The following is a 115,343-nucleotide window of genomic DNA, read 5'->3' as shown; positions in this document are numbered from 1 at the left end:
TTATTAGTTATAGTATATTTTCACTTGTCTAGATTTTTTTTTAGAAATTATGATGTTTTTACTTGATAAATTATTTTAGATATGTTAAACTAATTCAGTTATTACATCTATCTAAGTAAAGAAAAGAAAACTCGAGGAGGACAAAATGAAACGTACGTATCAACCAAATAAAAGAAAACATTCAAAAGTACACGGATTTAGAGCTAGAATGAGCACTAAAAACGGAAGAAATGTATTAGCAAGACGTAGAGCTAAAGGAAGAAAAGTTCTTTCAGCTTAATGTTTGCGCAGAGGGTATCACGAAAGTGGTACCCTTTTTTTATTAGAGAATCCTAAAAAGTAAGAAAGATAGTTGTAAAAAGTTAAATAAACTGTTAAAATTATTAGTGTTAAGAAAGGTTTTAAAATGAAAAAAGAATATAGAGTAAAAAGAAGTCAAGATTTTGATAATATTATAAGAAAAAAACAATCTTTTGCGAATAGACAGTTTGTTATTTATTATCAAAAAAATAATTTAGACCATATGCGTTTGGGGATTTCTGTTAGTAAAAAATTAGGAAAAGCCTTTGAACGTAATAAAATAAAAAGATATATACGAGAAACTTTTAAAACAAGAAAAGAATTTGTTAAAAACTATGATATTATAGTGATTGCAAGACCTGGTGCTAAAGAATTGCCATTTTTAGAATTTGGTAGCAGTATCGATCATGTTTTAAAAAGATCAAAACTTATGAAAGCGAAGAGGAGTTAAGAATGGAAAAAGAATATTATTATGTTGGAGTTACTGTAGATGAGGCTATTAAAAAAGGATTAAAAGACCTAGCTTTATCAGAAGATGCAGTAAAAATTGAAGTAATCGAAGGTGGTAGCGCAGGTATTTTCGGTTTATTCAAAAAAGAAGCAAAAGTAAAATTAGTTCCATTAGATGAAGATTATAATAAAGAAGAAGCTGTTAAATTAGCTAAAACAACTGAAGAAGTAGTTGAGGTTGAAAAAGTAGTCGAAAAAGAACAAGAAGTTGAAGTAAAAATAACAGAAAAAGAAGAAGTTGTTGAAGAAAAAGTAGTTGCCCAAGAAGTTCACACAGAAGAAACAAAACCAGAAGTAGAAGAAACTGTTGTTACAGCTGAACACGATGAAGAACCTGTAAAAAAAGCTAAAAGAGAAGATTATATCGTAAAAAATAAAGATCGTATTGTAAATTATCTACAAAATATTGTTGTTGCGATGGGATATCCTGATGCGACTGTAGATTTTAGAGAAGATGGTAATCGTCACTTTACTTTAAATATTAAAACAGAAGAAAACACTAGTTTAATAATTGGTAAACGTGGAATAACTTTAAACAGTTTACAGTTTTTAGTTAATAACTACGCTAAAAAATTCAGTTCACACTACTTCAGAATAGAAGTTGATTGTGATGATTACAGAGAAAATCGTAAGAAAACATTAGAAGAATTAGCGTTAAACTTAGCTAAAAAATCTAAAAAAATCGGAAAACCTGTTGAATTAGAACCAATGACAAGCATTGAAAGAAAAATTATTCACAATGCCTTAACAGGAATTAAAAATGTTGAAACAGAATCACGTGGTGAGGAGCCACACAGATATTTAGTTATTACAGCTAAATAGGAGGCCTAATGAAGTCAGTATTAATAGTTGATGATAGTTCATATTATAGAAGTCGTGGAGCAGAAATTGCTAGTCGAGCAGGATATAAGTGTCATTATGCAGAAAATGGCGAACAAGCTGTGAGAATGTATAGAAGGATACAACCAGATTTTGTAACGATGGATATTTGTATGCCGATAATGGATGGTTTAGAGGCGACGAAAGAAATTTGTACGAAGTTTCCTGGTGCAAAAGTGCTTATCTGCAGTAGTGTTGGCGAAGTACCTGTGTATAAAAGACAAGCATTTGCTAATGGAGCATGTGGTGTACTGCCAAAAGAGTATGATTTAGATGACTTAGAATTCGCTATTTCAGAAATTGAACTTATGAACGAAGAGAATTAATATCTTATTAAAAACTTTTTAATAAAATAATAAAAAATGAGTAGTTTGGAGATTTATCCAAGCTACTTATTTTTTGTGGTTCTACAAAATTTAGGACTGATGAGAAGAGTCATGAGCTTAAAGCTCAGGAATCCTTTTTTTTTGCTAGTGTATAATATTTTGTGTTTAACATAATTATTGACAGTATCTTTTCTCTTCTGATATAATGAGACCTCAGGAGGTATATTATATGTCTAAACAAAAAATTAATCGCTTTGTCGGATCTATTGGAGCTTTTATTGGGATTCTTGTTTTTATTGCATATATTCCACAAATTATCGCTAACTTACAAGGAGAAAAAGCTCAACCATTCCAACCACTATTTGCAGCAGTTTCTTGTTTAATTTGGGTAATCTATGGTTGGACAAAAGAACCTAAAAAAGACTGGATCCTTATCATTCCCAATGCAGCGGGAGTGATATTAGGTGGTATAACTTTTATTACTTCTTTATAAAAATTATATAAACAAAACCAGAAACTTCATAAAAAAGTTGCTGTTTTTTTATGCTGATTGCAAGCATTCTATTTGTTTGAACGAACTAAACTCAACAATCTTAATCGGACTGATTTTTTCCATCAGTCCGATTTTTTGATGGGCCTTTTTTGTTCGCCCTCCCCTAACCCATTATAAAAAAAGTATATAAAATGTAGCTTGGTCGTATGTAGAGAAAAATTTAAAGGAATAGTGTATAATAAATAAGATATGAATTTTTAATTAATATAAAGAGTTAGAAGGAGTTTGAATAATGAGTGAAACAATTTGCGCTATATCGACTGCCCTAGGAGAAGGAGCTATAGGTATTGTTAGACTTAGTGGTGATGAAGCATTTAGTATTGCTGAAAAAATAGTAAGACTACCAAAAGGTAAAACGGTAGCGAGTCTAGCTAGTCACACTATAAATTATGGTAATGTAGTTGATCCAGCTACAAATGAAAAAATTGAAGAAATTATGCTTGTAAAAATGGTAGGTCCGCGTACTTATACTACTGAAGATGTTATAGAAATTAACTGTCACGGTGGTATTGTAACGATTCAAAAAGTACTTGCACTTTGTTTAGAACATGGAGCAAGAATGGCTGAACCAGGAGAATTTACTAAACGTGCCTTTTTAAATGGACGTATAGATTTAACACAAGCAGAGGCTGTAATCGACTTTATTAAGAGTAAAACAGATGAAGCTAGTCAAATAGCTAACAACCAAATGCAAGGACGCTTATCGACGCTTATTAAACGTCTACGTGCTGAAATTTTAGATATACTAACAGTTGTTGAGGTAAATATCGATTATCCTGAATATGATGACTTAGAAATAGAAACGACAAAAACTATTCTTGAAAAATCAACAAGTATTAGAAATAGTTTAGAAAGTCTATTAGAAACATCAAAACAAGGGAAAATTATTAAAGAAGGTATAAATACTGCTATTATTGGACGACCTAACGTTGGAAAGAGCTCACTGTTAAATAACCTACTACAAGAAAATAAAGCTATCGTAACAGATATTGCAGGAACAACTCGTGACGTTCTAGAAGAGTATGTGAACATTAAAGGAGTACCGATTAAATTAATAGATACGGCTGGTATTCGTGAAACAGATGATATCGTGGAACAAATCGGTGTTAAACGTAGTAAAGAAGCTTTAGAAAAAGCCGATTTAGTATTGTTCTTATTAAACAGTAGTGAAGAATTAACTGAAGACGATAAAGAATTATTAAAGCTAACCGAAGGAAAAACAACGATAGTAATATTAAATAAACTAGATTTAGAGACGAAAATTGATATTGCTGAAGTTGAAAAATTAGCGTACAACCACCCTATTATAAAAACATCTATGACAACATATAAAGGGATAGATGAATTAGAGAAAAACATCAGAGACTTATTCTTTGGTGGAGCTGCTCGTCCAAAAGATGCGACGTACTTATCAAACACACGTCAAATTAATCTTATTCAACGTGCTTTAACAAGCTTAAATGATGCTATCGGAGCAGCAGAGATGGGTCTTGAAGTGGATATGGTACTTATAGACTATACGAATACATTCAATCTATTAGGAGAAGTTATCGGAGAAAACTCTGGTGATGAACTGATAAATGAATTATTCAGTAGATTCTGTCTAGGAAAATAAGTAGTATTATATAAAATACAAAAGAAAAAGATGAATGAACATGTTTTGTGTGAGATATAAAAGTAAAGCTGAAAGAAACTGTTTCACACGAAACAAGAGCTACAAGATAATAAAGATGTTTCACATGAAACAAAAAGGAGAACGAAATGAAATGTATAAGTTTTAATGTCAATGGTCTAAGAGCAATAGTTGGTAAAAATTTTGAAGAAGATTTTAAACAACTAGATGCTGATTTCTTCTGTTTACAAGAGACAAAAATGCAAGCAGGACAATTAGATTTACAATTCGATGGGTATTATAGCTATTTTAACTATGCTGAGCGTAAGGGATACTCAGGAACAGCCATATATACTAAACATGAGCCGTTAAATGTAACGTATGGAATAGGAATTGAAGAACATGATACTGAGGGGCGTGTAATTACACTAGAATATGATAAATTCTTCTTTATTACAGTGTATACACCAAATTCAGGAAGTGAGCTTAAGAGATTAGAGTATCGTATGAGTTGGGAAGAAGATTTTAAAAACTATTTGTTAGCATTAAATAAAACAAAAGGTGTCGTTGTTTGTGGAGATTTAAATGTTGCACACACAGAAATAGATTTGAAAAATCCGAAATCAAATATGAAAAATGCAGGATTCACACCAGAAGAAAGAGAAAAATTCACGAAGTTATTAGATGCTGGATTTATAGATACGTTTAGATATTATAATCCAGACTTAACAGGTGCCTACTCTTGGTGGAGTTATCGTTTTAACGCACGTAAAAATAATGCAGGATGGAGAATTGATTACTTCTTAGTAAGTCGTGATTTAGAAGAGTACTTAGAAAGTGCTGCTATTCACAATGAAATATTTGGTAGTGATCATTGTCCTGTAGAGCTTGTATTAAAAGACAATTTGTTGTAAAATATAATATGCGTTGTGGATAAACCATGACGTATATTTTTATCTTTAGCATGACTGACAAAAGTAATATCTTATTTAAAATCATGCATAATGATTAAAAATACTTATTAAAAAATAAAATTAGCGGGGGTGACTTAATAAAAATAAATTTCTATGAGATTATGGGTTTAAGTTATTCCTGTATTAATTTTAAGAAAAGAGGTAATTTATGGGACCAAAATTTTATATAGAAGATGTAAATGAATGGGACACAAAATATTCTATCGATTACATTAAATTCGATGAGTTTGGAGTGATTGATGTTGTAAGAGTAACAGAAGAGAAAGATTATCTAGTTCACGGGAATATTAAGTTACCAATCTTTGATTCGGAAAATGAGTATATAGATTACTTGGAAAAAGAAGATATAATAGATCCATACTTGGCAGGTATTCTTCGCAAATTAATAGGATACAAGCCTGAAAGAATGATAATAGACGAAGTTTCACTAAATAATGTACTATTTATAGGTGATCCTAGGGGTGCAGAAAGAGCAACAGGTTTTAAAGATGCATTTGAACTTATGATGGAAGCTACGATGAGATGGGAATTCTCAGCTTTAGAGGCACTTAGAAGAACGATGCAGGTTATAAGAATATTAATGCGGGACAAAGAGCATAAATTAAGTGATGGGCCTATTAGAATAAAAAAGGCGAGCTAATGCTAAGAAAAACAAAATTAGAAAAATAATAGCAAGTAATGAAGAGAATAGCAGAGGGTCGTGTTTTTTAAAGAATAAGCTATAAAAATGAGTGGGAACATTAGTAATGATATAAATGAAGGTATTTCTTATGTCTTAGAAAAACTGGGAGAAACAGTAGAGACAATGACACTCACTACTTTTTATGAAGATTATGAGAAATACCCTACTTTTTTGCTGAAAATATCAATTATTTAGTTATTCATCATTTAGCTATGATAAAATATCTTCGAAATCAGTGGATTGTACATGAAATTTTACAATCTATTTAGCTCTTTGCTAAAATTAAAAACATAGAATTTTCATAAATGAATACTCATTTAAACAACAATACGATAAGAAAATATTTAAGTGACTTTAAAATTGTATGAAAATAAAAAACAAAATTATCTATAAAAAATATTTTAGATGATAAAGATAGAATAGCGTAGGAGTTAAAAATAGAATAATATAAATGTTTCACGTAAAACAAAAGGAGTGATAGGTTTGAAATTTTATTCTTATGAATATTTATTAAATAAAATAGATCAGAGTAATACTATAACATATGTAGTAGGAGGATGCTTACTATTAATAATAATAGTATCACTAATTAAGTATTATAAAAATAGACAAGATAGCAAGTATAGAGAATTAGCTATCATAATGATATTAGGTATCTTTTTATTAATCGGGATACAAGTAAGTGATTATCAAAGTAATAGTATATCAGCTAATCAGTATAAAAGCTCTATTGAATTTATTGAGGGAGTTTCAGAAAAATTAAATATTGACAAAACACATATCTATATAAATAGTGAAGCCTCTATAGAAAATTCATTTTTAAAAATAGATGATAACTACTATAGAGTAATAAGTAACGGAAAAAAAGGTGATTATTTACTAGAGAAAATAGAATTGGTAGAACCAATTGTTGAAAAAGTGGAGGTGAAAAGATAATGCAACTTTCATATATAGATATAGCAATAAAACTAGCTTTAGGTTTATTATCGCTTGTAATAGTAATTAATATATCAGGAAAAGGAAATTTAGCACCAACTTCAGCGAGTGATCAAGTTCAAAACTATGTACTCGGGGGAATATTAGGAGGGGTAATATATAGTCCATCAATTTCTATTTTACAATACTTCAATATATTATTAATATGGATAATTTTGGTATTAGGTCTGAAGTGGTTAAAAACAAATAACTCATACTTAAAAAAAATGATAGACGGAGAACCTACAACAATAATAAAAAAAGGAAAAATAGATGTAGAAGCAACAAGAAAAGCTGGTTTAACAGCACAAGACATAGCTTTTAAATTAAGAACACAAGGTGTTTATAGTATTCAAAAAGTAAAAAGAGCGGTTTTAGAACAAAATGGACAACTAATTATAATACAACAAGGTGAGGAAAATCCTAAATATCCGGTAATTACTGATGGAACTATCCAACATAGTACATTAGAAACGATGGATAAAACAGAAGAATGGTTAAAAGAAACTTTATTAGAATTAGGATATGAAGACACATCTAAAATATTCTTAGCAGAGTATGACAAAGGACAATTACATATAATTGAATACTAATATAATTTATTTTTTAAATAAAATTAAAAATTTTAACAAGACAATAACAAATTAATTAAATAAGAAAATAATAATATAGATTAATATAACAAAAAGTAAAAGCAGGAAATTGAAAAATCAATTTTCTGCTTTTTTAAATGTTATTTATCGGCGTTAATAAAATCGTAAGAAGAATCTTCTTGGAATTTTTTAACGACATAAGAGCAAGCTGGTTTAATTTTTTTATTTTGCTCAGTCATATCTTTAACAAGAGCATCTAATAACTTTCCTGCTACACCTTGCCCTCGAAGTGAAGGATCAACAAAAGTATGATCAGCGACAACTACGTTAGGATTATTAGTAGTAGCATAGGTAATTTCAGCTATAACTCTACCATTTTCATCATATTTTACGAATCCATCATTTGTTTTAGTAAATTCCATATAAACCTCCTGGGATACTCATATAGTGTTATTAGTGCTATTATACCATAAATAAAGGGAAAGAGTATCCTACATATCATTCTTTAAAAGCACTACAATTATTAAAGGAAAAGTAATGTTTGATAAAAGTATTGCTTTAGATTTGAAAGCAATAGAGGTATCTGATATAGAGGAAAGTGTTTAAAAAGAAAAATTAAAGGAAATAATAGATAAATATAAGTCCCTATTTGATATAGTTTAATATTTATCTAAATATTAACTATGTGAAAAAAACAAAAATAGAAGTTTACTATATGATTTCATCGCTTTATAGGTGAATTTTATACTGAATTTTTATTTTTTACTTAATTTTACTTATCCCTTTTTTTCTCGTTATTTTATTGTTCTTCTCTCTATCTTTTTGTTTCTTTTCTATCTTTCTTCTTTTCTTTCTATTTTATTTTATAATTTCAATTTTGATAAAATATAAAAATTAATATTCCTTAAATTAAAATAAATAATTCTACTAAATTTTTATTTATAAAATAATAAATAAATTAAAATATTTTCATAGTATTTTTTATTTAACATCTTATAGAAGAAAAATAAAACGTTTTAATTTTTTTTAAAAAAGTTATTGACAAATATGAAAAACGGGTGTACAATTAGTTTAATTTAATACACAAACGTTGAAAAGATAAGTAAATTAATACGTAGCTACAACAGAGAGTTATTGGTTGGTGCGAAGTAACATGGTGAAGATTAGTTGAAAATGGTCTTAGAGTTTTGTTTATCTAATAGGTAAACACGTAGGTTGCACGATATAGCACACAGTATAAACATGTACTGAATAAGGTACTAATCGCAAGATTAGTATAAATTAGAGTGGTAACGCGAATTAAGATAATCGCCTCTATTACATATGTAAATATGTAGTAGAGGTGTTTTTTTTATAAAAAATAACTTATCGAGACGTAGAAAAGAGGAAAAAAATATTATGACAAGAAAATTTAGTTTTGAAACATTACAATTACACGCAGGACAAACAGTTGGAGATACAAAAGCAAGAGCTGTCCCTATTTATCAAACAACATCATTCGTTTTTGATGATACTCAAGATGCAGCTGATTCATTTGCATTAAGAAAAGCTGGGAATATTTATACACGTATTACTAACCCTACTACTGCAGTCTTCGAAGAAAGAATTAATGCATTAGAAGGTGGAGTTGGTGCATTAGCTGTAGCTTCAGGAATGGCTGCAATTACATATGTATTCTTAACATTAGCACATGCGGGAGATCACATCGTATCTTCTAAAAATGTATATGGAGGAACATATAACCTATTAAAACTTACCCTACCACGTTATGGTGTAGAGTCAACTTTTGTTGATCCAGATAACTTTGAAGAAATTGAACAAGCAATTACTGATAAAACTAAAGCTCTATTTGTAGAAACATTAGGAAATCCATTAGCAAATGTCGCTGATTTAGAAAAATGGGCTGAGATTGCTCATAAACATAAAATTCCACTAGTAGTAGATAATACATTTGCTAGTCCATACTTAATCAATGCATTTAGCCATGGTGTAGATATTATTATTCACTCTGCGACTAAATTCATTGGAGGCCATGGTACATCAATTGGTGGTGTTATCGTAGACAGTGGTAAATTTGACTGGGAAGGTAGTGGAAAATTCCCACAATTAGTTGATGAAGACCCAAGTTACCACAACTTAAGTTATACAAGAGATGTAGGACCTGCTGCGTTCATTACAAATGTAAGAACACAGTTATTACGTGATACAGGAGCAGCATTATCACCATTTAACGCATTCTTATTATTACAAGGTTTAGAAACATTATCTTTACGAGTTGAGCGTCATGTAGAAAATACTCAAAAAGTAATAGACTTCTTAGTAAAACATCCTAAAGTAGCATCAATCAACTACCCAGGATTAGAAGGAAACAAATATTATGAATTAGCTAAAAAATACCTACCTAAAGGTAGTGGATCAATCTTCTCATTTGATGTAGTTGGAGGGGAAGAAGCAGCTCGTAAAGTAATTGATAGTTTAGAAATTTTCTCAAACTTAGCGAATGTAGCTGATGCGAAGAGTTTAGCTATCCACCCAGCATCAACAACACATGGACAATTAAGTCCGGAGGAATTACAATATACAGGAATTACTCCACAGCAAGTTAGACTATCAATTGGATTAGAAAATGCGGATGATCTAATTGAAGATTTACGTTTAGCATTAGAAAATATCTAAGAGAAAAGTTTCACAAGAAACATTTGATTAAAATAATTAATATTTTATTAAAATGTGTGGATTAAGACAGATTATTAAAAAACCTTGACAGCCATTTATTTTAATACTAATAATATACAAAAAATATCTTAATCCACAATTTTCTCTTTTTGAGTAGAGGTTGTTTAGGAGCATGAAATAGAAGCAAGGCAGCGTGGAAATTTCATATAAACTCATTCCTAGGCAATCTCTGCTTTTTGTTTTAGAGAAATAAAAGGCAGCAGAGATATATTTTTTGTAGAATATATCATAAGAAGTGTGTTTGTGATATAATTTTAGTAATAATAGTAACTAAGGGGTGAAAGTATGTATAAAGTAATGATAGTAGAAGATGATGAGATAATTTCAAATTCAATAGCTGGATATCTACAAAAATGGCAGTATGCTACACATGAGGTTGTGGATTTTCAAAATGTAGTCAAGGAATTTGTGGAACAATCACCGGATCTAGTATTAATGGATATTAATCTTCCCTACTTTGATGGTTATTATTTCTGTGAGGAGATTAGGAAATTGTCGAAAGTGCCTATAATTTTTATTTCATCTGCGAATGATGATATGAATATTGTTATGGCTATGAATATCGGTGCTGATGATTTTATAGAAAAACCATTTAAGTTAGTTGTCCTAAAAGCAAAAATCGAAGCCCTACTCCGCCGTGTTTATAATTTTAGCGGATCTTCAAATCTTGTAGTATATAAAGATGTAATTTTTGATATGAGCCGTGATGAGGTGAAATATCAAGATAACCTAGTTGAACTTACTAAAAATGAAGGTAAAATTTTTACAGTATTATTAGAAAATAGAGAAAAAATAGTAACGAGAGAAGAAATAATTACTGCATTGTGGCAAAGTGATAACTTTATAGATGAAAATACTTTGTCGGTTAATATAAACAGACTTCGTTCTAAGTTGAAAAGTATAGGAATAGATGAATTTATTACTACTAAAAAAGGTAAAGGATATATCGTCTAATGGAAATATTAAAAAGTTATTTAAAGAAAAACATAAAAGTTTATATTTTATTTGTAGTTTTTATTGCCATATTTTTCATTATGTTTTATTTGTATAATTTGCCACTAGAAGCTCTAATATATACAGGAAGTTTCTGTTTTTTAGCGTCACTTATAGCTAGCTTTTTAGATTTTGTTAATTATAAAGAAAGTTATAAAAAATTAAAATTTCTAGAGAAAAATATTCTAAATGATCTTGAAGATTTACCGAAAAGCTTGGATATTAGGATTGATTATTATCATAAAATCATAGAGAAATTATATGAAGAGTTAGAGAAATTAACTCAGGAAAATCGACAAAAAAATATCGACATGGTAGATTACTACAGTATGTGGGTTCATCAGATAAAAACTCCGATTGCAGCGATGAATTTTCTATTAGACAATGAAGAAGTAGATCAAAAAGTCTTACAGCAAGAATTGTTCAAAATAGAACGCTATGTTGAGATGGTTCTGACGTATATAAGATTAGATAGCATATCATCAGATTATGTTATTACAAAGATTAATCTTGATGAAGTGGTGAAAGATAGTGTAAAAAAATATGCGACTATCTTCATTAACAAAAAAATAAAATTAAACTATGTTTCACATGAAACAATGGTAATTAGTGATAAAAAATGGTTGAGTTTCGCTTTTGAACAAATACTAGGTAATAGTGTGAAATATACTAGCACCAGTGGAGAAATTAAAATAGAAACTTGTGAAAATAAACTGGTTATAGAAGATAACGGTATGGGTATTAAAGAAGAAGATCTACCTCGAATTTTTGAAAAAGGTTTTACAGGTTTTAATGGAAGATACGAAAAAAAATCGAGTGGTCTAGGTTTGTATTTATGTAAAAAAACTCTAGATAAACTAGGTCATCATATTGAAATTTCTTCAAAAGTAGGAGAAGGAACTAGGATAGAAATCACATTCCCGAAAGAAGATACTTTAAGGGATTAGATAACAATATATCAATAAGGAATTCTCTTGAGAGTTAGATTGTAGATTTAACTTTTGAGGGGATTTTTTAATTTCACAAATGAGACTAGATATAAATCTATAAACTCTTAAAATAGGTTAGCTATAAACCCAACAAAATCTACTTGATATATGTGAGTGACTCAAAAATCATGAGTTAGAAGAAACACGATTTTGTCGAGTCGCTTTCTGCAGTGGTTTATTAGATATCTAAAAAGCCACTTGATATATATATTATAATGTAAATAAAATTATTTTCTAACTAATAGAATAAATTATCTGAAAACTATCTTGTTTAAGTTTATTTTATTTGATAGAATAGTAGTAAGGTATAAGGAGGGAAAAGATGAAGCAGTATTTAAAGAAAAGATATTTAGAAAATAGTTTGTTACTTTTACTAATTATTTTTGGAGGAGCATGTAAGGTTGTCGCTGCATATTTCATAGGGGATGGATTTAACGAATTAATTAAATCGAATACCGATGGCTTTTTCTATAATATAGCCTATGCAGGTATCGTGTTTTTATTATATTTAGTTTCTATTTATATAAAAATTCCGTATGAAAACTATGTAGTGCAAAAAATGATAACTGATATTCGATGCGATGTCGTGGATGCAATTTCTAAAAACAATTATGCTAACTTCAATAAGAAAAATAGCGGTGATTATATATCGTGGCTTAGTAATGATTTGATGATTGTTGAGGAAAAAGGATTTGGTAATTTTTATCAAAGTATTACAGCAATTATAGAGACGCTTTTAGCTATAGTCGGACTATTTGCATTCCACTGGTCGATTATCGTCTTTTCTATAGTAATGAGTGTTCTTACATTAGTATTACCAGCTCTTGCGCAAAAATCTATTCAGAATAAAGCTCAGAGCTACTCAGGCTCATTAGAAAAATTAATAAGTAAAAATACGAATTACTTACAAGGATTCGATAGTTTACTATCTTTCAATAAATTAGGAATTTTGAAAAAAATTGTAGCAACTTCTTCTAATGAAGTATTAAAAGAATCTGTGTCTCTAAGAAAAAGTGTCGGATTAGCCGGAGTCCTAGGAGGCTTAGGAAATTTAGTAGGGCAAGTTGGTGTAGTATTACTAACGGGAATACTCGCTCTAAAAAATATTGTAGGCTTTGGGTCTATTTTAACGGTAGAGTCACTAACATCTACGATTTTTAATTCAGTAGGAAATATTATGAATATTACTGTAGAGTTAAATATCGTAGTACCAATCTTTGAGAAATTCGAGAAATTTAAAGAAGAGGCTAAGGCAATTAATGACCAAGATACTAGCAAAAAATTATTAAATGAAGAAATTGAAACTATAGAATTAGAAGATGTTTCTTATAAATATGAAGAGAAAAGTGTATTAAAAAATATTTCGTATGCATTTAATAAATATGGTAAATACGCTATTGTCGGTGAAAGTGGTAGTGGAAAATCTACATTGTTAAAATTATTGACTGGAAGAATAGAAAATTATGAAGGTGCAATTAAATTTAATGGAGAAGAACTAGGAAGTCTTAATAAGTATAGCCTGTATGATAAGATGTTATATATCCCACAAGAGCCGTATATTTTCACAGAAAGTCTAAGATTTAATATAACGCTAGGTGATGATTATGCTGATGAAAAAGTTAAAGATGTGTTGGAAAGTGTAGGATTAGGTGAGTTTCTGACAAGTCTTGAGGATGGCTTAGATACTGAACTTGTAGAAGGTGGTAAGAATTTATCAGGTGGTCAAAAACAAAGAATAGCCCTGGCTCGTGGAATAGTTAGAGAGAAAAAAGTAGTGCTGTTAGATGAGATAACTTCTAATTTAGATAAGGATAATGCAGAGAAAATAGAAGAACTTCTATTAACTAATCCAGAATTAACGGTAATTCTAATCACACACAGACTAGATAGCAACTCTGAACAAAGATTTACAGATATATTGAGATTATAATTTCCCAGGAAATAAAGTTGATAAAGTATTTGAAATCAAATAAAAAGTAATAAATATCCCAATCTTACAAAAGTGTAAGGTTGGGAGCTTTTTTGTAAGGAAAATCGATAGAATCTGTAAGAAAAGTAAGGTAGAATATAAATATAAACAACGAGGAAGTTGTAGAAAAGTTCGAACTAGGAAGATAAGATAAAATAAAAAGAATTTAGGAGTGATAAAAATGTTATTAGAAGTCAACAATGTAAGAAAAGTTTATACAACAAGATTAAGTACTCAAAGTACAGAAGCGTTAAAAAACGTAAACTTCGCAGTAGATAATGGTGAATATGTAGCGATTATGGGAGAAAGCGGAAGCGGTAAGACAACTTTACTAAATATTATCGCAACATTCGATAAAGCGACATCAGGAAATGTGAATTTAAACAATTTAGATTTAAGTAAGTTGAAAGATAAAGACCTAGCGAATTTCCGTCGTGACAATCTAGGATTCGTCTTCCAAGATTTCAATCTACTTGATAATTTTTCTATAAAAGATAATATTTTATTACCGTTAGTGTTAGCAAATAAAAAATATAAAGATATGGAAAAAAGATTAGAGAAAGTAACTAAACCTCTAGGAATTGATAAATTAATCAACAAGTTCCCATATGAAGTATCTGGTGGTCAACGTCAAAGGGTAGCGGTAGCTCGTGCGATTATTACGAATCCAGCATTAATCTTAGCGGACGAACCGACAGGGGCACTTGATTCAAAATCAACAGATCAACTGTTAGAAGTTTTTGAAAAACTTAATAATGCAGGACAAACAATAATTATGGTTACGCACTCTGTGAAAACAGCAGCTCGTGCTAAACGTGTATTATTTATTAAAGATGGGGTAGTTTTCCATGAACTTAGAAAAGGAAATGCGACTACGAGTGAGATGTTCCAAAAAATTAATGACACGTTAACTTTAATGCAGGCAGGTGAGTAAGATGAGCTTCTTTTATAGCAAATTTGCTTTAAACAACCTTGTAAAAAATAAAAAATTTATAATACCTTATGTGTTATCAGCAATTTTTACAATAATGTCATTTTACATACTGTCATCTCTAGCTTTTGGAGATAATTTAGACAAACTTCCAAACGGTATTGATGCGACAAAACAGGTATTAAGTTTCGGTATTATTGTAATTGCGCTGTTCTCTGTAATTTTCCTATTTTATACTTATAGTTTTCTAGTAAAACGTAGGGTAAAAGAATTTGGATTGTATTCTGTTTTAGGTATGACGAAAAAACAAATAGCTAAAATCTTAGTGTTAGAAATAATTTTTATCGCTGTAACTACAATAGTGTTAGGAATTGGATTAGGAATAATTTTTGATAAACTTATGTTGTTAGTATTATTAAAATTATTCTCAGCGGGAGTTAGCTTTGGGTTCAGCATAACACCGATAGCTATAGTATTCTCAGTATTATTATTCGGAGGAATATACTTCTTATTATTACTTTATACAGTTATTAAAATAGCTAGACTTAGAATTGTAGCCTTATTAAAAGATGAAAATAAAGGTGAAAAAGAACCGAAATCTAGATGGATTCTAGCGATAATCGGTTTAGCATTAATCGGCTATGGTTATTACACAGCACAAACGGTACAAAATCCTGTAAAAGCATTATTAGTATTCTTTTATGCTGTAGTTGCGGTAATTATAGGTACATATCTAGTGTTCATGGCAGTTAGTATCACAGTACTAAAAATCATGAAAAATAATAAAAACTTCTACTATAAACCTAAAAACTTCATCAGCGTTTCTGGTTTATTATACAGAATGAAGAGAAATGCAGTAGGATTAGCGAATATCTGTATATTATCTACAATGGTTCTTGTAACTATGGGATCAACATCGGCGTTATATGCAGGTATGGAAAAATCTTACAACGAAAGATTCCCAAGACAATTAATGATTGCAGGTTATCATTCTACTAGTGATAAACTAAAAGAAATTGAAAATAATGCAAAATTATCAGCTAAAGAAGCGGGAACTGAAGTGGAAGACATGGTCTCATATAATTCATTACCTATGGTAGGAAGATTAGTTGAAGATAAGTTCAATTTTGAATCAAATGTAGGTGTAGACTTAAGTAATGTTAAAATGATAGTTGTTTTACAATTAAAAGATTATAATAAATTCGCTAATAAAAATAAAACATTAGAAAGTAATGAGATTTTATTACATATCGATAAAAAAGGAGATTACAACTATAATAGTATTTCTTTAAATGGTAGTGACTATAAAATTAAAGAAAAATTATCAGAGTTTCCAGGAACAATAGGCTCTGCAACAGCGAATATTATGGATACATATTATGCTGTTGTTAAAGATGAGAAAGAAGCAACTAAATTAGCTACAAAACTAACAGAGTTAAGTAGTAAAGAGTTAGAAAAAAGAGGGATTAGTATACAAACAGGTACTCCTACACTTCAAAACTACGTTGCCTTCAATATCAAAGATACAACTAAAGAAGCTAAGGTAATCGAAAGTTTTAAAAAATTAGAAAAACAAAGTGGTATAGAAATAGAAGGTAAAGAAGAAAATAAACTTACATTCAGAGGAGTGTTCGCATCATTCCTATTCATCGGTGTGTTCATAAGCTTTATCTTCGTAATAAGCCAAGTGGTAATCATGTACTACAAACAAATTTCAGAAGGATATGAAGATAAAGGAAACTTTGAAATCATGAGAAAAGTAGGTATTACAGATAAACAGATTAAACAATCAATAAGATCACAAGTATTGTTAATTTTCTTCTCACCGCTAATTATAGCGACATTACACACGATAGTAGCCTATCCATTTATCGAGAAAATCTTAAGATTATTCTTAATAACAGATAATAGCATATTCTTACAGGCGCTTGCTGTGACAATTGTAGTCTTCGCAATCTTCTATCTAATAGTTTATGCAATAACATCAAAAATTTACTATAGAATTATAAAAGAATAGACGAAAATAAACTCCAGAGGAAAAATCTGGAGTTTTTTCGTTTTAAGACATATCGTCAAAATAAGAGGATTATTGTTGTGGTTCTTTGCTATTTTTCTCTTTTAGATAAGAAAGATAAGATAATGTTAAAGATCTCATAGTTTCATTATTTTCTAATGAGAATATGTTGATAGCTTTGTTACAAGAGTTAATAGCATCTTCAATAAGATTTTGCTCTTCAAATAATCGTGCTTGTAAATAATAATTGTCTCCTAGAAGATAAAAAGATTTATTTTCTAGAGCTTTAGTAATAGCGGTAGAGTTCCAATACATTGCATCATTTAATTTATTTAAAATTCCATAGATACGCGCAATAGAATAATAAAATGGTTGTTCAGAACTTGTATTTTGAATAATTTTTATATATGGTAAAACTTTTTCATACCAAAGAAGAGCATCTTCAAATAATTCTTTTTCTGAATAAAAATTTCCCAAAGTATTACAGATATCACAATATAAAATACAACCAACTTCTACTTTTTCTATTAATGTCTTTAGATTTTCAATTGCAAAATCTAGTTGATTTTTTATATGATATGTTGTGATAGCTTGAAACCATTCAAAATATAAAATATTTTCTGAATTAAGAGTGTTTTTATCAATGGAAGATAAAACAAAATCTAGTGTCTTATAATCTCGTTTATAAAGTAATTCCACAAGTTCTTTAACTTTGAAGTTAGAAGGTTGATATTCTTTAGTATCGATATCAAATAATGCTTCTATTTCACTAGTTGGAATATTTAATTTTTTTATGATTTTGAAAAATATATCTATAGAAGGAGTGACTTCTCCTTTTTCTAATCTACTGATAATAGTTTGAGTACAAATACCTTCAGCTAATTTTTTTTGAGACATATTTAGTGATTTTCGTTTAGTTTTTATTAAGTCAGCTAATTTAAGTTTCAAAGTTTATCCGCTCCTGAGAATTAATCAAATATTACTATAATAATACTATAAATCTACTTGTAAATCAATAAACTAGAAATATACAAGTATAATTAAAACACAATAGTGTTAAAAATATATAAATATAGTGTTGACTATCTTTGTTATCTCTGATAAAATTTACATAATAAATATACTTTTAGAGTCAGAATGTAAAAAGGATTTTAAAAGTTAGTGTTAGGGGTGAAGAGTATGTTTAAGTTATTATTTAAACAAAAATATAGCATACTAGTATTTATTATTACGGTATTATGCGCAGCAGCACAGGTTGCGACGTCTTATGGATTTAGTTTGATTATTCAGGCGACGGTAGATAAAAATTTAAGATTCATGGTGTCGGCGACTATTGCAGTTATGTTGATATATGTTGTTTTGAATACATTAGGTTATTTCAGAGCGATATACGTAGAAAAATTGATTCAAAATTTTTCTACAAGTCTTAGAAAAACAGCGATTGCAGATTTTAAGAAAAAGTTAGTTTATAACGAGAAACATAATAATGGAGCAGAATGTATAGCTTTAAACACTACTGATATTCAGCAGTTTGAGCAATATGCGGCTAATTGTTTATTTGCGATTTACAGTATATCTTTGGTTGTTATCTCAACAATTGCATTACTTAAGGTGAATATTACGTTATTTATTATCTCACTTGCATTGTCTTTATTAATGATGGTTCTACCTAAGTATTTCAACAAAGCGATAAAAACAACGACAAAAGACATTTCAAAAGCTACAGAAAATTTCAATAAGGATTTAGAGAATGCGCTGGCTAGTTCAGAAATGCTAAACAACTTTTCTGCGTTGAATTTATTAGATAGAATTGTAAATGTAGGTTCAAAAAATATAAAAAATGCTAAAGTTAATAGAAAAAAATCTATTATGACTTTACAAGGATTGAATGTGACAATAAATGCAGGTAACCAAATTGCATTGATTTTTATTGCGGGATATTTCGCATATAAAGGGTATATTGAATTTGCGATGATATTTGCGATATCAGGTTATACAGGGGAATTCTTTGGAGGATTGACAAAAGTAATTGAGCTATATCCGAATTTCGCTTCAGCAAATGAGTTGTTGAATAAGTACCCAGAAATTAAAGAAGAGAAAAGATTACCGAGAGTCGAAAAATTAGATAAGGCGATTGTAGTTTCTAATGTTAAATATAACTATCCAGATAAGACGGTAGAATTTCCTAATTTAACTTTTGAGAAAAACAAGAAGTATTTAATAAAAGGTAAAAGTGGTAGTGGTAAATCAACATTAATCAATATTTTAAATGGTGATTTGAAGAATTATGAAGGTAGTGTAGAATGGGATAATAGAGAATTAAAACAATTTGATATTAAATCAGCAATTTCTACTATGAATCAAAAAGTGCAATTATTAAATTTATCGATCAAGGATAATATTATTTTAAACAAAGAATATAACGACAAGTTGTTTAGAGAAGTTCTGGAAAATTGTAAGTTGGTTGATGTAATCGATAATTTAGAAGAAAAAGAAAATACAATACTAGACAATAAAAACTTAGCTTTATCGGGTGGACAGTTGCAACGATTAGGACTAGCGAGAAGTTTATATCATAAAAAAGATGTATTCATAATTGATGAAGGTACAGCTAATTTAGATAGTAAGTTGGCAGATGATATTGAGGAAATAATATTAAAAGACAAAGAATCTACAGTTATTATGATAACTCATAGAAATAGTGAAAAAATTGAGAACTTAGCAGATAAAGTAATAACATTAGGTAGCTAGATGAAAAAGAGGGTAAGATTTAAAAAAATCTTAAACCTTCTTTTTTATTTAGTTTAGAAACATTTACAAAAAGTAAAGTATTCCTTTGGTGTTTGTGTGGTATTATATTAAAATGAATGTGTAAGTTTGAAAGGCTTACACCCGATAAAGGAACACTACCTAATTATAGGAAGTGAAGGGGGTGGAAGTATGGAAGAGTTAACTTATCTTTTAACCATTGTTAATATTTTTAAAGGTATAATTGATATTTTAAAATATTTTCAGGAGCAAAAGAAAAACGCTAAGGGCGGCCACACTAAGCGTAAGTAATCTTTAATATTTCCCAAAAGGGTGGACGATGTCCCAACCGTTCGCCCTTCCTTTGAAGATATTATATCATAGAACTATAGAAAAAGAAAGAAATAAACGTAAGCCAGTTATTACAAGAAGCGTTAAAAGAAGAATTTAGCATGTAAATATAGAGACAACAATTCAGAAAAATAGAAAAACTGAGTTGCTGTCTTTTTCTAATGGACAAACAACGATAAAAGAGTCAAGAAAGTGTTCACCCAAGAAAGACAACCTAGAAAAAGACTTTGCAGCATTTGTTCTCCTGCAGAGAACAACAAGGTGAAAAAGTATAAGTATCTAGAAATGAATCTAATACCCCGTTTCCCGAACATTCTTCGTATTTTTGAACATTTTCGTAACAATAAACTTTAAAGCTATCTTTTAATTTATCTATATAGTATAATAAAAAAGGTATAATTGATAATTAATATCAATGTAGGTAACTAGAACCTTTTTTACAAAAAGAGTGAATGTTGGATTTCTATACAAACAACAAAAATCTTTCGTTACTATTTTACTCTTTTTGTGCAAATAAATCTAAATTTGAAATTAAATAAGGAGATATTATGAAGATAGATGGTAGAGCGATGGCTCTCTTCAATATCAAAAAAGAAGTATATCTCGTAGCGATTCTTAAACTTGTTGCCTTTTGGTGCTCGCTATTTTTCATCTACAATTTCGTAGATTTTCTATTTTATTCACTAGGTGAAGAGAGTAGAAGCGGTGCTATGTTAGGATTTATCTTAAAGACGGTGATAGGTTTAGTAGTGTATTACGGAGCTACAACAGGGGATAATTACTTCAGTCACAAAATTTCTAAACAGGTTAGAAATACATTAAGGAAAGAGATTTACAACAAAGTAGAAAAACTTTCACTAAATTACACAGAAGCAGTAAATACTGGTAGTCTTCTTGTGATGAATTCTTCATCGATTGTGAACATCGAGTTTTATTTCAATAAGTTTGTACCACAGATGTTTGCGACATTATTTATAGTACTTAGCTCGTTTGTGATTTATGGGAAGATTCATATCTTACTATTTATAGCAATGTTATTACTATATCCACTTATTCCTGTGTCTATTATGATTATTATTAAGAAGTCGAAAAAGGCTAATAAAAAGAACTTCAGCGATTTCTTAAGTTTATCTGAAGTATTCTACGATAGATTATCAGGTTTTACAACGGCAAAAATTTACGGTAAAGAAGATAACGTAGCGAGTGATGTTGATACTCGTAGTGCGAAATATAGAAAATCAACGATGGCGTTGCTTCGTCACCAACTTAATTCTATTAATGTGATGGACGCTATTACTTATATTTCTATTTTTGTTTTATCGATCATTGCTATTTTTGCGGTAAAAGATCAGAAACTTATTGTTTTCGTAATCGTAGCTTCTCTAGAATGTTTCAAACCGTTACGTGCTTTAGGTGGCTTGTTCCATATTTCGATGAAAGGGAATGTTGAGTTAGATAATATCTATAAACTTCTTGATCATCCGGAACAAGAAAAAGATGAGACTATCGAGGTAGAAGCTGGAAAGAATATTGTTCTGAACAATGTAAGCTTCTCTTATGGAGAGGAGACGATTTTAGAAAATATTAATATGATATTTAAACCTGGTACGAAAACAGCATTAGTAGGAGAAAGTGGAAGTGGTAAGTCTACTATTATTAAACTAATCCTAGGTTTAAATTCTAACTATAGTGGAAATATAAAATATGACAACTTCAATATCGATAGTATTCCTACTAGAGAGATGGCTAAGATAACAACACTTATTACTAATGATAGCTACTTAGTTAAAGGTACTGTAAGAGAGCATTTAAGTGTTCGTAAAAATATCACTGAAGAAGAAATGTACAATGCATTAGAAAAAGTTAATCTTAGAGATTTCGTAGAAGAACACGGCGGTCTAGATTATGAGCTTGTGATAGGAGCTGCGAATCTTTCTGGAGGTCAAAAACAAAGATTACTTGCAGCAAAAGCAATTTTGAAAGATTCTTACTTATATATACTTGATGAAGCTGTATCGAATATTGATGATTACAGTAAGGAAATCGTACTTAATGCCTTCGATTCAATTAAAGAAGGGAAAATTATCATCGTTATTTCTCACGATTTAGAGACTGTGACAAATGCAGATAATATCTATGTTCTAAAAGATAAGAAAATTATCGAAGAAGGAACACATGATGAGCTGATTGAAGAAAATTCTCTGTATAGAAAATTATTCACAGATCAACAACAACTGAAATCAAAATTTTTAGCTAAGGAGGTAGAGTAATGACATCATTAAGAGAATTAAAACAACTGCTAGCTATTGCTCAGGATTTTAAACGTCCATTGCTTAGAGCAACTTTATTCGGAAGCTTAGGACACTTGACACTTGTTGTATTTACCTACTTCATCTCGTTATTCTTTTTAACAAAAATAACAACAATAGCTGTAATTTTATTTGTAGTAATCTTTGCTTTAGCCGTGTTAAAAGGATTATTCAGCTATACTGAGCAACTTTTAAATCACTACGTAGCGTTCAAAGTATTACATGCTTTACGTGTTAAAGTTTTAGAAAAATTCAAACGCATATCTGTCGACAGTTTTACAAAAAACACTTCAGGTGATTACATGACGATGATTACGACTGATATTGAATTATTAGAAGTGTTCTATGCTCATACGATAACACCATTTATGATTTATATCGTACAAAGTTTAGTGGTTAGTTTCTTCCTATTATTCTTTAGCGTGAAACTAGCATTAGTAGCTTTAATAGTCTATATCGTAATCGGACTTGTGTATCCATTAAGTTTTAGAAATGTGGGGCAAGATGTTGGTGAAAATTATCGCCGTAAACTAACTCAAGTAAACAACAATTCATCAGAAGAAGCTTATGGAATTTTTGAAACATTACAATATGGAAAAATCGATGAAGCAAAACGTAATATCGATATGGAAACTGAAGAACTGACAAGAAGTTCATATCTAAAAAATAAATTTTTAGTAGATCTGAATGTTCTAAATGTTGTAACTTATAATATCGGGGTGTTGGCATTTATCTATGTGGCATCTTCACTTGATAGTCAGTTCGTAACTGTATCATTAGTTGCGATGTTTATCGTATCGTTTATTCCTATTTTATACATGGGGAACCTTGCTTCAACGTTAAGTCAGACGATGGCGAGTGGAAAGAGATTTTTAGAGCTTATGAATACGCCGGAAGAAGCGGAAAATAGTGGAGTAGTTGTTGATTTTAACGAACTTAAAGTTGAGAACTTAACATATCGATACGCTGATAATACTGTAGTAGATAATTTAAGCTTTGATGTGAAAAAAGGTGAAGTTATCGGTTTAAGTGGACCTAGTGGATGTGGTAAATCTACAATAGCGAAGCTTATTATGAAATTTATCTCAGATGAAAATATGGAAGGTAATATTACTATCGATGGTGTTAACCTTAGAGAGATAGATAATCGTTACTTTAGAGAAAATAGCTCGATAATTCTACAAGATAGTTACTTATTCAATGCAAAAATTAAAGATAATATTACATTCTTCGAAAAAGATTTAGATAAAGAAGAGTTGGATGCATCTTTAAGAAAAACTAATTTAAGAGGTTTTGTAGATAGTTTAAAACGTCGTGAAAATGAAATCGTTGGTGAGAGAAGTTCGAACATAAGTTCAGGACAAAAACAACGTTTATCAGTAGCGCGTTCATTTTACAATGACAGTAAACTTCTGATTCTTGATGAAGCAACGGCAAACATCGATATCTTTAGTGAAATCGAAGTGCTAAAAGCTTTAGAAGAAAGTAAAAAAGATAAGATAACAATAATAATTTCACATAATAAATCAACATTATCAATCTGTGATAAGGTAATTAGATTAGGTGAATAGTAAAAAGAGGAACTTGGAAAATACCAAGCTCCTCTTTTTCTTACCTTGTTAAGTTTTTATAAATTTGTTGTTTAATAAATTGTAGATCATGCTCTTCAGTAGGGCAAGGAACATCTTCAAAAAGAATAAATCTTTGAGCTGAGTAGGTCATGATAGGTCCTGCGAATGAACGAATAACTTCAGCTGAGGATAAGCCCTCGTTAATTTCAGGATTATTTTCTTTATGTTTTTGTAATATGTCTTTAAAGTTTATTTCCGCAAAGACCACTTTTAAAGAATCGATAAGCTGGGCTTTTAGATTCTCGTTCGTTAATATTTCTGAGAATACTATTTTTACAGTGTTCTTATTTTCTTTTAGGAACATCATACGATCTTCGACAGCATAACTGATTAATTCTTCAAGTGAATTAGTATTTTGAGTTCTTTTTAGAAAATTTAAAAATAATTTAGGAATAATAGGGACTATTATTGAATATAATAAATCTTCTTTAGTTTTAAAGTATTTAAATACTGTTGCCTGACTAACGCCTGCTTCTTTAGCAATTTGAAGCGTAGATGTTCCATGGTATCCTTGTTTTGCGAATAATTTAATCGCAGCTTCTATTGTTTTTTTCTTACCAGGTGGAAAGGTTTCGGCATGAGATATGCTAAAGTAAGATTTTAAGATATTTTCAGTCATAAGAGTCTCCTATTATTTTTTAAACTTTTCTATATCGTTTTAAGCCTAGAATATTAAGTATTATTAGAAGGATGCAAAGTGCAAGTAGAACTATGATATCAGTTTTAATCGCAAGAAGATTTTTACCTTCTAAAATTATTTTGCTTAAACCATCACTAGCATACGTAACAGGTAGGATTTTACTAATATAGACAGCGATTTTCCCCATGCTCTCAACAGATACTATTCCTGAAAAGAACATTTGCGGAATAACTATTATTGGAACGAACTGCATAATTTGAAATTCTGATTTTGCAATCGTAGAGATTAGTAAACCTAATGTTAAGGCAACCATTGCTAGTAATACATTAACTATTATAACATAAAACGGATTTCCAGCAACTTCAATATTTAATAAATATATAGATGATAGAGTGACGATAATAGTTTGAATTACAGCTAATGAGCTATAAGATAGTACATATCCTAGGACAACTTCGCTTCTTTTTACCGGAGTTGCTAAAAGTCTATCTAGAGTTCCGCTAGTACGTTCTTTTAGTAGAGCCATTCCAGAGATTAGAAACACGAAGAAGAATAGGATATAGCCGATTAAAGTAGGTGCAACCTTATTAAAAAATGTTGAATCTGCATTACCGTAGTTATAATATTCTTTAACTTCAGGCTCTTGTTTGTTTTCACCTAATTTAGGATTCACTTTTTTTACAATTTCTACCAAGTTTTTTGCTTCTGATGCTTTTATAGAGCTTTTTAAAACTTGTTGAGCTTGCATAGTTTTAGTAGAATCTATGTTAGCGTGAGTTACTGTATAAGTATTGTTATCGTAAGAAATTACAGTATCAATCTCATTGTTTTTTAATTTTTCTTCAGCAGCTTCTTTTGATTGATATTCTTCTAGATGAACGCTATCGATATCTTTCATTACAGATACGACACTTTGAGGAGTGTTTACAGAAGCGACAGTAATTTCAGAATTTGTATTTGCTGAAAAGACTATGCTGATTAGCCACATTATAAAAATTGGAGCAACGAACATCATTGCTAGAGTTCGTTTGTCTCTAAAAAATTCTTTAAAAACTCTTTTTGAAATAGTTAAAATTCTCATTTTATTTTTCCTCCACTTTTAAGAATACTTCTTCGATAGTAATAACATTATTTTTTTCTTTTAGATTTTTTGGTGTGTCAAAATCTATAATGTCTCCACGAAGAAGAAGTCCAACTTTGTCTGTAAGTTCTGCCTCATCCATTACGTGAGTCGTTACTAGTATGCCAACACCGTTATCCCTTTGTTTGAATAATTCTTTCCAAATGTTACGGCGAAGACTAGGATCTATGCCGACAGTAGGTTCATCGAGTATAAGTAACTCGGGGCTACCGATTAATGCAATAGCGAGTGAAAGTCTGCGTTTCATCCCACCTGAATAATTCGATACTAATTTTTTCAAGTGGTCGGTTAGGTCGACTATTTTTGCCACATAAGCTATCTCTTCTTTTAGTTGTTTTGAAGGAATGCCTTTCATTTTGCCGAAGAATTCTAAATTTTCATAGCCGGTAAGCATTTCATAAAGGGCATCGCTTTGTGCCATATATCCAATATTAGAAAGAATTTCTCTTTTTGGCATTTTGTTATCTAGAACAAGGGCTTCACCTTTATCCGCTTTTTCCATACCGAGCATTGTTTTTATTAATGTTGACTTTCCAGCTCCCGAAGGACCAATAAGACCGACAATTTCACCTTTTTCTAGGTTGAAATCAATGTTGTCAAGTACTGTTTGATCGCCAAAGCTTTTTGATAATGAAGTAATTTGTATTAATTTTTTCATAAGAATCACCTTTCTATTTAGTAGTGAGTAATCACTCACTTTATAATTAAAAAAATATAGCTGAGATTATTTGAGAGATATTAGTTCACCTAATATTTTTAGAACTGTGATTAATAAGGCATCGTTCACGATAGGTGCTAAGAGATATCCCATTAGAAATAAGATTTCAAACCTCTAGTGAGTAGTCGCTCACCTTACGTTTAATATTATAGTGAGTAATTACTCACTTGTCAAGAAGAAAATTTAGAAAGTTATGATAAGGGGATGAAAATAAGTATTCCTCTGTTATTGTGATTTTTGAGATATTTATTACAAAATCTTATAATATAAACTTCATTTAAGGTCTAGTAAGTACAATATATACAAAATATGTGATATAATATTTATAAAGTCAGAATAATAAAATATCAAAAATAAAGTCAGGAGGAATTTATTATGATAGATGGATTAAATAAATTATGGAATAAATTTCTTAATTTTTTAGAAGATAAAAAGATGTATAAATCATATGAAGGAGCTGTAATTTCTGGAGTATGTAGTGGTTTAAGTGAAAGATTTGGAATAAGTGCTAGTTTCTTACGAGTACTATTCTTATTAGCGAGTATTTTCTCATTCGGTAGTCCGATATTGATATATATACTGTTATCGATAATAATGCCGGTAAAACCGATGAAAGAAAACTACAGAAAATCAAGCTATATCGATGGACGTGCTTGGGAAAAATAAAATAAATAAAAAGTTCTAATTGATTATGTGTCAATTAGAACTTTTTTCTTATTTCACTGCATTGATAAATCTAGCTGCAATTTCTTTTGGACGAGTGATAGCTCCACCAACTACTACGCTGAATGCACCTGCCTCATAAGCTGCTTTTGCTTGATCAGGATAGTGGATACGACCTTCTGCGATTATAGGTACAGAAATAGTTTCAGATAATTTTTTGATAAGACCTAAATCTACTTCGTTTGGTCTATCTTTTGTATTTTCTGTATAACCACTTAATGTAGTTCCGACAAAATCAAGACCGATATTAGCAGCATTTACACCTTCTTCGAATGTAGCAATGTCTGCCATTAAAAGAATGTCAGGGTACTTGGCTTTGATTTCTGCGATAAAATCACTGATTGTTGTACCATCAAAACGAGGGCGTAGAGTACAGTCTAAGGCGATTATTTCACAACCTGTTTCTACAAGAGCATCTACTTCTTTCATAGTTGCTGTGATGAATTGTGACATCCCTTCATAACTTTGTTTAATAATTCCGATAACAGGTAGGTCAACTGTTTCTTTGATTTGAATTATATCAGTAACTCCTTGTGCACGAATACCAACAGCTCCAGCTTCTTTAGCAGCTAGTGCCATAAGTTTCATAATTCCACCTTCTTCGACATATAGTGGTTCTCCAGGTAAAGCTTGGCAAGAAACGATAATTCCGCCTTTGATTTGGTTTAATATTTTTTCTTTTTTGTTCATAGTTAGCTCCAATCCGATGCTTAATCTTTAATTGTTAAGCTGTAGTATTTGTAATTTATAAAGATTTTTACGTATTCAAAAATTTTACCGTCTGCAAAGTAGGTGTACCTATCAAATTCGAAGCATGGTTCACCGTCTTTAGCGATAAAATTGGCAATTTCTTCAGGAGTATCAACTATAACTTGCATAGTTTTTTTAGACTTTTCTTGGTGAATATCTATGCGATATTTTTTTCTAATCATAGTAGCTAGTTCTTTAAAACTATCGATATCATCAATATTAACATCAGGTAAATATTTTATTGGAATATAGTTAGTTTGGTGAGCCCACGCAATATTACCGATATATTTTATACGAGCTACTTTTAGAAGTTTTTGATTTTTTAATTTTAATTTTGAGCAAAGCTCTTTATCTTGAATAATCTCAGCTTCAATAACTTCAGAATGCTCAGATACTGATTCTTTAAAATTTTTATGAAAGTTATTATTTTCTGTAACAAAAACTTTTTTATTAACTAATGTTTTGTTGACAAAACTTCCTTTACCTTGAATTCTAAAAATGTAGCCAGCAGATTCTAGTTCGTTCAGTACACGCACGGCAGTAGTACTACTAACATTATATATTTCTTTTATCTCTTTTTCTGTATAGAGTTGTTCACCTTCTTTAAAAATACCGGTTTGGATTTTTAAAATGATGTCATTTATAATCTTTTCGTATTTTTTCAAGTTGATCCCTCCTTGATTTAATATATATTTATCAAAATTTAATGTGTTAACTTAAATTTATATTATCACTTATAGAGAATTTTGTAAAGAAAAAAATAAAAAAACATTAGAAGAAATTTAAACGGTTGCAAAAAGTATAAATTAATGTAGAACAGAGCTTTGAAGTTCTGTTGGAAAATGGAAATCCCTCCTTACTATTTAAGTAAAGAGGGAATAAAGTTTAATGTTTTATTTTTCTACAAATGGGCTGATAGCTCCGTATAGAGCTGCGTCATTTCCTAATTCAGCTGCTAGGAATTTAGTTTGGTTGTTTTCAATTGGGTGTAGTTCACGTACTTTAGCTTCAAGTTTATTTAATAAGTAATCTCCTTGAGCAGAAACAGCACCACCGATTACAATGTACTTAGGATCTAGGATACATAGTAAGTTAACAATACCACGAGCAAGTTCGAATAACCATTCGTCTAGAACTTTTAGTGCACTTGTATCTTCGCGTTTACAAAGGTCGAAGAATTCGATAACGCTAAGTCCTTCGTACATTTCAGCTTTGATTTTTCTATCTAGGGCGATAGTAGAAGCGCGTTGTTCGTAAGTAGTTTTAGTGTCGAAATCATAAACAGATTGTCCGATTTCACCTACACCGAAGTTAGATCCGAAAGGAAGACTGTTTAAGTAGTAAGCCCCGCCGATTCCAGTTCCTAAAGCCATACAGAATACTTCATCTAAACCTTTTGCCCCACCAAGCCATTGTTCACCAAGTAATGCACAGTTAACATCGTTATCTGCGTATACTGGAATACCTAATCTATCTCCGAAATCACGTTTGAAGTTTGTTCCAAGATAGTTCTTAATAGTTGGAGCTGCACGGATTACTTCCATATGAACATTATCAATAACACCAGCTGCAGAAATACCAGCTGCAGAGAAGTTATAAGTTTCACGAATCTTACTTGCGATTCTAAACATTTCATCAGTGATTTTAACAGTTACATTGTCAGGTGTTTTACAAGTTTCGTAATGTACGATTTTGTGATTCTCATCGAATACAGCAAATTTAATGCTTGTTCCACCAATATCAATACCTAATAACATAATATACCTACTTTCTAAATAAAGATATTTTTATCTTTAATGTTGTTGATTTTAAGATTTTTATACAACGATATATTACCATAAAATTGGTATTTTGAAAACTGTTTCTTGCAAAATAATAAAAGGTATATGCTGTATAAAGAAGAGTAATTAGTGTATAATGAATTTGAAATTAGAATAGTTTAAGGAGAATAAAATGGATAAGATAGTTTTTTTAGAGCCTGTATTTTGTGAAAGAATATGGGGTGGTCGTAATTTAGAGAAGTTTGATTTTTCTATTCCACAAGGAAATATTGGAGAAGCATGGGTGATTGCTGCTCATGATAATGGTAGTTCAAAAATAATAAACGGTGAGTTAGCAGGGTTAACATTAAAAGAAGCGTATGAGAAACAACCTAGTTTATTCACTGAGAAAGTATATGATAAGTTTCCTTTACTAATTAAGATTTTAGATGCTAGCGATAATCTATCAGTTCAAGTACACCCTGAAGATGATTATGCACGAGTAAATGAGAATGGTGAACTAGGTAAAACTGAATGTTGGTATGTACTTGATGCTAAAGAAGGTGCTAAGTTAGTATATGGACATACTGCTAGAACAAAAGAGGAGTTCAATGATAAAATAGATCGTGCACAATGGCAAGAGTTGTTCATAGAAGAAGAAGTTAAGGTGGGAGATTTTTTCTATATTCCAGCAGGGACACTTCATGCGATAGGAGAAGGAATATTAATATATGAAGTACAGCAAAATTCTGATACGACATATCGAGTATATGATTATGATCGTGTCGATAAAGATGGCAATAAACGTGAACTTCATATAGAAAAAACAAAAGATGTAAGTAAAGTTCCGTTTGAAAAAGTTACCACAAGCCCTAAAGAAGAAAAATTAGAAGGTGCTACAGTAACATACTTAGCAGATGAGAAGTACTTCTCTGTGTTTAAGGTCGAAGTGGAGGGACAAGTTTCTCTAGAAAAAACTAAAACAGGAAATCTATTTACCGTCCTTAATGGTAGCGGAAGTATAGAAGTAGATGGCAACAGCTATGATGTGAAAAAAGGCGATAGTTTTATTTTAACAACGGATTGTAGTAAATATATGTTAAAAGGAGATATGTTCTTAATAGGGAGTTATGATAGATAAAATTAAAATGAGATTATCCAGGTGAGAGAGATAGTTTCAAAATTAAATATAATATATATATCTATTAACTAGTGAATATCTATTTGAAGTAAATAAAAAACTCGTAGATGTTTTATTAGGAGCTAGAAGCGACTTTATTAAATCAAATTTTAAGAAATAATGATTAATAAGTCGCTTTTTATTTTTAAACACATTAAATTTTAATGTATTAAATAGATGATACAAGGCTAGACAGATTATTTATAGATAGAATATAAATGTATAACAGAGATAAACAAATATATTGATTCAGATATAATAATAAAATCAATAGTTAAAAGGTTTTCAAAAAAAGTAGAATTTTATAGGTTTTCTATTGACAAAATAGAGAAAACGTTTTAAAATATAAGTGTATTAAAATTTAATGTGTTAAATAAATGCACTAACTAAAAACAAATAACGGAGGTTATCATAATGAAAGATTTAAAAGGACTATATTCAGCTTTACTTATTCCATTTGATGAAAATGGTGAGGTTAAAGAAGAGGGATTAAGACAAGTAATAGAGCATAACATTAACGTAAGTAAAGTTGATGGTTTATATGTTAATGGAAGTAGTGGGGAGAACTTCTTATTAAATACTGCTCAAAAGAAACAAATTTTTAAATTTGTAAAAGAAGTAGTAGGGGATAGAGTTAAACTTATTGCTCAAGTTGGATCATTAGATTTAAATGAAGCGGTAGAATTAGCTAAATTTGCTACAGAATTAGGATATGACTCATTATCAGCAGTTACTCCATTCTATTACCCATTATCATTCAACGAAATCAAACACTACTACAAAACAATCATCGATGCTACAGATAACAGCATGATTCTTTACTATATTCCATTCTTAACAGGGGTTAAAATTAGTTTAGATCAATTTGCTGAATTACTAGAAGATGAAAAAGTTATCGGTGTTAAATACACTGCTGCAGACTTCTATCAATTAGAAAGATTCAGAAAACGTTTCCCTAATAAATTAATTTGGTCTGGATTCGATGAAATGTTAGTTCAAGCAGCTATCACTGGAGTAGATGGAGCTATCGGTTCTACATATAATGTTAATGGACAAAGAAGCCAAGAAATCTTCAGACTTGCTAAAGAAGGTAAAGTTGCTGAAGCTTACGAACTTCAACATGAAGCAAACGATGTAATCGAAAAAGTATTAGAATTAGGATTGTATCAAACTCTTAAAGAAATCTTAAAAGTTAAAGGTATTGATGCAGGAACTTGTAAAAAACCTATGAAATCATTTGATCCAGCTAAATTAGCTGAAGTTGAAAAATTAGTTAAAGATTATAACCTATAATTTTTAAAATAAGGAGTAAAAAAATAGGGACTGGGGAGAGGAGAATTTCTCCTCCTTCCCAATTATTAGAAAAAATATTATTAGAAAAAATATTATTAAGAAAAAATAGGAGGGGAGTACCATGGATAAAATAGGATTTGGTACACTTAACAGTATAGTTTTAGCGGTTTATCTGTTAGCTATGCTAGCTATAGGGGTGTATTTCACTAAAAAAGCGGGTGAAAGCACGGACGAATTCTTTAAAGCCGGAGGAAATATTCCATCTTGGGCAGTAGGATTCTCGATTTATGCAACAACATTATCAGCAATTACATTTATGGCAACACCGGAAAAAGCATTTAACGGTGACTGGACATATGCAGCAGGGAACTTTTCAATTATCGCGATTATTCCGATATTAATTCACTACTATGTTCCATTCTTTAGAAAATTAAATGTAACGACAGCATATGAATATTTAGAAGAACGTTTTAATCCTAGTGTACGTGTAGTAGGAAGTGTGTTATTCTCACTATTCCATATTGGACGTGTAGCTATCGTTATTTATTTACCAACAGTTGCTATTACATCGGTATCAACACTTAACCCATTCTTAGTATGTGCGGTTATCGGATTACTTTGTGTGGTTTACTCATTCTTAGGAGGAGTAGAAGGGGTTATTTGGACAGACGTTATCCAAGGTATTATCTTACTTGGAGGAGCTGTTTTAGTAATTATCTTAGGGGCATACCACGTAGGTGGATTTGGACACATTACTCAAGATGCTCTAGCAAATGGTAAAATTGTAACTGCTGAGAAATTTAGCTGGTCATTAACCGCATCTACTATTCCAATTATCTTCATTGGATCAGTGTTTAACAGTTTACAACAATATACAGCTTCTCAAGACGTAGTTCAACGTTATAGTACTACAGAGTCAGTTGAAGAAACTAATAAATCACTTTGGACAAATGGATTATTAGCATTCATCTCAATTCCAATCTTCTACGGAATGGGAACAGTTTTATACAGCTTCTACAAAGGTAGCCACGCTGTAACAAAATTACCAGACTTCATGAACGCTGAAGTAGTAGGTAAAGCAGCTAATACAACAGCTTTAGTACCTTACTTCATCTTAACTGCGTTACCTGCAGGGGTTGCTGGATTAGTTATCGCAGCTATTTTAGCGGCCGCTCAATCAACTATCGCATCAAGTTTAAACTCAATTTCAGCTTGTATCACAGTTGATATCAAACAACGTTTCTTTGGATTAAGTAAAGATGCTAAACAAGACGTTCTATTAGCTCGTATTATTATCATCGTAGCGGGTGTATTAGGAACAATCGCAGCATTATACTTCGTAAACTCTAATCAAAAAGAAACTTGGGATTTATTCCTTAAATATATCGGACTTCTAGGGGTGCCTTTAGCTGGTACATTCGCACTTGGTATCTTTACTAAACGTGCAAATGGAGCGGGAGCATTATTAGGATTATTAGTAGCAGGACTTGTATGTTGGTACATCCAAGACTTTACAACTTATGCTAAACAAAGTCCATTTATATTCTCTGGATTCTCATTCTTAAGTGCATTGGTATTCGGTTATATCTGTAGTTTCTTCTTTAAATCTACTAAAAATATTACTGGACTTACTATTCACACTAAAGATCATGAATACGTAAAAGAAGCAAAATAATAAAGTCAGATTTCAAAATATAACAAACTTATAGAATAATCCTCGACTTAGCGTTGAGGGTTATTTTTGTATGGACTTTTATGCAATAATGGTATTTGCTAACATAGAAAATAGAGATGTAAATAATTGAATGTGTGAAGATGATAAATTGTCTTTCTTGTTGTTAATGAGATATAATTAAAGAAAAATATATGTCAGGAAGATAAAGAGATGGATTTAGTAAGAGAAAGAAAACTAAATTATGAGATTAATATTGTTAGAGATGAATTGGAGTTTCAATTATTAACAGTTGAATTCGAAGCCGTAGATTATTCAAAAATTCATGCGGAGATTGTCGTAAAAAAAGTTAATAATAAAGGATTTATACTAGAATTTCCAGATTATGAAGAAGTCCCTAGGAGTTTTTTAGGCCTTATGAATTATTATGCTTTAGGCTATAGTGCTGCAACATTACACATTAGAGGAGATAGGGGAAGAAGTGAAAATAAACAGCCGGCTTCGATATATTTTCCTTTTCTAAATAATAATAACCGAGAAGACTTATATTATAATTATGCCTATCAAGATGGGATAGATTTTGTGAATATTTTAAAAAGAGAATTTCCGAATTTAGAGGTGAATGTTGTTTCTAAAGGGCAAGGTGCTACAATAGGAATCGTGGTTTCAGCTGTAGGAGAGTCCGTGGATAGGATATTTATCTCGAATGTGCAAAATTTTGATTTTAAATATATTTTTGATAATAATATTGATGTTGGAGTTTATGAAGGGATAAGAGAATATGCACGTAATTATCCAGAGAAAGAAGAGTATCTGTTGACGAGATTAGGGGAAATAGATATGATACAGTATTGTAATGAGGTTAATGCAGAGGTGTATTTTGGATACTCGAACCTAGATGAAAAGAATATTGTTATTAATAAAAAATTAGCAAGTATGTTTAAACGAAAAGAAGTGACTGTCTTTGATTGTGAAGAAGAGAATCTTCATGTGAAGTTGTTGGAAAAGTGGTTGCTTAGGGATTTAAAGCTAGGAGTCGAATAGAGAGAAAACTAAAAAATCCGAATCTAATAGTTATATAAAGTTATAGGAAACATGAAGGTTTTACATATAAATGTATATTAACATATTAGACTCGGATTTTTTTATTATTTAAGTTTTTCTATTTCTTTAGTTAGTAATTCTTCTGTTACACCCCCAGCAATTCTATTTCTGATTGTACCATCGCTATTGATGAAAATATGTGTCGGGAATGAACGAATTGCGTAGTTTATGATGAAGCGGTCGTTAACGTCGAAAAGAACAGGATAAGTCACGCCAAGTTCTTTTGCTTTATTAAGGATTACATCTTTACCTTTGTCTTGAGGACTTTGGTTTTTAAACTCAGAATCGTTAGGAGAAGTCATCGATAGGAAGACAACATCCTTATTGTTTTTTAATTTTTGGTAAGTTTTTTCTAACTCTGGGATTTCTCTCATACAAGGTCCACACCAGCTTGCCCACATATTAATGTAAACTTTTTTCCCTTTAAAATCGCTAAGTTTTACAGTTTTTCCATCTTTATCCATAGCTGTAAAGTCAAAAGCTTGGATAGCTTTGTTCTCGCTAGTTGAAGATGTTGTAGTTTGTTTGTTAGTTTCTTCTTTCTTATCAGAAGTACTAGAACATGCACTTAAAATTAGAGCACTACTAAGAAGTGTTGCGCTAAGTACTGTTAGTTTTCTCATATTATTTTCCTCCAATTCAAATCACAAGTTAAGAAAAATATCTAGTTAGAGAGATAAATGATCCACTCAGAATTAATATACCGATTAAGATAAGGATAATACCTGAGATAACTTGTGTGTATTTTAAAATGTTTGTATGTTTTTTGAATAGTTCTAATAATTTTGAAGCGAAGAATGCAACAAGGATAAACGGTAAGATAAATCCTAAGCAGTATGCAAGAATTAGAAGAACACTCATTATTCCAGTATGACTAGATGCGTACAGGAAAACACTAGCTAAGATTGGTCCAATACATGGTGTCCAAGAAAAGCTAAAAGTGAACCCCATTAAAAAAGCAAGAATGGGAGTAGTTTTATTTCCTTTTCTCTTAACTTTGTTTTTTATTGAAAATTCTTGTTTTAAGAAGCCTATCTTAAATACTCCTAGTTGTAATAATCCCATGAAGATGATTAAGACACCGCTGATGATTTGCAATGTTTTAATGTTTTCATTTAAAAATATACTGATAAAACTAGTTGCAAAAGCTAGGATGAAAAATGTTGAACAAATACCTAATACGAATGATAGTGTATTTGTAATAGTGTTACGTTTATTGAAGACTAGTTCCCCGCGTTCATTCATTTCTTTTTTTCCTGCAAGAATACCGATATAGATAGGTAATATAGGTATAACACAAGGAGAAAGGAATGATAGCAGTCCCTCTAAGAAGACAAGAGTCATTTTTAAGGAAGAACTAGCTGTATTAAAATCTGTCATAAAACCCCCTAAAGTAAAATTTAAAATTACAGGTTTACTATATAATAAAAACGCTTAAAATGCAATTTAACTGCTTATAGATTATAATTAATATTACGAATTTCACATAATGTAACAGGGAATTATCGTTATTATTACAAAACTGTTACAAACCTTGAAAAAAGCTATGTTTAACCATATAATGATATTATGTCAAATTTTAGAACGTTGTTCAGTAAGTATTGAACAAGTTTGATGGCGTTTATAGAGAAAAATAATTAAGATAGAAATTAAAAAATTAGAAAATAAAAATAGTATTTATAACGTAGTATAGATGAGTCATTTGACTCAAACCCAATTTTAAGGAGATTAAGATAAATGAGTAAATTACAGAAATTAGTAGCCGCTACGGCAATCGTATCAACAGTAGGAGTAGGATTATCACAAATCGCAGATGCTGATACTTATACAGTAAAAAAAGGAGATACTCTTTGGAATATCGCGGTAAACAACGGTACAACTGTTGAACAACTTATGCAAGATAATAACTTAACAAGTTCATTAATTTTCCCTGGAGATAAATTAACTTATAATACAACAGTGGAACAAGTAGCTCAAGCGAAAGAACAAGGATACTACACAGTAGTATTAGGAGATACTTTAGGAAAAGTTGCAAATAGATTCGGGATTTCAGTAGACGAACTTGTTAAATTAAATAACATTGAAAATCCTAACTTAATTTATGTTGGAACAGTACTAAAAGTTAATGGAAATGCAACAGCAAAAGCTGAAGTAACAGTGCCTAAAGCAACTGTATTAGAAAATACTTCTGAAAAAACAGTAGTAAAAGTTGACCCAGTACAAACTGTTGCACCAAAAGCTACACAAACAGCGACTCCAGAAAAAACTGAAGTTAAGAATGAAACTCAAGTGGCAGCACCAGCTGTAGCAAAAGTTGCAGAAAAACCAGCTGCAACGCCAGCAGTTGCTACAGTAGCTCCAGCTGTAACATCTAAAGCAAAAGCACCTGTAGCTGCAGCAACAACTCAAGCTTCTTCTTCAAATAAAGGAGCTGCAATTTATCAAGCAGCATTGGCTCAGTTAGGTAGATACCAAGATTGTACAATGTTAGTAACAAATGCACTTAAAGCGGTAGGAATCAATTTCCATGATTGGCCAGCAGGATATATGAGTTTAGGAACTGTAGTTCCAGCATCTCAAGCGCAACCTGGAGACTTAGTTTACTATGCAAACGGTGGAACAGGATTAGCTCACATTTCTGTTTATGCAGGTAATGGGCAGGCTGTTCACGGTGGATGGTTAGGAAACCAAACTGTTCTTAACTCTGCAAACATAGGTAGTGGAGCAGTTTACATCCGTGTAAGATAATTAAAGAAATGAATAAAAAGAAGCGATTAGTTGTCTAATCGCTTCTTTTTATAATATTTGTAAGACTTTAGTCCAATGAAATTTACTGTCTAAAAGTTATTATATTTAAATAATTATTAATTAAAAGATCCCCAAAAACTTGTTCTTTCAGTTCCATTGTGAGTTCCTGTAGCTATATAATGACGATCATTTGAATATGAGATATAACTAATCCAAATAAATCCCTCTTTTATAACGTAGCTATCGTAGTAGACACGTTCACCATTATAATAACTGTTTAGTATTTTTCCCAGCTTACTCGGTTTATTTCTAACATTTATAGATGGTACCTCTACAGTAAAGCAGCCGATTTCTTGAATTCTAGTCCACTCCTCATTAGAATTGTAACTGGGTCTAATAAAACCTGCAAGGTAAGTGTCACCACGACTCATAATACGTGCAATACCACCACGTTCAGGTGTGCCATCAACATTTTGTTCTACAGACGTGATAAGACCATCTTCTATCTCTATAACTATACCGACATGACCGTATTTATCCCAATCGCCCCAATGCCAAATTGCAATATCCCCAGGAGCTATTTCAGTATCTCCTTTAAAATATCTTTTCCAGCCCGGAGGAATGGGGTTAGTTAGATAATCGATGGCATTACCATAGATTTGAAAATCGGCAAAATTCTTTATATATGCCATTGTTAAATCAACACATTGTGCTCCATACATTCCGTCCATGTCTATCCATTTATAGACGTTATCCTTTGCCCAGTTAACCATTGTTTGTTGACTTGTCATAATAAGCACTTCCTTATTTTAAATTATTATTTTATATTAAGATTTAACTTTGTTTCTATGATACGAGTAAGTTCATTTAGGCTTTTACCTATATTTTGTAAAGTATTATCTAATTTTAAGAGGAAAAACACTGCGACAAAGATAGGGAAACCTACAGTATTGATGAAATTTAGTATGTCCATAAAAAAAGGTGCGGCTTGGACCGCACCTCCCTCCCTTCTATTATTGAAGTTCGCTTACTTCACGAGTAGTGTAAGTAGCTTTTTTAAATCCTGTAAGAGTATGTTTATCATTATTTAATACTTTCGTGTCGATAATTTTTTGGGCGACAGCTTCTACAGTAGCTTTGCTTAAATCATCCTTTGGAAATGATAAAGCAATGTGATAAGTTTTTTTATTATCGGTATTAAAGTAAATGTTTAATTTTTTTTCCATAATTGTATTCTCCCTTAAAATTATAGTGATTCTTTTGTACTTGTGACAATATCGTCAATATTTTTAGCGATAAGTTTTTTTAATTCTTCGCTAACTTCTTTCAGAGCAGTATCTTCAGCAGTAGGAGAAACCTCAAAGTTATAACTTTTAACTACGTGTTTTTCCCCTTTAGGTTCGTTATAGTTTAGATGTAAAATTTTTTTTAAAATTTTCATAATAAAAATCTCCCTTGTTTATATTTATATTATGTCTTTGGCCTCTGACACTAAACATATCGGAAATAATAGAGAATATTTCTCAAATGAAAAATAGTGAATGTATAGGCGATTGTTTAAGTTAAATTTTATTTGAATAAATTATAATAAAAAAGTAGTGGAAATATATAAGAAATAGTATTATAATATATTAGAAACAAAGGAGGGAATACAATGAAAGATAATAGATTATTGAAAGTATTATGGGGAATTGTATTAGCTATTTTTTTATGTAGTGCCTTATTTATAGGTATAAGTTATTTTTCAGGTGGAGATTCTAGTAGTAAGAAAAAAGACAATGAGACTACTTCATCAACAAAGGATAAGAGTAAAGACAAAGATAGCTTAAAATCTAAAACAAAAGAAAAAAGCGATGAAGAAAAATATAGAGAGAATAAAAACTCTAATGATTCAGAAAGCTCATCTTCTTCAACTACATCTAAATCGGAAAGTAGTAAATCAAGTAACACGAATAACACAGTAGCTAATACGCAAAATAATACTAATAATAAGAACAATAGTAATAACGATAATAGCAGTAATAGTAATGATACTAATAACAATACTACAAAAGATGCTAATAAAGAAGTAACTAAAGCAAATGGTGGAGCGGTAGCCCCAGGAACATTTAATAATTCAGAAGACGCACATAATTATGCTAATGAGGAAATAAACAGATTAGCAAAAGAGAATAAAAAACATTATAGTTATGTATTAGATAGAGATAGTAAAGGTAAAGTTGTTGTAAAAATAACAGAAGAATAATATAAAACTCATATCCTCCTTTAATAAAGGGGATATGAGTTTTTATGCTGAGAAAAGGAATGTTAAAGGTAATAATAGGAATTAGAAAATTTTAGTAAAATATCATAAGAAGTGGTATAATGTAGGGCGAGTATAAAAATAAAATTTTGAAGATTTCGCTAGAGAATGTAAAAAAGAATTGTTGAAAAAATAATGGAATAAGGAAATGTTGATTTTTAGAATAGATAGCTAATATCTTTTAGAATAATAAACTTGAAATAAAATTCTTGGTTTTAAACTGAAAAATAAAAGAAATTCTTGATAATTTTAATACTATTTAGCATATTAAACTAAAAGTGAGGTGGGAAAATGAGAATTGGAATAATCGCGGAATTTAATCCATTACATAGTGGACATAGATATTTAATAGAATGCGCCAGAAAAATAGCTGATGAAAATAATGGAGAGGTAATCTGTGTAATGAGTGAATTTTTCACTCAAAGAGGTGAAGTTGCAATAGTGGATGGATATACTCGAGCTAGAGAGGCTGTGAGAAGTGGTTGTGATGTTGTTATTGCACTGCCTTATCTCGGGAGTGTTGCATATGGTGACGATTTTGCTAGAAAAAGTATAGAGATATTATCTGGTGCTGGAATAACACATTTAATCTTCGGGACTGAAAATGAAGATGTAAGTATACTCGAAAAAATTTACACAAAACAACAAAAAATAGATAAAGAAGAATATAAAAAATTGTTAAAAATAGGTCTTAATCATGCAAAGATTAGTAGTGTGCTATATGGATTAGAAAATAATAATCCGAACTTTAGTTTAGCATATAGTTATTATAAAGCTATTAGAGAAGCGGGATTAAATATTCAAATGATACCAATAAAAAGAGAAGGTCAAGGTTTGAATAGTACTGAGATACAGGAAGAAGAGCATCTTAGTGCGACGGCTATAAGGAATAATATAAATGATAAAAAGATAGAAAAGTATCTTTCTAAAGAAATGCTTGCTGATTTGAAAAAAGAAAATATAGCATTAGAATCAGAGTTGTTTCCATATTTGAAATATAAAATTTTAACTCTAGGAAAGGGGGGAATCAAAAAAATATATGACGTTAGTGAGGGTCTAGAGAATAGAATCTATGAAGCGGCTCTTAAGGTAGAAAATTACAGAAATTTAGTAAAAAAGATAGCAACAAAAAGGTATAGTAACAAGAAAATTCAAAGGGTGTTACTGCACATATTGACAAATACTTTAAAAGAGGATTATAAGGAGAATTTCTCTACTAACAATTTTAGAGTACTAGCTGTGAAAAAGGATAAAACAGCCATTATTAGAGAGATTAATAGGGATGATAAAATTATCCTTCACTCACTTTTGAATAGTAAAAATAGTATGAACTTTGAACAAGATATTAAAGTAGCTAGAATATATGAAATGCTATTTAATAACAAAGATATTTTTAGAGAAAATATACAAATAATAGATTAATATTAAACAGAGAATGAAGAGAAAATATTCTCTGTTTTTGTTATCGATAAGTGAAGTACAATTTATGTAAATTTTAAAGAATTAATAGTAGTTGACATAAAAACTTTAACTAAAATTTATGTAATTATATTATGATATTTGATGGTATATAATATTTTGTGTAAACAGGAAAGTCAAGAGGAATAGTAAAAAAGCCATAGAAAAAAGAGACTCCTAGGTGTAAAATAAAGTTATCCACAATTTAAAAGAAACAATAATATTACTGTATAAAAGAGAAATAGGTGAAATAGTAGAATAATTATATGGATACTACTATTCACCACAAACAATAAGTGTTATAACTAAACAATTAGATGAAAAAGTTAAAGAGCATCATTCAAGAAAAATAGCAAAAGATTATGCGGTAGTATATGCAGATTCAACAACACATATTAGTGTAAAAAGAGAAACAGTAGGAAAAGAAGTACTACATATATTAATAAAAATAACAATAAGTAGAGAAAAAGAAATTTTATCATATGAATTATTTCCAATAGAATCATCAGAAAACTATAGAAATATGTTAGAAGGATCTTAAGAAAAGAGGTTTAAATAAAGTATTATTATTTGGCATAGATGGATTAAAAGGAAGAAGAGCCATTATAAATAGCAAACTTTATTTAAAGAATTATATTATTTTTACATAAAAATCTTGATATTACCTAGCTTAAAGGTGGTTATAAGAATACAAAAAAATCTAAGTAACAAATATTGATGTTACTTAGATTTTTTTATTTATTATTTTGCTAAATTCACAGCTGCTTTATTATTCTTGTTGTAAGAGATGTAAGTAAGAGTTAAGAATATTATTCCTAAAATAACTAAGATTAATATTGCACTGTTGTAAATTCCATTTGTTAGTCCTCCTAGAACTGCTTGTCTAACAGCGGTATCACCGTAGAATACAGGTGTGAATGGGATTAGACCACTGTATAGAGATGGTAGCATTTCTTTAGGGAATAGTGGTGTAGTTAGAACAAATTGTAATGCTACGAATCCAATGCTAATCGCATTACCAACTTTTCCAAATGTGTACGATAGGAAGTGTGTTATTAGCATAAACACGATACTTGAAAGCATTAATCCGAAGAAGTACATTCCGAAGTTTTGAACTTTAAAGTCAAAGAATAAACTCATTGCTACTACTTCTATGATTGTTGCTAAGATAGCGAATGTTGTCATTGATACTAGTCTTGTACCGAATAAGCTGTTTGTTGATTCTCGGTATTTTGCTTTACGAGCTGGGAAAAGAATGTTGAATGCCGCAGCTGCGATAAGTAGTCCGAATACTAAGAAGAACGGTGCCATTGCGTTACCGTAACTAGTTTCTTCTGAGATGTCGCTGATATTAGTTTTGATTGGATTAGACATCATGTCTACATTTTTATCTCCAGTTTTGGCTGCTGATAGTTTATCGGCTCCACTAGAAAGTTTATCTGCTAATACTCCAGAACCATCTTTAGCTTTTTCTAGTCCAGAAAGTAATTCAGGAGCTTTAGCTTGCATGATAGTTAGTGCACCAGATAGTTTAATAGCACCATCTCTTGCGCTGTTAACTCCATTGATAAGTTCAGGAGCTTTAGCCTGCATAGAAGAAAGTCCGTTGTGAAGTTTATCAGAACCATCTTTAGCGCTGTTAACTCCGTTGATAAGCTCAGGAGCTTTGGCTTGCATAGAAGAAAGTCCGTTGTGAAGTTTATCAGAACCATCTTTAGCGCTGTTAACTCCGTTGATAAGTTCAGGAGCTTTAGCCTGCATTGCAGAAAGTCCATTGTGAAGTTTATCAGCGCCTTCTTTAGCACTGTTAACTCCATTGATAAGTTCAGGAGCTTTAGTTTTCATAGCTGATAATCCATTGTGAAGTTTATCAGAACCATCTTTAGCACTGTTAAGTCCACTTAATAACTCAGGAGCTTTAGCTTGGATAGCAGAAAGTCCGTTGTGAAGTTTATCAGAACCATCTTTAGCACTGTTAAGTCCGCTTAATAATTCAGGAGCTTTAGCTTTCATATCAGTTAATCCTTGGTAAAGTTTCTTACCACCGTTATCAAGTTCTTGGATACCGATGCTTAGTTCAGGAAGTTTAGTCTGAAGTTTGTTAAGTCCTGCATTGATTTTTGCATTTCCGTTGACTAGAGCGTCGATTCCACCGGTTAACTCAGGAAGTTTTTCGTGAATTAATTGGATACCACCTGAAAGCTGATTGAATCCTGCTTGTAATTCAGTTCCTTTGCTTGCTAGAGTACCAACACCTTGTGCTAGTTCTCCAGTTGTTATTGATGTAGTTAGTGAGTTAACTCCGTTAGTGTAAGAAGAAACACCTTCTTTTAATTTTGGAGTAGCACTTGCCAATTGGTTAAGTCCATTTACTAACTCACCTGAAGTTAGAGATGATACAGTTGCGTCAACTCCGCCTTTATATTGATTGAATCCTGCGATAAGAGTAGGAGTTTTTTCATTCATTATCGTTAGACCAGCTTTTAATTGACCACTTCCAGTTGCAAGTTGGCTAACAGCTGATTTAATGCTTGAGAATCTGCTGATAGTTCCTTCAAGATTAGCTGCAAGAGAGTTTACATCGAATTTATCAAGTTGAGTTTGAATGTAGTTTAATTTTCCTACACGGTATTTCATACTTGAGTATTTTGATGCAGCACTGTTAATAGCTGAAGTAAGTTCTGCTTTTACCTGGCTATTATTGTTGCTACTATTTTGAACAGTAGTAGGTTGTGGTGCTGGTGTAGCAGCTACATCACTTTTAGCTGCAGAAAGAATTTGAGCTTTTTGCTCAGGTGTTAATTTCATTGATGCTAGTGTTTGTTCCAGTCCTGAGAAATTAGTAGTAGGAGCTGGAGTAGGTGCAGCTGGTATAGTAGTCGTAGATTGTGTATCTATACGACTTACAATTTTTTTAAGACTTTCTATTTGAGCACCCAAATCTGTGAAAGCACTAGATAGTGGATTAAAGTTAGTTCTATATGTGATTTTTAATCCTTTTAGTTTGTCTAATGTAGACGTTAGGTTAGATTTTTTAGCGGCTAAGTCGCTGTCGCTAGGTAAGTTAGAATTTAGTGCATTTAATCCAGTGTTGATTTTATCTGCTCCATCTACTAATTTCGGTGTGCTTTCAGAAAGTTTAGCAACACCGTTACCTAATTCAGTACCACCTGCGGCTAATCTATTTAAGTCATCTTTTTTAGATGCTAGCTTAGAGTTGATTTGAGAAATTCCATCTGATAATCTGTCAATGCCGTTGTTAAGTGTAGCACTTCCGGCGCTAAGTTTTTCTAAATTACCTTTTTTAGCTAGTAGTTTTTCATTAAGAGTAAGTACTCCGTTGGTATATTTTAAAAGCCCTTCTTTAAATGCTTCGCTTCCTTTGTGTAATTTATCTATTCCATCTGTTAGCATAACGCTCTTAGTTTTGAATGTATCAAAACCGATAGTAAGTTGGTTAGAACCTGCAGTAAGTTCGTTTACACCAGAAACTAGTGCAGCTTTTTTATCATTTAATGTGCTTAGGCCACTTGATAGTTTTCCGGCTCCTTCTTGAAGTTGAGAAACTCCGTTACCAAGTTTTGCACCACCTTCGCTAAGACGATTTAATCCAGCAGAAAGACGACCAGAACCATCGGTAAGTTGGTTGATACCATCGCTCAGTTTCGCACCACCTTCGCTAAGACGATTTAGTCCAGTAGTTAGGCGATTAGAACCGTCAGAAAGTTCATTGATACCATTACCAAGTTTCGCACTACCTTCGCTAAGACGATTTAGTCCAGCAGAAAGACGATCAGATCCGTCAGTAAGTTGATCGATACCACCACTTAGTTTAGTGCCACCTTCGCTAAGACGACCAAGTCCAGCAGAAAGACGACCAGAACCATCGGTAAGTTGATCGATACCACCGCTCAGTTTAGCGCTACCTTCGCTAAGCCGACCAAGTCCGGCAGAAAGACGACCAGAACCATCGGTAAGTTGATCGATACCACCGCTCAGTTTCGCACCGCCTTCGCTAAGGCGACCAAGTCCAGCAGAAAGACGACCAGAACCATCGGTAAGTTGATCGATACCACCGCTCAGTTTCGCACCACCTTCGCTAAGACGACCAAGTCCATTGTTCAGCTGGTTCGAAGCATCGGCTGCTTTTTGAAGTGAAGAACTAATCTCAGAAAACTTACTGTAGAGAGTAGCTGTATAAGTTTTTACAACTTGATCTTTAACGGTATTTGTTAAGTTGCTCGCTACAGTTTCCATGATTTTCTCACCGTTTTTACTCTTAGTAAAGTTAGTAGTAAAGTCGATGTTCATTTTTTCTGGACTATCGTTTGATAAAGATGTAGCATTTTTAGAGAAGTTTTGTGGTATTGTAACTACCATGTAGTAGTCTCCTTCTCGTAATTCTTTATCGGCTGTATCTTTATCGACGAATTGCCAATTTACTTTTTTGTTATCTTTTAGTTTTTCGACCATTGAATTCCCGACTTCTAGAGTTTTTCCATTAAAATCTACTTTTTGGTCTAGGTTAACAACTCCGACTTTCATGTTTCCGGTATTGTCATATGGATTCCAAACGGATTTTAGGAAAGTTCCTGAATATAAAACAGGAACTAGAAGAACGGTAGCCATGGTAGCTTTTAATCCTTTGCTCTTTAAAAGGCTACTAAATTCTTTTTTTATCATAATTCCTCCAAAGAAATTTCGTCGGCGAAATTCCATTATGTTAATTTTGATGGGAGTGACTCAAAAATCGTGATTTCGAAGAAATCAATTTTGTCGAGTCGCTCCTACTTTAGATATTCTACAACTTTATATACTAAAAGTCAAAATATTTTAAAGTAATAGTGAATTATTAATATTTAATAATAGAGTATATTAGATATAATGGAGATAAAAATTATAACTTTTAAAATTAATAATTAGCGAATAATCTATGATAATAATGGTATTTTTATAAAAGGGGAATTATTCTTTAAACTTATAAAAAGATATATATTACTTAAAATAATTTTATTAAGTATTAATATAAATTATCCTAATTAACAAAAAAATAGTTCACTATTCACTTGTTATTTAGAACAGAATTGGCAAAATAGAATTTTAAAAATAGTATATTATATTTATTGTGTAAAAAAGGTAGAAATCCTTAAAAATGGATAACTACCTTTGTTTTAGTGTTAAGTTATGCTAATGCGTGTGATATTTTATGTTCCAGTAGATTGCTAAAACAATTTTGAGCATCTTTTAAATCCTTTGTATCAGGATGTTTTTTAGATTCTTGAACCATATCAACAAGGTCTGGCGTAACTTTGTGAATAAAATTAGGATCACGCCAAGTAAGAATTTTGAAAACTATCATAACCTTTGGATCGACCTTACCTTGACAGACGAAAGTTTCGTGTATTTTATTGTTACGCTCTTCCATAAACGCGATATAATTATTAATAGAATCATCGGCGTGATAATGTTCACGTGGAACACCACAAGTTAGAAATAGAGCGACATCTTTACCATGTATTTCCTGTTGATCGATAAAACGTTGCATATTTTTATTGGCGTTAGTTTTATCTGTCCAAGCACCTAGAATATAGAAATCATATTCTTTTTCTAGTTTTTTTCGTTGTTTTTTTATATCAAGTAGATCTACTTCTCCTTGATCTTTTATCTGTTCGTAAATAGCTTCAGCTACTTTTTTAGTATTTTTTGTTTTACTAGAATAAGCAAGTAAAATTTTCATAATAAGCCTCCTACCTAGGATGTTGGAATAATATTTCTAAAAATTAAACCTATAATAATTAAATCCATATAACTATTATAACAAAAATAAAACTAGTTTTAAACCGATAACTGAAAATAATAATCAATTATAAAATTGGATAGAGATAAAAAATAAAAAACTTGGAAAAATAACTGGGTACAATTGAGATTCTGTTGAAAAAATATGAAAAAATTCATAGTTTATGATAAAATACTAATTGATAATATATAAAAATCAAGTTAAATAGTGATAGGAGAAGACAATGGAAAAATTGTTTGCGATAACGAGTTATGCATCGTTTATTGTATACCATATAGAAGCTATGGATAAAGTAAAAATTCCAAAGACTATGATAAGAGAATATATTAATCTTCAAAAAACAGTAGGGAGTTTTCCTGAGGAGATAAACTATGTAAGTAGTTTTTATGATGTTAGTACAGGAAGTAGTGGAGCATTATTTGAAAATACTAATGAAGGGAATTATATTTTATCTTATACAGGAACAAATTTTTATTTTGATAGACAGAAAGATATGTATGCTGATGTAGTTGGTATTTGTTTGGGACAAGCGGAACATATGTTGTCATGTTATAGGTTTTATACACGTATGAAGAAAAAGTATGGTGATAATATTATTCTAACAGGGCACTCATTAGGTGGAAGTATTGCACAGCGTGTTGCGATTGAGTATGATGTACAGCAAAGTATCGTTTTTAATGCAGCCCCGATATATTTGGTTGGAGGCATAGATATTTTTATGGATAAGGAAAAAGACAGTGAATTGTACACCGTTCGCATGAAGAACTATCTTAGAAATGTAAAGAAAACAGCTATTAAGAAGGCGATTTTTACAGGAAATGTAAAGAGGGTTGTTTCTGAATATGATATATTTACGCGTATATCAGAATTGCTGTCTATAGGTTATTATGTTGGAGATGAGATTATTGTAAAAGATGCTGGAATGCATGGTATTAAGAGTTTTTTAGATATTTATCAGAAATCTTTTGGTAGTTCGTTTGAGAAGAAAGACAATGACGAGCTTTTGTCACTGGAATATAAAGACTTTAGTTTGGCTGAGGTGGGAGTTCTAAGTAATTTCTCAGAAGAACGTATAGTAGAGATAGAAAATAGATTGAATGAACTTTTAGCAAGTGATACTGTAATAGATAATTTGAATAAAAATCCATATAATGTTAATTTTGAATTTTTCATAAGGGCTATATTAGATAATATTGCGAAGAAAAAAGAAGAACTATAATAGATTCCTTGTCTGACGTTTTTGTTAGATGAGGAGTTTTTTATAAGATTATTGGAGTTGTTTGTTATGAGTTATAGGATGGGGTTGATACGAAAGTACTAAAGTGTGTATGATAACTCACGCTCTTTCGCATAACTGATAGAGTGTTAATCGTTTGCTTAAAGTTGTAACTTAACTGGAAAAAATGATATAATATTGATAACTATGTATATTCTTATAGTGATGAGGAGATACAGGGTGAAAAGATGAAAGTATGCTCCGAAGAATATTTTATAAAAAATATAAGTAGGAATATATATTTAATACTTAGTATAAATCTAAGGAGGAAGAAAATGGCAGAATATAAAATACTAGTGGTCGATGATGAAGAACCGATTGCTAATATATTAGAGTTTAATCTGAAAAAAGAAGGGTATGATGTAATTGTCGCAAATGATGGAGAAAAGGCGGTAGAACTTGCTTTTAATGACAATCCAGACTTGATTTTGTTAGACTTGATGTTACCTAAAAAAGATGGAATGGAAGTATGTAGAGAAGTACGTACCAAAAAGAATATTCCAATTATCATGCTAACTGCGAAAAATAGTGAAATAGATAAAGTTCTTGGACTTGAATTTGGAGCGGATGACTATGTAACAAAACCATTCTCAACACGTGAGCTTATGGCTAGGGTTAAGGTAAACTTGCGTCGTGTTACTAAGCAACAAGAAGAAGTTGTTGAGGAAAAAAATGGTGGAGATCTTGTGATTAAAGATATCGTTATTTATCCAGAAGCTTATGTTATTAAGAAAAATGGTGAAGAAATCGACTTAACACGTAGAGAATTTGATTTATTCTACTACCTTGCACAACATCGTGGACAAGTTTTAACACGTGAAAACCTTCTGCAAACGGTATGGGGTTATGATTATTTTGGTGATGTGAGAACTGTGGATGTAACTGTAAGAAGACTACGTGAAAAAGTAGAAGATGATTCATCTCAACCGGAATATATTATGACACGTCGTGGTGTTGGTTACTTTATAGGTGAAGAGTAATGAATTTTTTTGGAAAGAGATTTAAGAAAAGATTCTTTTCATCAATTCGAACTAAGTTCGTAATAGTTTATGTGTTAGTTAACATAATTTCATTACAACTTATCGGATTGTTCTTTACAACGCAACTAAGAAATAGTAATGTAAATACATTTGAACAAAATATTATTGAACAGGAAAAAATTCTGAACTACCATGTTCGTGAAGAGTTGGAAAAAGTTAGTAGTAACGGAGATAGTTCGAAAAATACAGAGGATAATACCGGTCAAGATGAATCAGCGAAGAGTAATAGAGATTCAAAGAGTGGGATAGCTAAACTAGTTAGTGAATTTAATATTCAAAAGCTATTATTGGTAAATGTTATAGATAATGATTCAAAAATCTTAGCGACTTCTTCAAAAAATGGTAATGATGAGTATCTTGCTAAAAGGTCGTTTGATCCGTTGGTAAGTCAGGTTATAAAAACAGGAGAGAGTACTAAACAAATTCAAAATAATGCTGATAGTAATAAGCGTGTTTGGATTTATGTAAGTCCCGTAAAAAAAGATAATGAAGTTGTCGGTGTAATCTCGATTATGGCAGATATAGAAAGTGTTTATCAAGAGGTAAGTAGTATTTCGAAAATCTTCCTAGTGGGAACTATTTTATCAATTTTAATTACAACTGTTATAGGGTTTGTAGCTTCAAAAACTGTAACGAGTTCTATTGAAAAGATGAGCTCACAGGTTAAGAAGATGGCTTTAGGGAATTATGGGACTGTAGTCGGAATAGACACAGATGATGAGATTGGAGATTTGGCAAAAGTGTTTAACCAAATTTCTAAGAGGATTGAAGAAGAGCAGGCTGTTACTGAGACTGAACGTAGAAAGCTTGCGACGATTATCGAAAGTATGATGGATGGAATTATTACGACAGATAATAATGGTAAAATAATTCTGATTAATACTAGTGCGGAAGATATGCTAGGTGGTCGTGATGATGAAATCTTTATAGGAAAAGATGTTCTGAAGATTCTTAATATCACTGAATATGAAAGTATAGAAGAGATATTAGAGGCGGAAGATAGCCTTCTTATAAATACCTCGAAAACAGACGAAGAGCTACTTTTACGAGCTGAGATTTCTAAAATAGAAAAAGAAGACAAGGAAGATTTAACTCAAATGTCGACGGAGTTGGAAGGGTATATTATTGTTCTTTATGATGTAACAGATCAAGAACGTCAGGAAAAAGAAAGACGCGAGTTCGTATCTACAGTGTCTCATGAACTTCGTACTCCGCTAACAACGATGAACAGTTATATCGAAGCATTAGAAGAAGGTGTTCTTGAGGATAAAGAGCTTGCACCGCAGTTTATCGATACTATTCATAAAGAAACTACTCGTATGATAAGAATGGTAAATGAATTAATGCAACTTGGTAAGATGGATATTAAGGAAGAGCATTATGAAAAAGAATTTATCGATATTAATAAAATGCTTGAACAAATTTCGGATAGATTTGCCTTAACGCACCCTGAAAAAAACTTTATAAAGCATATTCCTAAGAATCCAATATTTGTAGAGGGTGATCAGGATAAACTTACACAGGTATTTGATAATATTGTAAATAATGCGATAAAATACTCTCCTAACGGTAAGAATATTACAATAAGGGTAAGACAGAACTATCACCATAATAGGGTGAGTATTTCTATTAAAGATGAAGGTGTAGGAATTCCATTAGTCCACATTGACAAAATCTTTAATAGATTCTACAGAGTTGATAAGAGTAGACAAAGGAGTATGGGAGGAACAGGTTTAGGATTGGCTTTAGCTAAGACTATCGTGGAGGCCCATAAAGGTCGTATTTGGGCGCAAAGTAGAGAAGGTTATGGAAGTATTATATTTGTAACACTGCCTTGTGAACAAATTGATGATGAATGGTTATAGAGGTAAATAATATGAAAAGTAAAAGGAAAGAAACTGTTAAATCAGTTGTGTTAGGAATACTAGTTCTAATGAGTTTAACTTTATCCTATCTTATTATTACTTATCAACCAGACTATGAGATTTTTACTAAGAGAACTACTCAAAAATCCATAGAGTCTGATAAAAATAGTCTTTTAAACTTTTTGATTCCTGATAGTGTAGTAAAAAACTATGAGGGATCAAGAGAAGAGCCGATAGTTCAAAATTCTATAACGAAGGTGGCAACTGTCGATGCCGTAAAAAACAAGAAAGTGTTAAAAAATTTACTAACGACAATTTCGGATAGTCAGAGTGTGGAGTCTAGGGTAAGAAACAGAAATATCGAGGATATTACATCGAATAATGTTGAAAAAATTATGATAAATTATCAAGTAACTCTAGATTCTGCCTTGGTAAAACCTTTATTCTTCTCGGAGGAGAATTCTAATATAAGTTTGGAATTTGATACGATAGTTTTACTAAAAGATAGACCGAATATGATTTATTTATACAAAAAAGATGATAAAAATTATCTACAAATCACTCTGAAGGATGAAATTTATGATAGGGTAAATAGTAAATTTAACGAGAAAAAACAAAATTACGCTAAGTATAGTTTAAATAATAGGTATATCTATTTAAAAGAGTCTGATGAAGATAATGTTATAGATGAATATAGTGCTGAAGATATTAGTTTAAATAGATTAGCTAAGGATATTTTTGAGAAAAAGGATAATCTTAGAATAAGTAATGAAGATGAAGTGACTGATGGCTATGGAATATTACGATCTACAAACAATAGATTAGTATATACAAATCCATCAAACGAAGGTGGAAAAGAAGTTGGGGCTACAGTTGCTATAAATAATACCATGAGTTTCTTAGGACTTGGATATGTGGGAGATACGGATTATCAACTTACTACTGCTCTAGAAGGAATTACTATTTTCCAAGAAGCTTATAAGGATTCGATAGCCTTTAGTAGAGAAGGTCACGCTGATATTATTTCTGAGGATAATAGTAGTGGAATATATAAGCTGACTTCGCCGAAGAGACTTACGAAAACTTATCTTTCATCAAGAGAAGCAGAACTTTATTCTGTTGAGAAGACTGAATATGTAATTAATTATCTTTATGAAAGAGTTAACCTTAAAGAGATAAGTGATATAGTTTTGGGTTATGAAAAGATTTATAATAAAGATAGAAATAGTTTTAGCTATGTACCAGCATGGTATGTAAAATATAATGATAGATATATGAGTTTTAAAAAATTAAAAGAGATGATTGACAAGGGAGAGAGACTATGAACTGGGGTAAGATGAAGACATTGTTTATTTACCTATTTGTCGCTCTTAATGCTGTCTTGTTAACATTTTATATATATACAGTTCAGAAGAATAAAACAGAAATAGTCCAGGAAAAGGAAATTATTGAACGTTCTATGAAAAATGACAATATAACTGTAGAAGAAAATGCAACAAAGCGAGATAATCTTGGTTATGTGAATGTTACAATTTCTGATTTGAAGGATATCCGCAAGGAAGAGAGTGGGCTAAAGTATGAAATTGAAAATGTCGATAAGACATCGGCTTTAAAAGTTAGTTCAGAAAATGCTATTACTAACGTAAATAAAGGTAGCTATAGAGCTGAGTTAGATTCATTCTTATTAGAGAAGATGAAATTAAGTGCGAACTATATTTTTTCTAGTTATAATTCAACAAAAAATGAAGTTATTTTTGAACAACAAATAGATAGTTTTAGAGTTTTTTCAAATAAAAATGCGCGAATTGTCTTTAGCGTTGAAAGTAATGGAGATATTAAAAACTTTGCTTTGACAAGTGTTTCAAATATAAGAAAAGATAAGAATGAAACGTTAGTTCCGTCTAGCCAGGCTATAAATAGGCTGTATCATGAAGATTTAATTCCTAAAAATTGTCGTGTACGAGCTACTTTAGGATATTATACATATATTTCTCAAACGGAAAATCAAGTATTGATACCGACATGGAATGTGGAAATTAGTGATAAAGATGGGCGAGTTAGTAATTACTATGTAGATGCTATTAATCTAAATGTATTAAATAGAAAAGGTTATAGCTTATAGATAGGTATATAATATTAAAGGAAAAAACTATTCATTACGATAAACGTAATGAATAGTTTTTTGTGTATTATTATTCAGATAAGTAAGATTTTAACATCCATACATTTTTTTCTAATTGAGTTTTTAATCCTAATGCTAAGTCTGAAGTACCTTGATCTTCTTCATCTTCAGCTACACCCATAAGATGAGTTAAGTCATTGATTAATAACTCAAAGTCGTGGAATATAGCTGCAACCATTTCAGAAGTTGTTTCTTTTTCAGTTGCTTCTTGGATTGTTGCGATTTCTAAAGCACCTTTAAGTGTTGAAACTGGGCGACCTCCAATAGCTAATAATCTTTCTGCAACTTCATCTAAAGATTCTGCTGTGTAATTATAGTAATTTTCAAATACTTCGTGTAGTGTGTAGAAGCTACGTCCTTTTACATACCAGTGGAAGCTGTGTAATTTTGTGTATAATACTGTTAAGTTAGCAACAAGTTTATTTAATTCTGTTGTACGTGTCATTGTAAATTCTCTCCTTTATTTTCTATTTATGATTAAATTATAGCACCATGAGTTACACGTGTAAAGTTTATGAGCTTATAAAAGTTATTGAGAATTATTCTCTAAAAAGAATGTTGATTTAGCAATGTTTCCTGAGGTGAAAAAATATAAGTGATAATCGATATCATATAAATACTAGGCATAGTTATTAATTTAAAAATTTGAAATAAACTTTATTAGTTGATAAAATAAAGAGCGAAAGGGGTAGAATCTATGGCAAGATTATGCATAATTTTAATAAAACTATATAGACGATATATATCACGTTATACCAAACCAACGTGTAGATTTTCCCCTACATGTTCAAGTTATGCTTTGGAAAGTTATAAGAGATTTGGGTTTTTCTTAGGTACATATTTAACTGTTAAGAGATTATTAAAGTGTCATCCGCTATATAAAGGTGAGTACTTTGATAATGTACCTTTATTTAAGAAAGATATATTCAAATTTGGAAGAAAAAAATAAAGAGGCCGCTAAGTTTGGGTGCCTCTTTATTTTGGGCGAAATTGTTATTTTAGATGAATATTAAGAATAATGATTATATTCGTAGAACTAAATGGGATTCTCTTAACGAAATAACTTTCTAAAATTTATCCACTTAAAGTATTTGTGAGGTAAATCCTCATAATTATCCACAAATGCAAAGTTTATATGTTATTTATCTATGCTGTTTTCAGTATTTAACCATGCTGTAATTTCGCCCATGAATCTATAGATATTTTTATAACCTGTTTCTTTCAGTTAAGATTTCTCTAATCTGCGTCTTTCTATAAGAAACAAAGCCGTAGTATAAAATGAATTTCTTATCTGTATCATCACCTAAAGATTTTAAAAATTCTTTTTTCTCTTCTTTTTTCACTTTCATTATAACATAGATGAATTAATATGGAAATAAATTATGCAATAAAATTTATGGTTTTTAATATAATTAATAGTGATTATTATCATCTGCTTTAATATGTAAACTAGTAGTTGTATTTCATACTATATAAAATATGATAATAAATTAATAAGTTTATTAATTTATTATCTATGCTGAATATCGAAGTAATTTTCATATTATTTGTGTAAAATAAAGACTCTGATGCTAATTGTCAGAGTCTAGTATTTAAAAATAATTTATTTTTTATTAAGGATAGTTGTAATTGATTTAAGTATTTTTAAAGCAAGTTTATCTTTTTTATTAGCTAATGATTTTGTAATTAAATTAGAAGTTTTAATTTTTTCTTCATTTTCTTTATTAGCTAACATTTTCTTAACGAAGTCCGGCATTTCAGGCTTTTCGCCATCTTTTTTGTTGGCTAACATTTTCTTAACGAAGTCCGGCATTTCAGGCTTTTCGCCATCTTTTTTGTTGGCTAATATTTCTCTAACGAAGTCTGGCATCTCAGGCTTTTCGCCATCTTTTTTGTTGGCTAACATTTTTTTAACGAAGTCCGGCATTTCAGGCTTTTCGCCATCTTTTTTGTTGGCTAACATTTCTCTAACGAAGTCTGGCATCTCTCCTTTTGGTTTATCCATTTCATTAAATGTTGTCTTCTCTGGATTATGCGAAATAAAAGGATTGTTTTTATTAGCTTCAATCGTTGACACAAGAGCATCTATTAGGCGAGAATCGTAGTTCGGCATAGGGGGTCTATGATAAGTTATTCCAAATTCCTCACAAAGTTCTCGACACTCAACATCGTTATCGAAAAGAACTTCGATATGCTCGCTGATAAAGCTAAGTGGAACGAATATATAATGCTTAGGATGTTCTTTTTGCTCTCTTAAGTACTCAAGAACATCAGGTTTAATCCATGGCATTCCAATATCACTTTCACTTTGCCAAGTATTCGTATAGTTTTCATTTTCAAGACCTATTTTTTCGGCTATAAGTTTTGTCATATCAAAGATTTGCTCTACGTATGGATCATTATATTTTAAAGCAATTTCAGGTACGCTGTGTGCAGAGAAAACTACTTTATAGCTATCTTCTTTCACTTTTTCAGTAATAATTTTTTTGATTTCATCTGCCCAGAATTCAATTAATTTCTCCTCTTTGTACCAGGATTTTATTATATTAAATTTAATTTTATCACTTTTAATAAATCTTTCGTAACCCATAATAGAGTAGAATGAATAGTGTGGTTCAAGAATTAAACAAATACATTCTTCTATACCATCATCTTCCATTTTTGAAATTATATTAGGTATATAAGGTGAAGAGAATTTATTGGCAAAGTATACTTTATATTCATCTTCTACAGATTCCCTTAAAAGTTCAACTTCTTTAAGTGTTATCTCTTGAAGGGGTGAACCATCAATGCGAAGATAATTTTTTAAAAGTAGATTAATTTCTTCGTCGTTAGGACGAACCCCTTTTCTAATATTTGTGAAAAATTTTGCTATACCCTCAAATGTGTATTCTTCGGGTGTTCCATATGTCATTACTAAAATAGCTTTGTTCATTTTTTAACCTCTCAAAATAGTCTAGTCATGTATAATTATATCATTTTTTGTACTAAAACACACGTATTATTAATCTATTACAGATAATTATTGTTAATTATAAACTAGTACTGTGTAAATAATTTTAAAATATATATTACTCAGTAAAATAAGTGATGGAATATACTTTAAAATTTAGAAATATTATAAAAAACTATTGCAAAAGTTTATAAAAAGTAATAATATAAAAGTTAACTTAAAAGTATACTAATTAGAGATTTTAAGAATCTCTAACTAGCTGAGGTAAAAAGGAGGAAATACTTTAATGAAAAAGAAAATAGTAGGTATGTTAACTTTTATTGCGGCAGTTGGTGGAGTTATATATATGAAAAATAATCCTAAATACAAGGAAATTGTTAGAAATGTAAAGACAGCGGATGCACGTGGTTTTTATGAAAAAATAATTTTAGAAAAAGACAAACTGGCCTTTACTGCAAAAGCAAAAATTAAAGATTATAAAATTGACTATGAGAGTATTAGAAATGTCGGAGAGAAAATTTATGCACGTTTAATAGTGAATAATGATGAAAAATTGAATATTGATACGGTACTTAATGAAAAAAATAAAAATGTAGAAGAAGTATCACATTCAGAAAAACTTGATGAATTATTAAATAAGTAACTTAGTAGATATTTCCTAGGAAATAAAAAAAGAATCCTCCATTACAGTAAGGTGATGTAATGGAGGATTTTTCATGGTTAAATTAATTAGTATCTAGTATTATGCAAAACGGCTACGAATACTAGTCGGTATTGATTTATAAACACTCTTAGTGACGAAGAATAAGAATGTTACTAAAGCACCTTTTAGTAGGTTGAATGGTACGATACCAACAGCTACGATTGTTTTCACATTAGTCGCGATGTCTGCTAAGTTCATAATATATCCATAAGCTGGAAGTAATACGAAGTAGTTAAGAAGTGACATGAATACTGTTATTGCTAGTGTTCCTAAGATTCCACCGATAATAGTCTTAGCAGTACCTTTTTTATAGAAAAGAACAATGATACTGATAAAAGTAAATTCTACCACGATATTAGCGATTGATCCGATTGGTTCATGTGATAATAAAGCGAAGTGTAGGAAGTTTTTTAAGAATGACACTAAAAGTGCATCTTTATATCCTAATAATAACAACGCCATAAATAGCGGTATGAATGTAAAATCAAATTTTAGAAATGGTGGCAAGAATGGCACAGCAAAACTAAAAAAAGATAGAAGTAGAGCAATAACTGCAAGCATCCCACTTAAAACTAGTGAGTGAACATTTTTTTTATACATTTAAAACCTCTTTCCTATCTTCATAGGCAATAAAATAGCCGCAATATTATTTTTGAAAAGGTGTATTTTAAATCTATAATTAGAAATAAAAAACACCACTTTAAAAACATTAAAGCGGGACTGAAAGGTATGAAAAATAAGCATTACACTGTACTTGGTACAACAAAAATACATACGTAATAGACTGCATGTGTAAGTTTATTTATTCTATATCTTCTATCATCCAGACTGTACTGTCGGTTTTGGAATTTCACCAAATCAGCTTTCGCTCGCGGACTTTAACCGCCGGTCGGGAATTTCACCCTGCCCCGAAGATAATTAAATTTATTATTTATAAGTTTATTATAAACTGAAGTTTCTAAGTTGTAAAGAGAAAAGGTTTAACTTTTTAAAAAATGATGGGAGCAACTCTGTTAAGTTGAGTTATTCCCATCAGATATATTATTTAGTTATTATTCTACTGTTACTGATTTAGCTAAGTTACGTGGTTTGTCCACATCTAGACCTCTAGTGTAAGCTGCGTAGTATGCGAATAATTGTGTAACTACGATACTTGCGATTGGAGCAAGATCTTCGTTTACGTTAGGGATTGCGTAGTCACCTTCGCGTGCTAATTTTTCTAATGTAATAATAAGAGTATTAGCACCACGGCTAGCTACTTCACTTACGTTACTACGTGTATTTAAGTCTAGTTTAGCACTTGTGATAAGAGCTACTACAGGTGTTCTTTCTTCGATAAGGGCGATTGTACCGTGTTTTAATTCTCCTCCGGCAAATCCTTCTGTTTGAATGTAAGAAACTTCTTTAAGTTTTAAAGCTGCTTCACATGCACTATAGTAGTCGATTCCACGTCCAATATAGAATGCATTGCGTTCTGTGAATAAGTTTTTAGCTAAGTCTTTGATAGTTTTTGTATCATCTAAGATTGATTCAATTGCAGAAGTAATTACTGATAACTCTTGCTCGATATCAAATTTAGGTTGTCTTGAAAGTTGTTTTGCTACTTCGTAAGCTAGTATGCTTAGTGTTGCGATTTGAGCAGTATATGCTTTAGTAGAAGCAACGGCGATTTCAACACCTGCGTGAAGTAATAATGTATAGTCACATTCACGAGATAGAGTTGAAGCATCGACGTTTGTAAGTACTAAGAATTTGTAATCTTCATTCACGCTACGTAATTTTGTAAGTACTGCACGAAGGTCAGCTGTTTCTCCTGATTGAGAAAGGAAGATGAACATCGGTTTTTTAGATAATAATGGTACGTTGTAAGCAAATTCTGATGCTAAGTGTACTTCTGTAGGAATACCAGCCCATTTTTCAAAGTAGTTTCTTCCTACTAGACCAGCATTGTAACTCGTACCACATCCGATAATATATAATCTATCCGCATCTTTTACGTTGTTGATAATTTCGCTATCAATATTAACATTATGTCCATCGAAGTAGTGAGAGATGATGTTACGCATAGTTCCTACTTGTTCATGTATTTCTTTAATCATGTAATGTTCATGGATACCTTTATCGATTTCTCCAGCGTTTAAGTTAGTTGAGAAACTTTCACGCTCTACAACATTATCTTCTTTATCTTCGATAGTTACGCTATCTTTCTTCACGATAACAAATTCACCATCGTTAATTTCTAAGAAGTTGTTAGTGTACTTAATCATTGCTAAAGCATCACTACCAACATAGTTTTTATTTTCTTCTCCTAGTCCGATAAGAAGTGGACTCTTATTTTTTGCTACATATAATGTGTCTTTATCTTCCGTATCGATTAAACAAAGTGCATAAGAACCTTGAAGTTTTGATACAGCTTTTTTGAAAGCTTCTTTAGTATTAAGACCGCGGTCGCTATAAACTTGTACTAATTGAACGATAACTTCAGTATCAGTTTCAGAAACAAGTTCTACACCTTTGAAAAATCTCTCTTTAAGTTCCTGGAAGTTTTCGATAACTCCGTTGTGAACTAAAATAAAACGTTTGTTGAAGCTTTGGTGAGGGTGAGAGTTAGTTGTATTAACTCCACCGTGAGTAGCCCAACGTGTATGACCAATACCTAATTCTAGGTGAAGTCCTTCAGGGATTAGGGCTTCTAAATTTTTAATGCGACCTACAGACTTAGTAACGCTAGCTTCTCCGTTAACAACACCAGCGATACCAGCTGAGTCGTATCCACGGTACTCAAGGCTGCTAAGTCCATCGATTAAAAATTTAACTCCATTTGCTTCTCCAACAAATCCTACAATTCCACACATATTAAAAATTCCTCGCTTTTTTCTTTAATTTATTTTTTATAGAAAGTACTATAAAAGTTTATATATTTGTGCTCGAAAATATTATACTTCTTGTATTTTATTATACTTAACAAAGTTTATGTAAACCTTAAAAGAAGGCATAATGAGCATATAGAGAGGTGATAATGATTTTGAAGGGTTTTAAAACTCAATATTGCGTTCCTTAACTACTGCATACGTTGTAGCTATAAGTTAATCGTTAGGTTTCTTGAATTAAAAAGATGATAAGAAACCTTATCGAGTAACTTAGACAACAGCTATTCAAAATATAAGGAATGAAATGACGAAATATTTTGCTAGTAGCCACTGTAAGTATCTTGTCGTCACTGTGTTCCTAGAAATAGTAAAGTGCACCCCAGCAGTAGCAACTAAAGTTTTTATCGTCATTCTTCCTTAAAAACTAAGTTGCTGTTGCATACGCTGCACCTAACTATTTCGTCGTCACTTCGTTCCTAGAAATAGTAAAGTGCACACCAGCAGTGGCAACTAAAGTTTTTTACGTCATTCTTCCTTAAAAACTAAGTTGCTGTTGCATACGCTGTACCTAAGTATCTTGTCGTCACTGTGTTCCTAAAGATACTAAGGTACACCCCATTGTACATTATCTAACGAAATTCTCTGGTTCCGAAAAAGCATCCGCCGAATTTTCGATAACTTTTTTCCTCGTCAACTAAATTCAATTTAACCTTTAGAACTTAGTTCGGGCGCTATAATTATAAATTCAAATTACCTCCTAATATTTTTAGTCGTACACATTATTATACTAGATGAAAGGAGTGTTGTAAACTGAAAGGATATATTTACATAAACTCAGATATTAAAATAAAGTATATGAAAATTTAACCTTAATTTTTAAATTATAAAAATATAAAATTGATTAATAAAAAACCTACTTACTTTTTTGAGTAAGTAGGTAATATTATTATTGTTGAGTGGCAGTATTTACTTCTTTAGCATTTTTCACTTCATCAGGTAGGTTGATTTCTTTTACAGTGTTCACGTTAGAGTATTTGATGTTTTGCTTAACTTTCATTGTAGTTGGAGTTGAAGTGTTTTTAGTTGCAAGCTCCATAGTTACTTCATTATTAACAGGTATGAAATCTTTAGTAGTTACAAGTTTAATTGAAACATTTTTGAAGTCAACATTATTGAACGCTTCAGCGTTTACTTCATTTCCAGAAGATGCATTAGCAATAGCAACCATAAGTTCTTTAAACTGATCTCCATTTCCAGTGTACGTTAGAACATAATTTCCGTTTTCTTCAGTTTTCTTGAAGTCTTTAGCAATTTTCTTGTAGAACTCTAATATTTGTTCTGAGTTTGCTATTTTTTTAAGTCCTTCAAATTGAGCAGTTATGTTGTTATTTGAGCTTTTAACCCATTCATCTTGACCAGTTGATTTAGCATATGCAGTACCGTCTTTAATGTAAAGATCTAAGGTTTGAGTTTGACCTTGGGCTTTAACATCAGTAGTTGCTTTCATAGTTAGTGGATCGATAATTAATGAACCAGTTACAGTATTTTCAACTGTTTGAGTTTGTTCACCAACTAAAATTTCAGAGCTGTTTGTTGCTACGAAATCTGTACTTTTTATGTTTTTAGATGATTCTACTGATTTATTAACGATTTGCTCTACAGAAGCTCCTGTGCCACAAGCAGCAAGGGTAACTGAAAGAATAACTGTTGCAACAAGTAATAGATATTTTTTTAATGATTTTGTCATGAGTTTCTCCTTAACGTTAATGAAAATAGATTATTTTAAGTATAAAAAAATCTATTTTTATAAATTTTAATTTTATAGGATTATTCTATCATAATATAACTTATATTACTACATTATAGGTTCATTTTTTAGATATCTGTAATAAATAATATAGGTTATAAATTAAGAAGAATATTTTTATCTAATATTTTTTATGAAAATAATAAAAAATCTATTGACTTGTATCAATGATGGATATATAATTATATCAAAGATAGATATATCGATGATTGATATAGATAAGGAATATCTCTAATTAAGTTAGGAGGGATAAAATGGCAAAGTTAAGCCCTTATGAAACGGGCGAATTAACGGATAGTATATTTTTTACGCTTCTAGTTTTAACAGAACCTATTCATGGTTATTTAATAATGCAAAAGGTAGCAGAAATCACTGATAATAATATTATTATCGGACCTGCGACAATGTACACGACTCTAGGAAAAATGGTTTCTGTAGGTTGGATTGAAGATAAAGAAATCGATAATTCGAAAAAAGAATATCATATTACTCCAAAAGGCATGGAAGTTTTGGAGAAAAATTTAAAACTTCGACAGTTTCTACTAGATGTGGCTAAGAAGTTTATAGGTGGTGGAAGTGATGAGTAATTATAAGGTGATACATACATTCGCTTTAACAAATAAGAGACTCATGAAAAAATTAGAAAGATATAGTGCTAAGGGGTGGCATTTTAAAAAGTTTCTGGGGTTCTTAATTTTACTAGAAAAAGGAGAAAGAACCGATTACAAATACGAACTGGTATATGATAAAAAGTTCGATGCTGAACGTGAAGACTTTTATAAGTTTAACGGTTGGGAAGTAGTTAGAAATGGTATTTTTTGGCAGATACTACGGGGCGAGGCTTCAGCAACTACACTATATACAGATAATTTGAGTGAAGAGTACATGTGGCTATATAGACTAAGATTTAATGGAAAAATCATGTTAGGATGCTTTCTTATAGCTTTGGTGGCGCACATAATAAATGAATTTTTAATGGCATCTGAAGTAATAGATTTTATTTTAGGAATGTTTTTTGGATTTGGTCTAGGACTAGGTGCTGTAAATATAGCGTTCTTTATAAAATATTTATTTTTAAAGAGAAGAAAGGATTGAATTTATGAAGTATAAATATGTTCCGGTATTTATAAGCTATGATAAAGTAGCGGATAAAATGAATCATCTTGCTGCTCAGGGATATGAATACGATAAAGAGGCTATAGTGGCAATTAGAATGAAGAAAGTCTCAGAAACTAGCGATAAGCAATATAAGTTTATCTTTGATAAAAACTTTACACCAGAGATAGAAGAGTATTATAAAGTAAGTGGCTGGAAGCTTTATAAGTTTCAAGTTTATAATTTGTTTAGACTTGCTGAAGGAACTTCGAGTTCTTATCCGATATATACTGATACCGAGACGGAATTAGAAATTGTTAAATATAGATTGTTAAGATTTATAGTTTTATTTATTTTAATAAATATAATAGGGGTATTGTATTTTACTAATATTAAATGGGTAATTAATAGTGGAATACCTGATGTGTTAGCCATGTTAATAGGTGGATTAATAGGTGGTATATTTGGTTACTGTATAGGTGGACTTGGAATGTTTTTACCGAAACATTTCAAGTTAACAAAAGAAATAAAAAATAATGATGAATAAAAAAGGGATTTAACTTTTAATAAGTTAGGAAATGAGGTAAGGGCTATGATTTTAGAATTTAAAAATGTAGAGAAAAGTTTTGGTAATAAAAAGGTTCTTAAAGGTGTCAGCTTCACAGCGAAAAGTGGGGTGGCTAATGGATATTTAGGACGAAATGGTAGTGGTAAAACTACAAGTTTTAGAATTTTGTTAGATATATTCAAGCCGGATAAAGGGGAGATTTTACTAGATGGGAAACCTTTAGATCACAGTAAGGTGAAAATTGGATATTTACCAGAAGAACGTGGAATGTATGACGGGGTTGGTTTAGTAGATCAGCTTACGTACTTCGGAATGTTAAAAGGTATGAAGAAGAAAGCAGCACAAACAGAAGCGAAAAAATGGTTAGAGTATTTCGAATTAGAAGATAATAAACAAGCATTAAAAACATTGTCTAAAGGTAATGCACAAAAAATTCAAATTATTCAAAGTGTTATGAACGATCCAGATATTCTTGTTTTTGATGAGCCATTCAGTGGACTTGATCCGGTGAATGTATCTAAACTAAAAGAAATAATTACAGATTTTATCAAAAAAGATAAACTTGTTATTTTCTCATCTCACCAAATGCCAGTTGTGGAGACGTTCTGTGAGGATATTAATATACTAGAAAAAGGGAAAATTACTCTAAGTGGTAATCTAGATTACATTAAAAAACAATTAGGACATGGGAAAATGATTTTGAGTGTTAGTGGTTTTGCGAAAGAGGAACTGCTTGCTAATCTTAAGTCTATACCATTAGGTATTGAATATTCATTAGTACCAGAGGGAGTGCTCCTTGATTTTAAAGAAGAGGGAGCTAAAAAAGAATTATTAGCAAAACTTGCAGGAAGTAGTTTTAATATAGAAGAATTTAAACTTTATAAACCTTCGTTAGAAGATATTTTTAAAGAACAGGTAGGTAAGTAATTATGAAAAATTTTAGTACAGTATTTAATTTTGAGTTTAAACAATTTTTTGCGAAAAAAGCGACGAAAGTTATTATGGCAATCTATTTTATTTTAGCTATAGGTATAACATTTGTTCCATCAATCGCTAACAGTAATCTTTTCAAAGGTGAGAGCAATGATAATTTTACACGTAGTGCATATGTAGTAAAAGATGTGAGTGTTCAACTAGATGATTTGAAAGAAGCTAAAAAATACGATAGTAAAGAGGCTCTAGAAAAAGATATTAAAGCTAAAAAATTAGATGAGGGTATTGTTTTAACTAAAGATAGTTATGAATATTTATCTAAACAATCTATCTTTAGTAAAGGTAGTAGTGAATTTAAAGAAGCTTTTGGAAAAAATGTAGAAAAATTAGTTTATAAACAAAATGGTTTAGACTACGATAAAGTAACTAACGTAAAAACACATCTTCCACAACCTGTACCTGTAAACGTAAGTGGAGATTCTGATATGCAGACGCAAGCAATCAATGTAGCAGTAGTTTATGTTCTTACATTTGTCGTTTATATGACAGTAATCCAATTTGGTAGTGTAGTTGCAATGAATGTTGTTAAGGAAAAAAGTAACCGTGCTATGGAGTTATTAGTAGTTACTGTAAGTCCGAGAACGTTAATTTTAGGAAAAGTACTAGCTTTGTCGGTTTCGGTACTTATTCAAATGGGCTTAATTATTGGTGGCTTATTCGCCGGGCTAAAAATCAATGGCTCTAAATATAGTGATAACATCAAACATATTATAGAAAATGTGGACTTAAAAGTCCTTGGTGTAGGGTTAGTATTTGCATTAACTGGATTTGTGATGTTTATGTTTATGTATGCGGCATTTGCTTCATTAGTTAGTAAGATTGAAGATGTTAACGGAGCCATAACTTTACCGATGTTAACATTTATGGGTGCTTTCTTCGTAAACTACTATATTATGGGTTCAACAGGAGATACTAAACTTGCAGAGATTCTATCATACGTTCCATTTACATCATATTTTGTAATGTTTACGCGTTATGCAATAAGCCACGTTTCTATACAAGAATTAGGATTATCTTATGGTATATTAGCTGTAACTACATTACTTGTAGCATTTGCAAGTGTTAGAGTATATAGATTAGCAACATTAAGATATGGTCAAAAATTAAACTTCTTCAAATTATTATTTGGGAAATAGAAAAATTACTGAAGAGAAGACGCAAAAAATTAAAATTTTGAGTCTTTTCTTTTTTATTTTTGTTGCATAAAAGGTTATAATTAAGTATAAAAAATTCTGTGAAATAAGGAGATTATTTAATGAGTGAACTGAAAAGAACGATAGGCTTTATGCCAGCTTTTATGACTGTAATAGGTTCGGTAATAGGTGCAGGGGTATTCTTTAAGGCAGCTGTAATTTATAAGACGACAGGTACGATGAGTTTAGGGCTACTAGCTTGGATACTTGCTGGTATTATTACTATCTGTGCAGGTCTTACAGTTGCAGAACTTGCGGCATCTATTCCTGAAGTTGGAGGGATGGTCGTTTGGATAGAAAGAACTTATGGAAAAACAGCAGCATTCTTATTAGGATGGGCGCAGTCGGTGATTTATTTTCCTGCGATGATAGCGGCTCTTGCTGTTATCTTCTCTACACAAGTTTTAAATTTACTAAATTTAGATAAGACTTGGCATCTTCCTATAGCTTTTGCTGCGGCAGCATCATTAATGTTTTTAAACTTTTTAGGCGGAAAAATTGGAGGAACGATTCAGACTGTAGCCACTATTTGTAAATTGATACCATTAATAGTAATTATTGCATTTGGATTATTTCAAACTGACTCACAACCGTTACAATTATTTCCTATAGAAGCGGGGAAAGATATTTCATTCGCTAGTGGATTAGGTGGAGCTTTACTTGCTGCGATGTTTGCCTATGAAGGTTGGACGAACGTAGGAAGTATGGCAGGTGAGATGAAAAATCCTAAAAAAGATTTACCAAGAGCAATTTTCCTAGGGCTTGCGGTCGTTATGATTGTATATGTACTTATAAATGTAGCTTATCTTATGACTTTACCATTAGATCATGTTGCGGGTAATCAAACTGTAGCCAGCGAAGTAGCTGCGAAGTTATTTGGTGGTATTGGTGGTAAAATTATTACGATTGGAATACTTGTTAGTGTATATGGAGCGATTAATGGATTCTCAATGGCTGGGATTCGAGTTCCTTATGCGATGGCGAAAAGTGAACAGATTCCATTTAAAAATGTATGGACGAAGTTGAATAAAGGTGCTATACCAGTAAATGCAGGATTATTACTTTTAGTAATAGCATTCTTAATGATGTTAACAGGTAGTTTTGATATGTTAACTGACCTATTAGTATTTGTAATGTGGTTCTTCTACACAGCAACATTCCTTGCAGTAATTATACTACGTAAAAAAGAACCGAAATTAGAAAGACCGTATAGAGTACCTTTATACCCAATAGTTCCTATAATAGCTATTCTTGGTGGGGTTTATACTTTAGTAAGTACTTTAATCTCACAAACATCATTAGCTATGGGAGGAATAGCTCTAACGTTAATAGGATTATTATTCTATACAGAATTACACAAGAAGTTTAAAAAATAATAAAAAAGAAACATCGCATATTAGAAAACCTAGTATGCGATGTTTTGGTATTATTTATTTCTATTTTCTAAGTAGTCTGCAATTGCGGCTACGTCTTTGTCACCACGTCCAGATACGTTAACGATAATTACTTTATCTTTATCTAGTTTTGGAGCGCGTTTAATCACTTCTGCAAGAGCGTGTGAACTTTCGATTGCTGGGATAATTCCTTCTGTTCTAGTTAATAGAAGTAAAGCATCGACAGCTTCATCATCAGTTGCGCTTACGTATTCAGCACGTTTTGCATCTTTTAGGAATGAGTGCTCAGGTCCGATACCTGGGTAGTCTAATCCTGGAGAGATTGAGTAAACAGGTTTTACTGAACCATCTTCGTTGAATAGTGCGTAAGTTTTCATACCATCAACAACACCAACAGTACCAAGTGTTAGTGTTGCTGCGTGACGATCTGTGTCCAGACCACGTCCAGCGGCTTCAACTCCTAGTAATGCTACTTCTTTGTGAGGGATGAACTCAGCGAAAGCACCGATCGCATTAGATCCACCACCTACACAAGCTACTACTAAGTCAGGAAGACGTCCTTCTTTTTCTAGAATTTGACGTTTTGCTTCTTTACTGATAACTTTTTGGAAATCTTTTACGATAGTTGGGTATGGGTGAGGTCCTACTGCAGATCCTAGTACGTAGAAAGTATCATCGATGTTTTCAATCCATGCTTTGAATGCAGCGTCAACAGCTTCTTTAAGAGTTTTTTCTCCTTCTTGAGCTGCGTGAACTTTTGCTCCTAGCATTTCCATTCTAAATACATTTAATCTTTGTCTTTCTACATCAAGAGCTCCCATGTAGATTTCACATTCCATACCGAATTTTGCAGCGGCAGCAGCTGTAGCTACACCGTGTTGACCTGCCCCTGTCTCAGCGATAACTTTCTTTTTACCCATACGTTTCGCAAGTAAAATTTGGCCGATAACGTTGTTAAGTTTATGTGCCCCAAGGTGGTTTAAATCCTCACGTTTAAGATAGATTTTCGCTCCTCCAAGGTGGTTTGTTAAAGTTTCAGCGTAGTATAGTGGTGTTTCACGTCCTGAGTAATCTTTTAAGTAGTGAGCATACTCTGCTAAAAATTCTTCGTCATCTTTGTATTTATCATAAGCTGCTTCTAGTTCATCAAGGGCTTTTTGTACAACTTCAGGCACGAAGCTTCCTCCAAATTCTCCAAAGTATCCTTTTAAGTTGTTTAAGTTATTTTCTAAGTTTGTCATAATTGTTTATTTCCTTTCAAATTATCTATAAGATTATTTTGCTTTTTGTATTTTACCCTAAAAAGAAAAGACCGTATAGAATTCTATACGGCCCTTTTGCGAAATTTAAAACGATTTTTCTACAGCCGACATAGACACTTTTTAGAGTACACTAAAGTTGCGCCTACGTCATAAAAACATACACACAACATTATCTACGCCAGTTTTGCCAAGAGTTTAAAGTTGTTGTTTGTTTCATTTGTAGTTCCTCCTTCTCGTTTTTGTTGTTTTTATTATACACATTATTTTTTTAGAATGCAAGTCTTTTTTAAAAAATTTTTAAATTTTTCTGACAATTCACACAAGTAGCCTATTGTAACAAGATTCTAAAGGAGTGTTTACTTAAAATATATTAAGAGATGATTAGGAATGTTCAAGATTGTAGTTCTTTCTACCTAAAGCATTGCAAAAGTGGTATAATATAAAGGTGAAAAATTTAAGTATGGAGGTGCAATTTGAAATTATCGGTATTAGCCAGCAGTAGTAGTGGAAATAGTATTTTTATAGAGCATAATAATTTTAGATGTTTAGTAGATGCTGGACTGACTGGGAAAAAAGTAGTAGAGAACTTAGCGCGAATAGAGCGTGATATTAAAGATATAAATGCAATTTTTGTAACTCATGAGCATATAGACCATATTAAAGGAGTGGGGGTACTGGCAAGAAAATATAATATTCCGGTATATGCCAACGCGCTTACTTGGCAGAATATGACAAAATGCGGTGAGATTAGTTCTGACTTAAAATTTCATTTTGAAAAAGAAGAAAGCAAGATTTTTGATGATGTAGTTGTTAATAGTTTTGGAGTTAGTCATGATGCGATTAATCCGCAATTTTATACTTTTGAGTGCGATGGAAAAAGGGTGAGTATTCTTACAGATACGGGATATGTGTCTGATAAGATGATAAATTATGTAAAGGATTCGCATACGATTGTTTATGAGAGTAATCACGAGGAGAATGTGTTGCTGAGTGGACCTTATCCATGGACTACTAAACAGCGTATATTATCAGATATGGGGCACTTGTCGAATACAGACTCTGCTAATTATCTGACAAAAATAGTAGGAGATAACACGAAGAATGTCTTTTTAGCCCACTTAAGTGAGCAAAATAATACGAAGGAACTGGCTCGTATGGCAGCTGATATGACGCTTAAACACAAAGATATAGATTGTGTTCTAGAAGCAGATAAGACAATAGATTGTAATGATAAAATAGTCATAATGGATACTGATCCAGCAATTCCGACTAAGATAATAGAAATATAATAAGAAATAAGATCAACCTATATAAAATTTCTTCCAATAGAATTAGCTTTAGAGGTTGATCTTATTTTTTCTACTATATAAAATGAATTATCATATTGAGTAATTTTTATATGAAAATGAGAGCCTTTTCTGTAAATAGTCAGAAAATTCTAGTTTTTTCGCATAGAATTTTTGCTTTTTTATTGCTTTTTTTCTAAAAATTTTATAATATAGTATTATGTCGTTTTTAAAGAGATATGATTTATGAAAAAAGTTTTAATTTACAAAACAAGTCATTCTTTATAACGAAATAAGATATAAAAAGAAAATAAATGAAATGAAGTTTAAATTTGTATTTATTATTGATGAAAGTTATTGGAAGGAGATAGGCGAATGGAAAAACTATTAGAGATTAAAAATCTAGAGACAGCATTTAGAATCAAAGATGATTACTTTAATGCTGTTGATAAAGTTAGTTTGGACCTATATAGAAACGAAGTATTAGCTATCGTAGGAGAGAGTGGTTGTGGTAAGTCTACATTAGCGACAACTATCATGCGTCTTCATAATGAAAATCTAACGAAGTCTACTGGAGAAATTATTTTTAACGGAAAAAATATATTAGATTTAACAGAAGATGAGATGAATAAAATTAGAACAAAAGATATTGGGATGATCTTCCAAGATCCTCTTTCTTCATTAAACCCACTACACAGAATTGGGAAACAAATTGAAGAGGCTCTAATTTATCATACTGAACTAAGTGCAGAAGAAAGACAAAAACGTGTTATTGAGTTATTAACACAGGTTGGTATTCCAAATCCTGAACGTTGTGCAAAACAATATCCACACGAATTATCTGGTGGTATGCGTCAACGTGTAATGATAGCTATGGCGATGAGTTGTAAACCAAGTGTTCTTATCGCTGATGAACCAACAACAGCTCTAGATGTTACAATCCAAGCGCAAATCTTAGACCTTATTAAAGGACTTCAAGCAGAGATGCATGCTGGTATTATCCTAATTACGCACGACCTTGGGGTAGTTGCTGAAATGGCGGATAGAGTAGCCGTATTATATGCCGGAGAAGTAGTAGAAATCGGAACAGCAGAGCAGATCTTTAAAAATCCACAACACCCATATACTCGTAGTTTACTACGCAGTATTCCTCAAATTGATGATGAAGATGCGGATGATGAACTTTATGTTATTCAAGGAATGGTTCCTTCATTAAAAACTCTAGACAGACAAGGATGTCGTTTTGCAAACCGTATTCCTTGGATTAAAGATGAACATCATGAACATAATCCAACTCTACATGAGGTAGAAGAAGGACATCATGTGCGTTGTACATGTTATAAAAACTTTAAATTTGAAGGGGAGGAGAACAATGCTTAAAGTTGAAAATCTAAAAGTACATTATCCTATTCGTGGTGGATTTTTCAATACAATAAAAGATTACGTTTATGCAGTAGACGGTGTTGATATTGAGATTGAAGCGGGGAAAACGTATGGGCTAATCGGAGAAAGTGGTAGTGGAAAAACTACTGTAGGTAAAGTTGTTTTAGGTTTAGAAAAAGCAACTGATGGACAAATTATCTATAAAGATGAAGATGTTATTAAAAAAGCAGCACGCAAAAAAATTAATTATAACCGTGATGTTCAAATGATTTTCCAAGATGCAATGTCTAGTTTAAACCCTAAAAAACGTATTATAGATATTGTTGCAGAGCCTATTAATAATTTTGAAAACTTATCTGAAGAAGATACAAAGAAACGTGTTTTAGAGTTGTTAAATATTGTTGGTATGGGTGAAGAAGCTATGTACAAATATCCATTTGAATTCTCAGGTGGACAACGTCAACGTATCGGGGTTGCACGTGCGATTGCATGTAATCCTCGTCTAATTGTAGCTGACGAACCAGTATCTGCTCTTGACCTTTCGGTTCAAGCACAGGTTCTAAACTTCATGAAAAAAATTCAAAAAGACTTTAATATAAGTTACCTATTCATTTCTCATGATCTTGGAGTTGTTAAACACATGTGTGATTACATTTATATCATGTACCGTGGTCGTATCGTAGAGCGTGGAACACGTGAAGATATTTATAATAATCCACAACACATTTATACAAAACGTCTTATTGCAGCTATTCCAAGTACTAACTTAGATAAAGCTAAAGAAGTAAAAGAGATAAGAAAAGCTGTTGAAGAAGAATATCAAAAACATTATAACGATTACTTCGACAAAGATGGACGAGTATATCCACTTAAGAAATTAACAGAAACACACTATGTAGCAATGAAAGGAGGAGAAGTGTAATGTGGAAAGTAGTTTTAAAACGATTTTTAGTAATGATACCACAGTTATTCATCCTTAGTGTACTAGTGTTTGGTCTAGCTAAACTTATGCCTGGGGACCCGTTTAGTGGTTTAGCAGAAAATCCAAAGATTTCTCAAGAGCAAATTGAAGCGATTCGTCAAGCAAGTGGATTTTATGAGCCTTGGTATCAACAGTATCTAACTTGGTTGAATAATTTTATGCATGGAGATTTCGGATTAAGTTATACTACTGGTAAATCAGTAGGAACACTTCTTGGAGAAAGAATTTTCAATACATTCAACCTGTCATTATTTACAGCGGTAATCATGTATGCAATCGCAATTCCTATGGGAATGTATGCAGGGCGTTATAACGGTTCTAAATTTGATAAATTCGTAAACTTTTATAACTTCTTTTTCCTAGCGATTCCATCATTCGTATTATACTTATTCATGATCGCATTATTCGGTTTTGGTTTAGGATGGTTCCCAACGAGTGGATCTGTAGATGTTAACCTTGATCCAGGAACATTCACATACTATATTAACAAACTAGAACACTTAGTGTTACCTGGTATCTGTTTAGCCTTACTATCAACTGTATCAACTGTTCAATATTTACGTAATGAAGTTATCGATGCAAAACAAAGTGATTATGTAAAAACAGCTCGTTCTAAAGGTGTACCAGTTAAAAAAGTTTACTCAGGACATATCTTCAGGAACTCTATTTTACCAATCGCAGCATTCTTCGGATTCTCTATTACTGGATTATTCAGTGGTGGTATCTTCGTAGAAACAATCTTCGGTTACCCAGGAATGGGACAACTGTTCTATCAAAGTATTCAAGATAGAGACTATAGTGTTGTTACAACATTAATGTTATTCTCTGGATTCTTAACACTACTTGGTAGTACATTAAGTGATATTATCATGGCAATTGTAGACCCACGTATTAAATTGGACTAGGAGGAAGTTGAACAATGACAAAAGCAAAAGAAGAAAAAGTTATAACTAAAACTCCTTCTGGGTTTTCAGTTGTAGCTCGTGAGTTTAAAAAAGATAAAGGTGCATTTGCAGCTTTAATTACACTAAGTGCTATCTTAATTTTCGTAGTACTTTTCAATATTTACATTCGTGTAAGTGGTGTATATAGTACTTACTTTGATGTAGATTTATTAAATATTTTCTTAAAACCTGGTGAGGATGGATTCTTATTAGGTACAGACGTAGGTGGTCACTCAGTATTTGGATGGCTAATGATGGGAATGCTTAACTCTATTCTTATCGCAGTGGCAGTAACAGCAATTACAATTGGTTTTGGTACTGCAGTAGGATTAGTTATTGCTTACTACGGTGGACGTGTTGATAATATTGTTATGCGTTTTGTAGATTTTATGGTAATTATCCCAACATTGATGGTAATCATAGTATTCGTAAGTATTAAACGCGATTACGGTCTAGTACTGTTCATCTTGATTTTATCAGCATTCGCATGGATGGGATCAACTCGTTTAGTGCGTAGTAAAGCTTTATCAGAATCACGTCGTGATTATGTTCTAGCTTCGAAAACTATGGGTACACCTGATTGGAAAATTATGCTAAAAGGAATCTTACCTAATATCAGTTCTATAATTATAGTAGAAGCTACGTTATCATTGGCGGCTAATATGGGTATTGAAGTAGGTCTAACATATCTTGGATTTGGTCTTCCAGCAGGAACACCAAGTATCGGTACTATGTTATCATATGCAAAAGATGCGGATGTACTTATTAATAAAATGTACATTTGGCTACCAGCAGCCCTTGCAATCTTAGTTATCGTTTTATGTATTAACTCTATCGGTGGAGCATTAAGACGTAGTTTAGATGCTAGACAAAGATTATAATTTAAAAAGTCATGTAGAAATATTTTCTACATGACTTTTTACTATTTTGAAGATATGAAATTAGCAGCATATTTTTTATCTAAGATATTACACAGTAAGTTTGCTTTAATTAGGACAGTAGTACTGATTGTTTTTATTTTGAGATTTTAAAACTATTTGATATTTTAATTATAAATGATATAAGTATTTTTTATAATTTGAAAAATTAGTATGAAGAAAATAGCTATGTGTGGGGATGAAACAGTAGGAAAAACTCCATTGATACAGAAAATTAAAATTGTTTAAATGAATTGAAAGTAAAATTAGCTAAATATAACGAATTAAAGGGAAAATACTGTAAAATTATCTGACAATTACTTGACTCATATAAATTTCTTTGGTATAATTGCTAAAAATAATATTTATAAGAAAGGCTGTACACAATACAGCATGGAGGATAAGATAATGGAAAAGAAAAAAATGTTAAAGGTAGTTAGTTCAGCTATGGCTCTCACAATGTTACTTGCAGGATGTTCAAGCGCAAGTAACAATTCTAAGGGAACAAAGGCAGCTGTAGAGTTTAAGACAGCTGTAGATAATGGTGGAAATGCACTTAGTGGCCAACAACTTAAAATTGGCATTGCTTCTGCTGATCCACTAACAGGGATGTTTAACCCAGTATTTTATTTACAATCAACAGATTATGATGTAATGAAATATACAATGGCAGGAGCGTTCCCACTTGACGATGCAAACCGTCAAAAACAAGATGATAAAGAAGCACCGGTTATGTTTCATGTAGATCGTGAGAAAAAAGAAGTTACATTAACTATTCATAAAGATCTTAAATGGAGTAACGGAGAAGACGTAAAAGCGGACGATATCGTTGCGACTTATGAACTTATGGGGAATCCTAAGTATACAGAAAACGTTCGTTATAGTGATGAATACGAAGTAATTGAAGGTATGAAAGACTACCACGATGGAAAAGCTAAAAACATCTCTGGTGTAGTTAAAAAAGACGACAAGACTGTAGTACTTAAGTACAAAGAAATTAAGCCAGCATTATTATGGGGTAATGGATTCGTTGCAGAATTCTTAAATAAATCTCAAGTAGAAGCTGCATCAAAAGACTTCACTAAATTTGCTGAAGCAGACTTAAATAAAAAACCATTATCTTATGGACCATATTACTTAGATAAAGTAGTAAACGGGGAAAGTGTATTAGCGAAAGCGAACCCTTATTACTACAAAAAATCTGAAGTGAAAATTCCAGAAATTCAATTCAAAGTTGTATCACCAGCTCAAGCAAGTGCTGTTCTTAAAAACGGTGATGTAGACTTAATGGATAGTTTGACTACAGGTATCTGGGATGGTACTAAAGATGCTAAAAACGGAACAATCTTAGGAGAATCTGATTACTATGTATCATACGTAGGATTCAAACTAGGTAAGTTCAACAAAGAAAAAGGTGAAGTAGAAGTAGATCCAAATGCTAAAGCAGCTGACAAACGTGTACGTCAAGCATTCGGTTATGCGGTAGATTGGGATCAAATTAATGAAAAAATCTATAAAGGATTACGTTTCACACCAACTGGTTCTGGATTCTATCCACCAATCGTTAAAATGTTCTACAACAAAGATGGTGAGAAATATACTAAGGACGTAGAAAAAGCGAAAAAACTTCTTGATGAAGCAGGTCTTAAAGATACTGACGGAGACGGATTAAGAGAAGATAAAAACGGTAAAAAACTTACATTCAACTTCGCTATCCGTAACGTAGGTCAAGACTTCGACCAAACATTAGCTGATACATTCGTTAAATCTTGGAAAGAAGTAGGATTAGATGTTAAATTAGTAGACGGAAAACTTATGTCATCTAAAGACTGGTCTCAACGTGTGCAGGCAGATGATCCAGGAATCGATATCTTCCAAGGAGCTTGGGGATTAGGAAGTGATCCAAATCCAGGTGGATTTGTAAGTAAAACTTCACCACTTAACTTACAACGTTACACAACAGAAGAATTAGAAAAATCATTAACTGCAATGGGAAGTAGTGATATGTTTGATGATGCTAAACTTAAAGAAGCATATCAAAAATTTGATAAACAATTCAGAGAAGAAGCTGCTTGGTTACCATTCAGCTGGCAACAATCAATGACATGGGTTAACAAACGTGTTAAAGCATTTGATTTAGCGAAACTAAAAACTGGTGAGCAAAGAATCTACAAATTAGAATTAACTGCTGACGCACCAGCGAAAAATTAATTTAGCTTAGGAATGAGATTTGGCTAAGGGCACTTAGTTAAAACTCCCCCTAATAAACTTATATTTCATTTTATTTTCAATTAACTTTGAGAGGAACGGAAAATTAGAGTTTCATAGAAATTTTTAATTTACCTCCTCTCACATTTGAAAGGTGAATATATAGTTTATATTATAGAAATATTAATTAAAAAATAGATATAACTTAAAATATATTGATTTAAAGGATATAAGTTCCTTAGATTATACTAATTAAATATGTAGAGCTACAATTTTACATAGATTTAAGGCGAAGTATCGTGCTTTAATGTAGAAGGATACTTCGTCTTAAATTTTATTTTTATTAGTTATCAACAATTTAAAGTTATATTGGAGGAAAAAATGAAGAAAAATAAATTTTTAAAAGTATTCAGTTCAGCAATGGCGCTATCAATCATTCTTGCAGGATGTTCAACATCATCAAAATCATCAAAAGATGGTAAACCAGCAGTAGAATTTAAAACATCTGTTGATAATGGAGGAAGTGCAGTAAGTGATTCTGTGCTGAAAGTTGGTATCTTAAGTGCAGATCCATTAACAGGGATGTTTAACCCAGTATTTCACCTGCAAGCAACGGACAATGCAGTAATGGAAGATACTATGGCACACACATTCGCTTTTGATCATTCATATAAATTAAAAGAAGATGATGAGGAAGCACCGGTTAAGTTCCATTTAGATAAGGATAAAAAACAAGTAACACTTACTATCCGTAAAGATTTAAAATGGAGTAATAATCAAGACGTAGTTGCGGACGATATTATCGCAACATACGAACTTATGGCTAATCCTAAGTATAAAGATAATATTCGTTATAAGAGTGAATTTGAAACAATAGAAGGTCTAAAAGATTATCATGAAGGTAAAGCTGAAAAAATCTCAGGTCTTACTAAAAAAGATGATAAAACAGTAGTTATTCAATATAAAGATGTAAAACCAGCTCTTCTTTGGGGAAGTGGATTTATAACAACATTCCTTAATAAAGATCAAGTAGCTGCAGCATCAAAAGACTTCAGCAAATTCGTAGAAGCGGAATTAAATACAAAACCATTATCTTACGGACCATATTACTTAGATAAAGTAGTAAATGGAGAGAGTGTACTTGCTAAGCAAAATCAATACTACTACAAAAAAGATGATGTAAAAGTAAAAGAAATCCAATTCAAAGTAGTTGCACCAGCTCAGGCAAGCTCTGTAATTAAAAATGGTGAAATTGACTACATGTCACAAGTAACTCCGAATGTATGGAGTGCGGTAAAAGATTACTCAAATGGAACATTACTAGGACAACCAGATTTCTATATTTCATATGTAGGATTTAAGCTAGGTACATGGGATAAAGAGAAAAATGAAGTTAAAGTAAATCCTAATGCGAAAGCAGCGGATAAACGTGTACGTCAAGCATTCGGTTATGCGGTAGACTGGGATCAATTAAATGAAAAGATCTACAAAGGACTTCGATTCACACCTACAAACTCAGGTATTTATCCAACACGTTCAGAAGATTACTACGATAAAGATGGATTCAAGTTCAAAAAAGATGTAGAAAAAGCGAAAAAACTTCTTGATGAAGCGGGGCTTAAAGACGTTGACGGAGATGGATTAAGAGAAGATAAAGATGGTAAAAAATTAACATTTAACTTTGCTATCCGTAATACAGGTCAAGACTACGATCAAACTCTTGCTGACGCATTCATTAAATCATGGAAAGAAGTAGGATTAGATGTAAAACTAGCTGATGGAAAACTAATGTCATCAAAAGATTGGACACAACGTGTAACAAGTGATGATCCATCTATTGATTTATTCCAAGGGGCATGGAGCTTAGGTACTAATCCTAACCCAGCACGTTTACTAAGTGATAAAGCTAAAGTTAACTATCAAAGATATATGAGTGATGTGCTTAAAAAAGACTTAGAAACAATCAACTCTAAAGAAATGCTAGATGATGCTAAGCGAAAAGAAGCATACAAGAAATTTGATAAAGACTTTGCAGAAGAAGCTGCGTGGTTGCCATTTAGCTGGAGTACAGATATCACATGGGTAAATAAACGTATCAAAAACTTTGATGTTAAAAAATACGCTTATGGTGAACAAAAACTATATGCATTAGAGCTTACTAATAAAGATAGTGCTAAAGGATAATTTAAAAATTTCATATTAAGTTTATGTTGAAAGAAGGATTACTCAAGAAATAACTTGAGTAGTCCTTTTTTATATAAGAAAATAAATATATCAATTTAACAAAATTTTGAGGAAAATAATTAGTTTATGGAAGCTGAATATCCTTGATATGTAAGTAAAGTAAAAGATATGTATGTTTTGTAAATAATAATTTACAAGATAGTTTATTGATATTAAATTTATGTTTTTAAAGAAACGAACAGAAATTTAAAAAAAGAATTTTGTTATTTTTATATTATTTTCTGAAAATTCACTTGACTTATTTTTAAAATAATGTTAAACTTATTTCATAAATAATTGAAAATAAGTTCTTATATATCATGGAGGAAATAAAATGAAAAAGAATAAGTTTCTTAAAGTATTTAGTTCAGCGATGGCTCTTTCAGTAATTTTAGCTGGATGTTCAACATCAAGTAATTCTGGAAGTAAAAACGCTCCTAAAGCAAAAGTAGAATTTAAAACAAGTTTTGATAACGGTGGATCAGCTGTAGATGGTGCTACATTAAAATATGGTATCTTATCAGCTCAGCCATTAACAGGTCTTTGGAACCCTGTATTCTCAGATAAAGCAGAAGACCAATACGTAAACCAAGCAGTTATGGGTGGAACATTCCCTGCTGATGAAGAAGGACGTGTTGTACAAGATGATGCTGATGCAGCGGTTAAATTCCACTTAGATCGCGATAAAAAAGAAGTTACATTAACTATCCACGATGGTGCTAAATGGAGCAATGGTGAAGCATTCACATCAAAAGACATCGTAGCTACATACGAACTTATGGGTAACCCTAAATTCACTACAAACACTCGTTACAATGACGCATACGAATTTATCGAAGGTATGAAAGAATACCACGCTGGTAAAGCGAAAAACATCTCAGGAATCCAAGTTAAAGATGACAAAACTGTAGTAATTAAATACACTGATGTTCGTCCATCATTACTATGGGGAGAAGGTTTAGTTACTGACTTCTTAAACGCTAAACAAGTAGAAGAAGCTTCTAAAGACTTCGCTAAATTCGCTGAAGCAGACTTAAACAAAAAACCATTATCATATGGTCCTTACTACATCACTAAAGTAGTAAACGGAGAAAGTGTTCTTGCTGAACAAAACCCTCACTACTACAATAAAGATAAGATGAAACTTAAAAAAATCGAGTTCAAAACAGTAGCTCCAGCTCAAGCTAGCCAAGTAATTAAAAATGGAGAAGTTGACTATATCGATAGCGTTACTCCAAGTGTTTACGAAGGAGCAAAAGACATCAAAAACGGAACATTCTTAGGTGATACTTCTCGTTACATGTCATATGTAGGATTCAAACTAGGTAAATTCGACAAAGAAAAAGGTGAAAACGTAGTTGATCCTAACGCTAAATTAGCTGACAAAAACTTACGTCAAGCATTCCTATATGCAGTTGACCGTGACCAAATCAATGAAAAAATCTTCAAAGGATTACGTTTCACTCCAACTGGATCTGGTATGTACCCAGCAGCTGTAGGTAAATTAGTAAACGAAAACGCAACTGCAGCTAAAAAAGATGTAGAAAAAGCTAAAAAATTATTAGACGATGCAGGATACAAAGATAAAGATGGTGACGGACTACGTGAAGACAAAAACGGAAACAAACTTTCATTCAACTTCGCAATCCGTAATACAGGTGCTGAATATGATCAAGCATTAGCAGACGTATTTGTTAAATCTTGGAAAGAAGTAGGATTAGATGTTAAATTAGTAGATGGAAAACTTATGTCTCCAAAAGACTTCTCTCAACGTGTACAAGCAGATGATCCATCAATCGATATCTTTCAAGCTGCATGGCAATTTGGAACAAACCCTAACCGTCAAGAGTTACTAGGTAAAAAAGCTCCATTAAACTTATACCGCTACACTACTGAAGCATTCGAAAACAGCTTCAAAGCTCAAGGATCAGCAGATATGTTCGACGAAGCTAAATTAAAAGCAGCTTACAACAAATTTGACACAGAAGTAGCTGAAGAATTACCATTCTACCCATTAAGCTGGGATACAAGTATCACATTCTTCAACAAACGTGTTAAATCATACGATTTAGCTAAAGCTAAGAAAAACCAATTCAAACTTTATGACATTGAGTTAACAGCTAACGAAGGTGCTAAATAATAAAAACTAAAATGCGACATAGATAACTTAGGTTGTCTATGTCGTTTATTTTTCAAATTTGAAAGAAAATTCAAAAAACTCTTGATTTTTTATACAATTAGTAGTAAAATAAATACAATAAAAGTACAAAAGATTTTTCATAATAACTAAAATGAAAGACTTAATGATTAGGAGGACTACCATGAAACAAAATTTCAATATTCAATCTTGGCAATGGCGTAGATAATATTGTGTGTATGTTTTAACGACATAGACACAATTTTAGCGTGCTCTAAAAAGTGTCTATGTCGGCAAGGTAGGAAATTTGTAATTATACAATGTACTAAAAATTCGATAGTGCCGCATAGTGAAATAAACTATGCGGCATTTTTCTCTTTTTAGAGTAGGTTAAATATATAAACTTCTTAAAATTAACACTATTATTCAGGAGAAAATTAACTATGAAACAAAGAAAAATATTATCAGTATTCAGTTCTGTATTTGCATTATCAATTTTATTAGCAGGATGTTCTACAGGCTCAAATAGCAGTAATCAAAATCAAACTAAAGCAAAAGTAGACTTCAAAGTATCTGCGGATAATGGAGGAAATACAGTCAAGGATGCTACATTCAAATATGGAATACTAACAAATAGCCCATTTGTTGGATTATTTCACCCAGTACTACACGCTAACAAGGCTGATGGAGTTATTACAGAAACAGTATTCGGAAAAACTTTCCCAGTAGATGATGCGTTGAAATATAAGTTAGATGATAAGGATGCATCTGTAAAATTACACATAGACAAAGATAAAAATGAAGCAACCTTAACGATTCACGATGGTGTGAAATGGAATAATGGTGAAGATCTTACATCAAAAGATATAATTGCTAGTTATGAACTACTAGGGAATCCAAAATACACAGAAAATGTAAGATATAACGGTTCATTTGAGCTTATCGAAGGTATGAAAGATTATCACGAAGGAAAAGCTAAGACAATCTCAGGTATTCAAGCAAAAGATGATAAAACAGTAGTTATTAAATATAGTAAGTTATCACCTTCAATGTTATGGGGAGATGGATTCATTTACGCATTCTCTAACGCAAAACAAATCGCAAAAGTAACTGACTTTGCAAGATTTGGAGAAGCTGAATTAACAAAACGCCCATTATCATACGGTCCTTATGTAATAACTAAAGAAGTACAAGGTGAGAGCGTTATAGCTGAGGCTAACCCATACTACTATAAAAAAGATGAGATAAAAGTTCCTAAAGTTGAATTTAAAGCAGTAGCACCAGCACAAGCGAGTCAAATACTTAAAAATGGTGAAATAGATTACCTAACTGATATTAACACAACAGTTTATGAAGGATTAAAAGATGCGAAAAATGGTGAGCTGTTAGGACAACCATCTTCATTCATGTCATTTGTAGGATTTAAATTTGGTAAATATGACAAAGAGAAAAAAGAAAATGTACCTTTAGAAAATACTAAATTCAATAATAAAAATGTAAGACAAGCCTTCTTATATGCAGTTGACCGTGATCAAATCAATGAGAAAATCTATAAAGGCCTACGCTTCACACCAACAGGCTCAGCTCTATATCCACCAACAGTAGGAAAACTAAGAAATGAAAAAGCAACTGTTGTTAAAAAAGATGTAGAAAAAGCTAAAAAACTATTAGATGAAGCTGGATACAAAGATGTAGACGGAGATGGATTAAGAGAAGATAACAAAGGGAATAAACTAATATTCAACTTTGCCTTCCAAGGTGGAAATAACTACGACCAAGCCTTAGCCGACACATTTATTAAATCATGGAAAGAAGTAGGTCTAGATGTTAAATTACTAGATAATAAGCTAATGGGTAAAAAAGAATGGGATCAACGAGTACTAGGAGATGACCCAGAGATCGATTTATTCTTAGGTGCAGGTCACCACGGCTCAGACCCTAGTCGTCAAGAACTATTCGGACGCCAGTCACAATTCAACTACTTTAGATATACTAGCGATAAAATCGATGAAGCCTTCAAAGAGCAAAGATCAGATGAAATGTTTGATGATAATAAATTAAAAGAAGCATATAACAAATTCGATGACTTAATCGCAGATGAATTACCATTCTTTGGACTAAGCTGGGATACAGAAATCACATATGTTAACAAGAGAGTAAAACATTTCAATGTTGAAGATTTCACAAAAGGACGTTTAAGCGTGGAAAATCTAGAACTAACAAAAGAAGCTCCTGAAAAATAATATATAGTGATTGAATATGAAGTTTAATCAGAAAAAATATAAATAAAACCTCGTTTTATTAGATTATTATGACGTGTATAATTGTTTAGATTGTAAAATATTAAGTTAAAATAATTAAGGGTGACTTGAAGATTAATATTTCGTTTGAAATAGATATCTCCGAGTCGCTCTTTTTTAATTATCGGTAGAAATTTTAGAGTATTTCCGAGGAAATAGTGACTGTGAGAAGTTGTATTTAATAATACCAGAGTATGGAATGATAATAGTTGAATTTTTTGTAAATAACGTATAAAATTATAAAAGTATAATGTATTTATTGCTATGATAGTGAATACTTTTAGAATTTTAAAATTCATAGAAAATTTATAGGAAAGGTGTATTAATGAGAAAATTTATTTCAGAGTTATTGTTAATAATTGTTACGATTATTTGGGGATTAGCTTTTATCTGGCAAAATATTGCGAGTAAGGTTCTAGGGCCTCTTACAGTTGTGGGTATAAGATCAGTAATCGCAGTAGTATTTCTTGGTGCTGTAGCACTTCTGATTCCAAGTCTATATAAGAGTCAGGATCCTAAGATTTTGGCAGAACCAATAACAAAAAATAAAAGTTGGCTGCTTGGTGGTATCTGTGGAATAGTATTATTTTTTGCAATGTATATTTCGCAAATAGGTATCGGGATGACAACTGCAGGAAAAGCTGGATTTATTACAGTGTTATACATTTGTATAGTACCATTTATCGGAGTATTCTTAGGTAATAAGCTTAATAAATTCTTTATTATAGGATTAATTCTTTCGGTAATTGGTTTTTATTTCTTATCGGTAAAAGAAGAATTTGCTTTAGAGATGGGAGATATTATCGTCCTAATCAGTGCGGTGCTATTCGGGATTCATATAATTGTTATTGACTATTCGGCTACTAGAGTTAATTCAATGTTCTTATCTATCGTTCAATTAGTTGTTGTATCAGTATTAAGCTTAGGATTAGCTATTTTCAAGGAAACTATCGTCTTTGCGGATATAATGAGTGTTATCTGGCCACTACTTGCGATAGGGGTGCTTTCTAGTGGAGTAGGATATACTTTACAAATTGTAGGGCAAAAAGATGTCCCACCGCATACAGCGTCGTTAATATTAAGTTTAGAGTCTGTTGTAGCTGCGATAGGAGGAGTTCTTATTCTTGGTGAGCATATAGGAATAAGAGAAGGAATAGGTATGCTTATCGTCTTTGTAGGTATTATAGTTTCACAATTACGAGATAAGAAGAGTAATTAAATAATTTACAATGAAATTTAATGGAGGGCAGCTTGAAAATCATGATTTATAAATAGATTTCCTTGCTCCTTCTATTTTTTATGAGGTTAAAGATGAAAAAAATATTAAAGATAGTATTAGGGTTAGTGCTTGTGGGGGTTTTAGGGTTTGCAGGATTAGTTGGATATTTATGGGCTACAGAATATAGTCCTAACGGAGTTGAGAGTTTGAAGGTAACTAAACAAGGTACTTCAGAAACTGCCAAGGTAGGAACAGAGTATACAGCTCTTAACTGGAACATAGGCTATGCTGGTCTTGATAAAGATGAAGATTTTTTTATGGATGGTGGAAAGATGGTTCTGCCACTAGATAAAGCTCATGTTGAAGAAAATCTAAAAAATATTACAGAGATAGTTAAAAATGAGAATGCTAATGTCAATTTTATACAAGAGATAGATGAGGATTCAAAACGTAGCTACAATATTAACCAAGTTACTAAATTTGATGAGATACTAGGTTTAAATAGTATTTTAGCGTATAATTTCAAGGTTAGATATGTGCCTTATCCAGTACCGCCGTTAGGTAAAGTTAAGAGTGGTATCTATACTGCGACTAGTTTCAACGTGGAGAATGCAAGAAGATTCCAAATGGCGATTCCATTCACATTCCCAGAGAGACTTGCTAATTTAAAACGAGGATTTTCTGTTATTTATACAAAAGTAGAAAATAGTGATAAACATCTAGTGTTGATTAATGCTCACCTTGATGCTTATGATAAAGGTAATTCTGGGAAAAAAGCTCAGATGAAACAACTTCTTGAATTTATCGATTATGAGTATAAGAAAGGTAATTATATTCTTGTTGGAGCGGATTTTAATCAGTCGTTAAAAACTTTAACACAAGATGAAATTAATGTTGTTCCAAAAGAATTATGGCGTGCTGAGAATTTAGATAAAAGTATGTTACCTGCAGGATTTAACTTAGTGTATGATGAAAGTAAAAATTCTGCGAGACTTAATAATAAGCCTTATGTGAAGGATAGTGAAGGTACTTATGGTTTCATTATCGATGGATATATCGCTAGTGATAATATAGAAGTACTTGGGGTAGAGACGCTAAATCAAGAGTATAGATATAGTGATCATAACCCGGTAAAACTAAGATATAAATTAAAATAGAATAAAAGAAGCGGCTCGGAGATTAAGTTCAAAGAGCTGCTTTTTTTGATAGGTTAAATTCTAAAACCTACTGTTTTAATGTAGCTTTAGACGCCTCCAATTCTTTTGCAATGCAAAAGGACTTTCCGGCTAAAATCAAAGACTGTAGTCTTTGATTTTCTAAGTAAAACTTATAGTTTTACTGCAGCTACTATAAACAGTAGGTGAAAATAATTATATTATAAAGTTAAAAGGATCTTTGAAATTATAAAGAACAGAAATAGCTATTTCTAAATTTTATTGACACTTGTTCTTTTGATTGTGGTGCGAGACGTCTTTAACTAATTGAATATGAAAAATCCCACAAACTTATGTTTGTGGGATAGTTTTTTATGCGTTTTGTTCTGCGTCTTTTTTGAAGAAAAGTTTGTTTAGTTTATCAACGATTGCTGATAAAGCTCCGTCTCCAGAAATGTTACATGCAGTTCCAAAGCTATCTTGAGTGATGTATAATGCGATCATTAGAGATAACATGATTTCGTTGAATCCAAGAACTGATTGTAATAATCCAAGAGCTGCCATAACTCCTCCACCAGGAACCCCAGGAGCAGCTACCATTGTTACTCCAAGTAATAAGATGAATTTAATCATTACTGCAGCTGATGGGAATGCAGCACCGTTTTGTAACCAGAATACTGCAGATGCACATGTAGTTAATGTGATTGTACTTCCTGATAAGTGAATAGTCGCAAATAATGGAATAGTGAAGTTTGCGATATTTTTATCAACACCCATTTTTTTAGTACTTCTTAGTGTTACTGGGATAGTAGCAGCTGAAGATTGAGTACCGATTGCAGTCATGTATGCTGGTAAGATATTTACAAGCATCTTGAATGGGTTTCTTCCGTTGATTGTTCCAGCTACGAAGTATTGGATAATAATGATAATTACGTGCATAATAATGATAATTACGAATACCATAGCGAAGATTTTTAAAATCTTGAATACTTCACCAGAAGCTGTGATGTTCATAAATACACCTAGGATGTAGAATGGAAGAAGTGGGATAATTACTGTAGCAAGTAATTTTTCAATAATTTCTCCGAAATCTGCGAATCCTTGTTTAAGTCCTTCTGATTGAGTTGCTGAAATCCCGATTCCTAAGATGAATGAGATAATAAGAGCAGTAGTAACATCAAAAATCGGAGCCATTTTAAACTCGATGAAAGGTTTTAATAATAAATCCTCTGGATTTTTGAATGATTGTAATGTAGCGTTAGCTAGTATACTTGGTAATACTGCTTGAGCTGATAGGAATGCGAATGTTCCTGCGATAATTGTAGAAATATAAGCAACTCCTGTTGATAAACCAAGTAATTTTCCAGCGTTGTTTGACACTTGGCTGATACCTGGTACGATAAATCCTACGATAATAAGTGGAATTGTGAATCCTAAGAATGCGCTGAAAATAGATGAGAATGTTACGAAAACTCTAATAATTGACGTTGGTAGAGTGCTTCCTAAGACTATCCCTAATGTTACAGCGATAATAAGTTTTGCTATTAATGGAATTCTTTTATATAAACTCATTGTTCGATCTCCTTTTTCATTTATTGTATTTTTTAAAAAGACATGTGTACATTATACAAGAAAAGCCTTGATTTGTAAAGGGGAATAGACATATTTTTTTAATTATTTGAAAACTTTATAAATCTATATAGTAGAAATTCGATAGAACCAAATAAAAAAAGCTTAAAACCTCAAATTATTATTGAGATTTTAAGCTTTTTGCAGTTATTAGATTAATTTGAATACATCATTTAAGTTCTCAGCCATTGTTGGGTGAGTGAAGATTTGATCTCTGATGTAAGTGTAAGGAATTTTGTTATCAATTGCCATTTTGATTAGGTTGATAATTTCTTCTGAGTTTTTACCGAATAAAGTAGCTCCAAGAATTAAGTTAGTGTCTTTGTCTACAGTTACACGGAATAATCCACGTGGATCTTGGTTAACAGCTCCTCTAGGCATGTTAGCAACTGGTAATGATGCTACTGCAACGTTAGGGTATGCTGCTTCAGCTTCTTCTTTATGTAATCCAACGTGAGATAATGCTGGAGAGATGAATGTTGAGTAAGGTACGTTTTTACGGTCAGCAGTTGTGTACTCTTTGTTACCGTGTAAGTATCCGTTAACTACTCTGAAGTCGTCTAATGATACGTAAGTGAACTGTAATCCACCGTTAACATCACCAACTGCGAATACATTTTCTACAGCTGTTTGACAGAATTCGTCAACTACGATTGTTCCGTTTGGACGTAATTCGATGTCAGTGTTTTCTAATCCTAATCCTTCAGTGTTAGCACGACGTCCAGTTGCGTGTAATACTGCTTCGAATTCTAGTGGACCGTATTTTTCTGTATCAACAACTACAAGTTCTCCGTTGTTGCGGATTTCTTTAGTTGCAGTTCCTAATTTGAACTCGATTCCTGCTTCTTCTAAGTATCCTTGAGCAAGTTCAGCGATATCTTTATCTTCTCTTCCTAAGATTCCAGGAGCGAAGTCGATAACTGTAACTTTAACTCCAAGACGAGCGTATAGGTTAGCGAATTCTAATCCGATGTTACCTCCACCGATAATTCCTAGAGTTTTAGGAGCTTTTTCTAATTTTTGGAATTCAGTGCTATCGTAAACATTTTTAGATGTTGTTAATCCTGGAATTGGTAATACATTGTTTTTAGCTCCAGTGTTAATTACTACGATTTCACCTTCAAGTTGTTTAGTTTCTCCGTTAGCAGAGATTTCTACTACTTTGTTAGAAACGAATTTAGCGTGAGCTGTGTAAACATCAACGTTTGGACTATTGTCTAACATAGCGAAGTTTTTAGCGTTAAGTTTAGATACAACAGCATCTCTTGTAGCTTTAGCTTCTGCGAAATCTTTTTTGTTGTCAGCAGCTACGATTAAAGTTTTAGTTGGGATACATCCGATATTGATACAAGTACCACCGTACATTGCACTGCTTTCTTCAACTACTGCTACTTTTTTTCCTTCTTTAGCGAATGTTGCTGCCAAAGTTTTTCCGGCTTTACCGAATCCTACTACTAATAAATCATATTTAACCATAATTTGATTCCTCTTTTACTTTAAATTTTTATTGTTTATTTTTTATATCTGTATAATAAATATAAATGAAAACTATTTAATTCATATTTTACTCCTACTCTTTTAAAATTTCAAGTATTCCGCCTACAAAAGTAGACGTTTTTTCAAAAAAATTTTTTTATTGAATATATTGTTGGATGAAATCGTTGTAATATCAATGTTTTAAAGAAAATAATTTTTGATATTATTTTGATATTGCTTCTCATTATGGTATAATATCCTTTGTACAAATATGAAATTTTATGGAGGAAAGAAATGACATTACCTAATTGTCCAGAATGTAAAAGTGAATATACTTATGAAGATGGAAATATGCTAGTATGTCCTATGTGTGCTCATGAATGGTCACCAGAAGATACTAGTGGAGCAGAAGAGGAAAAAGTTTACCGCGATGCTAACGGTAACGTACTTCAAGATGGAGATACAGTTTCTGTAATTAAAGATTTAAAAGTTAAAGGTAGTTCTTCTACATTAAAACAAGGAACTCGTGTTAAAAATATCAGATTAGTTGATGGAGATCACAACATTGATTGTAAAATTGATGGTTTCGGAGCTATGAAACTAAAATCTGAATTCGTTAAAAAAATATAATACAAAAAGAGCTGACTCAGTAGTTATGATTTCAATGAAATCACAAAGGAGTTCAGCTTTTTTAATTTGTATATTGGTACTTAATCTTCCGAAAATAGAGAAGATAGTATATAATAAATAAATGTCTTGAAAATAAATTGAAAAGAATGAAAGGAAATACAATGACGAAAATTAAAAAACGTTTATCTATGATAGCTTTGCTTTTAGCTAATTTTATAGGTGGACTAGATACAACAATGTTGAATACTGCATTACCGCAAATTATTAAGGATTTAAATGGTATAAATCAATTAGGTCTATTAACTTCCATGTTATTATTTTTTATAGCTATGACAACGGTTCTTTGGGGTAAGCTTGGAGAAGTAATTGGTAATAAAAAGGCTTTTCAATTATCGATATTAATCTTTACAATAGCTTCTATACTAGGAGGATTTTCTGTAAATATCTGGATGATGGTATTTGCTAGAGGGTTAATGGGTATTGGTATAGGAGGAATGATTTCTATTCCTTTTGTAATATATGCTAAGCTTTTTCCTGACGCGAAAGAAAGAGCCGTTGCCTTAGGATGGGTAACAGCCTTCTATGGTGTGGCAAGTATCTTAGGACCTATTGCTGGAGGTTTTGTGGTTGATGTATTAGGGTGGTCTTGGATATTTTTTAGCCTTGTTCCATTTTCCGTAGTTTCTTTAGTATTAATCCAAATTTTTTATAAGGAAACTGTAATTTCACAAAAACCTAGAGTTGATTACATTGGAAGTGGACTATTAGTTATTATTTCGGGAGTTATTCTTTATTGGATTAGTAATCTTCCGAAGCTTAATATATTTATGAATAGTTTACTAGCAATGTTTGTTATTGTTAGTGGTTATATGCTATGGAAGTGGGAAATAAAGGAAACAGAACCGATTCTGCCAATCAGTCTGTTAAAGAATATGTCTTACATTACGAAAAACTTAATTATGGTGTTGGTCTATGCTTTTGCCATAGGATATAGTATTTACGCTCCAATGTGGGCGCAGGTTGTATTAGGAACTAGTGCAACTATGGCAGGTGGGACACAGATTTTTAGTTCTATCGCAGTTATGTTAGCAACGAGATTCTCTTCTAAATTTATAAGTAAATGGTCGTTTGAAAAACTTATAAATATAGGTTTTATAGCGATGTCTGTTTCAGTATTTATGATGGCCTTTGCTCCAATAGGTGTTTCTTATTACTATATTTCGATTAGTGGTGCTTTCCTTGGACTTGGCCATGGTTTGATTTTCCCATCAGCACAAGTAGCATTTCAAGAAGTTGTACCTAAAGAACAACTTAATATAGCAACTACTTTTAGCTTATTATTAAGAACATTAGGCCAAACTCTTATGGCATCAATTTATGGTTTAGTATATGCTAGCCAAGTTAATGGTATTAACAGTATAGAACACTCATATCAAGGATTACATATAATCTTTATTATTGCAGCTGTTTCAGTTATATTTGGATGGATAATGAACAAAATTACTTGGAAATTATAATAACAATTTTCTCTTTATATATATTAAAATAGTAGATTAAAACAAACAGTCTGTAAACCATAATGATTTACAGACTTGTTTTTTATCTTTTTATTAGTTTTAATACTTTTCTTCTTAATGGTAAACCGTAGTTGTACATTAAATTGAATATGTGAGAGATTACTAAATCAAACTCCCCGTAATATTCTACGATATTTGGAGCGAATTTTGATTTAAAACCAAGTAGACTGTCGTTTAAATCTCCTTCGATGCCACCCATAGAAACTTCTTTAACACCCATTTCCTGGGCTTTTTTCATCGTATCAGAAAAGACTTTATACTGGGCAGGAAGTTTTGCGAAATCTTCATTCATACCAGCGTAAATAATTTCAGCATGGTTACCATAAGCGATAGTAATCGCAGCACTTATAACCTGATCCTTGCTTTTATCTTCGATCTCTAAGCTATCAAATAAAACGATTAGCTTTTCAATTCCAGCTACTTGTTCAAGAAGAGTGCGTTTTTTCTTCGGTGATTTTTCTCCAAGAGCTTCAATTTCATCTTCAATAGCTTGTTTTCTAGAATGACATTCTTTTACAGCTTTTTCTACATTTATATATGAAATGTATAATAAAGCATTATCTCCAAAAGTATCTAGTAAGTTTTCGAAATACTCACGTCCACGAAGAGAGATGTTTTTTCTTTTTTCAGTACAAGCTAGGGCGAAAAGAAAGTCATCAAGGTTCTCTTTACCACAACGTCTAACTTCAACGAATTTCTTCTCTGCATCACGAATTAAGCGACGTGTATCTTTTGGGAAAAGATCAGGAACTTCTTGTTCAAGCTTCGTAACAGTGTTAAATCGTGGTTGAATAGTACTACTCATGTCAAGGCTGAAACCTTTGTGTTTATAGCCATTATCCTTGAACACTTTTATAAGATTGTTGTGCTCTCTATCTACCTCAACATCCTTAAATACTGCTAACTTCTCATCTTTTATCGCAGTAGGGATATCTAATTTAACCATTTTAGCACCTTTGTCTTTGGCGAATTTTTTAAGGTTAGTTAAAAAGAAATTCAGTAGTTCAGTATTAGTATAATCAAGAATTGGGCCACGCGGAGCATACCATAATCCTTGGCGAGTTAGTATTTGCACAGCAGCTATAATATTGTCATTTTCGTCTGCGACAGCTACTCTTATAGCTCCCCAAGTATTTTTAATGTGTGACCATTCGATAGCTTGCATCATATTACCATGTTTATGATTTTTTATAAATTCAGTATATTTTTCATCGTTAATATTTGTTAAAAATTTCATTATTCAATAATCCTTTAACTAAAGTACACTTTATCATAACAAATTATAGTAGAAAAATCAATTTTTAGAAGAAATGAGAGATAAATAAGTTAATTACACTTTAATTTCTTACTGGAGCTTACTTTGGGAAGTTAGCAATAACTTAATTAAAATATTTACAAGCGCATACAAAACTTATATAATATTTATATAGAATAAAATAAAGGAAGTAATTGCGATGAACATGAATACAGTATATATCATGCTTGGATTTATTTTTATTTATGCCATGATTGCTAGTACAAGAGATAAGATAAAAAAGCGTGATGAAAAGAGTAAAGAAGCATTTGAAAGACTACAAAGTCCAGCTTATAAAAAAGAGTTAGAAAAGGTTATAAACTTAAGCCAAGACGATGCATTTAATATTGCAGCATTAAGAAAAGCATACTTTTTAAATGGAAAAGATGCAAAAAAACTGATAGAGATTTTTAAAAAAAATAGATAGAAAAAAGAAACTCAACAAATTGATTTTTATGAATCGAACTGTTGAGTTTCTTCTATAGTAATTGATTATTTTCCTTCAATAGTAATCATCCATACTTCACTACGAGCTGAAGTTTTGAAAGGTGGCCCCCAGAAACCATAACCTGCAGAAGTGAAGAAATGTTTACCATTAATCTTCGCGTAGCCATGATCTAGAGTATAAACTATATCTGTGATAAAGTTTAACGGCCATAGTTGTCCATGGTGAGTATGCCCAGAGAGCTGAACATCGATAGGCAAGGTAGCGTGATAATCGACAGCATCAGGCTGATGATCCACAAGAACAATAGTCTTGTTTAAATCAACGCTCTTAAGAAGATTGGCAGTATCAAGTCTATCACGACTGACACTCTTATCTTTACGACCAACTAGAGTTATATCGTTATTAAGTGTAATACTTTCATCAAATAGTGGGATAATCCCTGTCTTTTTAACCTCATTTACTATTTCTAGTGCGTCACGGTCGTGATTTCCCATTGTAGTATAAACGCCTAGTGGAGCTTTTAGCTTACTTAGATTTTCTTGCATATTGCGTTTTTTGTACATAACCATATCATCGTCCATAAGGTCTCCTGCGATAACTACAGCATCTGGCTTCTCTTCATCAACAATCTTGTTCAGTTTGTCAAGTTGAGGATTTGAGAAAAATGTCCCAAGATGAAGATCTGATACCATGGCGATTTTAATAGGTTTTTCAATGTGTTTATCTACCTTAATTGTTTTATTAATTACAGTAGGTGAGTATGCCCAAAATAATCCAAGAGCAGTCATACCCAATAAATATAGAACAGTTATACTTAAACTAATTCCTTGAGTAAGGTTTAATTTAAAGATTTTCAGTAATAACTTAGCAACCAATAAGATAACACCTATGACAGCACCGTTTAGGAAGTAGAAGTACCAAATGTTTCCGTAGTTTACCCAAGGTGCGCCTAGTCTTAGCATATAAGCTATAATAGAAAAGTTAGCAATGATAAATAGCGTGATACCAATAGCTAATTTAACCTTAGGGGGAACAAAAGGTGAAATCATCCATTTTAAGCTTAGCCACATCAGAAATACGAGTATTTCATATACTGCGAATACTCCGATGAAACCAGCGATAAATTTCCAATTATTCAATATCAATTCTCCTTCAAACTATTTAATAATAAATGTAAGAATATGTTATATATTCAAACAGAATGCTTTTCATTATACAATATGTAGCTTAAATTGTCATTAAATTAGGTTGGATAGGGTGATTCTTTTAAGTGTTGAGATTAACTTCTTAATCTTAAAAGTTATTGGTGTCATTGCTGCTGGAATGATGTTGATCGTAATATTATCTATCTGTGGCATCTTTACTCTTATCTATATGATTATTTTCAAGATAATGTCAAGAAGTTACCGTAAGATTGTACAAATGTAAAAAAAATAATACAATAGGGCTTCTAGAATAGAAATAAAAGAATAGAATGGAGATAATATGAATTCTGAAAGTTATTTTGATGAAGGAATCCTAGGTTATATTGGATACTCTATCTTAGGCGCAATAATTTGCGTGCTTACCTTTGGGAATCGGAACACCTTGGGTGCTTTGTATGATGCAGAATTAGAAAACTAAACACACTGTGATTGATGGGAAACGTCTATACGTTGATGCTACTGGGGCACAGTTGTTCGGTAACTAGATCAAGTGGTTTCTTCTAACTATCATCACCTTTGGGAATATATGTCTTCTGGTTAGTTATCAAAATGCAGCAATGGATTGTAAAACACACTCATCACGTTTAATCATTAAATTCGGACTGCCTCAAAAGCCCTAAAATTTAACAGAATTCATATAAAAAATCATAGACGTAGTGGTTCATTGATTTAAAGATGGCTTTATAAAGTCTTTTTTGAAATCTAATAAACTGTGAGGGAATGATTCGACAAAATCTTATTTCTTAAGAAATCATGATTTTTGAGTTGCTCCCAGTCTTTTATTCTTAGAATAAGGAAACTGGAATTTTGGCAGTTCTCTATCTTGGAAAGGATATAAAAATCTTTTAAACTGATGGGTTTCTTAGTGAAAGACTGTGAAATTTTTGATATAATATAAAGAATCAACTGATAGATGCTTTTTTATTTATCTAGAAAAAAGAGATATTTTTTAAAAGACATACAGGTGAGGACTAAGAAAATTTAAATACATATGTAGTGTTTGGTAGAAAATTACTCTATCCTCATCAATAGATAAACAGAAATAAATTAAATAAAAGGAGAAACAGATGCCTGGAAATTATTCAACACGTGAATACCGTGAAAAATTATACGATGATCTTCATGTTAGGTCGAGAGATACAGCGATTTTGATGTGTGCAATTTTTATTGCCTCTATCGGACTAAATATGAATTCAACAGCTGTTATTATAGGAGCCATGTTAATTTCACCTCTTATGACACCGATTGTTGGACTAGGATTAGGTTTAGCTATTTTTGACACTCGTTTAGTCAAGCAAGCTCTAGGGGTTTTACTTACTCAAGTATTGGTCAGTTTACTTGTATCGACTCTATATTTCTGGATTACTCCCTTATCTTATGCAAGTAGCGAGTTGATTGCACGAACTTCTCCAACGATTTGGGATGTCCTAATTGCTATTGCCGGTGGGATTGCTGGTGTGATCGGTTCAAGGAAAAAAGAAGCAAATAATATTGTGCCAGGAGTAGCCATTGCTACAGCGCTGATGCCGCCTATCTGCACTGCCGGCTATGGTTTAGCTAATGGAAATGTACGATTTTTATTTGGAGCTCTCTATCTTTTCTTGATTAACTGTGTCTTTATAATGCTAGCCAACATTGTTGGAGCAAAAATTTTAATGAGAAAATCTCCCTTAACTTCATTCAAAGAGCTAAGCATTAAAATGAAAATTGGTTTGATATCTTTGATTGTATTATTGGTTGTTCCAGCCGGTTATTCGGCAGTTACTCTGACTATAGAACAAGCGCGAAAAGAAGGTGTCAAACAGTTTGTAGGAAAAGAGTTTGCCAATCATACGGTTATCAATCAAGTCTACAAGTCAAGGGACAATGAATTAATCTTGACAATTGTTGGTGACCCGATTTCAGAAGAAGAATTAGAAATAATTCACCAAAAACAAGCCTCTTACGGTATTCAATCTGTTAAATTGAAAGTTAATCAAGTTCAGAATTCGACAAAATTAGATAGTGAAGCGACCAAGGAATTTTATGAAATTATTAATAAATATATCGATCAAAAACTATCTGAAAAAGATTCACAAAAAGACATTGTAAAAGAAAATGAAGCAGACAAGGGTTAAGGATATTCTATATCCTCAATCCTTGTCTTTTTAGATTGATTTTTTTAGAAACAGTAGTTAGGTCTTTTAGTATAGCTCGCCTAATAACTTTGAAGGTTTCATCGCGTTCTAAGCCTAATTGGATATCATTACGATATAAGAGGGTAAGGTATTTATGATTTATCATAGTTGATCTTATTTCTAATTTAAACGTTTCACACTTAATTACAACGTAAAAAATCATTTCAGAGTAGTTTTTACTTTGATTAGGTAGGTGGAAGTTACTTAGATAATAAGCTGTTTATAATGAGTTGCCAAAGTATATAAAGAAAACAAGAATATCTGTAGATAATACAGACCTTATGATTGAAATAAATAAGATTATAAGTGATTATGTTGAAATTGAAAATTTACTTTAGAAACTGTTGAATAAAAGCATCCAGGAAATTAGATTTCCTAGATGCTTTTTTATCTATGTAATTATTTACCTAATTTTTCTAAGTGTTTAGCTAGGCGTTCGTTAACGAAATTCCAGTTTACAACACGGAAGAATTCTTTAATGTAGTCTGGACGACGGTTTTGGTAGTTTAGGTAGTAAGCGTGCTCCCAAACGTCTAATCCAAGAATTGGAGTAAGCCCTGTTAAGTATGGAGAGTCTTGGTTAGCTGTTGAAGTAACAACTAATTTACCTTCTTTATCTAAAGCAAGCCATGCCCAACCACTACCGAATCTTGTAGCAGCTGCAGCTGAGAAGCTCTTAACGAATTCTTCGTATCCACCAAGTTCAGCTTCAACTTTTTCTTTAACTAATCCAGCGAATTCAGAAGAATCTGCTTTAGTTAGTGATTGCCAGAATAGGCTGTGGTTGTGGTGTCCACCACCATTGTTGATAACAGCTTGACGGATGTCAGCAGGTACGCTATCGATGTTTTTTAATAGACCACAGATGCAGTTAGCTTCGAATTCTGGGTGTTTTTCTAAAGCTGCGTTTAAGTTGTTAACGTAAGCAGCGTGGTGTTTATCGTGGTGAATTTCCATAGTTTTAGCGTCGATAACTGGTTCTAAGAAATCGAATCCATAAGGTAATTCAGGTAATTTAAATGTCATAGTAATTGTCCTCCCGGGGTTTTTATAAATATATTACTATTATAAGAAAAATATTAAAAATAAACAACAAAAATGCTTACAAAAAATTTTTTTTATTCTATAGAAACTATTTTTCATCTTATCTAAACATTAGGAAATTAGTATTAAAATTTTAAACAGGAAGAGAAATTACTTATATTAATACTTTGAAAATATGTGTCTTAATGTAATAGTTGTATCTGATGTTATATGTAATATTTTATAATAGATATCATTAAGAGTTTCAATTTTTAATGGCTATCTATGGACTAATTTGAAAAAATTTTATACAATAGTATTTGCATGAAATATTTTAATCATGATAGAAAGTTTATAGTTATTAGACTTTAATTTTTAAATGTTTAATAGTATAATACAGTTGGAAATTTGTATAGATAAATAATTCGAAATTAATCGAAAGGAATTAGATAATGAAAATAGGAATTGATAAGATTGGTTTTGCGATGCCAAATTATTATTTAGATATTCGTGATTTAGCGACAGCTAGAGGAATTGAACCTGATAAGTTTACAAAAGGTTTATTACAATTAGAAATGAGTATTCCTCCTGTATCTCAAGATATAGTAACTCTTGGAGCACAAGCTGCATACGATATACTAGACAAAGATGATTTAGAAAAAATTGATATGATTATCGTAGGGACTGAGTCTGGAGTTGACCAAAGTAAGGCTTCTTCAGTATTTATTCACGGTCTATTAGATATTCAACCATTCGCACGTGCTATCGAAGTTAAAGAAGCATGTTACGGAGCAACTGCGGCATTAGATTTCGCAAAAAATCATGTTATGAATAATCCAGAATCAAAAGTACTTGTTATCGCTAGTGATATTGCGAAGTATGGTGTTAAATCTTCTGGAGAATCTACACAAGGTGCAGGAAGTTGCGCTATGTTAGTTAGCAGTAATCCGAGAATTTTAGAGTTTAACAATGATAATATTTGTTTAACTCGTGACGTTATGGATTTCTGGCGTCCGAACTATTCACAATACGCTTTTGTAGAAGGAAGATTTTCTACTGAGCAATACCTTGATTGTTTAACAACAACTTGGGGTAGATTTGTTGAAAAATCTCAAAATAAACTTAGTGATTTTTCAGCAGTATGTTTACATCTACCATATCCTAAACTAGGATTAAAAGGGTTAAGTTTGTTATTAGAACAAGCTGATGAAGATAAAAAAGAAGAATTACTTACTCGTTTTAATGAATCTATTTTATACAGCCAACGTGTAGGTAATATTTATACTGGATCTTTATTCTTGGGACTATTATCACTACTTGAGAATAATAACACATTAGAAGCAGGGAACAAGATTGCTCTATATAGTTATGGAAGTGGAGCTGTTGCGGAAATATTCAGTTTAACTCTAGTAGAAGGTTATAAAGATCAATTAAGAAATAATCGTTTTGATGATTTCGATAAGAGAACACGTATTTCAATAGATGAATATGAAAAAATGTTCTTCAGAGATACTACAGTGGACGAAGAAGGAAACTTAGATATTTCTGATATTAAAGATGAAAGCAGATTTGTCTTAGAGAAAATAGAAAATCACAAGCGAGTATATAAAAAACAATTTTAACAGGGGAAATCATGGGAAAAATTTGGAGTGGATTTTATAAAAAAAATATTAATGAACGCTTAGATGTTATTGAACAAGCGGATATTTTAAGTGAAGAATTTCTTTCTGTTTTGAAAAATAATGAAGTTTTAGACTTTGATATGGCTAATAATATGGTTGAGAATGTAATAGGAACTTTCTCGCTACCTTTTAGCGTTGTGCCAAATTTTGTCGTTGATAATAAAGAGTATGTGGTGCCATTCGTTACGGAAGAACCATCGGTAGTTGCTGCTTGTAGTAATGCTGGGAAAATCGTAGCGAAGTCTGGTGGTTTCAAAACAGAAGTACTAGATAGGAAGATGGTAGGGCATGTAGCTTTATACAATATAGCTGACACTGATGAAGCAGTAGAACGTATTTTACAAAGTAAAGATTTGCTTTTAAAAACAGCGGATGAAGCTTATCCGTCTATCGTGGCTCGTGGTGGAGGTGCTCGTGATATAGAGGTTAAAGTTCTATCAGAAGATGGAACAGATTTCGTAGTTGTTTACCTTATCGTTGACACTTTAGAGGCGATGGGAGCAAATATGTTAAATACTATGCTAGAGGCATTTAAAGTTTCCTTAGAATCACTAATTGAGGGTATAGCTCTAATGGCGATTTTATCGAATTATGCAACACGTTCACTAGTTACAGCAAAATGTGCTATTCCATTCGAGAACTTAGGAGAAAATGGAGAGTATCTTGCGAAAAGAATCGAACTAGCTAGTAAATTTGCTAAAGCTGATGTTTATCGAGCAGCAACTCACAACAAGGGTATCTTCAATGGTATTGATAGTGTTGTAATAGCGAGTGGGAATGACTGGCGGGCTATAGAAGCGGCATGTCAAAGCTATGCAGCTAAAGATGGTAAGTATCAAGGGTTATCTTCATGGCGTTGTGATGAAGAGGCTAAGGTGCTTGTAGGTGAAATTACCTTACCTATGCCGGTTGCTAGTGTAGGTGGTTCTATTGGAATCAATCCAACTGTAAAAGTAGCCAGAGGATTATTAAACAATCCTGATGCGAAAACTTTAGCGAGTGTACTTGTCTCTGTTGGATTAGCTCAGAATCTAGCAGCACTAAAAGCGCTGGTAGGAGATGGAATTCAAAAAGGTCATATGAAACTACACGCAAAATCATTAGCGATTTTAGCTGGAGCTACTAATGATAATATTGAATTAATCGTAGAAGAACTACGAAAAGAAAAACACATGAACTTAGCTAGTGCTAAGAAAATAGTAGAGAAATACAATAAATAAAGTTAAGAGAGATTAGAATGCCTAGTCTCTCTTATTTGATAATTCTAGTAAGATCTATCTTATTTGTGTATAAATCTAAAAAAGGTTAATAAATTTAATCTAGAAAAACTGTTTAATAAGAATAGAAGTTTCTATATTTATAGTAGAAATATTAAAAATGAAATCTAAATTACTGTTGTTATAAGATTTTTTATTATCATAAAAATGTGGTTGAAATACTGTTCTTAATATCTTTTTACACTGTTTTATGATAAATAATAAAACTTTTTTTAATTTTGTGAGCAGTTTCATTGATTAATAATTTTAAATGATATATTATATAAAGTATAGAAATTAACAAATTAATATCTATAAAAAATATTTAAAGAAAAAGTATATTTAATTTCAATTAATGGAAAATTGATATGTAGTATACAGGAGGCAAAATTATGTCATTAGAAAGCAAATTCGATGAAATCAAAGGATCGGTTAAAGAAGGTTTAGGAAAATTAACTGGAGATAAGTCAATAGAGGTTGAAGGGTTAGCTGAACAAGTAGCTTCTAAAGTAAAAGAAGCTGCAGAAGGTGCTAAAGATGCAGTAGAAGGCGCTATCGACAGCGTTAAAGACAAATTAAAATAAGACGAATGTTTATTGAATTCTTTTGTTAGGATATGGATAAATTGAAGTAACGAAGGAAGAGATTCAATATTTTTGTACTATAGGTGATTGACGGAAGTAAAGAAAACTTGGTCAATCATCTATTTTTTTATAACAAATTTTAAAGGGTAATAAATAATTACTTTAATTACAATTGTTTCTAAAAAATGTTTATAAATTGAAACTAGTAAAACTGTTATATAGAGAGTCTTATAATTTGTTTCTGATCAAAATATTAAAAAATATAGTTAAAAACACATATAAACTCTATTGTTATAATGGATTTTAAATTATGTTTTAAAATATATATTTATGATAAAAACTGTTTTAATTATATATAAATTAGTGTTTTAACATAAATTATAAAACTTTTTTAAATTTTATGAGCAGTTATATTGATTTAAGATTAAAAGTGATATATCATATCTATAATAAATATTTATTATTAGTATATAAATATTTAGAGGAAATAATTAAGGAAAGGGGAAATAAATATGGTTTGGTCAATTATAGTAGGTGGTTTCATAGGGTTTGTAGCTGGCGGAATCACAAAAAAAGGCGGAGCCATGGGTATCATTTCTAATGTTATCGCAGGTTTAGTAGGTTCATCAGTAGGACAATCATTATTTGGAACTTGGGGTCCAAGCCTAGGTGGAATGGCGTTAATTCCTTCTATCTTAGGTGCGGTAATTGTAGTAACTATAGTATCAATATTCTTTGGGAAAAAATCTTAAAACATTTTTTCTATAAATGAATAGTCAATTTTTGAAAGGAGGTTTAAAATGACTAAAGCAAAAAAAATAATTTCTATTATTGTTTGTCTATTAGCTTTAACAGTTATGGTTCCCATTATGATAGAGTATCATAATGTTAGCGGATTAGATCCACAATTTTTAGATTTACAATTATTTGATTGGAAACAATTTTCTTTTTTAGAACTTTATCTTTCTAGATATATTTTCTGGGGAGCATTAGTATTATCAACATTGATAATTCTTTCAATATTAGTAATAGCATTTTATCCTAAACAACATTTAGAAGTAAAACTATCTGATAAAGGTGGTAAATTATCACTAACAAATTCAGCTATTGAAGGATTTGTTAAAAATTTAGTGATTGAACAAGGATTAATTAATAATCCATCGGTAAAAATAAATAGTAGAAAAAATAAATGCCTTATTAATGTAAAAGGGGAATCAGCTTCTTCAGAGAATATTATTCAGAAGAGTGATCAGATTCGAGATGGAATAAAAGATGGATTGGTTGAGTTTTTCGGTATAGATAAAGCTGTAAAACTTAAGATTTCTGTTTCTGATATTCAGAAAAAAGTAACTAAAAAGAGTACAAGTCGTGTAAAGTGAGGACATAAATTATGGAATGGCTAAAAAAACATCAATACACTGTTGTATCAGGATTATTGGGAGCATTTCTAGCTTGTTTAATTCTGTTCTTAGGGTTTTTCAAAACTATTTTTGTTTTGATTTTCACTGCACTAGGAATTGTAACAGGATATTATATAAAGAATAAAATATAAAAATTTGTAATTAGGAGAAAAGATATATGTCTAATCCAAATGAAAATAATGTAGAAACAAAAGAATTAACTACAAGTAATAGTGAAGCAAGAGGAGAATTGACATTTGATAATGATGTAATTAAAAAAATTATCGGTCAAGCTCTAGAAAATGTTTCAGGATTGCTAGCAGTTGATGGAGGTTTTTTCTCAAATTTAACAGATAAATTAATTAATACTGATAATGTTACATCAGGTGTTAATATTGAAGTCGGTAAGGAACAAGTAGCTGTTGACTTAAATATCATAGTCGAGTATAAAAAAAGTGTTCCTAAAATTTTTGAGGAAATTAAACGAGTGATTACAACTGATATAAACAAAATGACTGGATTAGAAGTTGTAGAAGTTAATGTTAATGTAATCGATATTAAAACTAAGGAACAACATGAAGCAGATTCAGTAAGTTTACAAGATCGTGTGTCTAATGTTGTTGAATCAACAGGAGAATTTGCATCTGATACCTTTACATCAGCTAAAGCAGGTATAAGTGATGGGTTTTCAACAGTTAAAGAAAAAGTTGGAGATGCAACTGAAGTAGTTGTAGATAAGGCTATAGATGTAAAAGATGCAGTTGTAAATAAAGCTGTAGATGTAAAAGATGCTGTAGTAGAAAAAGCAGAAGATGTAAAAGAAGCAGCTGCAGACAAAGTAGAAGAAGTGAAAGAAGTAGCATCAGAAGCTAAGGAAGCAGTAGTAGACAAAGCAGAAGAAGCAAAAGAAGCAACTGCAGACAAAGTAGAGGAAGCGAAAGAAGTAGCAACAGAAGCAAAAGATGCAGCAGCAGAAGAAGCAAAAGAAGCAACTGCAGACAAAGCAGAAGAAGCAAAAGAAGCAACTGCAGGCAAAGTAGAAGAAGCGAAAGAAGTAGCATCGGATAAAGCAGATAAAGGATTCGCGGGGAAACTATTTTCAAAAGTGAAAGAGGCTGCAGAGGATGCTAAAGATGCCGTAGAAGATGCTTATGACGGCGTAAAAAACATGGTAAAAAAAGATAAATAAAAATAAATAAAGAATAATATTTAGGAGGCACTATTATGTCATTAGAAAACAAATTTGATCAATTAAAAGGTTCAGTAAAAGAAGGATTAGGGAAATTAACAGGTAACGATAAATTACAAGCTGAAGGATTCGCAGAAAAAGTAGTTTCAAAAGTAAAAGAAGCAGCAGAAGATGCATTTGACGGTGTAAAAAATGTAGCTAGTGTAGTAGCGGATAAAGCGGCAGATGTCAAAGATGCAGTAGTAGAAAAAGCAGCAGAATTAAAAGATGGAGCAGCAGATAAAGCAGAAGACGTAAAAGATGCTGTAGAAGATAAAGTAGAAGACGCAAAAGAAGTAGCGGAAGACGTGAAAGACGCAGCAGCAGACAAAGCGGAAGATGTAAAAGATGCTGTAGAAGATAAAGTAGAAGACGCAAAAGAAGTAGCGGAAGACGTGAAAGACGCAGCAGCAGACAAAGCAGAAGACGTAAAAGATGCTGTAGAAGATAAAGTAGAAGACGCAAAAGAAGTAGCGGAAGACGTGAAAGACGCAGCAGCAGACAAAGCAGAAGATGTAAAAGATGTAGCAGAAGATAAAGTAGAAGACGCAAAAGAAGTAGCGGAAGACGTGAAAGACGCAGCAGCAGACAAAGCAGAAGATGCAAAAGAAGTAGCAGAAGATGTAAAAGATGAAGCAGCAGACAAAGCAGAAGACGTAAAAGATGCTGTAGAAGATAAAGTAGAAGATGCTAAAGAAGCTGTTGAAGAAGAAGGATTCGCTGGAAAACTGTTTTCTAAAGTAAAAGAAGTGGCGGAAGATGTAAAAGAAGCTGCAGAAGATGCTATTGAAGATGTAAAGAAAATGGTTAAATAATAAGACTATTATTTATCAAATCCTTTTATTAGAAAACTAGTAAATCTCAGTAATATTAAATAGGAATCTATATAGGTAACTGGCAGAAGTAGAACTTAAGTCGGTTACCTATTTTTATATTATTTCAATAAAGAGGTTCCCTGGATATCGATTTTAAATTAACGTAAAAAAACATCGCCATGTGAAATGACGATGTTCCGTTCTTTTAATATAATTCGAATCTTTCTACGTAATACATTGTTCTATTTGCTCCGCTTTCGTAGTTTTTATTGTTTAAGCGAAGTGTCATCATACCTACGGGTTTTCTAGTAGCGATGTTTTCGTATGGGATAAGAACTCTATCTCCTTTAATTTTCCATTTTTCCACTGGCATGAAGATTGCATCAGTGGCTCCACCGTAACCTATGTCGCTTTTAGCTAAGAATATTTGATCTTTTGTGAAGTATACTACTTTGTTTTTATGATTCATCAATTTTTCTAAGTTTTGCTTGCTAAAATCGGCAACTTTATTATTTAATTGAATGAATTCTATATCTTTATCATTTTGTAATCTTTGTAGTACATCTTGTTTATGGAATGTTTGTGTATTGTATGTATTTAGTAAGTCTAATATTTTAGTTAAGTTTATTTGTTTAACTATATTATCGCTACCATCGTTACTAGCGATGAATCTTATTACGTTAGCTGTGCTACTACCTTGTAGATTTAACATGCCATATGCCATAGGTTGTAAAATTTCTCCGGCTTTAGCTAGGTCATGTTTTTGAGTTTGAGTAGTACTTTGAATTGTAGTATTTTTTCTAGTAGGAGTCGCTATCTGAGTTGTAAGTTTGTTATTAACGATATTTGTATTAACGTTAGTATCTGTTTGTTTAATATGTTCAACTTCTTTTTGTAGGTTAGCTAAAGAAGTTGGAGTTTCTTCAGTAGTTTTTACTTCACTAGTAATATTATCATTGTTTTTATTTTCAATTTTTTGGGCTACTTTATCTGTACAACCAGTCATAAGTCCTATTCCTAGAATAAATATACCTGTTGTTTTTAGAAGTTTATTCATATTATCCACCTTCTTTTTTGTATAACTTCTTTACACTTATATTATACATCTTTAAATTACAAAAAACAACCTTTTATTACAAAAATATTACATTTATATTACGAAAATATTTACTTAGTATTACATTGGTATATTTTGAAAAATTATAGAGTTTTATAGATTATTTGAATAAGCATAATATTTATAGTAAAATATACTAGTAAAATTCAATTAGGAGATTAAAAACATGAATAGAGTTGCTATTGTAAGTGCTAAAAGAACTGCTATAGGAAGTTTTGGAGGAAGTTTAAAAGATGTTCCTGCTGCAAAAATTGGTGGAGATCTTGTAAAACAAGCATTAGAAACTGTAAATCTTGATCCAAATCTTGTTGATGAAATTATATTCGGAAATGTATTGCAAACTGGTCTTGGGCAGAATGTAGCGAGGCAAATTGCTGTTAATGCAGGTATTCCAAAAGAGAAAAGCGCCTTTGTTGTGAATAAAGTTTGTGGTTCAGGGTTAAAGAGTGTTGTTCTTGGAGTTCAATCTATTATGGTAGGAGATAATGATATCGTAGTTTGTGGTGGAGTAGAGAATATGAGTGCAGCGCCGCATTATACAAAAAATGCTCGTTTTGGCCAAAAACTTGGTAGCTTTGAATTAGAAGATACTATAATCAATGATGGTCTGACAGATGCTTTTGAGAATTATCACATGGGTATCACTGCTGAAAATATCGCAGAGCAATACAATATTACAAGAGCAGAGCAAGATGAGTTTGCTCTAGCGAGTCAAAAAAAGGCGGCTTTAGCAATTGAGAATAATTTATTTTCTGAGGAAATTGCTCCGATAACTATTAAAACTAGGCGTGAAGAAATTATTTTTGATACAGACGAATATGTTCGTGGGAATACAACATTAGAAAGTTTAGCTAAATTGCGTCCGGCTTTTAAAAAAGATGGAACTGTAACAGCGGGGAATGCCTCAGGAATTAATGATGGAGCTGCTTGTGTTATTTTAATGAGTGAAAAGCGTGCCAAAGAGCTAGGTATAGATGTTCTTTGTTATATTGAAGGTTATGCTTCAGCAGGTCTAGATAATAAGGTAATGGGGCTAGGGCCGGTACCTGCAACACAAAAAGTATTAGAAAAATTAAATCTAAATATTGAAGACATTGATTTATTTGAAATGAACGAAGCCTTCGCAGCGCAATCTATAGCCGTAACACGTTTATTAAATCTAGATACGACTAAAGTTAATACGCGTGGCGGTGCAATAGCACTAGGACATCCAATAGGAGCGAGCGGGTGTCGTGTTTTGGTTACATTAGTGCATGCATTAATTAAAGATAACAAAGAAAAAGGGCTATGTTCTCTTTGTATAGGTGGAGGCCAAGGTATCTCTATGGTAATTTCTAGGGAATAAGGATACATTTTTATAAAAATATATATTATAAAAATGTGTATACTTAACTTAAATTAATTGCACCTATAAAAATAATTGTTTATTAATAAAGAAAGTGTTAAAATAGATAAGTGATTATTTTTAAGGAGAAATATTGTGAATAAATTCATGAAAGAACATGGACAAGTTATTTTGTGGTTCATCTTTCTAGTATTTATGATAATATCACTTAGTATGGTATTTACTCATGGTGTTAGATACGCTATTATAGTATTTGTGTTAAATTTCATACTATTATGTCCACCTATTGTAAGATTTATTCAGCGAAAAACACGTTTGAAAAAAGTTGTTTTAGGTGTTGTAAGTGCACTAGTTATGATGTTAACAATGTTAATGACGAATCATTTTAGTGAAGCTAGAAAAGAAGAACAGAGAAAAACTTTCCAAGAAAAAAAAGAAGAACGTGATAAAAAATTAGAAGAACAGTCTTCAGAAGATGATAAACTGGAGAATAAAGAACAACAGGTTTCTTCTTCATCTGTTGTTAAGAAAAAAAATGATTCGAGAGATGGTGATAAGAGTGAGATTGTTCAAGTATCTCAAAATCAACAAGCTCAACAATCAAAAAAGGTGATAGTAAGAGCGAGTAAGAAAAATGGCTATTATTATACACCAACACATCCTTCTTATAATAATGTTGCAGCTAAAAATCTATTAGTATTTAATTCAGAAGAAGAAGCTCAAAGAGCAGGATATAAAAGAGCTGTGTAGTAGTTATGAAAGATCTCAGACTAGGAATGTTTGAGGTCTTTTATTTCATTTGAAAGTTAAAATAAAAAAACGTGTTTGGGGAACACGTTTTTTTATTGAACTAAATTAAGTTCTAAGCAATTACTTGCTTGTTTATATCTAATCTTATATACAAATAACAAAAGAGTTTTTTAACTCTTTAAAAGGGAGAATGGCTTGCCTAGGGAGCGACAAGCCACATTATGAAAAAAATTAAAAAGTTTTATTATCTGTTAATATCATAAAGAATTAACCGAAATATTGGTTTAAACAAAAATAATTTCAAACTTAAAAGGGAGAAACGACAAATGTCGTTAAGTGTGAAATTTCATTACTTTTGTTTAGGTAATCATTATATACTGAAAACTTTAAATATACTTAAAATTAATTAAAATAATGAAATTTTTTCATGAGTTTTCATTTTTAATTCAAAGTTTATAGTTTTTCTATTGTGAAGCTCCAAATAATCATTGATTTGAGAAAAGATTTTGCTTCCAAAAAAGCCGCGGTATGCTGATAGTGGACTTGGATGGGCTGATTCTATAATTTTATGTTTTGAAGGATCGATAAGTTTCTTTTTCCCTCGTGCATAGTTTCCCCATAAAACAAAAACTACATTTTCATTTTTTTCAGAAATAGTTTCAATTATATAATCTGTGAAATCTTCCCAGCCCATTTTGCTATGACTCGCTGGAGAATTCTTTTCTACAGTTAGAACCGCATTAAGTAAGAATACACCTTGTTTAAACCAAGGTTCGAGATTTCCTGTGTTGGCGGGTTTGATACCTAAGTCATTATACAACTCTTTGTAGATATTTATTAAGCTTTTTGGAAGTGGGACACCATCGTTGACTGAAAAGCTTAAACCACAAGCTTGATCAGGATTATGATAAGGGTCTTGTCCTAAAATTACGACTTTGATATCTTCTAGCGCCAGATCGAAAACTCTAAAAACTTGTTCTTTTGGTGGATAGATTGTTGTAGTAAGACGTTGTTCATTTATTTTTTTTATCATACTATTAAGTTCATCTATTTTTTGGTAATTTTTGAATACTTCATTCCAGCTGTTATGCATATAAAACTCCTTTGAATAATATATTTATATAATCTTTTTAAAGTATAGCATAGTTATAAGTATATTAAAATAGCCGAAATGAAATTGCTTGGTTATAACAAGAATATAAGTAGTATGATATAATTATATTAATGAATATCTAGGAGGAATATGTATGAAATTGGGTTTTATAGGTGCTGGAAATATGGGGAAATCTATTCTAGAAGGATTACTTCGAAGTGGAAAAGTTAGTAACTCAGACATTTTTGTGAGAAATTCTTCAGATAAGAGTACTAGTAGAGTTGTTAATGAGATGGATGCTGTATTCTGTAGAAATCTAGAAGAGATAGTGAAAAATAGTGATATTATCTTTTTAGGAGTGAAACCATATCTAGTGGGAGAAATAATAGATGAAGTGGGAGACAATTTTAAAAATAAGATAGTTATTTCGATGGCAGCGGCAGTAGAAATAAAAGACTTAGAAAGAAAATTGCCTAATACTAAAATAGTTAGAATTATGCCGAATACACCTGTAAAAGTAGGTGCTGGAGTTGTAGGAGTTGTATTTAATTCTTTGGTAAATGATGAAGATAAAATAATAGTATTAGATTTATTAAGTAACTTAGGTATTGCCGAGGAAATATTGGAAAAAGACATGGCGGCTTTAACAGCTTTAAGTGGTTCAGGTCCTGCGTACGGATATTTATTTATAGAAGCATTAGCCGATGGTGCTGCTTTAAATGGTTTAAAACGTAGTGTTGCTTATAGACTTGCTGCAAACACTGTTTTGGGAGCTGCGAAAATGGTCTTAGAAACTAAAGAGCATCCAGGCAAGTTAAAAGATGATGTATGTTCACCAAGTGGAAGTACTATCGAAGCTGTGAGAGTTTTGGAACAAAAGAATTTCCGCAGTGCAGTTATAGAGTGTGAAAAAGCTTGTTTTGATAAATTAGATAGAATGAAATAAAACTAAGTTAAAAGCTTCAACCAAAGAGATTTGGCTGAAGCTTTTAGTTTCTATTTATTTAATTCATCTGTTAAGTTGTAAAGTTCATCTACTAGGTGACCAACATAAGCGATAGCTTCTTTAAGTGGTTCATCAGTACTTACATCACAACCTGCAAGTTTAGAAAGATCTAGTGCTGACATGCTACTTCCTTTAGTAAGAACATTTAGCCAAGTGTCTGCATAAGAGCTATCATTATCGATCTTATTAGCGATAGCTGTACCGATTGTTAATCCTGCAGAATAAGTGTATGGATATAGTCCCATGTAGTAGTGAGGTTGTCTCATCCAAGTAAGTTCTGCCCCTTCATTTACTACTAAACTATCTCCGAAGAATTCTTCCATAACATCACGTTTAACTTTAGAAAGAACATCAGCATTAAGCATTTCGTTGTTATCTACCATTTTGTAGATTCTGTCTTGATAAACAGCTTCTAAGTAGTGTGTTACCATATTGTGGAAGTATGTTCTACTAATCATGTTGCTGATAACCCAACGTTTGAAACGAGCATCAGTGTTAGTTTTCAGTAGGTAGTTAGATACGATAACCTCGTTACAAGTTGATGGAGCTTCAACGAAGTAAAGTGGGCAATCGTTGTTTAACATTGTTTGGTGTTTTCCTGTACTCATGAAGTGATATGCATGTCCAAGTTCGTGAGCAAGAACGAAAACTTCATTCATTTTTCCAGTCCAAGAAAGTAGAATAAATCCAGCTACATTAGGAACTGTTGCGCAGAATCCACCAGTACTTTTCCCGATGTTTTGAGGGAAGTCAGTCCAACGTTTGTCATAACTTTCATCAATCATTTTAACGTAGTCTTCACCAAGAACACCAAGTGCTTTTTTAAGGTAAGAACGAGATTCGTCGATAGTCATATCAACTTCGAAATCTGGATCAAGGTTAATTTTACAGTCTGCAAACTGCATATCTTCAATTTTATGTTCGCGAGCTAGAAGTTTAATGTAACGTTGAATATGAGGTGCTAAGTCTGTCATAAGAGTACGGATTTGACGATCATATAATTCTCGATTACCATCTTGCTCGGCTAATAGGTAGTCGATAACACTATCATAACCACGCATTGTAGCAAGCATTTTTTCTTTTTTGATTTGTGAAATATATTCATTTGCTGAAGTGTTTTTATAAGTATCTAATGTTTTATAGAAACTTTTCGCAGCATTACGGCGAATTTCAGTATCATTATCCATTTCATGTAAGTTTTCGTATAAAACAAAACTGTTTTCGAAAGTTTTTCCATTTGCTTCGAAGCTGTCGAATTGCATATCCTCGTGCTTAGTTACCTCGTATAGATTGTAATAACCGGGAAGACTCTCATAGTTTGCGATTACTTGTTCAGCTTCTTTTGATAATGTATGTTTTTTCTCCTGAACAATTTTTTCGAAGTAATATTCTAAATCGGGACGATAGTTTTTCACGAAATCTTTAATGAATTGCTCATCTAGTTCTACAAGTTCAGTATCGAAGAAACTTAAATTCCCTGCCCATAAAGTAGAAACATCTTCAAATAGTGTTACATTTTGTACTACATTGTCATTAAATCTATCCACCGCCATTGGTAACTCAGCGTAGTGAGATAGTTTATAGTATTCTTCGTAAAGTTCTTCGTATTTTTTAACGGCAGTATCTAAAGTAGCATGATTCGCTAATTTTCCTTCGTAAGTAGCCTTGAAATCTAAGATTTCTTTTTTAATATTTTCAAGGCTCGCTTTAAAATCTTCATCAGTTTTATATAGAAGAGTCATATCCCAAGTATATTTCTCTTCAACTTCATTTCTTGGTATTAATTTCATTTCAGTCATAGTTTACCTCCATTTATTAGTGTGGACACTAATAATCCAATTTCTATTTATATATTAAAAATATATCTAATATTAATTATAGTACTTTAATGTAGATAGGTAAAGGTAATTATATTAGTTTGTTATAAAACTATAAGTTATTTATATATATATATAGAAGAAAATCTAGATTATTATATAAATAACCTAGATTTACCTTATATTAATTAAATTTTATTTCATCTATTTTATTAGTTTTTCGAGTTATTATATATTCTCCTTTAGAGTCTTTTAATATAGCCTCAACTAATTGTTTAGCAACAGCATATTCTTCTTTAGCCATTGAGTTTTTCTCTTTTTCAAGATTTTCTTTAAAGATATCGTTCATAGGAGTTTTTGCATCAAGTGTAATTGTAGTAATCTCATTTGTATTAGTGTCTATTACTAAAGAAACTGGTATACTCATTTGTGATAAGTTTGCATCTCCATTGAATAACATATCATCATCACTTAATTTGAATTTATCTTTAATTTCAGAAAGTTTAATTTTTCCACTAAATGTTAGTTTTGTATCATTTTTTTCATAATTTTTATCTAGTACTAAGTCAAATATAGAACTTCTTCTGAAAAATTGATCTAATCCTGAAAGGAAATCTGCATCGTCTTCAAGTTTTTTAGCTACTAATCTCCCATCTACAACATCATATTTTTCATAACCAGAATCTATTTTTTTTAAGAAAACATGCTCTATTTCTTTTGAGTTTCCTTCAGCAGAAGTTTCTTGTTTAGAATAATCTTTTAATATATTTCCTTTTTCATCGATTTTAATATTCGATGTCATAGTTAGAGAAAAATGCTCATCTCCTACTTGAGTTTCTAGAGTAAGTTTACTGTCTAATTCAAGATTATTGTCTTTTGGGAAATTATTCAGAGCCGCTTTAACTATCTCTTCATTTGATAATTCTTTTTTTGCTTCTTGTTGCGTAGGTTGATTGTTGTTATCGTTTTTGTTTTGAGCACAACCTAGTGTTATTCCTGAAAGAACTGCGATAGCGACAGTTAATAATAACTGTTTTTTCATTCTATAACCTCCATAATTGTTTTCATAGTTACTATTTTACTTGTAAGAGTGATTTATGTCAACTAGTGAATTTTATAAACTTCTTTTTATTTTATAAAAAGTTTACGTTCATAATTTTTTGATGTATAATTTTACTAAGTAAAAAAATATTTATTAAAAAGCGAGGTATCTTATGAAAATAGCAGTAGTAGGTGGGGGAATAGTGGGAGCTACATGTGCTTATTATTTGTCAAAAGAACAAAAAAATGAAATAGTAGTTTTTGATTATGGCTTGGGTCAAGCTACAAAAGCATCAGCTGGGATTATAAGTCCGTGGTTTTCTAAAAGACGTAATAAACCTTGGTATAAGATGGCAAGACTAGGTGCGGATTTTTATTTAAAATTAGTCAAAGATTTAGAAGATGATGGCTATAATACTGACTTTTATTCACAATGTGGAGTATATTTATTGAAAAAAAATGAAGCTAAGCTACCTGAGTTAAAAGAACTTGCAGAAAGTCGTAAAGAATTATCGCCGATGATAGGGAATTTAGAGATAATTACAAAAGAAGAGATTCAAAAGATCATTCCTAGCTTCAACAACAATGGAGATGTACTGTATGCGAGTGGTGGTGGACGAGTAGAAGGAGAGAGATTCGTTAATACTTTACTTAGTGCCTCGAAGGCTAATGTCGTTAGGGAGAAAGTTAGTCTAAAGGTTGTGGGAGATAAGTATGAGCTTAATGGAGAGGTTTTTGATACTGTTGTTCTTGCGACTGGTGCGTGGTTAAAAGACATACTAGAGCCTCTTGGCTTTGATGTTGATGTCCGTCCGCAAAAAGGGCAACTAAGAGATTATAAAGTTTCTGATGAAAACACAGAATCTTATCCGGTTATTATGCCTGAGGGTGAATTGGATATTATCCCATTTGAAAAAGGTGTTGTTAGTGTTGGAGCGACACATGAAAATGATATGGGCTTTGATTTAACTGTTGATAAACAGCAACTTGATACTTTTGGTGAAGAAGCGGAGAGTTTCTTAGGTGAATTAAAAAATGCAGAGATAATAAATGAACGTGTTGGAATTAGAGCTTATACTAGTGATTATTCTCCGTTTTTTGGTGAGGTTCCGACATTAGAAAATGTTTATGCGATTAGTGGTCTTGGTTCTTCTGGTTTAACTACAGGTCCAATAATTGGCTATAGTGTAGCGAATATAATTTTAGGAAATGATATAGAATTAGATCCACGAGATTATAATATTGAAAACTACATAACACGTAAGTAAGAAGATATTATTAATATAACAATAAAAAAGCACTGAACGATTTTGTTCAGTGCTTTTTAATGTTTTCAGTTGTTAATTATTTGTGAGCTAATTCTTTGGCTCCACGATGACTTAGTACTGCGAATACGATACAAAGAACTGCAGATGCTAGAAGTACGTAAAGACCTCCAGACCATCCTACACGGTCAACAACGAATCCGATGAACCAAGTACCGAATGAAGCACCCACGATGTAACTCATGAATCCTCTTAGACCAACTGCGTTACCAACAGCAAATGATGGAACAACTTCCATAGTTTGAACTGATGCTAAGAATTGTGGTACGTAGATTAGACATCCAGAAAGGCTGGCAAATACGATTACCCATACTAGAGAAGTACTTTCCCAATATCCGATTAGACAGAAGAAAATGATAACCATTGCACCGATTGCTGGAGGCATACGGTAACCTTTGAATACTTTATCAGATAGGTATCCAGCAAGAAGTGTCGATGGGATAGCAGCCCACTCGAATAATGTGAAGGCGATACCCATTTGTCCTTTTGTGAATCCTTTAGTTTCTAATAAGTAAATTGGAAGCCAAGAGATTAATCCGAAACGGATTAAGTATACGAATGTATCAACTAAAGATACATACCAAGCGTGTTTGTTTTTTAATACGTAGTTTACGAAAATTTGTCCTGCACTTAAGTTTGCAGCTTCTTCTGGTACGTGTTTTACTTCTACTTTGTGAGTTTCACCAGTGATTTCTTCCATAGTTGGTAAACCTTCGTTTTCTGGTTTTCCTTTAACTAAAACAAGGATGATGATAACGAAGATAATAGCGATAATCGCTGGGAATACGTAGTATGCTAATTTCCAGTGTTCTTTACCAAAGATGAAGAATCCTAATGTAACAACACTTGCTACGATTCCTCCACCGACGTTGTGAGAGATGTTCCAAAGAGCAGTCATACGACCACGTTCTTTTTTAGGATACCAGCTTGCAAGTGTGATGAATGCTGGTCCAACTCCCATACCTTGGAAAAGACCTAGTAATATTACTAAGATTGATACTAAGAATACAGTGTGACTAACTCCAAGTGCTAAGTTTACAGATGCACAAAGGAAAAGACCAAGAGCCATATATTTTTTTGGATCGGCTTTATCAGCTAAACTACTCATGAACCCTTTACTTAATCCATATGCAAGTAACATGTAACTCATGATTGCACCCATTTGAGTTTTAGAAATTCCTAAAGATGCTTTAAGATCACTACTCGATAAACTGATGTTATTTCTAACAATATAGAATGCCATATATCCAAGGAATACCCCAAGGAAAGAAATAAATCTTAATTTCTTATAAGTTGGCATAACTTTATCGGCAGGAACTGTATGTGATTTAGCTTTAGGTTTTAAAAATGATAACATAAAAAATGTTCCTCCTAAATTATTATTTATATATAATTTTAATAACTGAAAACTATGTGTTATATCAGCATGTTAAATTATATACTACAGAAAGGGAGGTTGTCAATAGTTTTTTATATATTATATAATATTATTTTTTTTATAGTCTTAATTTTAGAAATGCCACTATTATTCTTTAAATAACACTTATAATCAAATAAACTTTATAAATATTTTTCATAATTGTCGATAAAAAACAACTACAAATGTAAGCTGGTTTGTAGGAAAAAACCTTACAATTAGGGTAAGGATTTTTCTTTTATTTAATAAAATGAAACTGTATTTGAAAACGATATATGTAGTTATATTTTTATAGTTTATATTCAATTAATGTGTTAATAAGAATTGAATTTATCTAAATAGATGAGATTCGATATGATTGAGCGCTTTGTATTTAATGATAATATTTATTTATTTAATAATATAGGTTAAAACTGTTGTAATAAGTATAGTATAGTATGTTATAATTTGCTGTGCTATAATAAAATGTGAAATAAAGATATGGATAGGTGAAGAGTTATGATTAGAAATTCTAAAATAATAGCTACTATAGGTGATGCTACAGATAAAGTGTTACGAAAAATAGTGGAAGGTGCAGCGGACGCTGTATTGATAGATTCTTATTATGGGAATAATGAACAAAATATTGAAAGAATAGAGGAGGTTAAATCTCTAAGAGAAGAAGTGGGAAGAGACTTAGCTATAATATATGAT

At 31.6% G+C, this 115,343-nt stretch carries 101 protein-coding genes, 2 pseudogenes, 1 riboswitch and 1 other annotated feature (1 of these 105 only partly in view); of the genes and pseudogenes, 70 read left to right on the top strand and 33 right to left on the bottom strand.

Features of this window, described 5'->3' with window-relative positions; translation table 11 throughout:
* Positions 1-145: 145 nt before the first annotated feature.
* The 10 genes from rpmH (at position 146) to ACWOBP_RS03700 (ending at position 7,404) form a co-directional block, all read left to right on the top strand.
* Positions 146-280, top strand: coding sequence for a 50S ribosomal protein L34 (gene rpmH, locus ACWOBP_RS03745; RefSeq protein ID WP_003144116.1), 135 nt, complete (start codon positions 146-148; stop codon positions 278-280).
* Positions 281-406: 126 nt separating this feature from the next.
* A complete protein-coding gene (gene rnpA, locus ACWOBP_RS03740; protein WP_455337514.1) occupies positions 407-751 on the top strand; it encodes a ribonuclease P protein component in 345 nt (114 codons plus the stop codon).
* A gap of 2 nt (positions 752-753) precedes the next feature.
* Positions 754-1,632, top strand: coding sequence for an RNA-binding cell elongation regulator Jag/EloR (jag, locus tag ACWOBP_RS03735; protein ID WP_455337513.1), 879 nt, complete (start codon positions 754-756; stop codon positions 1,630-1,632).
* An 8-nt stretch (positions 1,633-1,640) separates the two neighbouring features.
* On the top strand, positions 1,641-2,015 hold the full coding sequence (locus tag ACWOBP_RS03730) for a response regulator (RefSeq protein WP_455337512.1): 375 nt from the start codon (positions 1,641-1,643) through the stop codon (positions 2,013-2,015).
* A gap of 229 nt (positions 2,016-2,244) precedes the next feature.
* On the top strand, positions 2,245-2,508 hold the full coding sequence (locus ACWOBP_RS03725; protein ID WP_060913362.1) for a SemiSWEET family transporter: 264 nt from the start codon (positions 2,245-2,247) through the stop codon (positions 2,506-2,508).
* 292 nt (positions 2,509-2,800) lie between these two features.
* Positions 2,801-4,183 carry a tRNA uridine-5-carboxymethylaminomethyl(34) synthesis GTPase MnmE gene (gene mnmE, locus ACWOBP_RS03720; RefSeq protein WP_455337511.1) on the top strand — a complete coding sequence of 461 codons (1,383 nt, stop codon included), beginning with the start codon at positions 2,801-2,803 and terminating at the stop codon, positions 4,181-4,183.
* Between the two features lie 146 nt (positions 4,184-4,329).
* Entirely contained in the window at positions 4,330-5,094 is a 765-nt protein-coding gene (locus ACWOBP_RS03715; RefSeq protein WP_003144155.1) for an exodeoxyribonuclease III, read from the top strand.
* A gap of 208 nt (positions 5,095-5,302) precedes the next feature.
* Positions 5,303-5,794 (top strand): hypothetical protein, encoded by a 492-nt coding sequence (locus tag ACWOBP_RS03710; protein WP_003144206.1) that lies wholly within the window; start codon positions 5,303-5,305, stop codon positions 5,792-5,794.
* A 525-nt stretch (positions 5,795-6,319) separates the two neighbouring features.
* The gene (locus ACWOBP_RS03705; RefSeq protein ID WP_003144311.1) at positions 6,320-6,772 is read left to right on the top strand and encodes a DUF3290 family protein; all 453 of its coding nucleotides are present in this window, start codon (positions 6,320-6,322) and stop codon (positions 6,770-6,772) included.
* Positions 6,772-7,404: a DUF421 domain-containing protein gene (locus tag ACWOBP_RS03700; protein WP_003144086.1), complete on the top strand. Its 633-nt coding sequence runs from the start codon at positions 6,772-6,774 to the stop codon at positions 7,402-7,404. The genes ACWOBP_RS03705 and ACWOBP_RS03700 overlap by 1 nt, the downstream gene beginning before the upstream one ends.
* Positions 7,405-7,544: 140 nt before the next feature.
* On the opposite strand, the gene ACWOBP_RS03695 is transcribed toward ACWOBP_RS03700, so the two are convergent.
* Positions 7,545-7,826, bottom strand: a complete 282-nt coding sequence (locus tag ACWOBP_RS03695) for a GNAT family N-acetyltransferase (protein ID WP_003144302.1) — start codon at positions 7,824-7,826, stop codon at positions 7,545-7,547.
* 659 nt (positions 7,827-8,485) lie between these two features.
* Positions 8,486-8,723 (top strand) — a binding site (T-box leader).
* A gap of 79 nt (positions 8,724-8,802) precedes the next feature.
* Between ACWOBP_RS03695 and ACWOBP_RS03690 the strand changes: the two genes are divergently transcribed.
* The 6 genes from ACWOBP_RS03690 to ACWOBP_RS03665 all read left to right on the top strand — a co-directional run bounded on the left by ACWOBP_RS03690 (position 8,803) and on the right by ACWOBP_RS03665 (position 17,039).
* Positions 8,803-10,080, top strand: a complete 1,278-nt coding sequence (locus tag ACWOBP_RS03690) for an O-acetylhomoserine aminocarboxypropyltransferase/cysteine synthase family protein (RefSeq protein WP_003144273.1) — start codon at positions 8,803-8,805, stop codon at positions 10,078-10,080.
* Between the two features lie 345 nt (positions 10,081-10,425).
* Positions 10,426-11,094 carry a response regulator transcription factor gene (locus ACWOBP_RS03685; RefSeq protein ID WP_003144297.1) on the top strand — a complete coding sequence of 223 codons (669 nt, stop codon included), beginning with the start codon at positions 10,426-10,428 and terminating at the stop codon, positions 11,092-11,094.
* Positions 11,094-12,080, top strand: coding sequence for a sensor histidine kinase (locus ACWOBP_RS03680; protein ID WP_003144207.1), 987 nt, complete (start codon positions 11,094-11,096; stop codon positions 12,078-12,080). The genes ACWOBP_RS03685 and ACWOBP_RS03680 overlap by 1 nt, the downstream gene beginning before the upstream one ends.
* 364 nt (positions 12,081-12,444) lie before the next feature.
* On the top strand, positions 12,445-14,052 hold the full coding sequence (locus ACWOBP_RS03675; RefSeq protein WP_314092828.1) for an ABC transporter ATP-binding protein: 1,608 nt from the start codon (positions 12,445-12,447) through the stop codon (positions 14,050-14,052).
* A gap of 220 nt (positions 14,053-14,272) precedes the next feature.
* Positions 14,273-15,025, top strand: coding sequence for an ABC transporter ATP-binding protein (locus ACWOBP_RS03670; protein WP_003147441.1), 753 nt, complete (start codon positions 14,273-14,275; stop codon positions 15,023-15,025).
* Position 15,026: 1 nt separating this feature from the next.
* Entirely contained in the window at positions 15,027-17,039 is a 2,013-nt protein-coding gene (locus tag ACWOBP_RS03665) for an FtsX-like permease family protein (protein ID WP_455337510.1), read from the top strand.
* Positions 17,040-17,108: 69 nt separating this feature from the next.
* On the opposite strand, the gene ACWOBP_RS03660 is transcribed toward ACWOBP_RS03665, so the two are convergent.
* Positions 17,109-17,984: a helix-turn-helix domain-containing protein gene (locus ACWOBP_RS03660; RefSeq protein WP_455337509.1), complete on the bottom strand. Its 876-nt coding sequence runs from the start codon at positions 17,982-17,984 to the stop codon at positions 17,109-17,111.
* Between the two features lie 231 nt (positions 17,985-18,215).
* Here ACWOBP_RS03660 and ACWOBP_RS03655 point away from each other — a divergent pair, with 231 nt between their 5' ends.
* The 3 genes from ACWOBP_RS03655 (at position 18,216) to ACWOBP_RS03645 (ending at position 24,015) form a co-directional block, all read left to right on the top strand.
* A complete protein-coding gene (locus ACWOBP_RS03655; protein ID WP_455337508.1) occupies positions 18,216-19,787 on the top strand; it encodes an ATP-binding cassette domain-containing protein in 1,572 nt (523 codons plus the stop codon).
* Positions 19,788-20,683: 896 nt separating this feature from the next.
* Positions 20,684-22,405 carry an ABC transporter ATP-binding protein/permease gene (locus ACWOBP_RS03650; protein WP_455337507.1) on the top strand — a complete coding sequence of 574 codons (1,722 nt, stop codon included), beginning with the start codon at positions 20,684-20,686 and terminating at the stop codon, positions 22,403-22,405.
* Complete coding sequence (locus ACWOBP_RS03645; RefSeq protein ID WP_455337506.1) at positions 22,405-24,015, top strand: ABC transporter ATP-binding protein; 1,611 nt, start codon at positions 22,405-22,407, stop codon at positions 24,013-24,015. Before ACWOBP_RS03650 ends, ACWOBP_RS03645 begins: the two co-directional genes overlap by 1 nt.
* Before the next feature lie 40 nt (positions 24,016-24,055).
* On the opposite strand, the gene ACWOBP_RS03640 is transcribed toward ACWOBP_RS03645, so the two are convergent.
* The 3 genes from ACWOBP_RS03640 to ACWOBP_RS03630 are packed head-to-tail and all read right to left on the bottom strand — an operon-like array spanning position 24,056 to position 26,514.
* Positions 24,056-24,694 (bottom strand): TetR/AcrR family transcriptional regulator, encoded by a 639-nt coding sequence (locus ACWOBP_RS03640; protein WP_455337505.1) that lies wholly within the window; start codon positions 24,692-24,694, stop codon positions 24,056-24,058.
* 19 nt (positions 24,695-24,713) lie between these two features.
* On the bottom strand, positions 24,714-25,796 hold the full coding sequence (locus ACWOBP_RS03635; RefSeq protein ID WP_455337504.1) for an ABC transporter permease: 1,083 nt from the start codon (positions 25,794-25,796) through the stop codon (positions 24,714-24,716).
* A 1-nt stretch (position 25,797) separates the two neighbouring features.
* Positions 25,798-26,514 carry an ABC transporter ATP-binding protein gene (locus ACWOBP_RS03630; RefSeq protein WP_455337520.1) on the bottom strand — a complete coding sequence of 239 codons (717 nt, stop codon included), beginning with the start codon at positions 26,512-26,514 and terminating at the stop codon, positions 25,798-25,800.
* 435 nt (positions 26,515-26,949) lie between these two features.
* Here ACWOBP_RS03630 and ACWOBP_RS03625 point away from each other — a divergent pair, with 435 nt between their 5' ends.
* On the top strand, positions 26,950-27,240 hold the full coding sequence (locus ACWOBP_RS03625) for a PspC domain-containing protein (protein ID WP_455337503.1): 291 nt from the start codon (positions 26,950-26,952) through the stop codon (positions 27,238-27,240).
* Positions 27,241-27,288: 48 nt separating this feature from the next.
* Here ACWOBP_RS03625 and ACWOBP_RS03620 read toward each other — a convergent pair whose 3' ends face one another.
* From ACWOBP_RS03620 to ACWOBP_RS03610, 3 genes are all read right to left on the bottom strand, one after another.
* Complete coding sequence (locus ACWOBP_RS03620) at positions 27,289-27,987, bottom strand: N-acetylmannosamine-6-phosphate 2-epimerase (protein WP_455337502.1); 699 nt, start codon at positions 27,985-27,987, stop codon at positions 27,289-27,291.
* Between the two features lie 20 nt (positions 27,988-28,007).
* Positions 28,008-28,712: a GntR family transcriptional regulator gene (locus tag ACWOBP_RS03615; protein ID WP_455337501.1), complete on the bottom strand. Its 705-nt coding sequence runs from the start codon at positions 28,710-28,712 to the stop codon at positions 28,008-28,010.
* Positions 28,713-28,940: 228 nt separating this feature from the next.
* Positions 28,941-29,804 carry an ROK family protein gene (locus ACWOBP_RS03610; protein ID WP_455337500.1) on the bottom strand — a complete coding sequence of 288 codons (864 nt, stop codon included), beginning with the start codon at positions 29,802-29,804 and terminating at the stop codon, positions 28,941-28,943.
* 196 nt (positions 29,805-30,000) lie between these two features.
* Here ACWOBP_RS03610 and manA point away from each other — a divergent pair, with 196 nt between their 5' ends.
* From manA to ACWOBP_RS03590, 4 genes are all read left to right on the top strand, one after another.
* Entirely contained in the window at positions 30,001-30,948 is a 948-nt protein-coding gene (manA, locus tag ACWOBP_RS03605; RefSeq protein ID WP_455337499.1) for a mannose-6-phosphate isomerase, class I, read from the top strand.
* A 453-nt stretch (positions 30,949-31,401) separates the two neighbouring features.
* The gene (locus ACWOBP_RS03600; protein ID WP_455337498.1) at positions 31,402-32,280 is read left to right on the top strand and encodes an N-acetylneuraminate lyase; all 879 of its coding nucleotides are present in this window, start codon (positions 31,402-31,404) and stop codon (positions 32,278-32,280) included.
* 121 nt (positions 32,281-32,401) lie between these two features.
* Complete coding sequence (locus ACWOBP_RS03595) at positions 32,402-33,955, top strand: sodium:solute symporter (RefSeq protein ID WP_455337497.1); 1,554 nt, start codon at positions 32,402-32,404, stop codon at positions 33,953-33,955.
* Between the two features lie 210 nt (positions 33,956-34,165).
* A complete protein-coding gene (locus ACWOBP_RS03590; RefSeq protein WP_455337496.1) occupies positions 34,166-34,996 on the top strand; it encodes an acetylxylan esterase in 831 nt (276 codons plus the stop codon).
* A gap of 104 nt (positions 34,997-35,100) precedes the next feature.
* Here ACWOBP_RS03590 and ACWOBP_RS03585 read toward each other — a convergent pair whose 3' ends face one another.
* Together ACWOBP_RS03585 and ACWOBP_RS03580 are read right to left on the bottom strand one after the other, a co-directional pair.
* Positions 35,101-35,679: a TlpA family protein disulfide reductase gene (locus ACWOBP_RS03585; RefSeq protein ID WP_455337495.1), complete on the bottom strand. Its 579-nt coding sequence runs from the start codon at positions 35,677-35,679 to the stop codon at positions 35,101-35,103.
* A gap of 28 nt (positions 35,680-35,707) precedes the next feature.
* A complete protein-coding gene (locus ACWOBP_RS03580; protein ID WP_455337494.1) occupies positions 35,708-36,436 on the bottom strand; it encodes a cytochrome c biogenesis CcdA family protein in 729 nt (242 codons plus the stop codon).
* Positions 36,437-36,793: 357 nt separating this feature from the next.
* On the opposite strand from ACWOBP_RS03580, the gene ACWOBP_RS03575 reads away from it, so the two are divergent.
* On the top strand, positions 36,794-37,804 hold the full coding sequence (locus ACWOBP_RS03575) for a LysM peptidoglycan-binding domain-containing protein (RefSeq protein WP_455337493.1): 1,011 nt from the start codon (positions 36,794-36,796) through the stop codon (positions 37,802-37,804).
* 116 nt (positions 37,805-37,920) lie between these two features.
* On the opposite strand, the gene ACWOBP_RS03570 is transcribed toward ACWOBP_RS03575, so the two are convergent.
* Genes ACWOBP_RS03570 through ACWOBP_RS03555 form a run of 4 tightly spaced genes read right to left on the bottom strand, consistent with a single transcriptional unit; the run spans position 37,921 to position 39,245 of the window.
* Positions 37,921-38,595, bottom strand: coding sequence for a CHAP domain-containing protein (locus ACWOBP_RS03570; RefSeq protein WP_455337492.1), 675 nt, complete (start codon positions 38,593-38,595; stop codon positions 37,921-37,923).
* Between the two features lie 26 nt (positions 38,596-38,621).
* Entirely contained in the window at positions 38,622-38,777 is a 156-nt protein-coding gene (locus ACWOBP_RS03565) for a YvrJ family protein (protein ID WP_455337491.1), read from the bottom strand.
* Between the two features lie 40 nt (positions 38,778-38,817).
* A complete protein-coding gene (locus ACWOBP_RS03560) occupies positions 38,818-39,030 on the bottom strand; it encodes a DUF2922 domain-containing protein (RefSeq protein ID WP_455337490.1) in 213 nt (70 codons plus the stop codon).
* Positions 39,031-39,050: 20 nt separating this feature from the next.
* Positions 39,051-39,245 (bottom strand): hypothetical protein, encoded by a 195-nt coding sequence (locus ACWOBP_RS03555; protein WP_455337489.1) that lies wholly within the window; start codon positions 39,243-39,245, stop codon positions 39,051-39,053.
* Positions 39,246-39,458: 213 nt separating this feature from the next.
* Here ACWOBP_RS03555 and ACWOBP_RS03550 point away from each other — a divergent pair, with 213 nt between their 5' ends.
* From ACWOBP_RS03550 to ACWOBP_RS03540, 3 genes and pseudogenes are all read left to right on the top strand, one after another.
* Entirely contained in the window at positions 39,459-40,049 is a 591-nt protein-coding gene (locus ACWOBP_RS03550; protein WP_455337488.1) for a hypothetical protein, read from the top strand.
* Between the two features lie 348 nt (positions 40,050-40,397).
* Positions 40,398-41,528 (top strand): tRNA(Met) cytidine acetate ligase, encoded by a 1,131-nt coding sequence (locus tag ACWOBP_RS03545; protein WP_455337487.1) that lies wholly within the window; start codon positions 40,398-40,400, stop codon positions 41,526-41,528.
* A gap of 310 nt (positions 41,529-41,838) precedes the next feature.
* Positions 41,839-42,105 (top strand): annotated as a pseudogene (locus ACWOBP_RS03540) (transposase); the annotation flags it as partial.
* Positions 42,106-42,305: 200 nt separating this feature from the next.
* Here the strand turns inward: ACWOBP_RS03540 and ACWOBP_RS03535 are convergent.
* A complete protein-coding gene (locus ACWOBP_RS03535) occupies positions 42,306-46,247 on the bottom strand; it encodes a YhgE/Pip family protein (protein ID WP_455337486.1) in 3,942 nt (1,313 codons plus the stop codon).
* 499 nt (positions 46,248-46,746) lie between these two features.
* The gene (locus ACWOBP_RS03530) at positions 46,747-47,301 is read right to left on the bottom strand and encodes a flavodoxin family protein (protein WP_455337485.1); all 555 of its coding nucleotides are present in this window, start codon (positions 47,299-47,301) and stop codon (positions 46,747-46,749) included.
* Positions 47,302-47,584: 283 nt separating this feature from the next.
* Between ACWOBP_RS03530 and ACWOBP_RS03525 the strand changes: the two genes are divergently transcribed.
* From ACWOBP_RS03525 to yycI, 5 genes are all read left to right on the top strand, one after another.
* Positions 47,585-48,580, top strand: coding sequence for a hypothetical protein (locus tag ACWOBP_RS03525; RefSeq protein ID WP_455337484.1), 996 nt, complete (start codon positions 47,585-47,587; stop codon positions 48,578-48,580).
* Positions 48,581-48,912: 332 nt separating this feature from the next.
* A complete protein-coding gene (gene yycF / locus ACWOBP_RS03520; protein ID WP_455337483.1) occupies positions 48,913-49,617 on the top strand; it encodes a response regulator YycF in 705 nt (234 codons plus the stop codon).
* Positions 49,617-51,542 carry an ATP-binding protein gene (locus tag ACWOBP_RS03515; protein ID WP_455337482.1) on the top strand — a complete coding sequence of 642 codons (1,926 nt, stop codon included), beginning with the start codon at positions 49,617-49,619 and terminating at the stop codon, positions 51,540-51,542. Before yycF ends, ACWOBP_RS03515 begins: the two co-directional genes overlap by 1 nt.
* An 11-nt stretch (positions 51,543-51,553) precedes the next feature.
* Positions 51,554-52,867 (top strand): two-component system activity regulator YycH, encoded by a 1,314-nt coding sequence (yycH, locus tag ACWOBP_RS03510; RefSeq protein WP_455337481.1) that lies wholly within the window; start codon positions 51,554-51,556, stop codon positions 52,865-52,867.
* Positions 52,864-53,664 carry a two-component system regulatory protein YycI gene (yycI, locus tag ACWOBP_RS03505; RefSeq protein WP_455337480.1) on the top strand — a complete coding sequence of 267 codons (801 nt, stop codon included), beginning with the start codon at positions 52,864-52,866 and terminating at the stop codon, positions 53,662-53,664. Before yycH ends, yycI begins: the two co-directional genes overlap by 4 nt.
* A gap of 70 nt (positions 53,665-53,734) precedes the next feature.
* Here yycI and ACWOBP_RS03500 read toward each other — a convergent pair whose 3' ends face one another.
* Positions 53,735-54,169 (bottom strand): Dps family protein, encoded by a 435-nt coding sequence (locus tag ACWOBP_RS03500; RefSeq protein WP_455337479.1) that lies wholly within the window; start codon positions 54,167-54,169, stop codon positions 53,735-53,737.
* Between the two features lie 252 nt (positions 54,170-54,421).
* On the opposite strand from ACWOBP_RS03500, the gene yidD reads away from it, so the two are divergent.
* Positions 54,422-54,673: a membrane protein insertion efficiency factor YidD gene (gene yidD, locus ACWOBP_RS03495; RefSeq protein ID WP_060913405.1), complete on the top strand. Its 252-nt coding sequence runs from the start codon at positions 54,422-54,424 to the stop codon at positions 54,671-54,673.
* Between the two features lie 654 nt (positions 54,674-55,327).
* Here yidD and hemH read toward each other — a convergent pair.
* Positions 55,328-56,659 (bottom strand): ferrochelatase, encoded by a 1,332-nt coding sequence (gene hemH / locus ACWOBP_RS03490; RefSeq protein WP_455337478.1) that lies wholly within the window; start codon positions 56,657-56,659, stop codon positions 55,328-55,330.
* A 304-nt stretch (positions 56,660-56,963) separates the two neighbouring features.
* Here hemH and ACWOBP_RS03485 point away from each other — a divergent pair, with 304 nt between their 5' ends.
* Positions 56,964-57,320, top strand: coding sequence for a DUF1310 family protein (locus ACWOBP_RS03485; protein ID WP_455337477.1), 357 nt, complete (start codon positions 56,964-56,966; stop codon positions 57,318-57,320).
* Positions 57,321-57,419: 99 nt separating this feature from the next.
* Here ACWOBP_RS03485 and ACWOBP_RS03480 read toward each other — a convergent pair whose 3' ends face one another.
* The 3 genes from ACWOBP_RS03480 to ACWOBP_RS03470 all read right to left on the bottom strand — a co-directional run bounded on the left by ACWOBP_RS03480 (position 57,420) and on the right by ACWOBP_RS03470 (position 61,997).
* On the bottom strand, positions 57,420-57,980 hold the full coding sequence (locus ACWOBP_RS03480) for an ECF transporter S component (RefSeq protein ID WP_455337476.1): 561 nt from the start codon (positions 57,978-57,980) through the stop codon (positions 57,420-57,422).
* Positions 57,981-58,187: 207 nt separating this feature from the next.
* A riboswitch (FMN riboswitch) is annotated at positions 58,188-58,300 on the bottom strand.
* 132 nt (positions 58,301-58,432) lie between these two features.
* Positions 58,433-60,235 carry a glutamine--fructose-6-phosphate transaminase (isomerizing) gene (gene glmS, locus ACWOBP_RS03475; RefSeq protein ID WP_455337475.1) on the bottom strand — a complete coding sequence of 601 codons (1,803 nt, stop codon included), beginning with the start codon at positions 60,233-60,235 and terminating at the stop codon, positions 58,433-58,435.
* 961 nt (positions 60,236-61,196) lie between these two features.
* A complete protein-coding gene (locus ACWOBP_RS03470) occupies positions 61,197-61,997 on the bottom strand; it encodes a DUF6612 family protein (RefSeq protein WP_455337474.1) in 801 nt (266 codons plus the stop codon).
* Positions 61,998-62,311: 314 nt separating this feature from the next.
* Between ACWOBP_RS03470 and ACWOBP_RS03465 the strand changes: the two genes are divergently transcribed.
* The 6 genes from ACWOBP_RS03465 to ACWOBP_RS03440 all read left to right on the top strand — a co-directional run bounded on the left by ACWOBP_RS03465 (position 62,312) and on the right by ACWOBP_RS03440 (position 67,282).
* On the top strand, positions 62,312-62,644 hold the full coding sequence (locus ACWOBP_RS03465) for a PadR family transcriptional regulator (RefSeq protein ID WP_003144244.1): 333 nt from the start codon (positions 62,312-62,314) through the stop codon (positions 62,642-62,644).
* Positions 62,637-63,152, top strand: a complete 516-nt coding sequence (locus ACWOBP_RS03460; RefSeq protein ID WP_455337473.1) for a DUF2812 domain-containing protein — start codon at positions 62,637-62,639, stop codon at positions 63,150-63,152. The genes ACWOBP_RS03465 and ACWOBP_RS03460 overlap by 8 nt, the downstream gene beginning before the upstream one ends.
* Before the next feature lie 4 nt (positions 63,153-63,156).
* Positions 63,157-63,699 (top strand): hypothetical protein, encoded by a 543-nt coding sequence (locus tag ACWOBP_RS03455; protein ID WP_455337472.1) that lies wholly within the window; start codon positions 63,157-63,159, stop codon positions 63,697-63,699.
* A gap of 45 nt (positions 63,700-63,744) precedes the next feature.
* Entirely contained in the window at positions 63,745-64,647 is a 903-nt protein-coding gene (locus ACWOBP_RS03450) for an ABC transporter ATP-binding protein (protein ID WP_455337471.1), read from the top strand.
* Positions 64,648-64,649: 2 nt separating this feature from the next.
* Positions 64,650-65,849, top strand: coding sequence for an ABC transporter permease (locus ACWOBP_RS03445; protein ID WP_455337470.1), 1,200 nt, complete (start codon positions 64,650-64,652; stop codon positions 65,847-65,849).
* A 119-nt stretch (positions 65,850-65,968) separates the two neighbouring features.
* Positions 65,969-67,282: an APC family permease gene (locus tag ACWOBP_RS03440; protein ID WP_455337469.1), complete on the top strand. Its 1,314-nt coding sequence runs from the start codon at positions 65,969-65,971 to the stop codon at positions 67,280-67,282.
* Between the two features lie 50 nt (positions 67,283-67,332).
* Here ACWOBP_RS03440 and trpB read toward each other — a convergent pair whose 3' ends face one another.
* The gene (trpB, locus tag ACWOBP_RS03435) at positions 67,333-68,541 is read right to left on the bottom strand and encodes a tryptophan synthase subunit beta (RefSeq protein WP_455337468.1); all 1,209 of its coding nucleotides are present in this window, start codon (positions 68,539-68,541) and stop codon (positions 67,333-67,335) included.
* Between the two features lie 494 nt (positions 68,542-69,035).
* On the opposite strand from trpB, the gene ACWOBP_RS03430 reads away from it, so the two are divergent.
* From ACWOBP_RS03430 to ACWOBP_RS03380, 11 genes are all read left to right on the top strand, one after another.
* Positions 69,036-69,851 carry an MBL fold metallo-hydrolase gene (locus ACWOBP_RS03430; RefSeq protein WP_455337467.1) on the top strand — a complete coding sequence of 272 codons (816 nt, stop codon included), beginning with the start codon at positions 69,036-69,038 and terminating at the stop codon, positions 69,849-69,851.
* A gap of 372 nt (positions 69,852-70,223) precedes the next feature.
* On the top strand, positions 70,224-71,228 hold the full coding sequence (locus ACWOBP_RS03425) for an ABC transporter ATP-binding protein (protein ID WP_455337466.1): 1,005 nt from the start codon (positions 70,224-70,226) through the stop codon (positions 71,226-71,228).
* The gene (locus tag ACWOBP_RS03420) at positions 71,221-72,153 is read left to right on the top strand and encodes an ATP-binding cassette domain-containing protein (protein ID WP_455337465.1); all 933 of its coding nucleotides are present in this window, start codon (positions 71,221-71,223) and stop codon (positions 72,151-72,153) included. The genes ACWOBP_RS03425 and ACWOBP_RS03420 overlap by 8 nt, the downstream gene beginning before the upstream one ends.
* On the top strand, positions 72,153-73,118 hold the full coding sequence (gene opp4B / locus ACWOBP_RS03415; protein ID WP_455337464.1) for an oligopeptide ABC transporter permease: 966 nt from the start codon (positions 72,153-72,155) through the stop codon (positions 73,116-73,118). The genes ACWOBP_RS03420 and opp4B overlap by 1 nt, the downstream gene beginning before the upstream one ends.
* A gap of 14 nt (positions 73,119-73,132) precedes the next feature.
* Positions 73,133-74,038 carry an ABC transporter permease gene (locus tag ACWOBP_RS03410; protein WP_455337463.1) on the top strand — a complete coding sequence of 302 codons (906 nt, stop codon included), beginning with the start codon at positions 73,133-73,135 and terminating at the stop codon, positions 74,036-74,038.
* A gap of 444 nt (positions 74,039-74,482) precedes the next feature.
* Positions 74,483-76,285 (top strand): ABC transporter substrate-binding protein, encoded by a 1,803-nt coding sequence (locus ACWOBP_RS03405; RefSeq protein WP_455337462.1) that lies wholly within the window; start codon positions 74,483-74,485, stop codon positions 76,283-76,285.
* A gap of 378 nt (positions 76,286-76,663) precedes the next feature.
* Positions 76,664-78,466 carry an ABC transporter substrate-binding protein gene (locus ACWOBP_RS03400; protein WP_455337461.1) on the top strand — a complete coding sequence of 601 codons (1,803 nt, stop codon included), beginning with the start codon at positions 76,664-76,666 and terminating at the stop codon, positions 78,464-78,466.
* Between the two features lie 373 nt (positions 78,467-78,839).
* The gene (locus ACWOBP_RS03395; RefSeq protein ID WP_455337460.1) at positions 78,840-80,645 is read left to right on the top strand and encodes an ABC transporter substrate-binding protein; all 1,806 of its coding nucleotides are present in this window, start codon (positions 78,840-78,842) and stop codon (positions 80,643-80,645) included.
* Positions 80,646-81,085: 440 nt separating this feature from the next.
* Positions 81,086-82,885: an ABC transporter substrate-binding protein gene (locus ACWOBP_RS03390; RefSeq protein WP_455337459.1), complete on the top strand. Its 1,800-nt coding sequence runs from the start codon at positions 81,086-81,088 to the stop codon at positions 82,883-82,885.
* A gap of 382 nt (positions 82,886-83,267) precedes the next feature.
* Positions 83,268-84,161, top strand: a complete 894-nt coding sequence (locus ACWOBP_RS03385) for a DMT family transporter (protein ID WP_455337458.1) — start codon at positions 83,268-83,270, stop codon at positions 84,159-84,161.
* Between the two features lie 92 nt (positions 84,162-84,253).
* Positions 84,254-85,318: an endonuclease gene (locus ACWOBP_RS03380; RefSeq protein ID WP_455337457.1), complete on the top strand. Its 1,065-nt coding sequence runs from the start codon at positions 84,254-84,256 to the stop codon at positions 85,316-85,318.
* A 369-nt stretch (positions 85,319-85,687) separates the two neighbouring features.
* On the opposite strand, the gene ACWOBP_RS03375 is transcribed toward ACWOBP_RS03380, so the two are convergent.
* Positions 85,688-86,887, bottom strand: coding sequence for a dicarboxylate/amino acid:cation symporter (locus tag ACWOBP_RS03375; RefSeq protein ID WP_455337456.1), 1,200 nt, complete (start codon positions 86,885-86,887; stop codon positions 85,688-85,690).
* Between the two features lie 207 nt (positions 86,888-87,094).
* Positions 87,095-88,420, bottom strand: a complete 1,326-nt coding sequence (locus ACWOBP_RS03370) for an FAD-containing oxidoreductase (protein ID WP_271987063.1) — start codon at positions 88,418-88,420, stop codon at positions 87,095-87,097.
* Between the two features lie 294 nt (positions 88,421-88,714).
* On the opposite strand from ACWOBP_RS03370, the gene ACWOBP_RS03365 reads away from it, so the two are divergent.
* Positions 88,715-89,050 carry a zinc ribbon domain-containing protein YjdM gene (locus ACWOBP_RS03365; RefSeq protein WP_003147532.1) on the top strand — a complete coding sequence of 112 codons (336 nt, stop codon included), beginning with the start codon at positions 88,715-88,717 and terminating at the stop codon, positions 89,048-89,050.
* A gap of 161 nt (positions 89,051-89,211) precedes the next feature.
* Positions 89,212-90,567, top strand: a complete 1,356-nt coding sequence (locus ACWOBP_RS03360) for an MFS transporter (protein ID WP_455337455.1) — start codon at positions 89,212-89,214, stop codon at positions 90,565-90,567.
* An 82-nt stretch (positions 90,568-90,649) separates the two neighbouring features.
* Here the strand turns inward: ACWOBP_RS03360 and ACWOBP_RS03355 are convergent, their stop codons facing one another.
* Positions 90,650-91,864 (bottom strand): lipid II:glycine glycyltransferase FemX, encoded by a 1,215-nt coding sequence (locus ACWOBP_RS03355; RefSeq protein WP_455337454.1) that lies wholly within the window; start codon positions 91,862-91,864, stop codon positions 90,650-90,652.
* Positions 91,865-92,081: 217 nt separating this feature from the next.
* Here ACWOBP_RS03355 and ACWOBP_RS03350 point away from each other — a divergent pair, with 217 nt between their 5' ends.
* Positions 92,082-92,348: a hypothetical protein gene (locus tag ACWOBP_RS03350; RefSeq protein WP_455337453.1), complete on the top strand. Its 267-nt coding sequence runs from the start codon at positions 92,082-92,084 to the stop codon at positions 92,346-92,348.
* Between the two features lie 65 nt (positions 92,349-92,413).
* Here ACWOBP_RS03350 and ACWOBP_RS03345 read toward each other — a convergent pair whose 3' ends face one another.
* The gene (locus ACWOBP_RS03345) at positions 92,414-93,508 is read right to left on the bottom strand and encodes a metallophosphoesterase (RefSeq protein WP_455337452.1); all 1,095 of its coding nucleotides are present in this window, start codon (positions 93,506-93,508) and stop codon (positions 92,414-92,416) included.
* Positions 93,509-93,626: 118 nt separating this feature from the next.
* Between ACWOBP_RS03345 and ACWOBP_RS03340 the strand changes: the two genes are divergently transcribed.
* Both ACWOBP_RS03340 and ACWOBP_RS03335 read left to right on the top strand, forming a co-directional pair.
* On the top strand, positions 93,627-93,797 hold the full coding sequence (locus ACWOBP_RS03340) for a hypothetical protein (RefSeq protein WP_455337451.1): 171 nt from the start codon (positions 93,627-93,629) through the stop codon (positions 93,795-93,797).
* Positions 93,798-94,641: 844 nt separating this feature from the next.
* Entirely contained in the window at positions 94,642-95,691 is a 1,050-nt protein-coding gene (locus ACWOBP_RS03335; protein ID WP_455337450.1) for a DUF389 domain-containing protein, read from the top strand.
* Positions 95,692-95,716: 25 nt separating this feature from the next.
* Here the strand turns inward: ACWOBP_RS03335 and ACWOBP_RS03330 are convergent.
* Both ACWOBP_RS03330 and ACWOBP_RS03325 read right to left on the bottom strand, forming a co-directional pair.
* A pseudogene (locus ACWOBP_RS03330) lies at positions 95,717-95,857 on the bottom strand (IS30 family transposase); the annotation flags it as partial.
* A gap of 293 nt (positions 95,858-96,150) precedes the next feature.
* A complete protein-coding gene (locus tag ACWOBP_RS03325; protein ID WP_455337449.1) occupies positions 96,151-96,777 on the bottom strand; it encodes a superoxide dismutase in 627 nt (208 codons plus the stop codon).
* Positions 96,778-97,226: 449 nt separating this feature from the next.
* Between ACWOBP_RS03325 and ACWOBP_RS03320 the strand changes: the two genes are divergently transcribed.
* From ACWOBP_RS03320 to ACWOBP_RS03285, 8 genes are all read left to right on the top strand, one after another.
* Complete coding sequence (locus tag ACWOBP_RS03320) at positions 97,227-98,396, top strand: hydroxymethylglutaryl-CoA synthase (RefSeq protein WP_455337448.1); 1,170 nt, start codon at positions 97,227-97,229, stop codon at positions 98,394-98,396.
* A gap of 11 nt (positions 98,397-98,407) precedes the next feature.
* Positions 98,408-99,676, top strand: coding sequence for a hydroxymethylglutaryl-CoA reductase, degradative (locus ACWOBP_RS03315; protein WP_455337447.1), 1,269 nt, complete (start codon positions 98,408-98,410; stop codon positions 99,674-99,676).
* Between the two features lie 428 nt (positions 99,677-100,104).
* Positions 100,105-100,296, top strand: a complete 192-nt coding sequence (locus ACWOBP_RS03310) for a CsbD family protein (protein ID WP_455337446.1) — start codon at positions 100,105-100,107, stop codon at positions 100,294-100,296.
* A gap of 512 nt (positions 100,297-100,808) precedes the next feature.
* Entirely contained in the window at positions 100,809-101,048 is a 240-nt protein-coding gene (locus ACWOBP_RS03305) for a GlsB/YeaQ/YmgE family stress response membrane protein (RefSeq protein WP_455337445.1), read from the top strand.
* A 48-nt stretch (positions 101,049-101,096) separates the two neighbouring features.
* A complete protein-coding gene (gene amaP, locus ACWOBP_RS03300) occupies positions 101,097-101,675 on the top strand; it encodes an alkaline shock response membrane anchor protein AmaP (RefSeq protein WP_455337444.1) in 579 nt (192 codons plus the stop codon).
* A gap of 11 nt (positions 101,676-101,686) precedes the next feature.
* The gene (locus ACWOBP_RS03295; protein ID WP_048803098.1) at positions 101,687-101,848 is read left to right on the top strand and encodes a DUF2273 domain-containing protein; all 162 of its coding nucleotides are present in this window, start codon (positions 101,687-101,689) and stop codon (positions 101,846-101,848) included.
* Between the two features lie 26 nt (positions 101,849-101,874).
* Entirely contained in the window at positions 101,875-102,885 is a 1,011-nt protein-coding gene (locus ACWOBP_RS03290; RefSeq protein WP_455337443.1) for an Asp23/Gls24 family envelope stress response protein, read from the top strand.
* A gap of 35 nt (positions 102,886-102,920) precedes the next feature.
* On the top strand, positions 102,921-103,739 hold the full coding sequence (locus ACWOBP_RS03285) for a CsbD family protein (RefSeq protein WP_455337442.1): 819 nt from the start codon (positions 102,921-102,923) through the stop codon (positions 103,737-103,739).
* A 205-nt stretch (positions 103,740-103,944) separates the two neighbouring features.
* Here ACWOBP_RS03285 and ACWOBP_RS03280 read toward each other — a convergent pair whose 3' ends face one another.
* The gene (locus tag ACWOBP_RS03280) at positions 103,945-104,796 is read right to left on the bottom strand and encodes a hypothetical protein (RefSeq protein ID WP_455337441.1); all 852 of its coding nucleotides are present in this window, start codon (positions 104,794-104,796) and stop codon (positions 103,945-103,947) included.
* 226 nt (positions 104,797-105,022) lie between these two features.
* On the opposite strand from ACWOBP_RS03280, the gene ACWOBP_RS03275 reads away from it, so the two are divergent.
* Together ACWOBP_RS03275 and ACWOBP_RS03270 are read left to right on the top strand one after the other, a co-directional pair.
* Entirely contained in the window at positions 105,023-106,201 is a 1,179-nt protein-coding gene (locus ACWOBP_RS03275) for an acetyl-CoA C-acetyltransferase (RefSeq protein ID WP_455337440.1), read from the top strand.
* Positions 106,202-106,336: 135 nt separating this feature from the next.
* Positions 106,337-106,951 (top strand): sunset domain-containing protein, encoded by a 615-nt coding sequence (locus tag ACWOBP_RS03270; protein ID WP_455337439.1) that lies wholly within the window; start codon positions 106,337-106,339, stop codon positions 106,949-106,951.
* A gap of 406 nt (positions 106,952-107,357) precedes the next feature.
* On the opposite strand, the gene ACWOBP_RS03265 is transcribed toward ACWOBP_RS03270, so the two are convergent.
* Complete coding sequence (locus ACWOBP_RS03265) at positions 107,358-108,044, bottom strand: uracil-DNA glycosylase (RefSeq protein WP_455337438.1); 687 nt, start codon at positions 108,042-108,044, stop codon at positions 107,358-107,360.
* A gap of 154 nt (positions 108,045-108,198) precedes the next feature.
* Between ACWOBP_RS03265 and proC the strand changes: the two genes are divergently transcribed.
* The gene (proC, locus tag ACWOBP_RS03260; RefSeq protein ID WP_455337437.1) at positions 108,199-108,990 is read left to right on the top strand and encodes a pyrroline-5-carboxylate reductase; all 792 of its coding nucleotides are present in this window, start codon (positions 108,199-108,201) and stop codon (positions 108,988-108,990) included.
* A 50-nt stretch (positions 108,991-109,040) separates the two neighbouring features.
* Here proC and pepF read toward each other — a convergent pair whose 3' ends face one another.
* Together pepF and ACWOBP_RS03250 are read right to left on the bottom strand one after the other, a co-directional pair.
* Positions 109,041-110,849, bottom strand: coding sequence for an oligoendopeptidase F (gene pepF, locus ACWOBP_RS03255; protein WP_455337436.1), 1,809 nt, complete (start codon positions 110,847-110,849; stop codon positions 109,041-109,043).
* Positions 110,850-111,051: 202 nt separating this feature from the next.
* Positions 111,052-111,909 carry a hypothetical protein gene (locus ACWOBP_RS03250; protein WP_455337435.1) on the bottom strand — a complete coding sequence of 286 codons (858 nt, stop codon included), beginning with the start codon at positions 111,907-111,909 and terminating at the stop codon, positions 111,052-111,054.
* A 172-nt stretch (positions 111,910-112,081) separates the two neighbouring features.
* On the opposite strand from ACWOBP_RS03250, the gene ACWOBP_RS03245 reads away from it, so the two are divergent.
* Positions 112,082-113,176 carry an NAD(P)/FAD-dependent oxidoreductase gene (locus ACWOBP_RS03245; protein ID WP_455337434.1) on the top strand — a complete coding sequence of 365 codons (1,095 nt, stop codon included), beginning with the start codon at positions 112,082-112,084 and terminating at the stop codon, positions 113,174-113,176.
* 76 nt (positions 113,177-113,252) lie between these two features.
* On the opposite strand, the gene ACWOBP_RS03240 is transcribed toward ACWOBP_RS03245, so the two are convergent.
* Positions 113,253-114,590, bottom strand: a complete 1,338-nt coding sequence (locus ACWOBP_RS03240) for an MFS transporter (protein WP_455337433.1) — start codon at positions 114,588-114,590, stop codon at positions 113,253-113,255.
* Between the two features lie 558 nt (positions 114,591-115,148).
* On the opposite strand from ACWOBP_RS03240, the gene ACWOBP_RS03235 reads away from it, so the two are divergent.
* Positions 115,149-115,343, top strand: the start of a protein-coding gene (locus ACWOBP_RS03235; protein ID WP_455337432.1) for a pyruvate kinase. It continues 954 nt past the right edge of the window; 195 of the gene's 1,149 nt are visible here — the first part of the coding sequence; it begins with the start codon at positions 115,149-115,151; the stop codon falls past the right edge of the window.

It is taken from the genome of Gemella parahaemolysans (assembly GCF_053758945.1).
Note: the sequence above shows the minus strand (reverse complement) of the source record. Positions and strands in the feature narration are given on the sequence as shown.

Bases quoted from the DNA above. Each gene is read 5' to 3' on its own strand.
- rpmH (WP_003144116.1), top strand. From the start codon at position 146: ATGAAACGTACGTATCAACCAAATAAAAGAAAACATTCAAAAGTACAC.
- rnpA (WP_455337514.1), top strand. From the start codon at position 407: ATGAAAAAAGAATATAGAGTAAAAAGAAGTCAAGATTTTGATAATATT.
- jag (WP_455337513.1), top strand. From the start codon at position 754: ATGGAAAAAGAATATTATTATGTTGGAGTTACTGTAGATGAGGCTATT.
- ACWOBP_RS03730 (WP_455337512.1), top strand. From the start codon at position 1,641: ATGAAGTCAGTATTAATAGTTGATGATAGTTCATATTATAGAAGTCGT.
- ACWOBP_RS03725 (WP_060913362.1), top strand. From the start codon at position 2,245: ATGTCTAAACAAAAAATTAATCGCTTTGTCGGATCTATTGGAGCTTTT.
- mnmE (WP_455337511.1), top strand. From the start codon at position 2,801: ATGAGTGAAACAATTTGCGCTATATCGACTGCCCTAGGAGAAGGAGCT.
- ACWOBP_RS03715 (WP_003144155.1), top strand. From the start codon at position 4,330: ATGAAATGTATAAGTTTTAATGTCAATGGTCTAAGAGCAATAGTTGGT.
- ACWOBP_RS03710 (WP_003144206.1), top strand. From the start codon at position 5,303: ATGGGACCAAAATTTTATATAGAAGATGTAAATGAATGGGACACAAAA.
- ACWOBP_RS03700 (WP_003144086.1), top strand. From the start codon at position 6,772: ATGCAACTTTCATATATAGATATAGCAATAAAACTAGCTTTAGGTTTA.
- ACWOBP_RS03695 (WP_003144302.1), bottom strand. From the start codon at position 7,826: ATGGAATTTACTAAAACAAATGATGGATTCGTAAAATATGATGAAAAT.
- ACWOBP_RS03690 (WP_003144273.1), top strand. From the start codon at position 8,803: ATGACAAGAAAATTTAGTTTTGAAACATTACAATTACACGCAGGACAA.
- ACWOBP_RS03685 (WP_003144297.1), top strand. From the start codon at position 10,426: ATGTATAAAGTAATGATAGTAGAAGATGATGAGATAATTTCAAATTCA.
- ACWOBP_RS03680 (WP_003144207.1), top strand. From the start codon at position 11,094: ATGGAAATATTAAAAAGTTATTTAAAGAAAAACATAAAAGTTTATATT.
- ACWOBP_RS03675 (WP_314092828.1), top strand. From the start codon at position 12,445: ATGAAGCAGTATTTAAAGAAAAGATATTTAGAAAATAGTTTGTTACTT.
- ACWOBP_RS03670 (WP_003147441.1), top strand. From the start codon at position 14,273: ATGTTATTAGAAGTCAACAATGTAAGAAAAGTTTATACAACAAGATTA.
- ACWOBP_RS03665 (WP_455337510.1), top strand. From the start codon at position 15,027: ATGAGCTTCTTTTATAGCAAATTTGCTTTAAACAACCTTGTAAAAAAT.
- ACWOBP_RS03655 (WP_455337508.1), top strand. From the start codon at position 18,216: ATGTTTAAGTTATTATTTAAACAAAAATATAGCATACTAGTATTTATT.
- ACWOBP_RS03650 (WP_455337507.1), top strand. From the start codon at position 20,684: ATGAAGATAGATGGTAGAGCGATGGCTCTCTTCAATATCAAAAAAGAA.
- ACWOBP_RS03645 (WP_455337506.1), top strand. From the start codon at position 22,405: ATGACATCATTAAGAGAATTAAAACAACTGCTAGCTATTGCTCAGGAT.
- ACWOBP_RS03640 (WP_455337505.1), bottom strand. From the start codon at position 24,694: ATGACTGAAAATATCTTAAAATCTTACTTTAGCATATCTCATGCCGAA.
- ACWOBP_RS03635 (WP_455337504.1), bottom strand. From the start codon at position 25,796: ATGAGAATTTTAACTATTTCAAAAAGAGTTTTTAAAGAATTTTTTAGA.
- ACWOBP_RS03630 (WP_455337520.1), bottom strand. From the start codon at position 26,514: ATGAAAAAATTAATACAAATTACTTCATTATCAAAAAGCTTTGGCGAT.
- ACWOBP_RS03625 (WP_455337503.1), top strand. From the start codon at position 26,950: ATGATAGATGGATTAAATAAATTATGGAATAAATTTCTTAATTTTTTA.
- ACWOBP_RS03620 (WP_455337502.1), bottom strand. From the start codon at position 27,987: ATGAACAAAAAAGAAAAAATATTAAACCAAATCAAAGGCGGAATTATC.
- ACWOBP_RS03610 (WP_455337500.1), bottom strand. From the start codon at position 29,804: ATGTTATTAGGTATTGATATTGGTGGAACAAGCATTAAATTTGCTGTA.
- manA (WP_455337499.1), top strand. From the start codon at position 30,001: ATGGATAAGATAGTTTTTTTAGAGCCTGTATTTTGTGAAAGAATATGG.
- ACWOBP_RS03600 (WP_455337498.1), top strand. From the start codon at position 31,402: ATGAAAGATTTAAAAGGACTATATTCAGCTTTACTTATTCCATTTGAT.
- ACWOBP_RS03595 (WP_455337497.1), top strand. From the start codon at position 32,402: ATGGATAAAATAGGATTTGGTACACTTAACAGTATAGTTTTAGCGGTT.
- ACWOBP_RS03590 (WP_455337496.1), top strand. From the start codon at position 34,166: ATGGATTTAGTAAGAGAAAGAAAACTAAATTATGAGATTAATATTGTT.
- ACWOBP_RS03585 (WP_455337495.1), bottom strand. From the start codon at position 35,679: ATGAGAAAACTAACAGTACTTAGCGCAACACTTCTTAGTAGTGCTCTA.
- ACWOBP_RS03580 (WP_455337494.1), bottom strand. From the start codon at position 36,436: ATGACAGATTTTAATACAGCTAGTTCTTCCTTAAAAATGACTCTTGTC.
- ACWOBP_RS03575 (WP_455337493.1), top strand. From the start codon at position 36,794: ATGAGTAAATTACAGAAATTAGTAGCCGCTACGGCAATCGTATCAACA.
- ACWOBP_RS03570 (WP_455337492.1), bottom strand. From the start codon at position 38,595: ATGACAAGTCAACAAACAATGGTTAACTGGGCAAAGGATAACGTCTAT.
- ACWOBP_RS03565 (WP_455337491.1), bottom strand. From the start codon at position 38,777: ATGGACATACTAAATTTCATCAATACTGTAGGTTTCCCTATCTTTGTC.
- ACWOBP_RS03560 (WP_455337490.1), bottom strand. From the start codon at position 39,030: ATGGAAAAAAAATTAAACATTTACTTTAATACCGATAATAAAAAAACT.
- ACWOBP_RS03555 (WP_455337489.1), bottom strand. From the start codon at position 39,245: ATGAAAATTTTAAAAAAAATTTTACATCTAAACTATAACGAACCTAAA.
- ACWOBP_RS03550 (WP_455337488.1), top strand. From the start codon at position 39,459: ATGAAAGATAATAGATTATTGAAAGTATTATGGGGAATTGTATTAGCT.
- ACWOBP_RS03545 (WP_455337487.1), top strand. From the start codon at position 40,398: ATGAGAATTGGAATAATCGCGGAATTTAATCCATTACATAGTGGACAT.
- ACWOBP_RS03535 (WP_455337486.1), bottom strand. From the start codon at position 46,247: ATGATAAAAAAAGAATTTAGTAGCCTTTTAAAGAGCAAAGGATTAAAA.
- ACWOBP_RS03530 (WP_455337485.1), bottom strand. From the start codon at position 47,301: ATGAAAATTTTACTTGCTTATTCTAGTAAAACAAAAAATACTAAAAAA.
- ACWOBP_RS03525 (WP_455337484.1), top strand. From the start codon at position 47,585: ATGGAAAAATTGTTTGCGATAACGAGTTATGCATCGTTTATTGTATAC.
- yycF (WP_455337483.1), top strand. From the start codon at position 48,913: ATGGCAGAATATAAAATACTAGTGGTCGATGATGAAGAACCGATTGCT.
- ACWOBP_RS03515 (WP_455337482.1), top strand. From the start codon at position 49,617: ATGAATTTTTTTGGAAAGAGATTTAAGAAAAGATTCTTTTCATCAATT.
- yycH (WP_455337481.1), top strand. From the start codon at position 51,554: ATGAAAAGTAAAAGGAAAGAAACTGTTAAATCAGTTGTGTTAGGAATA.
- yycI (WP_455337480.1), top strand. From the start codon at position 52,864: ATGAACTGGGGTAAGATGAAGACATTGTTTATTTACCTATTTGTCGCT.
- ACWOBP_RS03500 (WP_455337479.1), bottom strand. From the start codon at position 54,169: ATGACACGTACAACAGAATTAAATAAACTTGTTGCTAACTTAACAGTA.
- yidD (WP_060913405.1), top strand. From the start codon at position 54,422: ATGGCAAGATTATGCATAATTTTAATAAAACTATATAGACGATATATA.
- hemH (WP_455337478.1), bottom strand. From the start codon at position 56,659: ATGAACAAAGCTATTTTAGTAATGACATATGGAACACCCGAAGAATAC.
- ACWOBP_RS03485 (WP_455337477.1), top strand. From the start codon at position 56,964: ATGAAAAAGAAAATAGTAGGTATGTTAACTTTTATTGCGGCAGTTGGT.
- ACWOBP_RS03480 (WP_455337476.1), bottom strand. From the start codon at position 57,980: ATGTATAAAAAAAATGTTCACTCACTAGTTTTAAGTGGGATGCTTGCA.
- glmS (WP_455337475.1), bottom strand. From the start codon at position 60,235: ATGTGTGGAATTGTAGGATTTGTTGGAGAAGCAAATGGAGTTAAATTT.
- ACWOBP_RS03470 (WP_455337474.1), bottom strand. From the start codon at position 61,997: ATGACAAAATCATTAAAAAAATATCTATTACTTGTTGCAACAGTTATT.
- ACWOBP_RS03465 (WP_003144244.1), top strand. From the start codon at position 62,312: ATGGCAAAGTTAAGCCCTTATGAAACGGGCGAATTAACGGATAGTATA.
- ACWOBP_RS03460 (WP_455337473.1), top strand. From the start codon at position 62,637: ATGAGTAATTATAAGGTGATACATACATTCGCTTTAACAAATAAGAGA.
- ACWOBP_RS03455 (WP_455337472.1), top strand. From the start codon at position 63,157: ATGAAGTATAAATATGTTCCGGTATTTATAAGCTATGATAAAGTAGCG.
- ACWOBP_RS03450 (WP_455337471.1), top strand. From the start codon at position 63,745: ATGATTTTAGAATTTAAAAATGTAGAGAAAAGTTTTGGTAATAAAAAG.
- ACWOBP_RS03445 (WP_455337470.1), top strand. From the start codon at position 64,650: ATGAAAAATTTTAGTACAGTATTTAATTTTGAGTTTAAACAATTTTTT.
- ACWOBP_RS03440 (WP_455337469.1), top strand. From the start codon at position 65,969: ATGAGTGAACTGAAAAGAACGATAGGCTTTATGCCAGCTTTTATGACT.
- trpB (WP_455337468.1), bottom strand. From the start codon at position 68,541: ATGACAAACTTAGAAAATAACTTAAACAACTTAAAAGGATACTTTGGA.
- ACWOBP_RS03425 (WP_455337466.1), top strand. From the start codon at position 70,224: ATGGAAAAACTATTAGAGATTAAAAATCTAGAGACAGCATTTAGAATC.
- ACWOBP_RS03420 (WP_455337465.1), top strand. From the start codon at position 71,221: ATGCTTAAAGTTGAAAATCTAAAAGTACATTATCCTATTCGTGGTGGA.
- opp4B (WP_455337464.1), top strand. From the start codon at position 72,153: ATGTGGAAAGTAGTTTTAAAACGATTTTTAGTAATGATACCACAGTTA.
- ACWOBP_RS03410 (WP_455337463.1), top strand. From the start codon at position 73,133: ATGACAAAAGCAAAAGAAGAAAAAGTTATAACTAAAACTCCTTCTGGG.
- ACWOBP_RS03405 (WP_455337462.1), top strand. From the start codon at position 74,483: ATGGAAAAGAAAAAAATGTTAAAGGTAGTTAGTTCAGCTATGGCTCTC.
- ACWOBP_RS03400 (WP_455337461.1), top strand. From the start codon at position 76,664: ATGAAGAAAAATAAATTTTTAAAAGTATTCAGTTCAGCAATGGCGCTA.
- ACWOBP_RS03395 (WP_455337460.1), top strand. From the start codon at position 78,840: ATGAAAAAGAATAAGTTTCTTAAAGTATTTAGTTCAGCGATGGCTCTT.
- ACWOBP_RS03390 (WP_455337459.1), top strand. From the start codon at position 81,086: ATGAAACAAAGAAAAATATTATCAGTATTCAGTTCTGTATTTGCATTA.
- ACWOBP_RS03385 (WP_455337458.1), top strand. From the start codon at position 83,268: ATGAGAAAATTTATTTCAGAGTTATTGTTAATAATTGTTACGATTATT.
- ACWOBP_RS03380 (WP_455337457.1), top strand. From the start codon at position 84,254: ATGAAAAAAATATTAAAGATAGTATTAGGGTTAGTGCTTGTGGGGGTT.
- ACWOBP_RS03375 (WP_455337456.1), bottom strand. From the start codon at position 86,887: ATGAGTTTATATAAAAGAATTCCATTAATAGCAAAACTTATTATCGCT.
- ACWOBP_RS03370 (WP_271987063.1), bottom strand. From the start codon at position 88,420: ATGGTTAAATATGATTTATTAGTAGTAGGATTCGGTAAAGCCGGAAAA.
- ACWOBP_RS03365 (WP_003147532.1), top strand. From the start codon at position 88,715: ATGACATTACCTAATTGTCCAGAATGTAAAAGTGAATATACTTATGAA.
- ACWOBP_RS03360 (WP_455337455.1), top strand. From the start codon at position 89,212: ATGACGAAAATTAAAAAACGTTTATCTATGATAGCTTTGCTTTTAGCT.
- ACWOBP_RS03355 (WP_455337454.1), bottom strand. From the start codon at position 91,864: ATGAAATTTTTAACAAATATTAACGATGAAAAATATACTGAATTTATA.
- ACWOBP_RS03350 (WP_455337453.1), top strand. From the start codon at position 92,082: ATGAACATGAATACAGTATATATCATGCTTGGATTTATTTTTATTTAT.
- ACWOBP_RS03335 (WP_455337450.1), top strand. From the start codon at position 94,642: ATGCCTGGAAATTATTCAACACGTGAATACCGTGAAAAATTATACGAT.
- ACWOBP_RS03325 (WP_455337449.1), bottom strand. From the start codon at position 96,777: ATGACATTTAAATTACCTGAATTACCTTATGGATTCGATTTCTTAGAA.
- ACWOBP_RS03320 (WP_455337448.1), top strand. From the start codon at position 97,227: ATGAAAATAGGAATTGATAAGATTGGTTTTGCGATGCCAAATTATTAT.
- ACWOBP_RS03315 (WP_455337447.1), top strand. From the start codon at position 98,408: ATGGGAAAAATTTGGAGTGGATTTTATAAAAAAAATATTAATGAACGC.
- ACWOBP_RS03310 (WP_455337446.1), top strand. From the start codon at position 100,105: ATGTCATTAGAAAGCAAATTCGATGAAATCAAAGGATCGGTTAAAGAA.
- ACWOBP_RS03305 (WP_455337445.1), top strand. From the start codon at position 100,809: ATGGTTTGGTCAATTATAGTAGGTGGTTTCATAGGGTTTGTAGCTGGC.
- amaP (WP_455337444.1), top strand. From the start codon at position 101,097: ATGACTAAAGCAAAAAAAATAATTTCTATTATTGTTTGTCTATTAGCT.
- ACWOBP_RS03295 (WP_048803098.1), top strand. From the start codon at position 101,687: ATGGAATGGCTAAAAAAACATCAATACACTGTTGTATCAGGATTATTG.
- ACWOBP_RS03290 (WP_455337443.1), top strand. From the start codon at position 101,875: ATGTCTAATCCAAATGAAAATAATGTAGAAACAAAAGAATTAACTACA.
- ACWOBP_RS03285 (WP_455337442.1), top strand. From the start codon at position 102,921: ATGTCATTAGAAAACAAATTTGATCAATTAAAAGGTTCAGTAAAAGAA.
- ACWOBP_RS03280 (WP_455337441.1), bottom strand. From the start codon at position 104,796: ATGAATAAACTTCTAAAAACAACAGGTATATTTATTCTAGGAATAGGA.
- ACWOBP_RS03275 (WP_455337440.1), top strand. From the start codon at position 105,023: ATGAATAGAGTTGCTATTGTAAGTGCTAAAAGAACTGCTATAGGAAGT.
- ACWOBP_RS03265 (WP_455337438.1), bottom strand. From the start codon at position 108,044: ATGCATAACAGCTGGAATGAAGTATTCAAAAATTACCAAAAAATAGAT.
- proC (WP_455337437.1), top strand. From the start codon at position 108,199: ATGAAATTGGGTTTTATAGGTGCTGGAAATATGGGGAAATCTATTCTA.
- pepF (WP_455337436.1), bottom strand. From the start codon at position 110,849: ATGACTGAAATGAAATTAATACCAAGAAATGAAGTTGAAGAGAAATAT.
- ACWOBP_RS03250 (WP_455337435.1), bottom strand. From the start codon at position 111,909: ATGAAAAAACAGTTATTATTAACTGTCGCTATCGCAGTTCTTTCAGGA.
- ACWOBP_RS03245 (WP_455337434.1), top strand. From the start codon at position 112,082: ATGAAAATAGCAGTAGTAGGTGGGGGAATAGTGGGAGCTACATGTGCT.
- ACWOBP_RS03240 (WP_455337433.1), bottom strand. From the start codon at position 114,590: ATGTTATCATTTTTAAAACCTAAAGCTAAATCACATACAGTTCCTGCC.